The sequence below is a fragment of the Vandammella animalimorsus genome (assembly GCF_002285265.1).
Classification (GTDB): Bacteria; Pseudomonadota; Gammaproteobacteria; order Burkholderiales; family Burkholderiaceae_C; genus Lampropedia.
On sequence record NZ_NSJB01000011.1, the window covers coordinates 1 to 87,771 of the forward strand.

At 68.6% G+C, this 87,771-nt stretch carries 86 protein-coding genes, 2 tRNA genes, 1 pseudogene and 1 riboswitch; of the genes and pseudogenes, 40 read left to right on the forward strand and 49 right to left on the reverse strand.

All coding sequences use genetic code 11. The features are described 5' to 3' along the window. The 14 genes and pseudogenes from tuf to priA form a co-directional block, all read left to right on the forward strand. Positions 1-200: pseudogene (gene tuf / locus CK625_RS11220) on the forward strand (elongation factor Tu); the annotation flags it as partial. A 26-nt stretch (positions 201-226) separates the two neighbouring features. Continuing rightward, positions 227-538: a 30S ribosomal protein S10 gene (gene rpsJ, locus CK625_RS11225; protein WP_095540420.1), complete on the forward strand. Its 312-nt coding sequence runs from the start codon at positions 227-229 to the stop codon at positions 536-538. A 317-nt stretch (positions 539-855) separates the two neighbouring features. Beyond that, positions 856-1,515, forward strand: coding sequence for a 50S ribosomal protein L3 (gene rplC / locus CK625_RS11230; protein WP_095540421.1), 660 nt, complete (start codon positions 856-858; stop codon positions 1,513-1,515). After that, a complete protein-coding gene (gene rplD / locus CK625_RS11235; protein WP_095540422.1) occupies positions 1,515-2,132 on the forward strand; it encodes a 50S ribosomal protein L4 in 618 nt (205 codons plus the stop codon). Before rplC ends, rplD begins: the two co-directional genes overlap by 1 nt. Continuing rightward, positions 2,129-2,464 (forward strand): 50S ribosomal protein L23, encoded by a 336-nt coding sequence (gene rplW / locus CK625_RS11240; protein ID WP_095540423.1) that lies wholly within the window; start codon positions 2,129-2,131, stop codon positions 2,462-2,464. Before rplD ends, rplW begins: the two co-directional genes overlap by 4 nt. Positions 2,465-2,467: 3 nt before the next feature. After that, positions 2,468-3,295, forward strand: a complete 828-nt coding sequence (gene rplB, locus CK625_RS11245; protein WP_095540424.1) for a 50S ribosomal protein L2 — start codon at positions 2,468-2,470, stop codon at positions 3,293-3,295. 12 nt (positions 3,296-3,307) lie between these two features. Then, the gene (gene rpsS / locus CK625_RS11250; RefSeq protein ID WP_095540425.1) at positions 3,308-3,583 is read left to right on the forward strand and encodes a 30S ribosomal protein S19; all 276 of its coding nucleotides are present in this window, start codon (positions 3,308-3,310) and stop codon (positions 3,581-3,583) included. 11 nt (positions 3,584-3,594) lie between these two features. Beyond that, positions 3,595-3,927, forward strand: a complete 333-nt coding sequence (gene rplV / locus CK625_RS11255; RefSeq protein WP_095540426.1) for a 50S ribosomal protein L22 — start codon at positions 3,595-3,597, stop codon at positions 3,925-3,927. A 14-nt stretch (positions 3,928-3,941) separates the two neighbouring features. Continuing rightward, a complete protein-coding gene (gene rpsC, locus CK625_RS11260; RefSeq protein ID WP_095540427.1) occupies positions 3,942-4,796 on the forward strand; it encodes a 30S ribosomal protein S3 in 855 nt (284 codons plus the stop codon). A 2-nt stretch (positions 4,797-4,798) separates the two neighbouring features. Continuing rightward, the gene (gene rplP / locus CK625_RS11265) at positions 4,799-5,215 is read left to right on the forward strand and encodes a 50S ribosomal protein L16 (protein ID WP_095540428.1); all 417 of its coding nucleotides are present in this window, start codon (positions 4,799-4,801) and stop codon (positions 5,213-5,215) included. A 16-nt stretch (positions 5,216-5,231) separates the two neighbouring features. Next, positions 5,232-5,462, forward strand: a complete 231-nt coding sequence (rpmC, locus tag CK625_RS11270; protein WP_095540429.1) for a 50S ribosomal protein L29 — start codon at positions 5,232-5,234, stop codon at positions 5,460-5,462. A 9-nt stretch (positions 5,463-5,471) separates the two neighbouring features. Continuing rightward, entirely contained in the window at positions 5,472-5,741 is a 270-nt protein-coding gene (gene rpsQ, locus CK625_RS11275; RefSeq protein ID WP_095540430.1) for a 30S ribosomal protein S17, read from the forward strand. Positions 5,742-5,916: 175 nt separating this feature from the next. After that, entirely contained in the window at positions 5,917-7,038 is a 1,122-nt protein-coding gene (hemE, locus tag CK625_RS11280) for a uroporphyrinogen decarboxylase (RefSeq protein WP_095540431.1), read from the forward strand. A 610-nt stretch (positions 7,039-7,648) separates the two neighbouring features. Next, positions 7,649-9,835: a replication restart helicase PriA gene (gene priA, locus CK625_RS11285; RefSeq protein WP_095540432.1), complete on the forward strand. Its 2,187-nt coding sequence runs from the start codon at positions 7,649-7,651 to the stop codon at positions 9,833-9,835. 304 nt (positions 9,836-10,139) lie between these two features. Here the strand turns inward: priA and CK625_RS11290 are convergent, their stop codons facing one another. From CK625_RS11290 to polA, 4 genes are all read right to left on the reverse strand, one after another. Then, a complete protein-coding gene (locus CK625_RS11290; RefSeq protein WP_095540433.1) occupies positions 10,140-10,838 on the reverse strand; it encodes a DUF6683 family protein in 699 nt (232 codons plus the stop codon). Positions 10,839-11,306: 468 nt separating this feature from the next. Next, complete coding sequence (locus CK625_RS11295; protein ID WP_095540434.1) at positions 11,307-12,002, reverse strand: nitroreductase; 696 nt, start codon at positions 12,000-12,002, stop codon at positions 11,307-11,309. Between the two features lie 68 nt (positions 12,003-12,070). Beyond that, a complete protein-coding gene (locus CK625_RS11300; protein WP_172425152.1) occupies positions 12,071-12,766 on the reverse strand; it encodes an HAD family hydrolase in 696 nt (231 codons plus the stop codon). 39 nt (positions 12,767-12,805) lie between these two features. Then, a complete protein-coding gene (polA, locus tag CK625_RS11305) occupies positions 12,806-15,592 on the reverse strand; it encodes a DNA polymerase I (protein WP_095540435.1) in 2,787 nt (928 codons plus the stop codon). A 142-nt stretch (positions 15,593-15,734) separates the two neighbouring features. Between polA and CK625_RS11310 the strand changes: the two genes are divergently transcribed. Continuing rightward, a complete protein-coding gene (locus tag CK625_RS11310) occupies positions 15,735-16,214 on the forward strand; it encodes a hypothetical protein (protein WP_143326266.1) in 480 nt (159 codons plus the stop codon). 95 nt (positions 16,215-16,309) lie between these two features. Further along, the gene (locus tag CK625_RS11315) at positions 16,310-17,263 is read left to right on the forward strand and encodes a homoserine kinase (RefSeq protein ID WP_095540437.1); all 954 of its coding nucleotides are present in this window, start codon (positions 16,310-16,312) and stop codon (positions 17,261-17,263) included. A gap of 301 nt (positions 17,264-17,564) precedes the next feature. Here CK625_RS11315 and CK625_RS11320 read toward each other — a convergent pair whose 3' ends face one another. Continuing rightward, entirely contained in the window at positions 17,565-18,965 is a 1,401-nt protein-coding gene (locus tag CK625_RS11320) for an anti-phage deoxyguanosine triphosphatase (protein ID WP_095540438.1), read from the reverse strand. Between the two features lie 122 nt (positions 18,966-19,087). Here CK625_RS11320 and CK625_RS11325 point away from each other — a divergent pair, with 122 nt between their 5' ends. Next, positions 19,088-19,660, forward strand: a complete 573-nt coding sequence (locus CK625_RS11325) for a DUF2946 family protein (RefSeq protein WP_095540496.1) — start codon at positions 19,088-19,090, stop codon at positions 19,658-19,660. Positions 19,661-19,719: 59 nt separating this feature from the next. Then, complete coding sequence (locus tag CK625_RS11330) at positions 19,720-20,025, forward strand: YfhL family 4Fe-4S dicluster ferredoxin (protein WP_095540439.1); 306 nt, start codon at positions 19,720-19,722, stop codon at positions 20,023-20,025. Between the two features lie 21 nt (positions 20,026-20,046). On the opposite strand, the gene CK625_RS11335 is transcribed toward CK625_RS11330, so the two are convergent. Both CK625_RS11335 and CK625_RS11340 read right to left on the reverse strand, forming a co-directional pair. Then, the gene (locus CK625_RS11335; protein WP_172425153.1) at positions 20,047-21,210 is read right to left on the reverse strand and encodes an alpha/beta hydrolase; all 1,164 of its coding nucleotides are present in this window, start codon (positions 21,208-21,210) and stop codon (positions 20,047-20,049) included. Between the two features lie 5 nt (positions 21,211-21,215). Then, positions 21,216-23,597, reverse strand: coding sequence for a TonB-dependent siderophore receptor (locus CK625_RS11340; protein ID WP_095540441.1), 2,382 nt, complete (start codon positions 23,595-23,597; stop codon positions 21,216-21,218). A 149-nt stretch (positions 23,598-23,746) separates the two neighbouring features. Between CK625_RS11340 and CK625_RS11345 the strand changes: the two genes are divergently transcribed. Continuing rightward, positions 23,747-24,832: a helix-turn-helix transcriptional regulator gene (locus CK625_RS11345; RefSeq protein WP_095540442.1), complete on the forward strand. Its 1,086-nt coding sequence runs from the start codon at positions 23,747-23,749 to the stop codon at positions 24,830-24,832. A gap of 15 nt (positions 24,833-24,847) precedes the next feature. Here CK625_RS11345 and CK625_RS11350 read toward each other — a convergent pair whose 3' ends face one another. Continuing rightward, positions 24,848-25,831 carry a DMT family transporter gene (locus tag CK625_RS11350; RefSeq protein ID WP_095540443.1) on the reverse strand — a complete coding sequence of 328 codons (984 nt, stop codon included), beginning with the start codon at positions 25,829-25,831 and terminating at the stop codon, positions 24,848-24,850. An 88-nt stretch (positions 25,832-25,919) separates the two neighbouring features. Between CK625_RS11350 and CK625_RS11355 the strand changes: the two genes are divergently transcribed. Then, a complete protein-coding gene (locus CK625_RS11355) occupies positions 25,920-26,873 on the forward strand; it encodes a LysR substrate-binding domain-containing protein (RefSeq protein WP_172425154.1) in 954 nt (317 codons plus the stop codon). A gap of 286 nt (positions 26,874-27,159) precedes the next feature. Here the strand turns inward: CK625_RS11355 and CK625_RS11360 are convergent, their stop codons facing one another. Beyond that, complete coding sequence (locus CK625_RS11360) at positions 27,160-27,798, reverse strand: L-threonylcarbamoyladenylate synthase (RefSeq protein ID WP_095540445.1); 639 nt, start codon at positions 27,796-27,798, stop codon at positions 27,160-27,162. 151 nt (positions 27,799-27,949) lie between these two features. Here CK625_RS11360 and dcd point away from each other — a divergent pair, with 151 nt between their 5' ends. Then, positions 27,950-28,516: a dCTP deaminase gene (gene dcd, locus CK625_RS11365; protein WP_095540497.1), complete on the forward strand. Its 567-nt coding sequence runs from the start codon at positions 27,950-27,952 to the stop codon at positions 28,514-28,516. Positions 28,517-28,879: 363 nt separating this feature from the next. Here the strand turns inward: dcd and CK625_RS11370 are convergent, their stop codons facing one another. The 6 genes from CK625_RS11370 to glmU form a co-directional block, all read right to left on the reverse strand. Beyond that, positions 28,880-30,019 (reverse strand): hypothetical protein, encoded by a 1,140-nt coding sequence (locus CK625_RS11370; protein WP_095540446.1) that lies wholly within the window; start codon positions 30,017-30,019, stop codon positions 28,880-28,882. A gap of 17 nt (positions 30,020-30,036) precedes the next feature. Beyond that, positions 30,037-30,657 carry a GDYXXLXY domain-containing protein gene (locus tag CK625_RS11375; protein ID WP_238945638.1) on the reverse strand — a complete coding sequence of 207 codons (621 nt, stop codon included), beginning with the start codon at positions 30,655-30,657 and terminating at the stop codon, positions 30,037-30,039. A 12-nt stretch (positions 30,658-30,669) separates the two neighbouring features. Then, positions 30,670-32,727, reverse strand: a complete 2,058-nt coding sequence (locus CK625_RS11380) for a DUF2157 domain-containing protein (RefSeq protein WP_143326267.1) — start codon at positions 32,725-32,727, stop codon at positions 30,670-30,672. Positions 32,728-33,322: 595 nt separating this feature from the next. Next, a complete protein-coding gene (argF, locus tag CK625_RS11385) occupies positions 33,323-34,246 on the reverse strand; it encodes an ornithine carbamoyltransferase (protein WP_095540448.1) in 924 nt (307 codons plus the stop codon). Positions 34,247-34,276: 30 nt separating this feature from the next. Continuing rightward, entirely contained in the window at positions 34,277-35,479 is a 1,203-nt protein-coding gene (locus tag CK625_RS11390; protein WP_095540449.1) for an aspartate aminotransferase family protein, read from the reverse strand. A gap of 149 nt (positions 35,480-35,628) precedes the next feature. After that, positions 35,629-37,080 carry a bifunctional UDP-N-acetylglucosamine diphosphorylase/glucosamine-1-phosphate N-acetyltransferase GlmU gene (gene glmU / locus CK625_RS11395; protein WP_095540450.1) on the reverse strand — a complete coding sequence of 484 codons (1,452 nt, stop codon included), beginning with the start codon at positions 37,078-37,080 and terminating at the stop codon, positions 35,629-35,631. Between the two features lie 179 nt (positions 37,081-37,259). Between glmU and plsY the strand changes: the two genes are divergently transcribed. Next, positions 37,260-38,009 (forward strand): glycerol-3-phosphate 1-O-acyltransferase PlsY, encoded by a 750-nt coding sequence (gene plsY, locus CK625_RS11400; protein ID WP_095540451.1) that lies wholly within the window; start codon positions 37,260-37,262, stop codon positions 38,007-38,009. Between the two features lie 81 nt (positions 38,010-38,090). On the opposite strand, the gene CK625_RS11405 is transcribed toward plsY, so the two are convergent. Further along, positions 38,091-38,753, reverse strand: coding sequence for a retropepsin-like aspartic protease family protein (locus tag CK625_RS11405; RefSeq protein ID WP_172424836.1), 663 nt, complete (start codon positions 38,751-38,753; stop codon positions 38,091-38,093). A gap of 31 nt (positions 38,754-38,784) precedes the next feature. Next, complete coding sequence (locus tag CK625_RS11410) at positions 38,785-39,270, reverse strand: YajQ family cyclic di-GMP-binding protein (protein ID WP_095540453.1); 486 nt, start codon at positions 39,268-39,270, stop codon at positions 38,785-38,787. A 54-nt stretch (positions 39,271-39,324) separates the two neighbouring features. Between CK625_RS11410 and murB the strand changes: the two genes are divergently transcribed. Then, positions 39,325-40,455: a UDP-N-acetylmuramate dehydrogenase gene (gene murB, locus CK625_RS11415; protein ID WP_095540454.1), complete on the forward strand. Its 1,131-nt coding sequence runs from the start codon at positions 39,325-39,327 to the stop codon at positions 40,453-40,455. Between the two features lie 71 nt (positions 40,456-40,526). Next, positions 40,527-40,919, forward strand: a complete 393-nt coding sequence (locus tag CK625_RS11420) for an arsenate reductase (protein ID WP_095540455.1) — start codon at positions 40,527-40,529, stop codon at positions 40,917-40,919. A 39-nt stretch (positions 40,920-40,958) separates the two neighbouring features. Here the strand turns inward: CK625_RS11420 and CK625_RS11425 are convergent, their stop codons facing one another. Continuing rightward, on the reverse strand, positions 40,959-41,609 hold the full coding sequence (locus CK625_RS11425; protein WP_172425155.1) for an ABC transporter ATP-binding protein: 651 nt from the start codon (positions 41,607-41,609) through the stop codon (positions 40,959-40,961). A gap of 152 nt (positions 41,610-41,761) precedes the next feature. On the opposite strand from CK625_RS11425, the gene CK625_RS11430 reads away from it, so the two are divergent. Together CK625_RS11430 and CK625_RS11435 are read left to right on the forward strand one after the other, a co-directional pair. Continuing rightward, positions 41,762-42,175 carry a carboxymuconolactone decarboxylase family protein gene (locus tag CK625_RS11430; protein ID WP_095540457.1) on the forward strand — a complete coding sequence of 138 codons (414 nt, stop codon included), beginning with the start codon at positions 41,762-41,764 and terminating at the stop codon, positions 42,173-42,175. Continuing rightward, positions 42,172-43,143, forward strand: a complete 972-nt coding sequence (locus CK625_RS11435; RefSeq protein ID WP_095540458.1) for a pseudouridine synthase — start codon at positions 42,172-42,174, stop codon at positions 43,141-43,143. The genes CK625_RS11430 and CK625_RS11435 overlap by 4 nt, the downstream gene beginning before the upstream one ends. A 70-nt stretch (positions 43,144-43,213) precedes the next feature. Here CK625_RS11435 and CK625_RS11440 read toward each other — a convergent pair whose 3' ends face one another. Further along, on the reverse strand, positions 43,214-44,680 hold the full coding sequence (locus CK625_RS11440) for a TrkH family potassium uptake protein (protein WP_095540459.1): 1,467 nt from the start codon (positions 44,678-44,680) through the stop codon (positions 43,214-43,216). A 90-nt stretch (positions 44,681-44,770) separates the two neighbouring features. Beyond that, positions 44,771-46,345: a Trk system potassium transporter TrkA gene (gene trkA / locus CK625_RS11445; protein WP_095540499.1), complete on the reverse strand. Its 1,575-nt coding sequence runs from the start codon at positions 46,343-46,345 to the stop codon at positions 44,771-44,773. 138 nt (positions 46,346-46,483) lie between these two features. Between trkA and CK625_RS11450 the strand changes: the two genes are divergently transcribed. Continuing rightward, positions 46,484-47,698, forward strand: a complete 1,215-nt coding sequence (locus CK625_RS11450) for a DSD1 family PLP-dependent enzyme (protein WP_429001314.1) — start codon at positions 46,484-46,486, stop codon at positions 47,696-47,698. Between the two features lie 73 nt (positions 47,699-47,771). Here the strand turns inward: CK625_RS11450 and CK625_RS11455 are convergent, their stop codons facing one another. The 8 genes from CK625_RS11455 to rpiA form a co-directional block, all read right to left on the reverse strand. After that, on the reverse strand, positions 47,772-48,482 hold the full coding sequence (locus CK625_RS11455) for a YIP1 family protein (RefSeq protein ID WP_095540460.1): 711 nt from the start codon (positions 48,480-48,482) through the stop codon (positions 47,772-47,774). Positions 48,483-48,721: 239 nt separating this feature from the next. Beyond that, positions 48,722-50,047 carry a dihydroorotase gene (locus tag CK625_RS11460; RefSeq protein ID WP_095540461.1) on the reverse strand — a complete coding sequence of 442 codons (1,326 nt, stop codon included), beginning with the start codon at positions 50,045-50,047 and terminating at the stop codon, positions 48,722-48,724. A gap of 30 nt (positions 50,048-50,077) precedes the next feature. After that, positions 50,078-51,040: an aspartate carbamoyltransferase catalytic subunit gene (locus tag CK625_RS11465; protein WP_095540462.1), complete on the reverse strand. Its 963-nt coding sequence runs from the start codon at positions 51,038-51,040 to the stop codon at positions 50,078-50,080. Positions 51,041-51,044: 4 nt separating this feature from the next. Further along, positions 51,045-51,578, reverse strand: a complete 534-nt coding sequence (gene pyrR / locus CK625_RS11470; protein WP_095540463.1) for a bifunctional pyr operon transcriptional regulator/uracil phosphoribosyltransferase PyrR — start codon at positions 51,576-51,578, stop codon at positions 51,045-51,047. After that, complete coding sequence (ruvX, locus tag CK625_RS11475) at positions 51,575-52,009, reverse strand: Holliday junction resolvase RuvX (RefSeq protein WP_095540464.1); 435 nt, start codon at positions 52,007-52,009, stop codon at positions 51,575-51,577. The genes pyrR and ruvX overlap by 4 nt, the downstream gene beginning before the upstream one ends. An 89-nt stretch (positions 52,010-52,098) precedes the next feature. Beyond that, the gene (locus CK625_RS11480; RefSeq protein ID WP_095540465.1) at positions 52,099-52,692 is read right to left on the reverse strand and encodes a YqgE/AlgH family protein; all 594 of its coding nucleotides are present in this window, start codon (positions 52,690-52,692) and stop codon (positions 52,099-52,101) included. Between the two features lie 170 nt (positions 52,693-52,862). Further along, positions 52,863-53,967 (reverse strand): peptide chain release factor 2 gene (prfB, locus tag CK625_RS11485; RefSeq protein ID WP_124856204.1). Its coding sequence is split into 2 segments (ribosomal slippage): positions 52,863-53,885 and positions 53,887-53,967, totalling 1,104 coding nucleotides; the frame shifts between segments, so codons are not numbered across the junction. Positions 53,968-54,114: 147 nt separating this feature from the next. Then, entirely contained in the window at positions 54,115-54,792 is a 678-nt protein-coding gene (rpiA, locus tag CK625_RS11490) for a ribose-5-phosphate isomerase RpiA (RefSeq protein WP_095540466.1), read from the reverse strand. Positions 54,793-54,947: 155 nt separating this feature from the next. On the opposite strand from rpiA, the gene CK625_RS11495 reads away from it, so the two are divergent. Further along, complete coding sequence (locus CK625_RS11495; protein WP_095540467.1) at positions 54,948-56,027, forward strand: quinone-dependent dihydroorotate dehydrogenase; 1,080 nt, start codon at positions 54,948-54,950, stop codon at positions 56,025-56,027. An 85-nt stretch (positions 56,028-56,112) separates the two neighbouring features. Here CK625_RS11495 and argA read toward each other — a convergent pair whose 3' ends face one another. From argA to ribBA, 8 genes are all read right to left on the reverse strand, one after another. Further along, the gene (argA, locus tag CK625_RS11500; protein WP_095540468.1) at positions 56,113-57,459 is read right to left on the reverse strand and encodes an amino-acid N-acetyltransferase; all 1,347 of its coding nucleotides are present in this window, start codon (positions 57,457-57,459) and stop codon (positions 56,113-56,115) included. A 147-nt stretch (positions 57,460-57,606) separates the two neighbouring features. After that, positions 57,607-59,586, reverse strand: coding sequence for a hypothetical protein (locus CK625_RS11505; RefSeq protein WP_095540469.1), 1,980 nt, complete (start codon positions 59,584-59,586; stop codon positions 57,607-57,609). Between the two features lie 208 nt (positions 59,587-59,794). Beyond that, positions 59,795-61,804: an AAA family ATPase gene (locus CK625_RS11510; protein WP_095540470.1), complete on the reverse strand. Its 2,010-nt coding sequence runs from the start codon at positions 61,802-61,804 to the stop codon at positions 59,795-59,797. A gap of 66 nt (positions 61,805-61,870) precedes the next feature. Continuing rightward, entirely contained in the window at positions 61,871-62,104 is a 234-nt protein-coding gene (locus tag CK625_RS11515) for a hypothetical protein (protein ID WP_095556810.1), read from the reverse strand. Positions 62,105-62,406: 302 nt separating this feature from the next. Then, on the reverse strand, positions 62,407-63,324 hold the full coding sequence (locus CK625_RS11520) for a DMT family transporter (RefSeq protein ID WP_095540472.1): 918 nt from the start codon (positions 63,322-63,324) through the stop codon (positions 62,407-62,409). 39 nt (positions 63,325-63,363) lie between these two features. Next, entirely contained in the window at positions 63,364-63,837 is a 474-nt protein-coding gene (gene nusB / locus CK625_RS11525) for a transcription antitermination factor NusB (RefSeq protein WP_095540473.1), read from the reverse strand. Continuing rightward, positions 63,834-64,316: a 6,7-dimethyl-8-ribityllumazine synthase gene (gene ribH / locus CK625_RS11530; protein ID WP_095540474.1), complete on the reverse strand. Its 483-nt coding sequence runs from the start codon at positions 64,314-64,316 to the stop codon at positions 63,834-63,836. The genes nusB and ribH overlap by 4 nt, the downstream gene beginning before the upstream one ends. Positions 64,317-64,319: 3 nt before the next feature. Beyond that, a complete protein-coding gene (ribBA, locus tag CK625_RS11535) occupies positions 64,320-65,441 on the reverse strand; it encodes a bifunctional 3,4-dihydroxy-2-butanone-4-phosphate synthase/GTP cyclohydrolase II (protein ID WP_095540475.1) in 1,122 nt (373 codons plus the stop codon). Positions 65,442-65,606: 165 nt separating this feature from the next. On the opposite strand from ribBA, the gene CK625_RS11540 reads away from it, so the two are divergent. The 6 genes from CK625_RS11540 to tatC all read left to right on the forward strand — a co-directional run bounded on the left by CK625_RS11540 (position 65,607) and on the right by tatC (position 69,574). After that, positions 65,607-66,017: a DUF4870 family protein gene (locus CK625_RS11540; protein ID WP_095540476.1), complete on the forward strand. Its 411-nt coding sequence runs from the start codon at positions 65,607-65,609 to the stop codon at positions 66,015-66,017. Positions 66,018-66,049: 32 nt separating this feature from the next. Beyond that, on the forward strand, positions 66,050-67,093 hold the full coding sequence (locus CK625_RS11545) for a patatin-like phospholipase family protein (RefSeq protein ID WP_095540477.1): 1,044 nt from the start codon (positions 66,050-66,052) through the stop codon (positions 67,091-67,093). Between the two features lie 32 nt (positions 67,094-67,125). Beyond that, positions 67,126-67,506: a histidine triad nucleotide-binding protein gene (locus CK625_RS11550; RefSeq protein WP_095540478.1), complete on the forward strand. Its 381-nt coding sequence runs from the start codon at positions 67,126-67,128 to the stop codon at positions 67,504-67,506. A gap of 262 nt (positions 67,507-67,768) precedes the next feature. Continuing rightward, positions 67,769-68,020, forward strand: a complete 252-nt coding sequence (gene tatA, locus CK625_RS11555; RefSeq protein ID WP_095540479.1) for a Sec-independent protein translocase subunit TatA — start codon at positions 67,769-67,771, stop codon at positions 68,018-68,020. Positions 68,021-68,125: 105 nt separating this feature from the next. After that, positions 68,126-68,704, forward strand: a complete 579-nt coding sequence (gene tatB, locus CK625_RS11560) for a Sec-independent protein translocase protein TatB (protein WP_095540480.1) — start codon at positions 68,126-68,128, stop codon at positions 68,702-68,704. Between the two features lie 93 nt (positions 68,705-68,797). Further along, positions 68,798-69,574 (forward strand): twin-arginine translocase subunit TatC, encoded by a 777-nt coding sequence (tatC, locus tag CK625_RS11565; RefSeq protein ID WP_095540481.1) that lies wholly within the window; start codon positions 68,798-68,800, stop codon positions 69,572-69,574. Positions 69,575-69,881: 307 nt separating this feature from the next. On the opposite strand, the gene CK625_RS11570 is transcribed toward tatC, so the two are convergent. Next, positions 69,882-71,060, reverse strand: coding sequence for a trypsin-like peptidase domain-containing protein (locus tag CK625_RS11570; RefSeq protein WP_095540482.1), 1,179 nt, complete (start codon positions 71,058-71,060; stop codon positions 69,882-69,884). A 138-nt stretch (positions 71,061-71,198) separates the two neighbouring features. Between CK625_RS11570 and CK625_RS11575 the strand changes: the two genes are divergently transcribed. Beyond that, positions 71,199-71,516, forward strand: coding sequence for a hypothetical protein (locus tag CK625_RS11575; RefSeq protein WP_143326269.1), 318 nt, complete (start codon positions 71,199-71,201; stop codon positions 71,514-71,516). Positions 71,517-71,574: 58 nt separating this feature from the next. Here the strand turns inward: CK625_RS11575 and CK625_RS11580 are convergent, their stop codons facing one another. The 3 genes from CK625_RS11580 to CK625_RS13945 all read right to left on the reverse strand — a co-directional run bounded on the left by CK625_RS11580 (position 71,575) and on the right by CK625_RS13945 (position 74,223). Continuing rightward, positions 71,575-71,964, reverse strand: a complete 390-nt coding sequence (locus CK625_RS11580) for a type II toxin-antitoxin system VapC family toxin (protein WP_095540484.1) — start codon at positions 71,962-71,964, stop codon at positions 71,575-71,577. After that, positions 71,961-72,218 carry an antitoxin gene (locus CK625_RS11585; RefSeq protein WP_095540485.1) on the reverse strand — a complete coding sequence of 86 codons (258 nt, stop codon included), beginning with the start codon at positions 72,216-72,218 and terminating at the stop codon, positions 71,961-71,963. The genes CK625_RS11580 and CK625_RS11585 overlap by 4 nt, the downstream gene beginning before the upstream one ends. Before the next feature lie 487 nt (positions 72,219-72,705). Further along, positions 72,706-74,223, reverse strand: a complete 1,518-nt coding sequence (locus tag CK625_RS13945) for a hypothetical protein (protein ID WP_095557229.1) — start codon at positions 74,221-74,223, stop codon at positions 72,706-72,708. Positions 74,224-74,255: 32 nt separating this feature from the next. Here CK625_RS13945 and CK625_RS14225 point away from each other — a divergent pair, with 32 nt between their 5' ends. Further along, positions 74,256-74,939: a hypothetical protein gene (locus tag CK625_RS14225; protein ID WP_275250573.1), complete on the forward strand. Its 684-nt coding sequence runs from the start codon at positions 74,256-74,258 to the stop codon at positions 74,937-74,939. Between the two features lie 100 nt (positions 74,940-75,039). Here CK625_RS14225 and CK625_RS11595 read toward each other — a convergent pair whose 3' ends face one another. The 5 genes from CK625_RS11595 to CK625_RS11615 all read right to left on the reverse strand — a co-directional run bounded on the left by CK625_RS11595 (position 75,040) and on the right by CK625_RS11615 (position 81,905). Then, positions 75,040-75,291, reverse strand: a complete 252-nt coding sequence (locus tag CK625_RS11595) for a hypothetical protein (protein ID WP_095540486.1) — start codon at positions 75,289-75,291, stop codon at positions 75,040-75,042. Positions 75,292-75,352: 61 nt separating this feature from the next. Next, positions 75,353-77,242 (reverse strand): phosphomethylpyrimidine synthase ThiC, encoded by a 1,890-nt coding sequence (thiC, locus tag CK625_RS11600; protein WP_095540487.1) that lies wholly within the window; start codon positions 77,240-77,242, stop codon positions 75,353-75,355. A gap of 109 nt (positions 77,243-77,351) precedes the next feature. Beyond that, positions 77,352-77,486: riboswitch (TPP riboswitch) on the reverse strand. Between the two features lie 343 nt (positions 77,487-77,829). Beyond that, a complete protein-coding gene (hemC, locus tag CK625_RS11605; RefSeq protein WP_095540501.1) occupies positions 77,830-78,792 on the reverse strand; it encodes a hydroxymethylbilane synthase in 963 nt (320 codons plus the stop codon). 228 nt (positions 78,793-79,020) lie between these two features. Beyond that, positions 79,021-79,896, reverse strand: coding sequence for a 3'-5' exonuclease (locus tag CK625_RS11610; protein WP_238945639.1), 876 nt, complete (start codon positions 79,894-79,896; stop codon positions 79,021-79,023). Positions 79,897-79,904: 8 nt separating this feature from the next. After that, positions 79,905-81,905, reverse strand: coding sequence for a DUF294 nucleotidyltransferase-like domain-containing protein (locus CK625_RS11615; RefSeq protein ID WP_172425157.1), 2,001 nt, complete (start codon positions 81,903-81,905; stop codon positions 79,905-79,907). A gap of 192 nt (positions 81,906-82,097) precedes the next feature. Between CK625_RS11615 and CK625_RS11620 the strand changes: the two genes are divergently transcribed. Beyond that, positions 82,098-82,173: transfer RNA gene (locus tag CK625_RS11620), tRNA-Asn, on the forward strand. Positions 82,174-82,243: 70 nt separating this feature from the next. Next, positions 82,244-82,319: transfer RNA gene (locus CK625_RS11625), tRNA-Asn, on the forward strand. Positions 82,320-82,425: 106 nt separating this feature from the next. On the opposite strand, the gene CK625_RS11630 is transcribed toward CK625_RS11625, so the two are convergent. From CK625_RS11630 to cobT, 3 genes are read right to left on the reverse strand one after another with little or no spacing between them, the layout of a single operon-like run. Further along, on the reverse strand, positions 82,426-83,040 hold the full coding sequence (locus tag CK625_RS11630; RefSeq protein WP_095540490.1) for a histidine phosphatase family protein: 615 nt from the start codon (positions 83,038-83,040) through the stop codon (positions 82,426-82,428). Further along, a complete protein-coding gene (locus CK625_RS11635) occupies positions 83,037-83,960 on the reverse strand; it encodes an adenosylcobinamide-GDP ribazoletransferase (protein ID WP_343030400.1) in 924 nt (307 codons plus the stop codon). Before CK625_RS11635 ends, CK625_RS11630 begins: the two co-directional genes overlap by 4 nt. Positions 83,961-83,976: 16 nt before the next feature. After that, positions 83,977-85,044: a nicotinate-nucleotide--dimethylbenzimidazole phosphoribosyltransferase gene (cobT, locus tag CK625_RS11640; RefSeq protein WP_095540491.1), complete on the reverse strand. Its 1,068-nt coding sequence runs from the start codon at positions 85,042-85,044 to the stop codon at positions 83,977-83,979. Positions 85,045-85,168: 124 nt separating this feature from the next. On the opposite strand from cobT, the gene CK625_RS11645 reads away from it, so the two are divergent. Further along, positions 85,169-85,765: an IMPACT family protein gene (locus tag CK625_RS11645; RefSeq protein ID WP_095540492.1), complete on the forward strand. Its 597-nt coding sequence runs from the start codon at positions 85,169-85,171 to the stop codon at positions 85,763-85,765. 28 nt (positions 85,766-85,793) lie between these two features. Here the strand turns inward: CK625_RS11645 and CK625_RS11650 are convergent, their stop codons facing one another. After that, positions 85,794-86,813, reverse strand: coding sequence for a PTS transporter subunit IIC (locus CK625_RS11650; protein ID WP_095540493.1), 1,020 nt, complete (start codon positions 86,811-86,813; stop codon positions 85,794-85,796). Positions 86,814-87,140: 327 nt separating this feature from the next. On the opposite strand from CK625_RS11650, the gene CK625_RS11655 reads away from it, so the two are divergent. After that, positions 87,141-87,647 carry a disulfide bond formation protein B gene (locus CK625_RS11655; RefSeq protein WP_095540494.1) on the forward strand — a complete coding sequence of 169 codons (507 nt, stop codon included), beginning with the start codon at positions 87,141-87,143 and terminating at the stop codon, positions 87,645-87,647. Positions 87,648-87,771 lie beyond the last annotated feature (124 nt).

An 87,771-nucleotide genomic window follows, 5' to 3' on the forward strand; every position in this document is an offset into this window, starting at 1 on the left:
CGCAGTTCTACTTCCGCACCACCGACGTGACCGGCTCCATCGAACTGCCCGAGGGCAAGGAAATGGTCATGCCTGGCGACAACGTCAGCATCACCGTCAAGCTGATCGCCCCGATCGCCATGGAAGAAGGTCTGCGCTTTGCGATCCGCGAAGGCGGTCGTACCGTCGGCGCTGGCGTGGTGGCCAAGATCATTGCCTAACTCTCAGGTGAGAAGGAAGCCACACCGTGAGCAAGCAAAAGATCCGTATCCGCCTCAAGGCCTTCGATTACAAGCTGATCGACCAGTCGGCCGCTGAAATCGTTGATACCGCCAAGCGCACCGGCGCCATCGTCAAGGGCCCCGTGCCCCTGCCCACGCGCTTCAAGCGTTTCGACATCCTGCGTTCGCCGCACGTCAACAAGAGCAGCCGCGACCAGCTGGAGATCCGCACGCACCAGCGTCTGATGGACATCGTCGACCCGACCGACAAGACCGTCGATGCGCTGATGAAGCTGGACCTGCCCGCTGGCGTGGACGTGGAGATCAAGCTGCAGTAAGCCGCTGAGCCTGGCCTCATCAAGAAGCCTGTGTCGTTTTGGCGGCACAGGCTTTTTTTCTTGGCGCTGCCAATGCTGTGCCTGCCATGGCATTTGGGCGGTGATTGCAGGGCTTGGCATGGGGTGCAGGCTTGCCGTTTGTTTTTTGGCTGGCTATAATCGCGGGCTTCGCCTGTTGGGCGCCATTTTTTGGCTTGCCTGGGGGCGGAGATTTTTTCAACAACCTTCTCTCACGCTGGCGTCATGATCGGATGTGATGGCTGGCAAACGCATGCCGCCAATTGCAGTGGCTGCGGTGAGAGTTCTGGAGCAAAACAATGAGTCTGAGTAACTCCCTGGGGTTGCTGGGCCGCAAGGTGGGCATGATGCGCCTTTTCACCGATGACGGGGAATCCATCCCCGTGACGGTGGTGGACGTGTCGGACAACCGCGTGACCCAGGTCAAGACCCAAGAGAACGACGGATACACCGCTTTGCAGCTGACCTTCGGGTCGCGCAAGGCATCGCGTGTCACCAAGCCCGAGGCTGGGCATCTGGCCAAGGCCGGCGTCGAAGCGGGCGAGATCGTGCGCGAATTCCGCGTTACCGAGGAAACCGCTGGTCAGTACGCCGCTGGCGCCAATGTGCCGGTGGCCAACCTGTTTGCCGCAGGCCAGAAAGTGGATGTGCAGGGCACGTCCATCGGTAAGGGCTACGCCGGCACCATCAAGCGCCACAACTTCGGCTCGCAGCGCGCCTCGCACGGTAACAGCCGCTCGCACAATGTGCCCGGCTCGATCGGCATGGCGCAGGACCCTGGTCGCATCTTCCCGGGCAAGCGCATGACTGGCCACATGGGCGATGAGACAGTGACCACGCAGAACCTGGACATCGTGCGCGTCGACGAAGCGCGCCAGCTGCTGCTCATCAAGGGCGCCATTCCCGGTGCCAAAGGTGGTTTCGTGACGGTTCGTCCTGCTGTGAAGGGAGCGAAGTGATGCAAGTAGAGCTCCTCAACGATCAAGGCCAGGCCTCGACCTGTGATGTGCCCGAGGCACTGTTTGGTCGTGACTACAACGAAGCGCTGATCCACCAGATCGTCGTGGCCTACCAGGCCAATGCCCGCCAGGGTACGCGTGCGCAAAAGGACCGCCAGCAGGTGCGTCACTCGACCAAGAAGCCGTTCCGCCAGAAGGGCACCGGCAATGCGCGCGCCGGCATGACGTCCTCGCCGCTGTGGCGTGGGGGCGGTCGCGTGTTCCCCAACCTGCCTGAAGAGAACTTCTCGCACAAGGTCAATAAAAAGCAGTACCGCGCCGGCATCGCCTCGATCTTCTCGAAGCTGGTGGCCGATGGCCGTCTGTCCGTTGTCGAGGACATCAAGCTCGACAGCCCCAAGACCAAGGCGTTCGCTTCCAAACTCAAGAACATGAAGGTCGATTCCGCGCTGCTGATCGCCGATGAGGTCGATGAGAACCTCTATCTGGCATCGCGCAACCTGGCCAACGTGTATGTCATCGAGCCCCGTTACGTCGATCCTCTCTCGCTGGTGCACTTCAAGAAAGTGCTGGTGACCAAGGGTGCGGTTGACAAGCTCCAGGAGATGTTCGCATGAGCCGCATCAATCCGACCCCCAAAGAGCGCCAGTTCAGCGAAGGCCGCCTGTACCAGGTGCTGGTTGCTCCCATCGTTTCGGAGAAGGCCACATTCGCGGCCGAAAGCTCCAACGCCGTGACCTTCAAGGTCCTGCGTGATGCCACCAAAGCCGAGATCAAGGCAGCCGTCGAGTTGCTGTTCAAGGTCGAGGTCGAGGGCGTCTCCGTCGTCAACGTCAAAGGCAAGACCAAGCGCTTTGGGCGCACCATCGGCCGCCGCGATCACGTGCGCAAGGCCTATGTGCGCCTCAAGGAAGGTCAGGCGCTGAACCTGTCCGGGGAGGCTGCGTAAACCATGGCTATCATCAAACTCAAACCCCAGACGCCCGGTCAGCGCGGTGCGGTGAAGATCTCCCGCGCCCACCTGCACAAGGGCAAGGGCTACGCTCCGCTGCTGGAGTCGCAGCACCAGAAATCCGGCCGCAACAACAACGGCCACATCACCACGCGCCACAAGGGCGGCGGCCACAAGCACCACTATCGTGTGGTGGATTTCCGCCGCAACGACAAGGACGGCATCCCGGCCAAGATCGAGCGCATCGAGTACGACCCGAACCGCTCGGCCCATCTGGCGCTGGTGCTGTACGCCGATGGCGAGCGCCGCTACATCATTGCGCCGCGCGGCCTGGAAGTGGGCGCCAGCATCGTCTCTGGCTCCGAGGCCCCGATCAAGGCCGGCAATACGCTGCCGATCCGCAACATCCCGGTGGGTTCGACCATCCACTGCATCGAGCTGCAGCCTGGCGCTGGCGCGCAAATCGCCCGCTCGGCTGGCACCTCGGCCACGCTGCTGGCCCGTGAGGGCGTTTATGCCCAGGTGCGCCTGCGCTCTGGCGAAGTGCGCAAGGTGCACATCGAGTGCCGCGCCACGATCGGCGAGGTCGCCAACGAAGAGCACAGCCTGCGCCGTTTCGGCAAGGCCGGCGTCAAGCGCTGGATGGGTATTCGCCCGACCGTGCGCGGCGTGGTGATGAACCCGATCGACCACCCGCACGGTGGTGGTGAAGGCCGCACGGGCGAAGGCCGTCATCCTGTGGATCCATGGGGCAACCTGACCAAGGGCTACAGGACCCGTAATAACAAGCGGACACAGACTTTCATTGTGTCGCGTCGTAAGAAATAAGGGTAGGGCGCCATGACACGTTCACTCAAGAAAGGTCCTTTCGTGGATCACCACCTGCTGGCCAAGGTCGAGAAGGCCGTCGCCGGCAAGGACAAGCGACCGGTCAAGACCTGGTCGCGCCGCTCCATGGTGCTGCCGGAGTTCATCGGTCTGACGATCGCTGTGCACAACGGCAAGCAGCATGTGCCTGTCTACGTTACCGATCAGATGGTTGGCCACAAGCTGGGCGAGTTCGCGCTCACCCGCACCTTCAAGGGCCACCCTGCTGACAAGAAAGCCAAGAAGTAAGGAGTCCAACCATGTCTGAAACACGTGCTGTACTCCGTGGCGTGCGCCTGTCTGCCGACAAGGGCCGCCTCGTGGCCGACCTGATCCGTGGCAAGAAGGTGGAGCAGGCCCTGAACATCCTGCAGTTCTCGCCCAAGAAAGCGGCCGGCATCATCAAGAAAGTGCTGGAGTCGGCCATTGCCAACGCCGAGCACAACGACGGCGCCGACATCGACGAGCTGCGCGTCAAGACCATCTACGTCGAGCAGGGCATGACCCTCAAGCGCTTCACCGCACGCGCCAAGGGCCGTGGCAACCGCATCAGCAAACCCACCTGCCACGTCTACGTGACGGTGGGCTACTAAGCCAGAGGACGACTATGGGACAGAAAATCAACCCAACCGGTTTCCGCCTGGCGGTAAGCCGTGACTGGTCCAGCCGTTGGTACGCCAACAACCGCGATTTCGCCGGCATGCTGGCCGAAGACATCGAGGTGCGCGACTACCTCAAGAAGAAGCTCAAGAACGCGCAGGTCTCGCGCGTGCTGATCGAGCGCCCGGCCAAGAACGCCCGCATCACCATCTACTCGGCGCGTCCGGGCGTGGTGATCGGCAAGAAAGGCGAGGACATCGAGAACCTGAAGAAGGAACTCACCCGCATGCTGGGCGTGCCGGTGGCAGTGAACATCGAGGAAGTGCGCAAGCCCGAAATCGATGCTCAGCTGATTGCCGACAGCATCACCCAGCAGCTGGAAAAGCGCATCATGTTCCGCCGCGCCATGAAGCGCGCCATGCAGAACGCCATGCGTCTGGGCGCCCAGGGCATCAAGATCATGTCTTCGGGCCGTCTGAACGGCATCGAGATCGCCCGCACCGAGTGGTACCGCGAAGGCCGCGTGCCGCTGCACACGCTGCGCGCCGACATCGACTACGCGACCTCGGAAGCCTCCACGACCTACGGCATCATCGGTGTCAAGGTCTGGGTCTACAAGGGCGATACGCTGGGCCGCAATGACCTGCCCGCCGCCCCCGAGCCCCGCGCCGACGAGGAGCGTCGTCCGCGTGGCCGCCGTCCGGCCGCTGGCCGTGGCGGCCGTCGCAGCACCGGCAGCAATGCCGCGCCGGTCGATGGTAGTGACAAACCCGCAGAGGCACTCGGTGCCAATGCATCTGCCGCCGTTAAGCGCGCTGCCCAAAGCGCGCCCGCCACAGCTGCGGACGGTAAAGGAGAATAAGCATGCTGCAACCTGCTCGCCGCAAATACCGCAAAGAGCAAAAGGGCCGCAACACCGGGATCGCAACCCGTGGCAACACGGTGGCGTTCGGTGAGTTTGGCCTGAAATCCACTGATCGCGGCCGCCTGACGGCGCGCCAGATCGAATCGGCGCGTCGCGCCATCACCCGCCACGTCAAGCGCGGCGGCCGCATCTGGATCCGCGTGTTCCCGGACAAGCCCATTTCCACCAAGCCCGCCGAAGTGCGTATGGGTAACGGCAAGGGCAATCCGGACTACTACGTGGCCGAGATCCAGCCGGGCAAGGTGATCTACGAGATCACTGGCGTGCCCGAGGAGCTGGCGCGTGAGGCGTTCCGCCTGGCTGCGGCCAAGCTGCCGCTGCGCACGACCTTCGTGACCCGCCAACTGGGCGCTTGATTCAGGAGATACTCACATGGCTAAGAAATCGACTGAAAAGCAAAGCAAGGCCCAGGCACTGCGCGAGAAGGACGTTGCCGGTCTGAAAGAGGAAGTCAAATCGCTGCAAAAGGCCCACTTCGGCCTGCGCATGCAGGTGGCAACCCAGCAGCTGAACAACACTTCGGCACTGCGCACCACCCGCCGCGACATTGCCCGCGCCAAGACCATCCTGAACCAGAAGCAAGCCCAGGCCAAAGCCAGCTAAGGAGCCGATATGACGGAAGAAAAGAAATCCCTCAAGCGCACCTTGGTTGGCAAGGTGGTCAGCGACAAGCGCGCCAAGACCGTGACCGTGCTGGTGGAGCGCCGCGTCAAGCACCCGATCTACGGCAAGATCGTGATCCGTTCGAGCAAGTACCACGCCCACGACGAAGCGGGCGAGTACAAGCTGGGCGACACCATCGAGATCACCGAAAGCCGTCCGATCTCCAAGACCAAGACCTGGGTCGCTACCCGTCTGGTGCAAAAGGCCGCACTGGTCTGATGCGCAGGTGAATGCCGGCGCCTTGAATGGCGCACCGGCGCCAACCGCCCAACAAAGCCCTGCAAGCAATTGCAGGGCTTTGTTTTTGTGGTTGGCTCAGCCGTTGCCATCTTGCCTGCACGCAAGCACAGGCCGCTGCGCTGGCGGGGGCCTGATCTGCGCGACAATCTCGGCCATGACTTTTGCGCCGCTTCAAAACGACACTTTTTTGCGTGCCTGCCACCGTCAGGCCACCGACTACACCCCCTTGTGGATGATGCGCCAGGCCGGGCGCTATCTGCCCGAATACAAGGCCACGCGCGCCCAGGCCGGCAGCTTCATGGGCCTGGCCACGAATGTGGACTACGCCACCGAGGTGACGCTGCAGCCGCTGCAGCGCTATGCGCTGGATGCGGCGATCCTGTTCTCCGACATCCTCACCGTGCCCGATGCCATGGGCCTGGGGCTGCATTTCGTCGAAGGCGAAGGCCCGCGCTTTGAGCGCTGCGCCGCCGATGAGGCCAGCATTGCCGCGCTGCGCGTGCCCGACATGGAGCGACTGCGCTACGTGTTCGATGCCGTGACCTCGATCCGCCGTGCGCTGGCCGGGCGGGTGCCGCTGATTGGCTTTTCCGGCAGCCCCTGGACGCTGGCCTGCTACATGGTCGAGGGCGGCAGCAGCTCCGACTACCGAAAGATCAAAACCCTGATGTATGCCCGCCCGGATCTGCTGCAGCGGCTGCTGCAGATCAATGCCGATGCCGTGGCCGTCTATTTGAATGCCCAGATCCAGGCCGGCGCCCAGGCGGTGATGCTGTTCGACAGCTGGGGCGGGGTGCTGGCCGACAGCCATTTCCGCAGCTTCAGCCTGGCCCATACGGCGCGCGTGCTGGCGCAGCTGCAGCGCCACGGCCCCGATGGCAGCGACGTGCCGCGCATCGTGTTCACCAAGGGCGGGGCCTTGTGGCTGCAGGCCATGGCCGGGCTCGATTGCGAGGTGCTGGGGCTGGACTGGACGGCCAACCTGGCCCAGGCGCGCGCCCTGGTCGGCGGGCAGGCCGGCCAGCCGGGCAAGGCGTTGCAGGGCAACCTGGATCCGAACGTGCTGTTTGCCCCGCCGGCCGTGATCGAGCGGGAGGCGCAGCGCGTGCTTGAGGACTTTGGCCCCCCCCACACCGACAAGGCCTGCAGCGGGCCCACGCACATCTTCAACCTGGGCCATGGCATCAGCCAATTCACCCCGCCCGAGCATGTGCATTGCCTGGTCGAAGCGGTGCACAGCCATTCGCGCCGCATGCGCCAGGCGGCGGCGCGCTGAAGCAGGTGCAATCTTGGCTCTGAAGGCACGCCCTGCCAGGTGTAGCCCAGTGCTTTTGTACACACCACGGGCCATGTGCCCGCTGGCAGCAGCCCGCCAAGCCGATGTTCTCAAGAATTACTCCTAACCCATTGATTTTCAATGGCTGCACAGTTTGCTTAAATCGCAGGCAAGCTAAGCAAGGGCTTGATTTCACAGGCCCTGCGGGTGGATGCCTGCAGTTTCTCCACAAACTTGTCCACAGAAATTGGGGGTTATCCCTGAAATCGCTGCGCGCTCAAGCGCTTACGCGCGGTTGGGGCTGTCGCCGGGCATGCCAGCCGGGCATCACAGGCGCAGCAGGGGGCTTGGCCTCTGGCCTTACCCACAGCGCCCTTCGCTGGGGCGCAAGGCTTTCTTCAAAAGGCTTGGGAAAATCGCAAATCCATGAATTCATTGGATTTTCTTTCGGTTTCAACATGTGCGAAGGTGCTGAGGCAAAGCCCTTGAGGCCGTGGCCACAGGCCCACAGGCCCGATATGCACAGACTTATCCACATGGCGCGGGCAAGGGCCTGCCACGCGGCAGGCCGCTGCAGCCGTGCCCGCTGGCCACAACAGGGCAGCAGGGCATGGCAGTGAAGCCAGAGGCCGGCGCGCATTGCCTGCAGGTGGCGGTGGACGCGCCGTTTCACAGCGGCATTGGCCATTTGCTCAGCTACCGCAGCGCCAGCGCGCTGGCGCCTGGCACGCTGGTGCGCGTGCCCCTGGGCCAGCGTGAAGTGCTGGGCATCGTCTGGCCAGAGCCGGCTGCACAGGCCCAGGCCACAAGCCAGGCCCCAACCCAAGCCACACAGGCCGCGCCGCTGCCCGATGGCCAGGCGCTGCGCGAAGTGCTCGAAGTGCTCGATGGGCAGCCGCCGCTGGCCCCGAGCTGGTGCCAGCTGATCGAATTCGCCGCGCGCTACTACCAGCGCAGCCTGGGCGAAATGGCGTTGCTGGCCCTGCCCGCAGCCTTGCAGGAGCAGCGCGCCGCGCAATGGCACAAGCGCCTGGCCAAGCTGGCCGCGCGCGCCCCGGCCCCTGCCGCTGCCCCCATGCCGGCCTTGCCCGCCCCGGCGCTGACGGCCCAGCAGCACCGCGCGCTGCAGGCTTTGCGCCAGCACGGCGCGGGCACCAGCGTGCTGCACGGCGTGACCGGCAGCGGCAAGACCGAGGTCTATCTGCAACTGGCCGAGCAACTGCTGCGCCAGCAGCCGCAGGCGCAGGTGCTGTTCATGGTGCCGGAGATCAACCTCGTGCCGCAATGGCAGGCGCTGCTGCAGGCGCGTTTTGGCCCCTGGCTGGGGGCCGATTGCGTGGCCGTCATGCACTCGGGCCTGACGCCCGTGCAGCGCCTGAACCATTGGCTGGCCGTGCACCAGGGCCAGCAGCGCCTGGTGCTGGGCACGCGTCTGGCCGTGCTGGCCAGCTTTGCCCAGCTGGCGCTGATCGTCGTCGATGAAGAGCACGACCCCAGCTACAAGCAGCAAGAAGGCGCGCGCTACCACGCGCGCGACCTGGCCGTGTGGCGCGGGCGGCAGTTGGGCGTGCCCGTGGTGCTGGGCTCGGCCACCCCCTCGCTGGAGAGCTGGCACAACAGCCGCGCCGCCAGCGCAGGCGATGCCGGCGGCCGCTACCAGCGCCTGAGCATGCCCGAGCGCATCGGCGGCGGCGCGCTGGCCGCGCTGCGCGTGGTAGACATGCGCGAGCAGCCGCGCGAAGCCGCGCTGGCGCCGCCGCTGCTGCAGGCCATGCGCGAGCGGCTCGAAGCCGGCGAGCAATGCATGGTGCTGCTCAATCGCCGCGGCTATGCCCCGGTGCTGCGCTGCGGCGCCTGCGGCTGGAAAAGCGATTGCCCGCACTGCTCGGCGCACCAGGTGCTGCACAAGGCCGAGCGCAGCCTGCGCTGCCACCATTGCGGCTGGGCCTGCCCCGCGCCGCGCCACTGCCCGCGCTGCGGCAGCATTGACCTGGCGCCGCTGGGGCGCGGCACCGAACAGCTGCAGGAGCTGCTGCAGCAGGAGCTGGGCCAATTGGTGCTCAGCGACGGGCGCATTCCTCAAGTGCTGCGCATCGACGCCGACTCCACGCGCCACAAGGGCGCGCTGCAGCAAAGCCTGGCCCAGGTGCACCGCGGCGATGTGGACGTGCTGGTGGGCACGCAAATGATTGCCAAGGGCCACGACTTCCGGCGCATCGGCCTGGTGGCCGTGGTGCAGCCCGATGGCGCGCTCTACTCCAGCGACTTTCGCGCGCCCGAGCGCCTGTTTGCGCTGCTCATGCAGGCGGCCGGGCGCGCCGGGCGCGACGCCCAGTACATGCAGGCCGGCGCCTCGCAGCCCGAGCTGTGGCTGCAGACCCACGAGCCCGGCCACCCGCTGTACGCCGCCCTGGCGCGGCAGGACTACCCCGGCTTTGCCGCGCAGCAACTGCGCGAGCGCCAGCAGGCCGGCATGCCGCCTTTTGCTTACCAGGCGCTGCTGCGCGCCGATGCCAGAACGCAGGACGCCGCCCAGGCCTTTTTGCGCCACGTGGCCCAGCAGGCCCGCGCCGCGCCGCTGCCGGGGCAGGAATGGGTCACTCTCTACCCGCCGCTGCCGCTGAGCGTGCAGCGCGTGGCCAACACCGAGCGCGCGCAAATGCTGCTCGAAAGCGCCTCGCGCAAGGCCTTGCAGGCCTATCTGGCGGCCTTGCAGCCACTGTTGCACCAGGCCCGCAGCCAGGCCCCCAAAGGCCTGCTGCGCTGGCTGGTGGATGTGGATCCGCTGGCCATTTGAGGCGGGTTTCAGAGCGCGTGCTGCTCGTACGCTGACAAATCCAAGACCTGGGCGCTGACTGGCATCGCCATCTCGCAGGCCGCGCTCGTCATGCCCGCGAAGGCGGGCATCCAGCGCCACCCTCGCGCGCGAGCGGGGGGCAAACGGCAGCGCCGCCCGCCCGCGTCGCGGCCGGACACCCGCCTTCGCGGGTGTGACGAGAACAGGCGGCGCTTGCAGGAGCTGTCTTCATCAGAATCGAAGCCCTTGCGTCCAAGTGCAGGGCTGTTGCGATTCGTGCCTGCCAGCCCCGGCGAGCGGGCCGTCAGCGCGGCAGGCGCAGGCCGTCGGCGCCGATTTGCAGCGTGTCGGCCGGGGCGTGGAAGACCGCTTCGAGCAGGTCCTTGGCCGAGCCGCGCAGGCGCTCGATGCTGGCGCGGTCGTTTTTCTGGACGGCCTGATACTGCATCATGCCCAGGATGATGTATTCGAGGTATTTGTCCTTCATCTGGGCGCGCGAGAGCTGGCCCCAGCTGTCGGGCCTGGCGCGCGCCTCGCCTTCCAGCTGGCGGGTCAGCTGCTGCAGCGCTGACCCGTCGAGCAGGCGGCCGTGATAGACCATGTAGCTGCTGGCGATCATGAAGGCCGTGGCGGCCGGCAGCGTCGGGCGCTTGTGGCTGTTGCCGGGGATTTCGGTGTAGCCGCGCCCGGCGCTGGCATACAGGCGGCTGCCGGCCTCGCGGTATTCGGCCGGCATGGCCTGGGTCATTTTTTCGGCCGCGTCATTGATGTCCGAGCCCCACAGGATGCTCAGCGGCTGCAGGATTGGCGGCTGCTCGGGCGCGGCGCGGCGGCTGCCCGCGCCCAGATCGTCCTTGCTCAGCTCGGCCGCGGCGTTGGCGTAGGCAAAGCCCGCGGTCATGGTGTAGCCCAGATCGGGCACCCAGGCGCTCTGGGCTTGCGCCGGCTGGGCGCCGAAAAGAATGCTGAGAACACTGGCGCCGATCAACACCATGCGTTTCATGGCCTGCTCCTTGGAAGTTGCAACAGCCCGGCAGTCTGTGGCAATGGCCGGGCCTGTCAAGGCCAGGGCGTAAGAACCTGTTCAAAATCTCAGTGCGAGTGGGCAAGAAGCGGTTTGGGATGGGCTGCAAGGCGCAAAACGCAGCCATGGCTGGGGCTATGGCGAGGCTTTGCAACGCGGCAGACCGCCCAAATCCGCTTGATTGCACACCGCGCAGAGATTTTGAACAGGTTCTAGAGCGTGTTCTGCTCGAACATTGACAAATCCAAGACCTGGCCGCTGACGGGCATCTCAATCTCGCAGGTGGATCTCGTCATGCCCGCGAAGGCGGGCATCCAGCGCCGCCTCTGTCAGCGTCGCGACTGGACACCCGCCTGCGCGGGTGTGACGAGAACCAGCGGCGCTTGCAGGAAGTGTCTTCATCAGAATCGAAGCCGCTCTAAGCAGCTGTTGTGCAGGTGGCGGCTTTCAGAAACCGCGCATCTGCAGCCATTGCTGCGGGTCGGCGCGGTCTGCGCGCCATTGGTTGATGGGGGCGCTGTCGTCGGCGTAGCCCAGGGCGATGCCGAAGGCGATCATGTAGTGCTCGGGCAGGCCCAGCAGTGGCTTGAGCGCGCCTTGGTAGCGGCGCCAGAAGCCCTGGGCGCAGGTGGCCAGGCCGTGGGCGGTGGCCTGCAGCATCAGCGATTGCAGGTAGATGCCCAGGTCGATCCACTGTGCGTGGCCCATGCGCTGGTCGATGCAGACCAGGATGCCCACGGGCGCGCCGAAGAATTCGAAGTTCCTGGCCAGCTGCGCCAGGCGCGCGGGCTTGTCGTCGCGCCCAATGCCCAGGCTGGCGTACAAGTCCTCACCATTTTTGTAGCGGCGGCTGCGGTAGGGCTCCCACAGGCTGGGCGGGTAGGAGAGCTGGCGCTCGTCCTCATCGGCCGGGCCTTGGCGCGCCGTGGCGATGAGCTCGGCCAGCGCCGCGCCGCGCAGGGCCAGCACCTGCCAGGGCTGCAGGTTGCCGCCGGAGGCCGCCCGGCCGGCCTGCACCAACAGGCGTCGCAGCAGCTCGGGGTCGGGCTCCTGGCGGGTGAAGGCGCGGGCGGAATAGCGCGCCTGCAAGGCGGCTTCCACTGCGGTGGCGGCAGCGGCGGTGTCGGTGTGGCTGTTGTGCATGGTGGTGCGGTGTGTCGAGGAAATGGAGAAGAAAGGATTGCAGGGGCTTGCGTGTCAGCCGCAGCGTCTCAGGCCAGCGCGCGCGCCAGTGCGGCGATGGCCTGGGGCAGCTCGTCCATGTGGGCGATGAAGTGCTGCACGCCGGCCTGGCGCATGGCTGGCGTGTAATGGCCGCTTTTGTCGTAGCCGATGACGGTGGCGCCGGCGGCCAGGCCGGCGTGGCTGCCGGGCACGGAGTCCTCAACGACCAGGCAGCGCTCAGGTGCCACGCCCACGGCAGCGGCAGCCTGCAGGTACACGTCGGGGAAGGGCTTGTTGCGCGGCAGGTCCTGGCCGCTGAAGATGCGCCCCTCGAAGTAGGGCCACAGGCCGACTTTCTGCAATTGGAGGTCGAGCTTGTGGCGATCGCCCCCGGAGGCACAGGCGATGCGCCCGGCAAAGTGCCGGTGCAGGGCCTGCACGGCCTGCGGCGCGCCGGGCTCGGGCTGCAGCTCGGCGCCCAGGCGCGCATTGCGGCGTGCGTAGAAGTCGGCCATCCAGGCCTCGGTCAGGGGCTGGCCGGTCTCGGCCTCGATGCGCTCGCGCAGGTCGCGCACGGCCCGGCCGTGAAACAGCGCAAAGCACTGCGCATAGTCCAGCGCCCAGCCCGCTTCGTTGAGCATCTGGCACAGCACTTGGTTGGTGATGCCTTCGCTGTCGACCAGCACGCCGTCGCAGTCGAACAGCACGGCATCGAAGGGCAGGGGGTGGGTATCCAGGGGCATGGCGCAATGGGAATGAAAAAAAGGGGGCGGGGCAGGCGTTCAATGCGCCTGCTCCCAGTTGTCGCCCACGCCGATCTCGGCCAGCAGCGGCACCTTCAGCTCGGCCACGCCGGCCATGACGGCGGGGATGGTCTGGCGCAGCCAGGGCACCTCGGCCTCGGGCACTTCGAACACCAGCTCGTCGTGCACCTGCATCAGCATGCGCGTGGCGTGCGGGTGGCTGTCCAGCAGGGCCTGCACGGCCACCATGGCTTTTTTGATGAGGTCGGCGGCCGTGCCCTGCATGGGGGCGTTGATGGCCGCGCGCTCGGCGGCGGCGCGGCGCGGGCCGTTGGGGGAGTTGATCTCGGGCAGGTACAGGCGGCGGCCGAACACGGTTTGCACGTAGCCCTGCTCCTTGGCCTGGGCCTTGGTCTGCTCCATGTAGCGGCGCACGCCGGGGTAGCGCTCGAAGTAGCGCTCGATGTAGTTGCTCGCGGCCTGCTGGCTGATGCCCAGGTTGCGCGCCAGACCAAAGCGCCCCATGCCGTAGATCAGCCCGAAGTTGATGACCTTGGCGTAGCGGCGCTGCTCGGCGCTGACCTGATCGAGCGGCAGATCGAACACTTCGGCGGCGGTGGCGCGGTGGATGTCCTCGCCGCGCGCAAAAGCGCGCAGCAGCGCCTCGTCGCCGCTGAGGTGGGCCATGATGCGCAGCTCGATCTGGCTGTAGTCGGCGCTGGCGATCTTCATGCCGGGCGCGGCGATGAAGGCCTCGCGGATGCGCCGCCCCTCGGCGGTGCGCACGGGGATGTTCTGCAGATTGGGCTCCAGGCTGGAGAGCCGCCCGGTCACGGCCACGGCCTGCGCATAGTGCGTGTGGATGCGCCCGGTGGCCGGCAGCACCAGCTGCGGCAGCTTGTCGGTGTAGGTGCTCTTGAGCTTGGCCAGGCCGCGGTGCTCCAGGATGCGCGCGGGCAGCGGGTAGTCGGCCGCCAGGGTCTCCAGCACTTCCTCGTTGGTGCTGCGCGCGCCGGTGGCGGTTTTCTTGATGACGGGCATGCCCAGCTTGTCGAAGAAGATCTCCGCCAGCTGCTTGGGGCTGCCCAGGTTGAAGGGCTGGCCGGCCAGCTGGTAGGCCTGCTGCTCCAGCTCCAGAATGCGCTGGCCCAGATCCTGGCTTTGCCGCGCCAGCAACTGCGCATCGACCAGCACGCCGGCGCGCTCCATCTGGAACAGCACCTCGCTGGTGGCAATCTCCAGCGCGTAAATGCCTTGCAGGTCCTCATCGGCCTGCAGGCGCGGCCAGAGCGCGCGGTGCAGGTCAAAGCAAAAATCCGCATCCTCGCAGGCGTAGTGGCCGGCCTGCTCGATGGCCACCTGGCTGAACGGGATTTGCGCCGCGCCCTTGCCGCACAGGGCTTCGTAGCTGGTGCCGCTGCGCCCCAGGTGGCGCTGCGCCAGGCTCTCCAGCCCATGGGGCTGGTGCGCTTCGAGCACATAGCTTTGCAGCATGGTGTCGTGGCGGTAGCCGCGCACCTCGATGCCGTGGTTGGCAAACACGTGCCGGTCGTACTTGATGTGCTGGCCCAGCTTGGCGTGCTCGGCGCTTTCCAGCCAGAGTTTGAGGCGCTGCAGCACCTCATCGCGCGGCAGCTGTGGGCCCACGCCCGGGTAGTCGTGCGCCAGCGGAATGTAGGCCGCCTCGCCCGGCGCGGTGCTCAGGCTGATGCCGACGATTTGCGCGCGCATCTGATCCAGCGATGTGGTCTCGGTGTCGATGGCCACCAGCTCGGCGGCCTGCCAGCGCGCCAGCGCGGCGTCGAAGCTGGCCCAGTCCTGGATGATCTGGTAGTGCAGCGGGCCGTTGTAGCCAGCAGGTGCAGGTTGTTCAGACGCAGCAGCGGTATGTGCCTGCGCCGCGCCGGGCGTTGCCGCGCCTGCGTTGGCGCTGGCGTTGGAACTGCTGCCCTCGCCCGCTGGGGCCTGCAGGCCGCGCAGCAGCGACTTGAAGCCGTATTGCTGATACAGCGCCGCCAGCGCCGCCTGGTCGGGCGCGCGCATGTCCAGCGCCTGGGGCGCGGGCAGGCCGGCCACGTCGCGCTTCATCGTCACCAGTTGCCGCGCCGTGGGCAGCCAATCGAGCGCCGCGCGCAGGTTCTGCCCGGCCACGCCCTTGATCTGCCCGGCCTGCGCCAGCAGCTGCTCCAGGCTGCCGTATTCGCCCAGCCATTTGGCGGCCGTCTTGGGGCCGACCTTGGCCACGCCCGGCACGTTGTCCACCGCATCGCCCACCAGGGTCTGGAAGTCGATCATGCGCTCGGGCGGCACGCCGAACTCGGCCAGCACGCCAGCGGCATCGCGGCGCTTGCCGCTCATGGTGTCGTAGATGGTGATGCGCTCGTTCACCAGCTGCGCCAGATCCTTGTCGCCGCTGGAGATCAGCACCTGCAGGCCCTGCGCGGCCGCCTGCGTGGCCAGCGTGGCGATGACGTCGTCGGCCTCCACCCCGTCGATGGCCAGCAGCGGCCAGCCCAGCGCCTGCACGGCCTCATGGATGGGGGCGATCTGCGCGCGCAAATCGTCGGGCATGGGCGCGCGGTTGGCCTTGTAATCCGGGTAGAGCGCATCGCGGAAGGTCGCGCCGCTGGTGTCGAACACGCAGGCCGCATAGCGCGCCGGCACCTCCTTGCGCAGCGCCTGCAGCATGTTGATCATGCCGCGCAGCGCGCCGGTGGCCGGGCTGGCCGGATTGCCCGGATCGGCGCGCAGATCGGGCATGGCGTGGTAGGCGCGGTACAGATAGCTGGAGCCATCGACCAGCACCAGGGTGTTCTCAGCAGTCATGGGCCGGTATTGTGCAGGCTTTCCCGGCTGGGGCCGGGGGCGTGCGGGCGCGCAACAGGCCCTACAATCGCCGCCATTGCTGTTTCGCCAGGGCTGGCGCGCACCATGCGTATGCCAGCCTTCGCACCACCGAATGCCTGCCATGACCGCTGCTTCCTCCCCCCGTCTTCGCCTTGCCCTGCGCCGCGCCGCGCTGGGCGCCGTGCTGGCCGCCAGCGGCAGCTGGGCCGCAGCCCAGCAGGCCCAGGCCACAGATGCTGGCGCGCCACCCGTGGTGTATGAGCGCGTGGTTTCGGGGGGCGCTGCGCCATCGGCCAGCCCCGCGCCCGGGGCCGAGGCAGCCGGCGCTGCAGAGACAGCCAGCGCGCCCGCCCCTGGCGCGGCAGCCCAGGCCGCCGGTGCGCGCGCGGCCGTGCGCATCTCGCACCAGGATGCGGGCTCGCGCGTGGACGAACTGCGCGTGCGCGGCCAGACGCAGGAAATCACCGTCACCCCGGCCGGCCAGCTGCCCAGCTACGAAGTGCAGCCCGGCAACAGCCAGCGCTACCAGAGCCACCAGTCGGGCCGCCACTCCAGCGACGGCACCAATGGCCCGCGCCGCTGGAAGCTCGGCGAGTTCTGAAACACTGAAACCCCTGAGCCGGCCCCCGCGCGGCCCCTGCGCCCTTGCGGCGCAGGCCCGTGGCCGCGTGCCGCCTCGCGCACATTGCTTTTTCCATGGCTGTCTATACCGAAGTCACCCCCGCGCAGGCGCAGAGCTTGCTGGACCAGCTGAACCTGGGGCGCCTGCTGGCGCTGCGCGGCATCGAAGGGGGCATCGAAAACACCAACTACTTCGTCACCACGCAGCAGGGCGAATACGTGCTGACGCTGTTCGAGCGCCTGACGCACGAGCAACTGCCCTTTTACCTGCGCCTGACGCAGCACCTGGCCGGCAAGGGCATTGCCGTGCCCGCGCCGCAGACCGATGCGAGCGGCGAGCTGCTGTTCACACTCAACGGCAAGCCCGCGGCCGTGGTCGAAAAGCTCGAAGGCCAAAGCCAGCTGCAGCCCCAGGCCGCGCACTGCGCGCAGCTGGGTCAGGTGCTGGCGCGCATGCACCTGGCCAGCGCCGACTTCCCGCTGCAGCAGCCCAACCTGCGCGGCCTGCCGTGGTGGAACGCCACGGCGCCGCACATCCTGCCGCACCTGAGCAGCGCCCAGGCGGCGCTGCTGCAGGCCGAGCTGGCGCACCAGAATGCACTGGCTCAATCGCCGCAATACGCCCAGCTGCCGCGCAGCGCCGTGCACGCCGACCTGTTTCGCGACAACGTGCTGTTCGTGGGCGAGCGCCTCAGTGGAGTGTTCGATTTCTATTTCGCCGGCATCGACACCTGGGCCTTCGACCTGGGCGTGGCCCTCAACGACTGGTGCATCGACCGGGCCACGGGCGCCTTCGAGCCGGCGCTGCTGCAGGCGCTGCTGCAGGCCTACCAGGCCGTGCGCCCGCTGCAGCCGGTGGAGCGGCAGCTGCTGCCGGACATGCTGCGCGCCGCAGCGCTGCGCTTTTGGATCTCGCGCCTGTGGGACTTTTACCTGCCGCGCCAGGCCAGCCTGCTCAAGCCGCACGACCCTGCGCACTTCGAGCGCATTCTGCAGGCCCGCATTGCTGGAGCGGATGTGTGGGCATAGGGTATTTCCGTCACAAAAATGCACCCCTGCCATGCGCCATAACCCTTGCCGCGCGCGAAATTGTGGTAAAGGGCGCAACTTGGCATAGAATGGCCGCCGGTGCATTGGCTTGGCTGGGCGTTTGCCTGCGGTGCGAGCAATGCCCGGGCTGATCTGGGTGATAGCCTTCGGATGGGCCCAGATCAAGAGTGGTTTGAGAATCTGCGAGAACTATCCAAGATCGTTTACACCCCGCTGTGACCCAGCGGGGTTTTTTTTGCCTGCGGCGCGGCCGCGCGCTCGGGCGGTTGCGCACAGGCGCTCACAGCGCCAGGAAGGAGCCGGCATTGGGCGCAAACAGGCGGCTGTAGCGGCGCGTGGCCTCGTGGTCGCTCATGCTGGCGACGAAGTCGCACACGGTGCGCTGCAGCGGCGCGCCGGCGGCCAGCAGGTGCTGCTGCTCCAGCGGCAGCAGGCGCTGGGGGTTGTCCAGCAGCACCTGCAGCAGCTGTACGACGATTTGCTGGCCCTTGAACTCCAGCTCCTGCATTTGCGGGCGCAGGATGACGTACTGCATCACGAAGTCCTTGAGCAGCCGCAGCAGCCCGAAGGCGCCGGGGCTGAGCTCGGCCTGCAGGTCCAGCAGCGGTTGCTCGAACAGGCGCTGCGCGCGGATGTGGGTGCGCGCCACCAGAAAGCCCACCAGGCGGCTGATGGCGTGCTTGCGCGGCCTGTCGCCGCCGCGAAACAGCTGCGCCGTGGCAAAGCCCAGCAGCTCGTCGAATTCGGCCTGCTCCTGGGCATCGCGCCAGGGCAGCTCGCGGGCGCGCTGCACCACTTCGTCCTGCCACTGGGCCTGGGTGAGCAGGCGCAGCGCAACGGCGTCTTCCAGATCGTGCACGCCGTAGGCGATGTCGTCGGCCAGCTCCATGATGGAGGTGTCCAGCGCCTTGTGCCGCGTCCTGCCGTGGCCATGGCCGCTGGCCGGCCAGTCGATGGCCGTGAAGCGCTGGCGGTCGGCCTGGCTGAGCGGCGCCAGCACCCAGGCCAGCTGCTGCGCTTCGTCGTCGTGGATGCATTTGGGCGGCTTGCTGTCCTGCCAGTTGGGGCGGCGCGGCGGCGTGCCCGGTGCCGTGCCCGGCGGCGTGTCCGGGCCGTGGCTGGCGGTCGCATCGGGGTAGCGCGCCACGTCGCGGTGCAGGGCCGGGTACTTGAGCACGCCCAGCAGCGTGCGGCGCGTCAGGTCCAGCCCGTGCGCTTCGGAGTATTCGCCCAGGCGCATGGCGATGCGCAGCGTCTGGCCATTGCCCTCGAAGCCGCCGTGCGCGCGCATTACGGCATTGATGGCGCTCTCGCCGCCGTGGCCAAAGGGCGGGTGGCCCAGGTCGTGGGCCAGGCAGACGGCCTCGATCAGCATGGGCGGCGGCAGCAGCTGGGCCCATTGCGGCTGGGTTTGCTGCAGGTGCGCGCAAATGCCCGAGCCCAGCTGTGCAACCTCCAGCGAATGCGTCAGGCGCGTGCGGTAGAAATCGCTCTCGCCCAGGCTGAGCACCTGGGTTTTCGATTGCAGCCGCCTGAAGGCCGCGCAGTGGATGATGCGCGCGCGGTCGCGCTGGTATTGGGCATCGGCGCTGCCGGTGTTCAAGGGGCCGGGGCCGCTGGTGTAGCCCTCGTCGGTCTGGCGCTTGCGCTCGGTCCAGCAGCTGCCGGTGGTGTTGGGCATGGGATGGGCTGGCAAAAAAACAGGCATTGTAGGCAGTGCGCGGCGGCGCAGGCCCACGTCGGGCGCCTGGGTTTTGCCGGGCTTTGCCCGCAATGCCGGCCAGACTGTGCAGAATGGCGGCCATGGACGAGATCGTGAAAAAAGCCATGGCCAAGTGGCCCAATGTGCCGGCCTGCAGCGGCTGGCTGGGCCTGGATGCGCGCGGCCAGTGGTACATGCGCGATGCGCAGACCCAGGAGCGTGGGCCGTTTCCCCAATCCAAGGGGCAGCCGCTGGCGCATGCGGGCCTGGCCGAGTTCATCGGCCGCAATTACGCCGCCGATGAGCAGGGGCGCTGGTATTTCCAGAACGGGCCGCAGCGCGTGTTCGTGGAGCTCGAAGCCGCGCCCTGGGTGCTGCGCGTGGCCTGCGGCGCAGACGGCCAGCCGCAGTTGCACACCCACACCGGCCAGCCGGTGCAGTGGGGCGAAAGCTGGCAGGACGAGCACGGCCGCGTCTTCATCGCCACGCAGCTGGGCCTGGGCCTGGTGCACAGCATGGACATGCTGGCGCTGAGCGACTGCATCGAGCAGCGGCCCGACTGGCAGCCCCAGGCCACAAGCTTTGCGCAGCTGCAGCAGCGCTACGGCTTTGTGTGCAGCCCGCAGCAGCAAGAGGCCGCTGCCCAGCCCGCCCAGCCCGCAGGCAGCGCCTGAGCCACACAGCCCACAACGCGAGCCCCCATCACCCCGCCCCCAGCCCCCGAGAGCCCGCCATGGCCTTGATGATTACCGACGAGTGCATCAACTGCGACGTCTGCGAGCCCGAATGCCCCAACGATGCGATCTCGATGGGCGAGGATTACTACGTCATCGATCCGATGCGCTGCACGGAATGCGTGGGCCATTTCGACACCCCGCAATGCGTGGAGATCTGCCCCGTGGCCTGCATCCCCGTCAACCCACAGCACGTCGAATCGCGCGAAAGCCTGTGGCAGAAGTTCGAGCGCCTGCGCGCCGAGCAGCAAGCGCCCCAGGCAGCGCCTGCCAGCGCGCAGCCCGCGCACGCCCCCGAATCCTGAACAGGCCTTACGCCTTGCGTCTTACGCCGCAGCGCGCCAGCTGGCGCTGGCAAAGCGCAGGCCGTCGATGAGGGCGTGCAGCGCCGCCGTGGCGTGCGTGGCCTGCGGGTAATGCTGAAAGCGGATGCTCAGCTGCGGCACCGCATCGCGCTGCAGGGCCTGCACGAACTGCCGGGCCTGATCGACCTGGCCGCGCTGCTGCATCATGCGCGCGCGTGGCGATTGGGCGTCGATCAATGGCGAGGGGGTTTGTTCGTATTCACCAATGCTCAGCTGCAGCCAGCGCGGCGCATGCGCCGTGCGCTGGGCCTGGCGCGCGGCAAATTGCGCGCGCAGCTGGTGGATGTGGCCTTGGTTCCACCAGATCGACGGGCTGGAGGCGATGTAGGTTTGCCAGCCGGGGCTGCCCTGCAGCAGCGCATACAGCGCGAACAGCCCGCCATAGGAATGGCCCAGCAGCGCCTGGCGGCCGGCATCGACGGGGTAGGCCTGGGCCACGGCCGGCTGCAGCTCTCGGTGGAGGAACTGCAAAAAGCGCTCGGCCCCGCCCTGGCGCAGGGCGCGCCGGTCGCCGGTGTTACTCAGATCCGGCGCGGGCGGGGTGTAGTCCTCGGCGCGGGCCTGCTCGTCGAGCAGACCGCCGCCTTCGTAGCCCACGCCCACCAGCAGCATGGGGGCGATGCCGTTTTCATCGGCGCGCATGGCCATGCCCAGCGCCGCCATGGCGGCCACGGGGAACATGGCGTCGCCGTCCAGCACGTAAAGCACCGGGTAGCCGCCGGGCGGCCTGGGGCCAATGCGGCTGACCTGGATGCGGTAGCGGCGCCCAGTGGCCTGCGATGCCAGCAGGTGCTGGCGCGCCTGGGGCAGGGTGGCGGGCTCGGCCGGCGAGAGCTCTGCAGGCCCGGCGCGGCCCTGGGCCGCCGCGCCAGCCTTGGGCTGTTCCAGCTTGGGCCGCTGCTGCGCGGCAGCTTGCAGCGGCAGCGCGCCGCCGGCGGCCATGGCCAGCAGCAGCTGGCGGCGCTGGCGCGCCTGCGGGGGCAGCGGGGCCGCGCCTGGGTTGCGCTGTGCGGGAACGAGTGGCGCTGGCACAAGCGGCGCTGGCACGGGCGGTGTTGGCGGCGGCGTCATGGCGTGCCCGGCGGTTGTGCTGTGGCCGTGGTCTTGGCTTGGGCGGCGGGGCATGGCGCTCACCACTGGTAGCGCAGGCTGGCCGTCCATTGGCGGCCGGGGCCGGCAAAGCAGCCCAGGCCGCGCCCGCCAGGGGCGCAGCTGGCCAGGTAGCGCTTGTCCGTCAGGTTGCTGACGTTCAGCGCCAGCTGCATGCCCTGCAGCTGGGCGCTGAGGTGGCTGAGCTCATAGCGCAGGCCGGCATCGAGCAAGGTCTGGCCGGGCACGCGCAGGCGGTTGTCCACCGTGGCCCAGGTGCTGCCGATGTGGCGCGCGCCCAGCGACAGGCCCAGCTGCCCTTGCAGCAGGCGCCAGTCCAGCCAGGCCGAGGCGCTGGCGCGCGGCACGCCCACGGGCTGGCGGCCTTGCTCGCCGGGGATGTGGCTGCGCGTGACCTCTGGATCCAGCCAGGTCAGCGCGCCGATGGCGCTGAGGCTGCGGCCCAGCTCGGCGCGGCCTTCAAACTCCAGGCCGCGCACGCGCACTTCGCCGGTCTGGATTTGCTTGTTGGACGGCGCGCCGGGCGTCGGATCCTTGGTCAGCACGTTGCGGCGCGTGAGCTCGAAGGCCGCGGCGCTGAGCAGCCAGGGCTGGCCTGCGGGCTGGTACTTGGCGCCCAGCTCGATCTGCCGAGCCGTGCCCGGCTTGAACGGGTCGCCGTGCAGGTTGATGGCGGTGGTCGGCTCGAACGAGGTGGCGTAGCTGGCATAGGGCGAGAGGCCCGAGGCCATGCGGTACATCAGGCTGGCGTTGACGCTGCTCTTGCGGTCGCTCTGGCGGTGGATGGTGGTGCGCCCGGCGGCCAGTTGCTCGATGCGGTCGCGGTGGCTGGCGCGGTCGTGGCGCAGGCCCAGCTGGGCCAGCCAGGGGCCCCATTCCAGCTGATCCTGCAGGTACAGGCCGGTCTGGCTCTGGCGGCGCTGGGAGTCGCTGCTGAAGGCCGGCGTTTCGATGGTCAGACCGTAGCGCGGGGCCAGGAAGTCCAGCGGCATGCCGGGGCGGCCAATGCCCAGCTGGCGCTGCGCCGTGCTGCGCTGCCAGTCCAGGCCGGCCAGCAGCGTGTGGCGCACGTTGCCGCTGCGCAGCCGCCAGCGCAGCTGGGTGTCGGTGTTGATGCCGCGCAGCGTCTCATCGGCGGCGCTGGCCTGGCGCATCAGAATGCTGCGCGCCGGGTCGGCCAGCGCGGCCGAGACGTTGCGAAAGCGCGAGTCGGCCGACAGCCAGCGCCCTTGGTGCTGCAGGCTGAAGTGCTCGCTGAAGCTGTGCTCCAGGCGCCAGGTCAGCGCGTTCTGGTCGCGGTCGAAGCGCTCGTAGCTGGGCTCGGCGGTCTGGAAGTCGAAGGGGATGCGCCCCAGCGGGTGCGGCAGCAAGGTGCCCACGCCCGGCAGGCCGTTGTAGTTGCCGCTCTTGGGGTCGCGCTGGAGCCAGGCCTGCAGGCTCAGCTGGGTGCTGGCCGCCGGGCGCCAGCTCAGCGCCGGGGCCAGGAGGTAGCGCCGCTCGGGCAGGCCGCTGGCGCTGCTGGCATCGCGCGCCAGCGCGGTGATGCGCCAGGCCCAGCGGCCTTGCGCATCGGCGCTGCCGCCCAGGTCGGCGGCCAGCTCGCGCAGGCTGTGGCTGCCCAGGCGCAGGCGCACATCGCGCACCGGCTCGAACACCGGCCGGCGGCTGATCTGGTTGACCAAACCGCCGGGGTTGACCTGGCCGTACAGCACCGAGTTGGGGCCGCGCACCACGTCGATGCGCTCCAGCGCCCAGGGGTCGATGCCGGCAATCAGGTACGACAGGCCGCGCGGCAGGCGCAGCCCGTCGAGGTAGCCCACGTAATTGGCCGTCTGCCCAAAGCCGCCAAAGCCGCGCAGGAACACGCTGTCGTAGCGCGGCGAGACGCGCGCCTCGGACAGCACGCCGGGCGTGTAGCGCAGCGCCTGCGCCACGCTGGCGGCGCCCTGGTCGTCCATCTGCGTGCGCGTGATGGTGGAGATGGAGGCGGGCGTGTCGGCCAGCCGGGTGTCGGTCTTGGTGGCCGTGGCGCTGCGGCGCGCCACGTAGCCCGGCGGCGATTGCCACTCCTCGCTGGTGGAAGTCACCGTCACGGGCGCCAGCTCCTGGGTGGCGGCGGGCGCGGCCTTGGGGGCTGTGTTGGGTGCTGTGTTGGGCGTGGCCGGTGCGGCCTTGGCGGTGGCGGCAGCGGCCGGGCTGCGCTGCCCATCGGCCGCAGCATTGCGGGCCGCAGCCGGCTGGGCCTGGGCCGCGCCGGCCAGACAGCCCAGCGCGCAGGCCAGCGCCAGCGGCCGCAGGGCGCAGGGCCAGCGCGTGGCAAGCGGGCGATGCAGCGGGCGCTGCGGTGAACGCTTCAGTGGGCGGGGCGTGGAAATGGCGTGCTTCATAACAGGAATGGGCATGTGAACGCCGCCTGGCGGAGACCAAGAAAGCCCTTGATCGCCGCCAGGCGGTTGGATTTGATAGCATTTCTCATTCTTATTGTAGAAATTGCGCCCTGCCGGCCGGCTTTGAGAGAAATGCAAAAACCTTTGCGCAAGCGGCAACTGCCATGAACGCCCCCGAGCCTGATCTGCCCTTGATTGCGCTGTCCGAGCTGGACGCGCAAAGCCGGCTCGCGGGCAGCCACTACCGGCTGCGCAGCGGCGTGCAGCACCAGGCCTTTGCGCTGCGCGGGCGCGTGCAAACCCATGCCATGGCCCAAGGGGCCACGCTGCATCTGGTGGATGTCTGCGAGGACGCCCACGCGCAGCAGGTGCAGCTGCAGCTCAAGCCGGGGCTGCGCGTGGCCTGGGTCGTGCAGGGCCAGGCCGATGTCAGCTACGGGCCGCAGCGTCTGCTGATGGGCGCTGCGCAGCGGCCGGGCCAGCCGGCCCAGGCCCATGCCGTGGCGCTGCAGCGGCCCGAGCAGTTCACGCGCCGCGCCTCGCCGGCCGGGCGCGAGGCCACCGTCAGCCTGTGCCTGACGCCGCAATGGCTCGAAGAGCTGGCCGCCGAGCAGCAGCGGCACTCGCCCGTGCTGCAGGCCGTGCATGAGTTCTCGCGCTGCCACCTGCGGCAGGCGCAATGGCGCGCGCCGCCGCAGGTGGACCAGCTGCTGCGCGGCCTGCTGCAAGCGCCCCGCCTGAGCCCCGAGCTGCAGGCGCTGTACCTGCAAGGGGCCTTCCAGATGCTGTGCAGCCACGTGCTGCAGGCCTTGTACGAGCTGGCCCAGCCCGGCAGCGCAAAGGCTGCGGCCACCACGGCAACTGCGGCCACTGCAGCGGCCCCGCTGGCGCTGGCCCAGGCCAGCCAGGCGGCCCAGCCGCCGCGCATCAGCGCCGCGCGCCAGCGGCAGATGCAGCAGGTGCGCGAGCTGCTCGACAGCGGCGCGGCCGACCACTGGAGCCTGCAGGCCATCGCCCAGCACCACCACATGAGCGTGGCCACGCTGCAGCGCCACTTCCAGCTCGTGCACGGCCAGGGCGTGTTCGAATACCAGCGCCGGCGCCGCCTGCGCCTGGCCTGGCAGGCGCTGCAGCGCGCCGAGCTGGACGTGGCCCAGGCCGCGGCGCTGGCCGGCTACCGCCACGCGGGCAACTTCGCCACCGCCTTTCGGCGCGAGTTCGGCACCAGCCCTTCGCAGCTGCGGCGTTGAGTGCGTTCAGCGCGTTCAGCGCGCTGGCGCGGCGCGCGTGACCAGCGCAATGCCGATGGCCACCGGCACGATGCCCAGCAAATCGAGCAGCGACAGCGGCTCGCCCAGCACCGCCCAGCCCATCAGCAGGCCCAGCGGCGGCGTGAGGAAAAACCAGGCGCTGGCCGCGCTGGCGCTGTGGCGGCCCAGCAGCGTGAACCACATCAAATAGCCCATCAGCGAGACCACGCCCAGCAGCCAGGCGAACGCGCCCAGCAGCGCGGGCGTCAGGCGCAGCTCGGCCGGGTTCTCCAGCGCCAGCGCCACCGGCGCCAGCAGCAAGCCGGCCAGCAGCATCTGCAGCCCGGCATTGGCCACCAGGCCGATGCGCAGCGGCAGGCGCTTGTACAGCACCGTGCCCAGCGACAGCGAGGCCAGCGCCAGCAGCACCAGCGCCAGCCCCTGGGCCGTATCGGCCCCGCCGTGCAGGCGGTGGCGCACGATGAAGGCCACGCCGCCCAGGCCCAGCGCCAGGCCCAGCAGCTTGCGGCGCGTCAGCGGCTCGCCCAGCAGCGCCGCCGCCAGCAAGGCCACGGCAATCGGGTTGGCGCTGATGATGATGGTTGCCAGCCCGGAGGAGAGCTGGCGCATGCCCGTCCAGCTCACGCCCAGGTACAGCGCATGGCCCAGCAGCGCCAGCGCCAGCAGCGCGGCCCAGTCGCGCAGGCCCGGGCGGCGCTGGCGGAACTCGCCGCGCCAAGCGGCCCAGGCCGTCAGCAGCAGGCCGGCGCAGACAAAGCGCAGGCTGAGAAACAGCAGCGGCGGGCTGTCGGGGAAGACGAACTTGGCGGCCGGAAAGGCGCTGGCCCAGACCAGCGTGAACGGCAGCGCCAACCAGAGCGTGCCGCGTCCGGCAGCGCCGGCCAGCGCCGGGCTGGGGGCGGCAGGGGCAGAGGCGGCAGTGGTGGCTGGGGCTGGGGCGGGGGCGGGGGCGGGGGCAGGGCGGTTGTCATGTGGCATGGCCGGCAGTCTAGAAAAGCCGGCATGAATCGAAAAACGAGAAATACGGATGCCATGCATCGGTTTTTTCAATGTATCGTCCGCGGCCATGACGCAATTTGACATCCCCTTGCTGCGCACCTTCGTGCAGGTGGTCGACAGCGGCGGCTTTGCCCGCGCCGGCGGGCGCGTGTACCGCAGCCAGTCCACCGTCAGCCAGCAAATCAAGAAGCTGGAGGCCCAGGCCGGCCGCCCGTTGCTGCTGCGCAATGCGCGCGCCACCAGCCTGACGCCCGATGGCGAGCGCCTGCTGGGCTATGCGCGGCGCATGCTGGCGCTGCACGACGAGGTCTGCAACCTGTTTGCCGAAGACCTGCCCGAGCTGGTGCGCATCGGCCTGCCCGAGGACTACGCCGTGCAGCTGCTGCCCTATCTGCTGGCCGAAGTGGCCCAGCACCACCCGCAGGCGCGGCTGGAGGTGCGCTCGCAGCTGTCGGTGCAGCTGCAGGCCGCGCTGGCCGATGGCGAGCTGGACATTGCGCTGTACCGGCGCGTGGTCGGCAGCGACGCGCCCGGGCAGGACGACGCGCACGACACCTGGCCCGACGCGCTGCAATGGGTGGCCGCCAGCGGCACGGCGCTGGAGCACCAGAGCGTGCTGCCGCTGGTGCTGTTCCCGCACGGCTGCGTTTATCGCGCCCATGCGCTGGCCCAGCTGGAGCAGCAGGGCCGCCGCTGGCGCGTGGCCTACACCAGCCCCAACATGGCCGGCGTGCTGGCGGCCGTGCAGGCCGGGCTGGGCGTCTCGCTGCAATCGCGCCAGGTGCTGGCCCATGCCAGCGGCCTGCGCGAGCTGGGGCCGGGCAGCGGCCTGCCGCCTGCGCCCAGCGGCCGCTTCGTGCTGCGCAGCGCCGCCGGCCCGGCCGGCCCGGCGCGCCAGGCCGTGCTGCAAAGGCTGCGCGCCCTGCTGGCGCAAAGCCATGTCGCCCAGGCGCAGCATTCATCCCCAATGGCCGGGGACAAAGCTGTGGATAAGGTGTCGGCGGCTTCGGGATTGCCCTAGGGAGCGGGGTGGCTTGCCTGGATTTTGAGCAGCCGGCTGGGGCGGCGCAGCTGCGCCCAAACAGCCGCAGCGAAATTGGATGCTTGGCAAGCAGGCCCCATTGAGCCCCGCTGAGTGCGGACCAGCCGGCCCTGGCCCAGCACCGTCACAGGCGCAGGCCGGCATCCCAGCGTGGGTATGGCCGGCCATGAAAAACCCCGCAGGGCCTTGCGTTGGGCCTTGCGGGGTTGGGCTTGCCAGTGGCCAGTGGCTGGCGTGCGGCAGCTGGGTTTTTTTGAGTTGGTCGTTACGCCAGGCCCAGCCGCGCCAGATCGCCCTGGCCCTGGCGCAGCACGGTGGCGCTGCCGCCGCCTTCCATGCTGGTCAGATCGAGCACGGTGGTGGGTTTGATGGCCACGGTGCCGGCGTCGATCACGGCGCCCAGGTCTTTTTGCAGGCGCTGGCGGATTTCTTCGGGGTCGCTCAAGGGGTCGGGCTCATCGGGCAGGATCAGCGTGCTGGCCAGCAGCGGCGCGCCCAGCATGTCCAGCAGGCCTTGCACGACGGGGGAGTCGGGCACGCGCAGGCCGATGGTCTTGCGCTGCGGGTGGCTGATGCGCCGGGGCACTTCCTTGCTGGCTTCGAGCACGAAGGTGTAGGGCCCGGGCGTGGCCTGCTTGAGCAGGCGGAACTGGCGGTTGTCCACGCGCGCGTAGCTGGCCAGCTCGGACAAATCCTTGCACAGCAGGGTCAGCAGGTGCTTGTCGTCCACGCCGCGGATGCGGCGCAGGCGCTCGACGGCAGCCTTGTCGTCCAGCGGGCAGACCAGGGCGTAGCTGGAATCGGTGGGGATGGCCAGCACCTGGCCTTGCTGCAGCAAGCTGGCGGCCTGCTTGAGCAGGCGCGGCTGCGGGTTCTCGGGGTGGACTTCGAAATACTGGGCCATGGCGTCGCAGGGGGATGAAAGGGCGCGCCCAGCGCAGGCGCGGGCGGCCATTGTCACCGCAAATGGCCCCTACAATCGGCCGGCCCGGCCGCGCGGCAGCGCGCGGTGCGTGCCGGGCATCCCCGAAAAAGCGCAGCAGGACGAGCCCACCATGAGCATCAAAAGCGACAAATGGATCCGCCAAATGGCCCAGCAGCACGGCATGATCGAGCCGTTCGAGCCGGGCCAGGTGCGCGTGCTCGATGGGCGCAAGATCATCAGCTACGGCACCAGCAGCTATGGCTACGACATTCGCTGTGCGCGTGAATTCAAGGTGTTCACCAACATCCACAGCACGGTGGTGGACCCCAAGCGTTTCGATGAAAAAAGCTTTGTCGATTTCGAGGGCGATTACTGCATCATCCCGCCCAACAGTTTTGCGCTGGCGCGCACGGTGGAGTACTTCCGCATCCCGCGCAATGTGCTGACCATCTGCCTGGGCAAGAGCACCTATGCGCGCTGCGGCATCATCGTCAACGTGACGCCGTTCGAGCCCGAATGGGAGGGCTATGTGACGCTGGAGTTTTCCAACACCACGCCGCTGCCGGCCAAGATCTACGCGGGCGAGGGCTGCGCGCAGGTGCTGTTCTTCGAGGGCGATGAGCCGCCCGAGGTCAGCTACAAGGACCGCGGCGGCAAGTACCAGGGCCAGCACGGGGTGACGCTGCCGCGCACCTGAGAGCCTGCCCAAGGTCTCTGCCCGCTCGCGCCGAGACCTTGGGCAGGCTCTGATGGGGCCAAATTGGCGACGGTCTTTCTGGAGCGGTTTCGATTCTCATGAAGACTTTCCTGCAGGCGCGGCCTTCTCTCGTTCTCGTCACACCCGCGAAGGCGGGTGTCCAGTTGCGACGCTGACAGGGGCGACGCTGACAGAGGCGGCGCTGCCGTTTGGCAATCCCCTCTCGTGCGCAAGGGTGGCGCTGGATGCCCGCCTTCGCGGGCATGACGAGAGCGACTTGCGAGACGGCGATGCCAGCCAGCGGCCAGGGCTTGGGTTTGTAGGCGTTCGCGCAGAACACGCTCTAACGTCGGCCCGTTTTCTTCACCCGGCGCTTGCGCGCTGCCGTGGTGGTTTGCGCCGCCTGGGCCAGGGCAGGGCCAGCAGGCCCAGGGCGATGCAGGTGGCCAGCGCCCAGGCGGGCAGATCGGCCAGCCAGCGCAGCAGCAGGCGCAGGGCATCGCCCTTGTAGGCCACTTTGGCGGCGCGGGCGTGGTATTTGGCAAAGCGCGCCGCGCCGCTGCGCTCGAGCACTTGCAGGCCGCGCTGGCCATAGGTGGCGGCCAGGCGCAGGGCGCTGGCGCCGTGCCGCTCGGTCAGCCGCATGTGCTGGGCCAGCACGCTGGCCTGGCCCTGGCTGAGTTGCAGCAGCGCGGCGGTGTGCGGGCCCTGGGCCTTGGCAAAGCGGGCGCTGCGCGCCAGGGCGGCGGCGTCCTCGCTGCGTGCCAGCAGCCGGGGCCCGCCGGGGATGCCGGCCAGGGTGTGCACGTCTTGCAGGATGGCCTGCATGGGCTGCAGGCTGTGCAGCGAGCGTTGCTGCTTGAACTGGCGCGCGCTGGCGATGGCGCTCTGGCCCAGCCAGTCGGGCAGGCGGCCCAGGCGGCGCAGGGCCTTGAGCGTGGCGATGCTGGCCTTGGCCGAGGTGGCCCCTGCCGTGATGGGGGCCGTGGCCCCGGCGGTGGCGCCGCTGGCCAGGGCGCTGCCCACTTGCGCGGCGCTGGCGGCCACGCCCAGGGTGGACAGGGCAATGAGCACCGGGTCGGTGGCTTCGTCATGGGCCATGCGCCAGCCCTGGATGCCCAGATCGCGCAGATCACCCACGACGAGAAAGTCGCTGGCGATGCCGGCGATCTGGCCGATGTCCTCATCGCTGTGGCCTTGCAAGAGGCCTTCGCCGAGCTTGCCCAGCTGGTACAGCCAGGAGCTGCGCTGCTGGGCGATGTGCTGCTGCAGCTGCTGGGCCTGCGGTTGGGCGCGCACGTAGTCGTAGGCCATGAAGAAGTCCAGGTACTGCGCAGCGTCGGCCCAGCGCTGCTCGGCCATGAGCTGCTGCACCTGCGGCAGCGGGTCGATGCGGGCCGTGGCCAGCAGGGCCAACTGGCCGCGCTGCCACCAGGCCAGGGCGGCCGCCAGGGCCAGGGCAAGGCACAGCAGGCGCAGCAGCAACAAGGGCAGGCGCAGCATGGGGGGCGGGCCTGCGGTTACAAGCGGTTCTCGCCCAGCAGGCGCAATTGCGCATCGCGCAGGCCCACCAGCAGGGCGCGGCCCTGGGCATCGACGCGCATCTCGCCCCAGCGGGCGAAATCGTAGTGCTTGGCCGTGCCTTCCTGGAAGAAGAAGGCGTTGGGGCCCAGGCGCGGGATGTGGCTCATCTGGCCAGGGCGCAGGCGCAGCGCGATGGTGCCCGCAGGCGGCGTGGGCTGCATGCCCAGGCTGTGCACGGCGGTGGCGCGCTGCTGCCCGTCCAGGCTCAGGTAGGCATAGCGCGGCGGCGCGGGCCAATCAGGCTGGATGCTTTGCTCCACTTGGGGGGTGTCGATCTCCCTTTCCAATTGGTAGCTCAGCGCCATGTAGTCGCCCTGCATCAGCGAGCGCGGGTCCACCGGGGCCAGCTCCAGGTAGACGGTGCGGCCCTGGCGCAGCAGGGTCTCGAAGCCCAGCACGCTCCAGGCGGCCAGGCCCAGCACCAGCGCAATGCTCAGGGCCAGCGCAGCGCGCAGCGTGCGCGCGTGCGCCTGTGCCTGCGGCGGCCGGGCAGGCGCTGCGGCCTGGGTGGCGGACATGGCGGCGGGCGTGGCGGCGTCGGTCAATGAATTGGACATGGCAGGGCTCCTTCAAGGCTGGTGGTGGCCGGGGGCCGGGGCGATGGCCGGCGTGCGGCCTGGCAGCAGGCGCTGGCGGTGGTAGGCGGCCATGGCCAGCAGCAGGGCCAGGCCGGCGCCCATCAGCGTGAGCGATTTGTGCAGCAGGCTGACCTGCATCTCGTAATAGGCCAGGCCCAGTGCCACGGCGGCGCACAGCAGCGCCAGCAGCGGCCAGACCGGCTGGCGGCGCTGGAACAGCACGGCCGCCAGTGCCAGGCACAGCAGCAGGTTGGGGATGGTCCAGGCCAGCGCGGCCAGCCCCAGCGCCGCCAGCCACCACCATTGCGCGCGCTGCAGCAGGGGCTGGCCTTGGCCCGGCTGGGCGGTGGCCAGCCAGGCCAATGTCAGCAGCCAGGCCAGCGCCGTCAGCCAGGGCATGGCCGCTGCCAGGCCATGCGGGGACGAGGAGAAGTAGTCCAATGCGCTGGTGCCCAGGGTGGCCGTGCCCAGCGCCATGAGTGTCATGGCCTGCAGCCCGGCGCGGGCCCAGCCGGCCAGGGCGGCGGGTGTGCCCGGTTGGGGCGATGGGCTGGCGGGCGCGGCCAGGCCACGCGGCCCGGCGGCGAAGATCCAGCCGGCCAGGGCCGCGCAGAACAGCACGGTGGTGAAGATGCTGGGCGGCAGCTTGTGCAGCAGCGTGCCGGCCAGGCAGGCGCCCAGCGCGCTGGCCAGGCACAGCACGCGGTGTTGCGGCAGGCTGGGCGGCAGGCTGGCCAACAGCGCCAGGATGGCGATGGGCAGCCAGTCCTGCGTGTCCGCCCAGGGCCGCAGCGCGGAGTTGGACAAGAGCAGCGCCAGGCTCAGCCACAGCTGGGCCAGCACCGACAGGGCAAAGCCCAGTTGCTGCATGAACAGCGACTCGTGCGCCCTGGCGCGCATCAGCCACAGGCCCAGGGCAAAGGGCAGCAGGGCCAGCAGCGCGGTGGGCAGCTCGAGGATTTCGTCAGACAGCAGGCCCAGGCCGCCTGCGGCCAGCAGCAGGCCGCACAGCCAGGCGCTGAAGCTCAGCGCGACCTTGAGCCACCAGGGCGCGGCGTGGGCCTGGGGCGCTGCCGGGCTGGCAGCGTGCGCCGGTTGGGGTTGCTGGGGCTGGCGCGCCGGCCGCGCAGCGCGCCAGACGCGCAGCACATGGCGCGCGGCCAGGCTGGAGGCGGCCAGCAGCGCCAGTGCCACCAGCAGCATCTGCATGTCGATAGGCATGAAGCGCACTGCAAAGAACCAATAGTCGGCCACCACCAGCATGGCGATGTAAACCATGGCCAGCGCCGCGGCATCGGGGCGCAGCAGGGCATACCAGGACCAGGCCAGGCCGGCGCTGAGCAGGAACAGCAGCACGTGCTGCTGCTGCAGGGGCACGATCAGGCCGATGGCCGTCAGCGGGGCCAGCGTGGCCGCGGCCAATGCCAGCTCGAACCAGCGGCGGCGCTGCGCGGTGAACCAGCGCGGGCGCAGGCTGACGAGCAGCAGCGCCAGGCCATTGAGCAGCGCCAGGGCGTAGATGTGGGCGTGTTGGCTGCTCCAGTGATTGAGCAGCAGCCGCAGCGGCCCGGCCGTGGGCTCGATCTCCAGCCAGCGCAGCAGCGCCAGGTCCAGCACCGCCAGCCACAGCAGCCAGCAGGCGCCCGAGCGCGCCAGCAGCACCACAGGCAGCATCAGCGCGGCCCAGCTGGCAAACAGCTGCCACATGTCGGCGCCGGTCTGGTACTTCTGCCCGATCAGGGCCAGCAGCGCGCCGATGGCAATGCACACCAGCAGGCAGCCCGTGCGCCAGGCCAGGCTGCCCGGGCGCGTGGCCAGCGTGCCGCCGCCGGCTGCCAGCAGGGCCGATGCGGCCAGCGCAAACTGGCCGAAGCGGCCCAGCGCCTGCCAGTTGAAGGCAAAAAAGAACACCAGGCCCGTGCCCAGCAGCAGCGCGCCGCTGAGCAGGCACAGCCGGGTGAGAAACACCCGCCAGCTGCGCGCGCTGGGCGGGCGCGCGGCGTGCGGATCGAGGGGCGCGGGTGAGAAGAGCGAGGCAGTGGTCGTCATGCGCAGCACCGGGGTTGATGGGCGATGGGATCGCCGGGCAAAGCCGCCGTGCATGCACAGCAAACGGCGGCGGGCTCAGGCATCCATGATCGCGCAGCATACCGGCTGCGTGGCACTGCCAGGGCCGCGGTAGCGCGATGGGATACTGCGCGGCCTGCGATCTGCGCTGCTGGCAGCTAGAGCGTGTTCTGCTCGAACGCCTACAAATCCAAGACCTGGCCGCTGACTGGCATCGCCATCTCGCAGATGGCTCTCGTCATGCCCGCGAAGGCGGGCATCCAGCGCCACCCTGTCAGCGTCGCAACTGGACACCCGCCTGCGCGGGTGTGACGAGAACCAGCGGCGCTTGCAGGAAATGTCTTCATCAGAATCGAAACCGCTCTAGCGAAGTGTCGGGTGAATGCGCAGGCGCTGCGATGGGCGCAGAAGCTGCCTTGAAGTCATCCCCATTGGCCGGGGATAAGGCTGTGGACAAGGTGTCGGCGGTCTTGGGATCGCCCTATGGGCAGGGCTGGGCTGCCTGGATTTTGTGCAGCGCGATGCCAGGGGCGGATGGGGGTCTGCGCGCCGCTGCGCAAGCCCCGACGGGCGGCGCTCACTGCCGGCCCAGCAGCAGGTATTCCATCAGGGCCTTTTGCACGTGCATGCGGTTTTCCGCCTCATCCCAGACGACCGATTGCGGGCCGTCGATGACTTCGGCGTCCACTTCTTCGCCGCGGTGCGCGGGCAGGCAGTGCATGAACAGCGCGTCGGGCTGGGCGGCGGCCATCATGCGCGCGTCCACCTTCCAGTTGGCAAAGGCCTGCTTGCGCTGGGCGTTTTCTTCCTCGTAGCCCATGCTGGTCCAGACGTCGGTGGTCACCAGGTGCGCGCCCTGGCAGGCCTGCAGCGGGTCGTCAAAGGTTTGCAGGTGGGCCGGGTCGGCCTGGGTGCCCAGGGCCAGGCGCTCGTCGAGCTCGTAGCCCGAGGGGGCGCTGACGTGCAGCTTGAAGTCCAGCAGCTGCGCGGCCTGCAGCCAGGTGTTGGCCATGTTGTTGCCATCGCCCACCCAGGCCACGGTCTTGCCCTGGATGGGGCCGCGGTGCTCGATGTAGGTGAAGATGTCGGCCAGGATCTGGCAGGGGTGAAATTCGTTGGTCAGGCCGTTGATGACGGGCACGCGCGAGTGCTGGGCAAAGCATTCGAGCTTGGCCTGCTCGAAGGTGCGGATCATCACCAGATCGACCATGCGGCTGATGACGCGGGCGCTGTCCTCGATGGGCTCGGCGCGGCCCAGCTGGCTGTCGCCGGTGGTCAGGTGCACGACGTAGCCGCCGAGCTGGTACATGCCGGTCTCGAAGCTCACGCGCGTGCGCGTGCTGGCCTTCTCGAAGATCATGGCCAGCGTGCGGTCGGTCAGGCTCTGGTGTTTTTCATAGCGCTTGAACATCTGCTTGAGCGTGGCCGCGCGCTCGAGCAGGTAGGCGTATTCATCGGCGCTGAGGTCGCTGAATTGCAGGTAGTGCTTGATGGTGCTCATGGGATGGGGCCTGGTGAAACGGTGGGGCGCTCAGCGCGGCTGGGCCAGGAAGTTCTGCACGACGGGCAGCAGGCGCTGCACGAGCTCGTCGGCCTCGGCCTCGGTGATGATGAGCGCTGGCAGCAGGCGGATGACGCGCTCGGCCGTGACGCTGATGAGCAGGCCGGCGTCAGCAGCCTGCTGGATCAGCGCCGCGCAGGGGCGGTCAAGCTCCACGCCGATCATCAGGCCCTGGCCGCGCACGTCCACGACCGCATCGAGCGCGCCCAGGGTGGCGCGCAGGCGCTGCAGCAGGTGCTCGCCCACGCGCTGGGCGTTGGCCAGCAGCTGGTCCTCCTCGATGATGCGCAGCGTTTCCAGCGCGGCGCGCATGGCCAGCGGGTTGCCGCCGAAGGTGGTGCCGTGGTTGCCCGGCTGGAACAGCCCGGCGGCCTTGGGGCCGGCGACCACGGCGCCCACGGGCACGCCCGAGCCCAGGCCCTTGGCCAGGGCCATGACATCGGGCTGGATGCCGGCCCACTGGTGCGCGAACCATTTGCCGGTGCGGCCCATGCCGCACTGCACTTCGTCGAGCATCATCAGCCAGTCGCGCTCGTCGCACAGCGCGCGCACTTGCTGCAGGTACTCGATGCGCGCGGGGTGGATGCCGCCCTCGCCCTGGATGACTTCAAAGAACACGGCGGTGACTTCGGGCTCGCCCTCCACGGCCTTTTTCAGCCCTTCGATGTCGTTGAAGGGCACGCGGATGAAGCCCTCCACCAGCGGGAAGAAGCCGGCATGGATTTTGGGGTTGCCCGTGGCCGAGAGCGTGGCCAGCGAGCGGCCGTGGAAGGCGTGTTCGCAGACCACGACCTTGGGGTGCTTGTAGCCGCGATCGTTGCCGAGCTTGCGCGCCAGCTTGAGCGCGGCCTCGTTGGCCTCCAGCCCGGAGTTGCAGAAGAACACATTGCTCAGCCCACTGTGCTGCACCAGCTTTTGCGCCACCAGCTCCTGGCCGGGCACGTGGTAGTAGTTGGAGCAGTGGATGAGCTGGGCGACCTGCTCCTGCAGCGCGGGCACCAGCTTGGGGTGGGCGTGGCCCAGCGTGTTCACGGCGATGCCGCTGAGCGCGTCGAAGTACTCGCGCCCTTGCGTGTCCCACACGCGCAGGCCCTTGCCGTGCGCCAGCGCGATGTTCACGCGCCCATAGGTGTTCATGACGTGCGGTTCGGCAAGCGGCGCGGGCTGGCTCATGGCGGGGCTCCTTCAGTGGCTCTGGGGAAAAAACAAAAGGCGCATTCTATGCGCCCCTTGTGGCCATGCCGGGAGGGATGTTCTGTGCGAATTCAGCGGCCCAGCGCGCGCGGCGCACGACCGCACGCCGCACGCTCTCTCGCGCCGCCTCAGCCCTTGGGCTGCTTGGCCGGGCGCTGCCAGCCGGGCACGGTGCTGGTCTTGGCGCGCGTGACGCTCAGGCTTTGCGCCGGGGTGTCGCGCGTGATGGTGCTGCCCGCGCCGATGGTGCTGCCCGCGCCGATGGTCACCGGTGCGACCAGCACGCTGTTGCTGCCGATGTGCGCGCCCGCTTCGATCACGGTGCGGTGCTTGTTGGCGCCGTCGTAGTTGGCGGTGATGGCGCCGGCGCCATAGTTGACGTTGGCGCCCACGCTGGCATCGCCCAGGTAGGCCAGGTGGTTGGCCTTGGCGCCATCGGCCAGGGTGCTGTTCTTGACCTCGACGAAGTTGCCGATGTGCACCTCTTGGCCCAGCTGCGCGCCGGGGCGCAGGCGCGCAAACGGGCCGATGCGCGCCGCAGCGCCGATCTGCACGCCGGCGGCCTCGCCATCAATGTGGCTGTAGGGCTGCACGATGCAGCCCGCGCCGATCTGCGCCTGGCCAATGTGGCAGTAAGCGCCAATGCGCGTGCCCTCGCCCAGCGCAACCTGGCCGGTGAAGATGCAGCCCACGTCGATCTCCACATCGGCGGCGCAGTCGAGCCGGCCGGGCAGGGCGCTGCCGGGCGCGGCGCGCAGCTCGAAGCGCTCCGGGTCCAGCAGGCGCACGCCGGCCTGCATCAGCTGCTGCGCCTGCAGGCGCTGGTACTGGCGCTCCAGCGCCGCCAGCTGCTGCGGGCTGTTCACGCCCGCGACCTGCCAGGCCTGCTGCTGCGGCAGGCAGTGCGCATGCACGGCCACGCCATCGGCCACGGCCATGGCGATCACGTCGGTCAGGTAGTACTCGCCCTGGGCGTTGTCGCAGCCCAGGCGCTGCAGCCAAGGTTTGAGCCGCCGCGCCGGGAAGGCCATGATGCCGCTGTTGACCTCGCAGATGGCGCGCTGCGCGGCGCTGGCGTCCTTGTGCTCGACGATGCCCTGCACCTGGCCTTGCGGGCTGCGCAGGATGCGGCCATAGCCGCTGGGGTCGTCCAGGGCCACGGTCAGCAGCGCCACGTGCTCGTTGGCGCACAGCTGCAGCACGGCGCGCAGCGCATCTGGCTCGACCAGCGGCACATCGCCCAGCAGCACCAGCACCATGTGCTCGTCGGCCAGCGCCGGCGCGGCCTGCTGCACGGCGTGGCCGGTGCCGTTTTGCGGTTGCTGCAGGGCCGTGCGCAACTGGGCATCGCCCAGCAAGGGGGCGGCGCAGGCATGGGCAAAGGCATCGACCTGCTCGGCCCCGTGGCCGCTGACCAGCACCAGTTGCTGCGGCTGCAGCTGCCCGGCCGCCTGCAGCACATGGGCCAGCATGGGCCGGCCCCCCAGTGGCTGCAGCACCTTGGGCGTGCGGCTTTTCATGCGCGTGCCCTTGCCGGCGGCAAGGACGACGATGGACAGGGCTGGGGCAGTGGCGTTCATGGGGCGATGGCAGCAAAAAAAGCAGCGTGCATTATGGATGCCTCTCTTGCCATGCCAGCTCTGGCAGCCCGGCGCAGCAGTGATAATGCGCATGACGTAACGCTTGGATACAAGCCTTGCGCTTGCCGCGCGCACGGCGCCGGCGGCGGGCTTGGGAGAACACGGACAGGAATGAACCAATGGATTGGATGGTGATTGCACTGGCGCTGCTGGGCGCTTATTTGCTGGGCTCGTTGCCCTTTGCGGTATTGGTCAGCCGCGCCATGGGCCTGCAGGACCCGCGCACCTTTGGCAGCGGCAACCCGGGGGCCACCAATGTGCTGCGCTCGGGCAGCAAGCTGGCGGCGGCCCTGACGCTGCTGCTGGACGCCGCCAAGGGCTGGCTGCCCGTGGCCTTGGTGGGCTGGTACGGGCCGCGCTTCGGGCTGTGGGAAGGGGCGCAGGCTTTCGTGGGCCTGGCGGCGTTTGCCGGGCATGTCTGGCCGCTGTTTTTGCGCTTTCGCGGCGGCAAGGGCGTGGCCACGGCCCTGGGCGTGCTGCTGGGGCTGAGCCCCTGGCTGGGGCTGGCCGTGCTGCTGGTCTGGCTGCTGGTGCTGGCAGGCTCGCGCATCTCGTCGCTGTCCTCGATCGTGGCCGCCATTGCCGCGCCGGTGATTTACGTGCTGGGCGCCAGCCAACTCTGGCCCTATGCGCCCAGCGCCCAGCTGGCGCTGATCGCCATGACCCTGGTGCTGCTGTATCGCCATGGCGGCAACATCGCCCGCCTGATGAAAGGCACCGAGCCGCGCATCGGCCAGGGCAAGCAGGCCGCCCAGGTCACGGCCGCGCCGGCCGAGCCCGGCGCGCCCGCGCCCAGCGCCGCCGCACTGCGCAATGCCCGCAAGGCCGAGCGCAAAAAGCACAAGCGCACACGCCACAGCCAGCGCTGAAGCGGCGATGCGCTGCAAGGCAAAGCCCCGCCGGGCAATGGCGCCGGGCGGGGCTTTGTTCCTGGGCGGGCGCTGACTTGCTTACTTGCTTTTGAGCACCAGCGAGCGCGCGTCGCGCGTCATCTGGTAGTGGTTGAGAAAGGAGTTGCCCAGCAGCACGAAGGGCATGGGCTGCTGCACCACGGTGGCCGGCACGTTGCGCTGGGTGAGCGCGCCGATGCTGACCGTGGGCAGGCGCACGGACCAGCCTTCTGCCTTGCCGTTGGCCGTGGCGATCTGGACGGGCTGGCCGCTGCGCTCGTAGTCGATGCCCAGGCGGCGGGCAGTTTTGGCGTCCATGGCGATGGTGGAGGCGCCGGTGTCGACGATGAACTGCACCGCATGGCCGTTGATCTTGCCCTCGCTCATGTAGTGGCCGTTGGCGCTGGGGCTGAGCGTCAGCGCGGTCTTGCCGGGCGTGAGGTGCGTGGGCGCCTGGCCCACGAGCAGGGTCTGGCGGCTGCTGCCGATCTGGAACGTGGCGCTGTTGCCCTGCACCGAGAGCAGCTGCACCCCGCCCAGGCTCTGGCCCGTGGCCAGGGTGCGCGGCTGGCCGCCATCGACGCTGACGATGGCGCGGCTGCCGATGGTGCCCACCAGCCGCACGTCCTGCGCGCTCGCCGCACCGGCCAGCAGCAGCGCGCACAGCCCGCCCAGCAGGGCTGCGGCCTGTGGCCTGCGGCTTTGGCGGGGGCGCTTGCGCATTGCGGCGGGCATGGCTTGGCGCGAGCGGGGCTCAGTCGCGGAAATTGTTGAACGACAGCGGCACGTCGGCCACTTCCTTGCGGATCAGGGCCATGGCCGCCTGCAGGTCGTCGCGCTTGGCGCCGGAGACGCGCACGCTGTCGCCCTGGATGGCAGCCTGCAGTTTGAGTTTGCTGTCCTTGATGTGTTTCTGGATTTGCTTGGCCAGCGCGCTGTCGATGCCATTGCGCACGCGCACCAGTTGCTTGAGCTTGTCGCCGCCGATTTTCTGCGGCTTGTCCAGATCGAGAAAGCGCACGTCCACGTTGCGCTTGGTCAGCTTGTTGCGAAGAATGTCCTCAACCTGCTGCAGCTGAAATTCCGAATCGCCCAGCAGCGTGATCTCCTTGTCCTTGAGCTCGATGCTGGCGCTGGTGCCCTTGAAATCGAAGCGCGTGGCAATTTCCTTGCTGGCGTTGTCCACGGCGTTGCGCACTTCGACGAAATCGGCTTCGAGAACGGTGTCAAAAGAAGGCATAGGGCAGGCAAATCCAAAAAAAGAGCGTCCGCGGCGGTGGGACAATATCGCGCGATGTTAGTCGAAAAAAACGTTTCCCTCAGACCCTACAACACCTTTGGCATTGCGGCCAAGGCCCTGGGCCTGGTGCGCATCCGCCAGGCTGAGGAGCTGCGCGCCTTTGCCCGCCTGTGGCAGGAGCAGCGCCGCGCAGCGCTGGCGCCGGCCAAGCGCGTGGCGCCCGAGTGGGAGCCGCTGGTGCTGGGCGGGGGCAGCAACATCGTGCTCACCGGCGATGTGCGCCGCCCGGTGCTGAAGATGGAAATCCTGGGCAAGCGCGTGGTGCACGAGGACGCGCAGGGCTGGCTCATCGAGGCCGGCGCTGGCGAGCGCTGGCACGATCTGGTGCGCTGGAGCCTGGAGCAGGGCATGCCCGGGCTGGAGAACATGGCGCTGATCCCCGGCACCGTCGGCGCCGCGCCGGTGCAGAACATCGGCGCCTACGGCGTGGAGCTCAAGGACCGCTTCCACAGCCTGGACGCCATCGACCTGTGGAGCGGCGCCAGCCTCACGCTCGATGGCGCGCAATGCGCCTTTGGCTACCGCGACTCCATCTTCAAACACCCGCCGGGCAAGGCCGTGGAGGCCTGGCCGCCAGCGCCCGGCCAGCTGCCGCCAGCGGGCATGGGCCTGGCCGGGCGCGCCGTCATCACCCACGTGCGGCTGTGGCTGCCCAAGGCCTGGCAGCCGCAGCTGCAATACCAGGATCTGGAGCGGCGCATGGCCGCCAGCGGCATTGATGCGCCCAGCGCGCAGCAGGTGTTCGACTGGGTGGTGGACATCCGCCGCAGCAAGCTGCCCGACCCGCAGCAAATCGGCAATGTGGGCAGCTTCTTCAAGAACCCCAGCGTCACGCCCGAGCAATGCCGCGACATCATCGCGCGCGAGCCGCGCATCGTGCACTACCCCATGCCCGATGGCAGCGTCAAGCTCGCCGCCGGCGCCATGATCGACGCCTGCGGCTGGAAGGGCAAACGCATCGGCAACGCCGGCGTGTACGAGAAGCAGGCCCTGGTGCTGGTCAACCTGGGCGATGCCGCGCACAGCGTCACCGGCGGCGAAGTGATGATGCTGGCCAAGGCCATCCAGACCAGCGTCTACGAGCGCTACGGCATCCGCCTGGAGCCCGAGCCGGTGGTGGTGTGAGCGCCTGTCTCATGCCAGGGCTGCGAGCAGGCCCGCCAAACCCATTGTCATCACCCTTTCAGGAGAGTCTCATGAATGCTGTGGCCGCGCGCGTGCAGCTCTATGGCATTGCGCAGTGCGATACCGTGAAGAAAAGCCGCCAATGGTTTGCCAGCCAGGGCGTGGATGTGCAGTGGCACGATTTCAAGAAGCAGGGGCTGGATGAGGCCACGTTGGCTGCCTGGTGCGCGAAGCTGGGCTGGCAGGCCTTGCTCAACCGCCGTGGCACGACCTGGCGCGGCCTGGATCCGCAGGCGCAGGCCCAGGCCGGCGATGCGACCGGCGCGCAGGCGCTGATGCTGGCCCACACTAGCCTGATCAAGCGCCCGGTGGTGCGCATTGCGCCGGCCAGCGGCGGTGCTGCGGTGTTGAGCGTGGGCTATGTGCCCGAGCAATGGGCCGCAGCGCTGGCGGCGGCGCAATAGGGTGCCAATAGAGCGAGGGCGCCACCCGGGTGCGACTGGTCAGCCGCGCCCGCTCGGCGCGCTGCTGCTGATGCGGCCTGCTTGCAGGGTGTGCACGCCGGCCCAGCGCCAGGGCGGCAGCTCTTCGATGGGCTGGTGGGTGCCCAGCAGCACCAGCTGGCCGGGCAGGCGGCTGCGCACGGCCAGCGCGTGCCAGAGCACGCGGGTGGAGCGCCAATCCAGCGCGGCGCAGGGCTCGTCAAGCAGCAGCACGGGCCGGGGGCTGAGCAGCGCGGCGCTGAGCAGCACTTTGCGGCGCGTGCCGCTCGAGAGCATGTGCAGCGGCTTGTCCAGATGCGGCGCGAGCGCGAAGCCTTCGATCAGCTCGGCGCAGGCGCGCTGCAGGCTGGGCGGAGCGCCCGCAGGCAAGCCCAGCAGGGCGCGCGCCGGCAGGGCATCGTGCTGCTGCTGGTCTGGATCCCAGTGCTGGATCAGGGCCTGCCAATGCCCGCCGGCCTGGGCCGGGGCGCTGATCTGGCTGCGCCCATCGAGTGGCAGCTGGCCGCCCAGCAGGCGCAGCAGGGTGGAGGCGCCGCTGCCGGGCGCGCCGCGCAGCAGGTGCAGGCCCGGGCCCAGGCGCCAGTCGCGCAGTGCCAGCAGCGGCCCGGCCGCGCCGGGCCAGGCCCAGTGCAATTGGTGGATGTGCAGCACTGGCGTGGGCCTGCAGGGGGCTGCGGCGGTGGTAGGCTTGCGCGCCGCCGCGCTGCCTGCAATGGCGGCGCGGCCGTGATCGCTGTGCGTGCCAGCTGGCCTGCACGCCGTGTTGGTTTCATTTGACTTTTGCATGATTGGGGAGTTTGCCCATGCCCACCGTCCAAGCCTGTGCCCACCCGGAGCAAGATGCCCGCGTCCGAGCCGTGTTCGATGATATCCGCGCCACGCGCAAGACCGACTTCATCAACAACATGTGGCGCTATCTGGCGTTCGACCCCGAGCTGCTCGAGCAGACCTGGCGCGAGGTCAAGGAGGTCATGGCCACGCCCTCGCAGCTCGATCCCATGGTCAAGGAGATGCTGTATGTGGCCGTCTCGATCACCAACGGCTGCGGCTACTGCGTGCACTCGCACACGGCCGCGGCCAAGGCGCGCGGCATGACGCCGGCCCAGCATGCCGAGCTGTTGCGCATCGTGGCGCTGGCGGGCAAGACCAACCAGCTGGCGCTGGGCCTGCAGGTGCCCGTCGATGCCGCCTTTGATGCCGACGCCTCGCCGCGATGAGCGTGCGCGGCACACCGGGCACGCGCCGCCGCCGGCGGGTGCAGGCCCCATGGGTGACCGGCGCGCAGTGGTGCTGCGTGGGCGTGCCCGCGGCAGCGCGCGGCCAGCCGGTGCTGGAGTTCCTCTGCCAGCGCTTTGAGCACATCGAGCGCCAGGAGTGGCTGCGCCGCTTCGCCCAGGCCCAGGTGCGCGACGTGCAGGGCCAGCCCCTGCAGCCCGCGCAGCCGCTGGCCGGCGGCGGCCATGTCTATTACCAGCGCGCCGTGGACGATGAGCTGCCGGTGCCGTTCGAGGTCTCGGTGCTGCATGGCGATGCCGATCTGCTGGTGGTGGACAAGCCGCACTTCCTGACCGTGGCGCCGGCCGGGCGCCACGTGCAGCAGACGGTGCTGCAGCGCCTGCGCCAGCAACTGGCGCAGCAGGCGCCGGCGCAGGCCGCCGCGCTGGCGCCCCTGCACCGCCTGGACAAGGACACGGCCGGGCTGCTGCTGCTGTCGGTCAACCCGGCCAGCCGCGATGCCTACCACGGGCTGTTTCGCGACCAGGGCATCGACAAGGAATACGAAGCCGTGGCGCGCTGGGATGCGCGCTTTGCCACGGCCCAGCCCTATTGCCACCGCAGCCGGCTGGAGCCGGGCGGGGCGCGCTTTTTCACCATGCAGGAGGTGCCCGGCGAGCCCAACAGCCAGACGCTGCTGCACATCGTGGCGCGCGCCGGCGATTGGGCGCTGTACCGCCTGCGCCCGCTGGGCGGGCGCAAGCACCAGCTGCGCGTGCACATGGCGGCGCTGGGCGTGCCGATCCGCAACGACGCCTTCTACCCCCGCATCGACGACCCGCCGCCGGGCGACTTCAGCCGCCCGCTGCAACTGCTGGCGCGCACGCTGCGCTTTACCGACCCCATCAGCGGCCAGCTGCGCTGCTTTCACAGCCAGCAAACGCTGCAATGGCCGCCGCCTGATCATTGAGCGCCGAGCGTCAGCGCCCGGGTGCGCTGCGCCTCTTGCCCGGTGATGGGCAAAGGCCGTGGGCAGGCGCTCAACGCCGCCAGAACGAGGGCAGCAGCAGCACCATCAGGCTGAGGATTTCCAGCCGGCCCAGCAGCATGCCCAGGCTGCAGACGTAGAGCTGGAAATCGCTCAAGCCGCCGAAGTTGGAGGCTGGGCCGACGCTGCCCAGCGCCGGGCCGGCGCAGTTGATGCTGGCCAGCACGGCCGAGAAGGCCGTCACCAGGTCCATGTCGGTGATGACCAGCGCCAGGCTGAGCACCAGAATGGCCATGATGTAGAACAGGATGAAGGCCAGCACGGAGAAGATGATCTTGTTGTCCACCGGGCTTTGGCCCAGGCGCACCGGGTTGACCACGCGCGGATGCACCAGGCGGGTGAGCTCGCGCCTGGCTTGCTGCACCAGGATCAGCGCGCGGATCATCTTGATGCCCCCGCCAGTGGAGCCGGCGCTGGAGGCCACCGAAGACAGCAGCAGCATGGCCAGTGGCGCAAAGGTGGGCCAGCGCAGGTAGTCCGTGGTGGCATAGCCGGTGGTGGTCGCCAGCGAGATGGTGTTGAACATGCCAAAGCGCACGGCGTCGCCGAGTTCATAGACGTTGCGCGACCACAGGAACAGGCTGATGACCAGCCCGCCGATGAGCAGCGTGGCCAACGTGGCGCGCACTTCGGCCTCGCGCCAAAAGCCAGTCAGGCTACGGCGGCGCAGGGCCACGAAGTACAGCGCGAAGTTGCAGCTGGCCACCAGCATGATGGCAATGGCGATGCCCTCCAGCACGGGCGAGTTGAAGTGCCCGAAGCTGTTGTCGTATGAAGACAGGCCGCCCAGGCTGACGGTGGTGAAGCAGTGCAGCAGCGCATCCACTGGCGGCATGCCGCCGGCCCAGTAGGCGCAAAAGCACAGCACCGACAAGCCCAGATAGACCGACCACAGCCCCTTGGCCGTTTGCGTGATGCGCGGCGTGAGCTTGGTGTCCTTGAGCGGGCCGGCCACTTCGGACTTGAACACCTGGCTGCCGCCCACGCCCAGCATGGGCAGCACGGCCACGGCCAGAATCAGAATGCCCATGCCGCCCAGCCACTGCATGAAGCAGCGCCAGATGTTGAGTGACAGCGGCAGATACTCCAGCCCGGCCAGCACGGTGGCGCCGGTGGTGGTCAGGCCGGAGACGGCCTCGAAGTAGGCCTGGGCAAAGCTCAGCGGCTGGCCAACCTGGCGCGTGACCAGCCAGATGGGCACGCTGCCCAGCAGCGGCAGCAGGCCCCAGACGGCGCCCACCAGCAGCACGCCATCGCGCGGCTGCAGTTCCTGGCGGCAGCGGCGCAGGCGGTAAAAGCCCACCGCGCCCAGCACCATGCCGGCCAGCGCGGGCAGGGCGTAGTCCAGCCACAGGGGTTCGTGCATCAGCAGCGAGGTGGCCAGCGGCACGGCCAGGCAGGCCGAAAACAGCAGCAACAGGCCACACAGCACGCGCAGTACGGGCAGGTAGTCGCTCATGTCAAAAGGGCTGGCTCATCGGTGGCGGGGCGCTGGGGCGCAGGCCAGCGCAGCGCGCGCATTGCGTGGGCGGTCATGCGGGAGAGGGCCTCAGAAGAAGGTGGGTTTGACGCTGAAGGCTTTTTCCACTTCGCGCACCAGCCGCTTGTGCGGCAGGAAGAAGACGAAGTGGTCGCCCGATTCGATCACGGTGTCGCGGTGCGGGAAGATCACCTCCGGCAGGCGCGGGGCAAGCGCTTCGGGTTCGGGCAGCTCGGCGGCGGCGTCAGCCTGCATGGCGGCAGCCTCGTGCTCGGGCGCGCTGCGCGCGGACGTGTCGCGCTCGGCCTCTGGCTGCGGCGCGGCAGGGCTGCGCTGGGCCAGCACAGGCGGCTCCAGGCCGCGCACGATCAGGCCGATGTGCACGTCGCGCGGCAGGCGAAGCTCGCCCACGGTGCGGCCCACGACCTGGGAGGTCTTCTTGTCGCCGCGCGCGACGATCTCCAGCGCCTCTGCCACGCCACGGCGCAGGCTGTGCACGGCCTGCACGTCGCCATGGCGCACGTAGGTCAGCAGATCGCCGAGCATGGCCTGCGCCGGGGTCAGGGCGATGTCGATCTGTGTGCCGTGCATCAGGTCGGCGTAGCTGCGCTGGTTGATCAGCGCCAACACGCGCTTGGCGCCCATGCGCTTGGCCAGCAGGCTGGTCATGATGTTGCGCTCGTCGTCGTCCGACAGCGCCAGCAGCAGATCGACCTCTTCGATGTTCTCTTGGTCGAGAAAGTCCTCATCGGTGGCCTCGGCGTGGAACACCAGCACGTCTTCGGGCAGTTTGGCCGAGAGCTCCATGCTGGCCTCGCGCTGGCTTTCGACGACCTTGATGCGGTAGTAGCCCTTGCGCTGCTGCGTCAGCTGCAGGGCCAGCTTTTGCGCCACCACGCCGCCATCGACGATCATGATGCGGCGCACGGTGGCCGTGGGCGCCTCGACGGGCTTGGTCAGCAGCGTCAGCACCTCGGCTGCGCGCTCGCGCGTGGTCAGCACGAACACCTCGTCGTCGGGCTCGATGCGGGTGTTGCCCTCGCTGGGCACGAAACGGTCGGGCTGATCGGCAAAACGCCGGTAGATGGCCACCACGCGCATGGGCACTTCTGGGTGGAGTGCGCGGATCTCGGCGATGGTGCGGCTGCACATGGGCGCGGCTGCGCGCGCGCGCGCAGCAGTGAGCACAGCCCGCCCGCCAGCGAACTCGCGCACCTGCATGGCCTGTGGGAACTCCACCAGCTTGCTCAGATAGCGGGTGAGCGAATCCTCCGGTCGCAGGCACTGGTCCACGGCAAAACCCTCCGGCCCCAGCACGGCCGAACCCTCGGCCCAGGCGTTGGAGCGCACGCGGGCAATACGCACAGGAATGCGAAACACCATGTGCGCGATCTTGCAGCAGGCCAGGTTGGTCTCGTCGGCCGAGGCGCAGGCGATGAGCAGGTCGGTGTCGTCGGCGCCGGCCTCGGCCAGCACCGAGGGGTCGATGCCGTCACCCACCACGCCGCGCAGGTCGTAGCGCGACTCCAGCTCCTGCAGCAAGGCGCGGTTGGTATCGATGACGGTGATGTCGTTGCGTTCGAGCACCAGGCTGTCGGCCACGGCCTGGCCGATTCTGCCTGCGCCGAGAATGATGATTTTCATGGCAATAATCGCGGGCGCTGGGCATTGCCTCAGGCGCCCGGCGCGTTGCTGGTGGCATTGGGCGGCATCATACTGTTTGCCAGCGCGTGCGCTGCTTTGCTGCAAGAGGGACGCCAGGCAAAAGATCGAGGAACACGGATGACAACAAGCATGCATGAACAGGGCTTTGATGGTGCCGTCGGCGTGGCGCCAGGCATGCCGCTGACCGAGCTGGATACGCCCACGCTGGTGCTGGATCTGGACGCGATGGAGCGCAACATCCAGCGCATGGCCCAGTTTGCCGCCGCCCATGGCGTGCAATGGCGGCCCCATGCCAAGCTGCACAAAAGCGCGCGCATCGCCCAGCGCCTGGTGGCCGCTGGCGCCAGCGGCTGCTGTGTGCAAAAGGTGGCTGAGGCACAGGCCATGGCCGCTGGCGGAGTGCGCGACATCTACATCAGCAATCAGGTGCTGGCGCCGCAAAAGCTGCAGCGTGTGGCGGCCTTGGCGCGCCAGCTGCAGCAGCAGGGCGGGCGGCTGGCCCTGGCTGTGGACAGCGCCCAGGGCGTGGCCGGGCTGGCCCAGGCGCTGCAAGGCGCAGGCGTGCCGCAGGCCGTGGAGGTGTTCATCGAGATCGACATCGGCCAGCACCGCGCTGGCGTGGGGCCGGGCGCCCCGGCGGTGGCGTTGGCGCAGAACATCGTCCGCCAGCGCCAGCTGCGCCTGGCCGGGCTGCACGCCTACCACGGCGGCGCCCAGCACATCGAGGATGGCAGCCAGCGCGCCGCTGCCATGCAGGCCGCCTATGCGCTGGTGCGCCAAACCTTGGAGCAGCTGCATGCGGCTGGCTTTACCGATTTGGCGGTGACTGGCGCAGGCACGGGCACTTTTGCGCTGGAGGCCGCCAGCGGCTTGTACACCGAGCTGCAGCCCGGCTCCTTCCTGTGCATGGATGCGCACTACGCGCGCGTGCAGCCGGTGCCGCAATCGCCGCTGCCGGGGCCCACGCATTTCGAGCATGCCTTGTTCATCAAGACCCAGGTGCTCTCCAGCTGCGCCACGCATGCCGTGGTCGATGCCGGCCACAAAAGCCATGCCATTGACTCGGGCCTGCCCATGGTCTGGAACCAGGGCCAGCCGCCCCTGTATGAGTTTCGCAATGGCGGCGATGAGCACGGCATCGTGGCGCCGCGCGTGCTGCATGGCGCGCTGCACGCGCCGGTGCCGGCGCTGGGGCAGGCGCTGTGGCTGGTGCCCGGCCATTGCGACCCGACCGTGAACCTGCACGATGCCTTCGTGGGCATCCGCGGCGGGCTGGAGCAGGGCGTGGTGCAGGAGATCATCCCCATCGACGCGCGCGGCGCGCTGTGGTAGCCGCCGCTGCAGTTGTTGCGGCTGCCTGCCGCAGGCAGCGCCGTAACGCCCAGGCCAAGCCAGGCCAGGCGGTTTATTGCGCCGCAGGGCCGCTGGCTGTGCCGTTTGCGCCGCCTGCGCCGCCCGGCGGGGCCTGCAGGATTTGCTGCAGCACGCGGTTTTGCTCCTGCGGGCTCATGGCCTCGAACTGCTCCAGCGTGATGCCCAGCGGCTGCAGGCGCTGGGCCAGTATCTGGGCCTGCATGCTTTGCATCTGCCAGATGCCGCCGGCCATCAGCAGGCCCAGCAGCGTGAAGGCCACGGCGGCCTTGCGCTGGGCGATGCCATGCACTTGCACGCTGGCGATGGTCCACAGGTACATGGTCCAGGCGATGTTGAGCGCCGCGCCCACGTAAGGGGCAAAGGCCAGCAGCGCCGTCACCGGCGCCAGCGCCATGGTGGCGGCCATGCAGCGAAAGGCCACCTGGTAGCCGTGCGGCGAGCCCAGGGCCTTCCACAGCAGCATGACGATGGCCGAGCCGATGAACACCGCCCCCAGGCTCATCCCCGGCGTGAGCACCAGAATGTCCAGCAGCGCCGGCAGCTGGCCGCGCAGCAGCAGCAGCGGCAGCGAGGCCAGCAGCGCTGCGGCAATGGCCATCACCATCACGAACAGCATGGGTTCGGCCAGCGGGCCGTGGCGCGGCATGGTGCGGAAATACTCGGCCGGGCGCACGATGACGTACAGCGCCAGCTGCAGCATGCGCTGCAGGCTGAAAAGCGGGGCAGGGGAGTTCTGGGACATCGGGGTGTGGGCCGGGCGCGAGGGCTCAAGAGCAGCGGCCCGCGCCGGGCGTTGGGGTTTTGTGCGGGGCCAGGGGTTGTTGAGATTGGGTTTGCGAAGCGGTTTTTCGAGACAAAAGCCGCAGATGCAAGGCGAAAACGTGCGCAAGGTTGAACACCTTGCAAGCGTTTTCAACGCTGCAGCTGTGGATTGTTGTCCGAAAACACCGCCGCAATACCCAATCTCAACAAGCCCTAGCTTTATTGGGCCAGGGGCGATGCGGCGCTGGCTGTGCGGCGCTCGAAGGCGATGTCGCCGGCCACGATGGTGCAGCGCACCTGGCCGGGCAGGGTCTGGCCCAGAAAGGGCGTGTGTTTGCCCTGGCTGTGCAGCGCCTGGGGCGTGAGGCGCCAGGGCGCTTGCGGGTCGTACAGGCACAGGTCGGCCACGCCGCCGGCCACCAGCTTGCCCACGCTGGCCTGCAGTGTGCCCAGCGCATCGCCCAGCACCTGGGCGCTGGCGCTGCTCACGCGCGAGAGCGCCGTCAGCAGGGGCACGCCTTGCTGCTGGGCCCAGTGCTGGGTCAGCGGCAGCAGCAGCTCCAGGCCGGTGGCACCGGGCTCGGCTTCGGCAAAGGGCATTTCCTTGGCGTCATCGGCCACGGGCGTGTGGTCGGAGACCAGTGCGTCGATGGTGCCATCGGCCAGCGCCTGGGCCAGCGCCTCGCGGTCGCGCTGCTGGCGCAGCGGCGGTTGCAGGCGCGCATTGCTGTCGAAGAAGCCGATGTCGGCATCGGTCAGCAGCAGGGAGTTGATGCTGATGTCGCAGCTCACGGGCAGGCCCTCGGCCTTGGCCTGGCGCACCAGCGCCACGCCCTGGGCGCTGCTGAGACGACACAGGTGCACGCGGCAGGGGGTGCTGCGCAGCAGCTCGAACAGGGTGTGCAGGGCAATGGTCTCGGCGGCCACGGGCACGCCCGACAGGCCCATGCGCTGCGCCAGCGGGCCGCTGGCGGCCACGCCGCCACCCAGCGCCGCATCTTGCGGGCGCAGCCAGACGGTGTAGCCGAAGGTGGCGGCGTACTGCAGCGCGCGCTGCAGCACCAGGTTGTTTTTCAGCGGCGCCTCGGCCTGGCCGAAGCCCACGCAGCCGGCCTGGGTCAGGTGCGACATCTCGGTCAGCACCTCGCCGTGCAGGCCGCGCGTGAGCGCGCCCAGCGGGAATAGCCGCGCCTGGCGCAGGTTGCCCGCGCGCAGCTTGAGCATTTCGACCAGGCCGGATTCGTCCAGCACCGGGTCGGTGTCGGGCGGGCAGACCAGGCTGCTCACGCCGCCGGCCACAGCAGCGTGCATTTCCGATTCGAGCATGCCGGCGTGCTCGAAGCCGGGCTCGCGCATGCGCGCGCACAGATCGACCAGCCCGGGCAGCACCCACAGGCCGCTGGCGTCGATGCGGCGCTCGGGCTGGAACTCGGCCGGCACCTGGCCGATGGCGACGATGCGCCCGGAGGCAATGGCGATGTCGCCGGTGGCATCCAGCCCGCTGGCCGGGTCCAGCAGGCGGCCGCCTTGGATGAGTGTTTTCATGCGTGCAATGACAAGGGTCTGAAGGGGGGATCAGGCTTCGTTGCCGGCGACGATGGACATGACGGCCATGCGCACGGCGATGCCGAAGCTCACCTGCGGCAGGATCACGCTGTGCGCGCCATCGGCAACGTCGGAGTCGATCTCCACGCCGCGGTTGATCGGGCCGGGGTGCATGACGATGGCGTCGGGCTTGGCCAGGCGCAGCTTGGCCGGCGTCAGGCCGAAGTTCTTGAAATACTCTTGGCTGCTGGGCAGCAGCGCGCCGCTCATGCGCTCGTTTTGCAGGCGCAGCATGATGACCACGTCGGCATCGCGGATGCCGTCTTCGAGGCGGTGAAAGACGCGCGCGCCCATGGCCGAGAAGTGCTCGGGCACCAGCGTGCGCGGGCCGACCACGCGCACGTCCGGGCAGCCCAGCGTGGTCAGCGCGTGGATGTCCGAGCGCGCCACGCGCGAGTGCAGCACGTCGCCCACGATGGCCACCGACAGCTGGCTGAAGTCCTTCTTGTAGTGGCGGATGGTGTACATGTCCAGCAGGCCCTGCGTGGGGTGGGCATGGCGGCCATCGCCGGCGTTGACCACGTGCACGTGCGGCGCCACGTGCTGGGCGATGAGGTAGGGCGCGCCCGATTCGCTGTGGCGCACCACGAAGATGTCCGCGGCCATGGCCGAGAGGTTGGCGATGGTGTCCAGCAAGGTCTCGCCCTTGGCGGTGGAGGAGCGGCCAATGTCCAGCGTGAACACGTCGGCCGAGAGCCGCTTGGCGGCAATGTCGAAGGTGGTGCGCGTGCGCGTGCTGTTCTCGAAGAACAGGTTGAAGACGCTCTTGCCGCGCAGCAGCGGCACCTTCTTGACCTCGCGGTCGCTGACGGAGACGAAGTTGCTGGCCGTGTCGAGGATGTGCGTGAGGATCTCGCGCGGCAGGCCCTCGGTGGAGAGCAGGTGGATGAGCTCGCCGTGCTGGTTCAGTTGCGGGTTGCGGGACGCACGCATGGCCTCAGACCTCCTCAATCGCAAAGTGCAGGCGCCGCTGGCCCTGCGCGTCCTGGCGCGCCAGCGCCAGCTTCTGGCTGGCCGGCAGCGACAGACGCGCGGCGGCGTAGGTGGCCTCGATGGGCAGCTGGCGCCCGCCGCGATCGACCAGCACCGCCAGGCGCACGCGCGCCGGGCGGCCATAGTCGAACAGCTCATTGAGCACGGCGCGGATGGTGCGGCCGGTGTAGAGCACGTCGTCGAGCACCAGGATGTCGGCGCCGTTGACGTCGAAATCCAGCGCAGTCTGGGCGCTGGAGGCGGCGCTGGCCATGCCGCGCTGGGCAAAGTCGTCGCGGTGCAGCGCCGAGGACAGGCTGTTCAGGCCCTGGCGCAGCTGCAAGTCGTCGATCAGGCGCTCGAGCAGCCAGACGCCGCCGGAGGTGATGCCCGCCAGCCGCGTCTGCGGCTCCAGCAGCGCCCGCACCCCCTGGCGCAGGTCGGCATACAGGCTTTCGGCATCCAGGGCCAGCAGCCCTGGCGATGCGGTGTGGTTCATTCCAGGTTCCTCAGAAATTGGGTCAGGATGATAGCGGCAGATACGGCGTCGACATGGGCCTGATCGGCGCCTTGCGACAGCGCCTCGGTGGTGCTGTAGCGCTCATCGACGCCGAACACCGGCAGGCCAAAGCGCCCGTGCAGCCCGCGCATGAAGCGGCGCGCCAGCTCGGTGTTGGCATGGGGCGCGCCATCGGGATGAAAAGGCAGGCCAACGACCAGCGCATCGGGCTGCCACTGGGCCAGCAGCGGCTCGACCAGCGCAAAGACGGCCTTGCCCTGCGCCTGCAGCGCCGTCAGCGGCCGGGCCGTGCCCAGCAGGCGCGTGCCCACGGCCACGCCGGTGCGCCGGGTGCCGTAGTCAAAGGCCAGAAAGGTTTGCAGTGCGGCCTGGCCGGCCGGGGCGGGGTAATTGGGGGGCAGCGATTCCATGGGCCGGTCAGCGCGATGTGCAAGGCCTAGCATGTCGCCGGGGGCGTTGCGCAGAGCGCGTTAGAGCTTTGAGCAAGCCATCAAAACCTTCAGGCATGGCCCACCATGGGCACGATGCGCTGCGGGTCGATGCCCAGCAGCTCGAAGGCCCTGGCATAGCGCTGCTGCGGCGCGAGCTCGAACAGCAGTTGCCGATCGGCCTTGACGGTCAGCCAGGCGTTGGCGGCCAGCTCGCTTTCGAGCTGGCCCTCGTCCCACGAGGCGCAGCCCAGTGCCAGCAGCGCCTTGCGCGGGCCGTCGCCTTGGCTGAGCGCATCCATCACATCGCGCGAGGAGGTCATGGCCAGGCCATCGCCCACCGGCAGGGTGGAGGCATAGGGCCAGGCATCCTGCCCCTGGGCGCCGGGGGCGGCGTCGTGCAGCACGAAGCCGCGATCCTGGTGCAGCGGGCCGCCGAGCAGCACCGGCATGTCGGCCAGGTCATCGCGCGCCAGCGCCAGCTCCAGGCGCGAGAACAGGTGGCGCACGCTGATGTCCGTGGTTTTGTTGACGATCAGCCCCAGCGCGCCCTTGTCGTTGTGCTCACAGACATACACCACGCTGCCGCCGAACAGCTCATCCTCAAGGCCAGGCATGGCGATGAGGAGGTGGCCGGTCAGATCCATGGCGGGTGGGGAAGACATGGGCTTGATTTTATGGTCTGTTCAGCCGCTTTTTCGGGATGCGCGCACCCCGAAAAAGCCCCGCAAGCGCCCCCAAAGCGCCCCCCAAAGCGCCCCCGAAAGCGCCACCGAAAGCGCCACCGAAAAGATTGGGCGCAGCCGGGGCTGGATGCCTCTGCACGGCCGGTGCTTTACACGCCTTGCTTGAGCGAGGCTTCGATGAAGGCGTCCAGGTCGCCGTCGAGCACTTTTTGCGTGTTGGAGATTTCCACGCCGGTGCGCAGGTCCTTGATGCGGCTGTTGTCCAGCACGTAGCTGCGGATCTGGTGGCCCCAGCCCACGTCGGTCTTGCTGTCTTCGAGCTTTTGCTGGTCTTCCAGGCGCTTGCGCATCTCGAAGTCGTAGAGCTTGGAGCGCAGGCGCTGCCAGGCCATGTCGCGGTTGCTGTGCTGGCTGCGGCTGTCCTGCGATTGCACGACGATGCCGGTGGGGATGTGCGTCAGGCGCACGGCCGAGTCGGTCTTGTTGATGTGCTGGCCACCGGCGCCGCTGGCGCGGTAGGTGTCCACGCGCACGTCGGCCGGGTTGATCTCGATCTCGATGGAGTCGTCGATTTCCGGGTAGACGAAGATCGAGGCAAAGCTGGTGTGGCGCCCGCCCGAGGAGTCGAACGGCGACTTGCGCACCAGCCGGTGCACGCCGCTTTCGGTGCGCAGCAGGCCGTAGGCGTACTCGCCCTCGACCTTGATGGTCGCGCCCTTGATGCCGGCCACGTCGCCTGGGGTCTCGTCCTCCATGCTGGTCTTGAAGCCCTTGCGCTCGGCGTACTTGAGGTACTGGCGCAGCAACATGCTGGCCCAGTCGCAGGCCTCGGTGCCGCCGGCGCCGGCCTGGATGTCGATGAAGCAGTTCAGCGGGTCGGCCTCCTGGCTGAACATGCGGCGGAACTCCAGCTCTTCAACGTCCGGGCGCAGCTCTTCGACCAGCGCCTCGATGGCCTCCAGGCTGGCGTCATCGCCTTCCTCGCGGGCCATGTCGAACAACTCGCTGTTGTCGCTCAGCTCCTGCGTCAGGCGCTCGAGCGTGAGCACCACGCCGTCGAGCAGCTTTTTCTCCTTGCCCAGCTCCTGGGCCTTCTTCGGGTCGTTCCAGACGGCCGGGTCTTCCAGGCCGGCGTTGACTGTCCTCAGGCGTTCGAACTTGGCATCGAAGTCAAAGATACCTCCGTAAGTCCTGGGTGCGCGCGCTCAGGTCTTCCAGGCTGGCCTTGATTTGGTTGATGCGTTCTGCTTCCATGGTGCTTGCTCTCTCATTCAAAAAGACGGCGCTGGCAGGCGGGCTGGCCAAACCTGCAGCGCGAAAGGGGGGATTTTCGCACGGGCGCGGCCATGGGCCTTGCCGTGCTTTGGCGGGCTGAACTCTGAGAACCTGTTCAACAGGCTCTTAGTCAAAGCGCAGCGTCTGCACGCCGTCGGCGGCGCCCAGCAGGCAGATGCTGGCCTTGTGGCGCGCGAAGATGCCGACGGTGACCACGCCCGGCCAGGCCGAGATCTCCTGCTCCAGCGCCAGTGGCTGGTGGATTTGCAGGCCACGCACGTCCAGGATGTGCATGCCGTTGTCGGTCACCAGCGGCTGGCCGTCCGCGCGCAGGCGCAGGCTGGCCTGGCCGCCCAGCGCGGCAAAGCGGCGCGCCAGCTGGGTGCTGGCCATGGGCACGACTTCGACCGGCAGTGGAAAGCGCCCCAGCACCGGCACTTGCTTGCTGGCATCGGCGATGCAGATGAAGCGCTCGGCCAGGTCGGCGACGATTTTCTCGCGCGTCAGCGCCGCGCCGCCGCCCTTGATCATGCAGCCCTGCGGGTCGATCTCGTCGGCGCCGTCGATGTAGCACTGCAGGCGCTCGACGGCGCTGGCTTCGAGCACGGCGATGCCGGCCTGGCGCAGCAGCGCGGTGCTGGCCTCGGAGCTGGAGACTGCGCCTTGCAGCGGGATGGCCGCCTGCGCCAGCGCAGCAATGAAGTGGTTGACGGTCGAGCCGGTGCCGACGCCGAGGATGCCGTGCGCGGGCACGTACTCCAGCGCGGCCTGGGCCACGCGGGCCTTGAGGGTGTCTTGGTCCATGGGGTGTGCGGTTTGCTGCAAAAAGCGCCGGCCTGCCCGGCCGTGCGCGGGGGCGCATTATCACTTTTTGCCGGCCGCCTGGCGGCCCTTGCCTGGGGATGTCCTGTACGTGCCCAGAGGCAAAGTCGCCTCTGCCTTCATTTACACTCGCCGCCATGGATTTGTACCCGCTGATTCGGCCTTTTCTGTTTGCGCTGGATGCAGAAAAAGCCCATGACTTCGCCCTGGACTGGATCAAGAAAACCCAGTCGCGCCCGCTGTTGCGGCGCCTGTATGCCCAGAGGGCCGTGCTCGATCCGGTCACCGTTGCCGGGCTGGAGTTCCCCAACCGCGTGGGGCTGGCGGCCGGGCTGGACAAGAACGCGCGCTGCATCGACGGCCTGGCGGCCATGGGCTTTGGCTTTGTCGAGGTCGGCACCGTCACGCCGCTGGCGCAAAAGGGCAATTCCAAGCCGCGCATGTTCCGCGTGCGCGAGGCTGGTGCCATCATCAACCGCATGGGCTTCAACAACCAGGGGCTGGAGGCGTTTTTGCGTAACGTGCAGCGCTCGGTGGTGCGCCGCCAGGTGCAGCCTGAAGGCCAGCCGGCGCTGCGCCTGGGGCTGAACATCGGCAAGAACGCGGCCACGCCGATCGAGCGCGCCGCCGATGATTACCTGGCCTGCCTGGAGGCGGTCTACCCCCATGCGGACTACGTCACCATCAACATCAGCTCGCCCAACACCAAGAATCTGCGCGATCTGCAATCCAACGCCTCGCTCGATGCGCTGCTGCACGCGCTGACCGAGCGGCGCGAGCAGCTCAAGCAGGCGCAGCCGCACAAGCCCATGTTCCTGAAGATCGCGCCGGATTTGAGCGAGGAGCAGGTGGCCCTGATTGCCGCCATCGTGCAGCGCCACCAGGTCGATGGCTTGATCGCCACCAACACCACCGTCAACCACGACGAGGTGCAGGCCTTCACCCACGGCAGCGAGGTCGGCGGCGTCAGCGGCGCACCGGTGCGCCAGGCCAGCACGGCGGTGATCGCCCAGCTGCGCCAGGCGCTGGGCCCGCAGGTGCCCATCATTGGCGTGGGCGGCATCATGGACGCCGAGGACGCCCTGGAGAAAGTCAAGGCCGGGGCCGATCTGGTGCAGATCTACAGCGGCCTGATCTACCAGGGCCCGGCGCTGGTGCCGCAGGTGGCCCAGGCCCTCAAGGACTACCACGCGCGCCAACCCCAGGCAGAGTCCTGACGCAGAGCTGCCTGTTCAAAGCCCAAAGGCGCAGGCCTGCGGCCTGCAGGCGCAGCGGGCTTGGCCGCCGCGCCGCCTGGGCGCATCACAAATGCTTGACCAGCACGCGGCTTTTGCGGCTCCAGTTGTACTTTTCCTTGCGCGCCTGCGGCAGCCAGTCCGGGTCCACCGTCTCGAAGCCACGCTTGATGAACCAGTGCATGGTGCGCGTGGTCAGCACGAAGATGCTTTTGAGCCCCTGCGCCCGGGCGCGCTGCTCGATGCGCTTGAGCAGCTTCTCGCCATCGCCCTGGCCCTGGGCGTGCGGCGAGACGGTGACCGAGGCCATTTCGCCGGTGCGCTCCTCGGGGTAGGGGTAGAGCGCGGCGCAGCCGAAGATCACGCCGTCGTGCTCGACGATGGTGTAGTTGTTGATGTCGCGCTCGATGTCGGTGCGGCTGCGTTTGACCAGCGTGCCGTCGTTCTCGAAAGGCTCGATCAGCTGCAGGATGCCGGCCACGTCGTCGGCCGTGGCCTGGCGCACTTCCTCCAGGCGCTCGTCCACCACCATGGTGCCGATGCCGTCGTGCACGTAGATCTCCAGCAGCATTGAGCCGTCGACCGCATAGGGGATGATGTGGCTGCGCTCGACGCCGCCCTCGCAGGCCTTGATGCAGTAGCTGAGGTAAAAGCCCGTGTCCGTGGGCAGCTCGGCCTGGGGCGAGCGCTGCAACAGCGCGCGCGCATCGGCCAGCGTCATCTCGGTGACGATGGGGTTGTCCTCGGCCGGCGGCTGATCGGGCTGCTGGCGGATGCCCGGCAGCTCGCAGACGTACAGCAGCTTGTCGGCCTTGAGCGCGATGGCGATGGAGCTGGCCACCTCCTCCATGCCCAGGTTGAAGGCCTCGCCCGTGGGCGAGGAGCCAAATGGCGAGAGCAGCACGATGGAGTCCATCTCCAGCGCGTGGCGGATGCCGTCGGCATCGACCTTGCGCACCTTGCCCGTGTGCTGGAAATCCACCCCGTCCAAAATGCCCATGGGCCGCGCGGTGATGAAGTTGCCCGAGATCACGCGCACCTTGGAGCCGGCCATCGGCGTATTGGGCAGGCCCTGGCTGAAACAGGCCTCGATCTCAAAGCGCAGCTGCCCGGCCGCTTCCTGCGCGCAGTCCAGCGTTACCGGATCGGTGATGCGATGGCCCTTGTAGTACTGCGGCTGGTGGCCCTTGGCCAGCAACTGCTCGTTGACCTGTGGGCGAAAGCCATGCACCAGCACGATCTTCACCCCCATGCTGTGCACCAGCGCCAGGTCCTGCACCAGGTTCTGCAGCTTGCCCGCGGCAATGGCCTCGCCGCAGATGCCGACGACGAAGGTCTGGTGCCGGAACTTGTGGATGTAGGGCGCGACCGAGCGGAACCAGGGAACGAAGGTGAAGTTGAAGACGTTGGACATGGGGCGAGCAGCGTGGTGGCGGCACTGGTAAATCAATGGGGCCGCCATTGTGGTGCAGTTTGCGCACCATCGCGCTGAGGATGGCGCCCATGGCGCAGCAATGCACGGCGCCTCTCCAAGGCCTGGATGGCCTGAAAGGGCAGGCTGTTACAGCTGCGTCTGCGGCGCGCTGTCCCAGCCGGCCTCGTAGTCGCGCGCCAGGCGTTGCAATTGCAGGCGCACGCTGGCGGCCATGGACAGGTAGTGCTTGGGGCCCAGCACCTGCCTGAGCTCGGCCTGCGTGGCGTAGCCCACGGCCTTGCGCTGGGTGCGGCGGATGTGCTGGCTGCGCTGCCAGCGGGCCTCGACGGCGGGCAGGTCTTGCGCGCAGACGATGGCGTCCTCGGGGTGCATCAGCATGTGCGCGGCAATCTTTTGCTGGTGGCGCTGCAGCACTTGCTGCACTGGCGTGCGGGCCGGCAGGCGCTCCAGATAGACCGGCGGCTCGTACTGGAAGGGCGAGGGGCTTTCCCACTGCGTGATGATGACGCTGCCCGATTCGAGCAGGGTTTCGCAGGTGAGCATGGCCTGGGTCTTCCATTGCCCGCGCAGGGCCTGCAGCGCAAAGCCCAGCAGGCCCGGCCATTGGGGCTTGACGACGAAGGCGGCCACGCCGGTCTCGCCGCGCGCGTCGGTGTAGATGCGCACCAGGGTGCGCTGGCCGAGCAGCTTGGACAGGCCGTTGGCCTCGGCATCGGCCAGGTGGCGCAGGCCGGCGGCGCTCAGGGCCGCGCCGATCTTGTCGATCAGGCGGCGCTGCCCGGCCGGGTAGTCGCCAGCTTGCACGGTGCGCAGGCCGCAGGCGCCCTTGTAGGCTTCGTTGAGGAACAGCTGGGCGATGGAGATGGCCTGCTGCGTGCGGGCGTCGCCGGCCTCGGCGCTGGCCGCGCCCTGGCTGGCGGGCGCGGTCTGCTTGCGCCTGAGGCTGCTGCGGCGTTTTTTCCCCTTCTCCGCGCTGGGCAGTTGAACGTGTTGCACGACCGTTTGCTGGGGCGCGTCTGGCTGCGGCTGCGCCGGGGCGCTGACTGCACCGGCCGCGTTGGCTGTGCTGGTGGCTGTACTGGCGTAGTGCGCTGCGTTTGTGTCTTCCGCCAGCTCGGCCTGGGCGGCGCTGGCCTGGGCCGCCGCCGGGGCGGGCTGGGCCTGTTGAGCCTGGCTGTGGGGGCCTTCGTCCAGGCTGTCGGCCAACGCCGTGCTCATGCCCTCGCAGGAGCAGGCTTCGCTGCTGCCGCCGCAGCCGCCTTCCTGCGAGCGGCGGAGCAGCTTTTGCACGTGGGCGTAGCCGGGGTGGCGCGGGTCCATCAGCGCCAGCACGCGCTCGTAAGTGGCCACGGCCTGCTCGAACTGGCCCAGCTCGTGCAGGCACATGCCCACGCGGGTGGCGATGCTGGGCTGCTCGCTCAGCGCCAGGCAGCGCTGCCAGTCGGCGCAGGCGTGTTCCAGGCCTGCGCGCTCATAGTAGTGCCCGTGCGAGGTGCGCACCACTTGCTCGGGCGGCAGCTGCGCGGCCTGGGCCGGCTCGAGCAGGGCCAGCTGGCGCAGGCGGTGCGCGCGCTGCTTGAGCAGGTCGATGCGATCAGGCGCGAGGGCGATGGCGCGCTCGAGCAGCAGCTGGGCCTCGCGCAGTTTTTCCGCTGGCGGCGCGGGCTGCTGCGCCAGGGTCTGGGCCAGCAGCGCCAGCACGTCGGCGTTGTCGGGCTCCAGGGCGCGCAGGCGGCGCAGCAGCGCCTCGTTGCGACGCGCCACATGGCGGTCGAGCTCTTGCTGGCGCTCTTGCAAGGCTGCGGCCTCGGCCGCGTCCAGGGCGCTGGTGTCGATGTCCAGCCGATCGCCGCGCTGGCCCACGCGCACCTGCAGCAGCGCGGCCTGTACGTGGTCGGGCCGGTGCTTGAGCGTGGCCTGCAGCGCCTCGCGCAGTGCCTCGAGCCGGCCCAGCTGCTGCAGCAGGCAGGCGCGCTGCCAGTGCAGCTCGGCGTTCTGCGGCGCCTGGGCGCACAGGGCCTGGACGGCGTGCAGCTTGCGCTCCAGCAGGGCGCGCTGTTCGGCGTCGGCGGCTTCGATCGGCGGTGGCACGAAAGTGCTGACCATGTTCCTCACTCCTTGGGCTCTTGTCTTGTATTGCAGCCTCTGGCGCGGGGCGCGCCAGAGGCCTTGCGAGGCGCATCATAGAGCGTGTTGTGCATTTTGCGCCCGATCTGGCGGCCTGGCGCTGTTGCTGCGCCGCCATGGATGGTCTGCGCGCATCGGCAGCCGAACACGGCGCGCGGTGATTCGTGCAGGCCTTGCCTGTGCCGCCTCAAGAGTTGGGCGTGTGCGCCCGGTCGCGCTGGGCAAAGGCTTGCAGGCGCTGGGCGTAGTCGGTCAGCACCATCGGGTCCTGCGGGGCCATGGGCACGCCCAGCAGCTCGGCCAGGCGCTGGCGGCCGAGCTCGCCGTGGCGCATCAGCTCGTCCACCAGGGCCAGCAGCTTTTGGCGGTGCGCGGTGATGAGCGCCGTGCTGCGCTGCATCTGCGTCTGCAGGATGGCTTCAATGGCCAGGTTGCTGGGCTGCACGTCGGTGTTGAGGTGCTCGTTCGTTTCGCTGGTCACATCGGTGCGCGCCAGGCGCTCGCCATAGCCGAGAAAGCGCACGAAGCGGCTGGCGTATTCGGTGGCGTGCTGGATGTCCTGCTCGGCGCCGCTGGAGCAAGCATCGGCGCCGAAGACCACGCCCTCGGCCGCGCGCCCGGCCAGGCAGACGGCGATGCGGTCCAGCCAGTTGCTGCGCGACCACGATTGCAGGTCGCTGAACATGGCGTAGCCGCCCTCGAAGCTGGCGACGTTGATGCGGATTTCCTGCGGCGCGCTGCCAAACAGCAGCGCATGCACCAGGCCGTGGCCGGCCTCGTGCACGGCCAGCAGGGCGCGAAAGTCGCTGAGCGTGCGCTGGCGCAGCGTGCGCACTTCAAAGGCCACGGGGCAGTGCAGCTGCTGGCCCTGCGCGTGCGCGCACAGGCTTTGGCCGTCCGCGCCCAGCCGCACCTCGACGGTGCTGCCCGCGGGCGCGCCCAGGCCCAGGGCCCAGACGGCGGCATTGACCAGCGGCGTGCCCAGCACGGCATGCAGGGTGGAGAACAGCGGCCGCGTGCCCTGGGCGGGGAAGACGCCGTTGGCGTAAATCTCGCGGCGCACCTCGGGCGTGATGACAAAGTGCAGCCCGGTGCTGCGCTGCATTTGCTCGGTGTACTGCGCGCAGTGCTCGTCGATGATGCGCGTGTAGGCGGCGCGGTTGAGCGAGGGGTAGATCAGGTGCTGATTGCCCAGGCGCGCGACCTGCTCGGGCTTGAAGCGCCGCGCCAGCGCGCGTTTGACGTCGATGAGCGAGAGCCGCAGGCTGTGGCTGTGGAACACGTCGGCGTCGGTGTCGCAGTCCTCCACGCGCCGCGCCAGCGATTCGTACATTTCGTCCAGGTTGCCGCAGACGAAGATCAGCAGGCGGCTGTAGTCCGTCTCCCAGCTTTGCTCGCTGCCGCGCACGCGCGCCAGCTCCTGCTCGACGCGCTCGGGCGGCCAGGCCATGATCTCCAGCAGCGGCTCCTTGAGCTTGAGCGCGCGCTTGAGCGACTGGGCCTCGTAGGCGCTCACGCGCAGCGGCTTCTTGGCCTGCGCGCGGCGCTCGCCGGGGCTGCGCTGCTGCTCGTCGTAGCGCGCTTCGGCCAGGGTCGATTCCAGCTCGCCCAGGAAGGAGACCGAGGGCGGCAGACGCCCGTCCGAGAGCAGGGCCCAGACATCCTGATAGCGCTGCACTTCGACTTCCTGGCGTTGCTCGTTGAGGGTGCGGTAGCGCTGGAATTCGTCCAGCACCAGAATGCCCGGCTCGCCCTCGTCGATGCCCGAGCTCTCCAGAATGCGCGAGATGCTGCCAGCGCCGTGCCAGCTGCTGGTGCCGTGGGAGAAGCCGTCCATCTGCACTTCCACGAAGCGGTCGTAGAAGCCCAGCTTGCGCGCCAGCGAGCGCGTGAGCTGGGTTTTGCCCGTGCCGGTCAGCCCCCACAGGCAGACGATCACCGGGCGCTGGATCAGCTCGGGCATGACGTACCAGGCGCGGATGGTGTCGATCACGCGGTCGATGATGGCGTCGATGCCAAACAGCTCCTGCTTGAGCTGCTGGGCGGCCTGCTGCAAAGCGTGGCTGCGCGCGGCCATGCGCTGCATCAGCTGCTGGCGCTCGGCGTCTTCTGCGGCGGGCAGGGCCGCTGCGTCTTGCCGTGCCGCGCTGGCTTTGTCTGTGTCGTTGCCTTTGTGTGGCTTGGTCTGCGATGTCATGGGCGTGAAGAGGCAGGCCAGAGCGCCGCCGCCTGGCCGCAATGTTTGGTTTTTGGGGCGAGGACGTTACTCGGCGCTGGCCCAGTCGCGTGTGCGGATGCTGCGCTGCAAGGCCATGCGCTCGGCCCGGCGCTGGGCGCCCTGGCTGCGCATGTGCTTGCCGCCAGCGCCTGTGCTGGCCTTGGCGGCCAGGGCCCGGGCATAGGGGTTGCGCACCGGCAGGCTGGCTGCAGGCAAGGTGTGCCGCGTCGGGCGGGATGTTTGGGCGCGGCTGGCGCCCGCAGTGGGGTTGGCACGCATGTGCTGCTCCAGAAAGTCGAAAACCCTGGACAGAAGAACCTGCCAGGGTTTGCCCCGGCTGGGTGCGGCGGTGCGCATCCAGCCAGGGCGGTGTGGAGCGCACGAGTCAGTGAAGAGGCGAACAGAGCATGGGGCAGCTCTTGTGGATGAGGGGGGCGGGGGCTCAAGAAGGCGCGCATTGTGCCAAGCCCTGTGCCAGCAGGGCAAGGGCTGCTGGCGCTGAGGGGGCCGGCGGGGCCGGGGAAGGCAGGGCGGCTGTTGCTTTTGCGCAGCAGCGGGGGCGCAAAGTTGCCTTACACGCGCTACGGCCGCCGCCGGCGCGGGCGCCATTCGCTGACCAGCACGCCGATGACGATCAGCACCGCGCCGGCAATGGCCAGCGGCGGCAGGCGGTCGCCGGCGATGCGCCCGGCCACGCCGCCCCAGACGGGCTCGCCCGCGTAGATCAGCGTGGCGCGCGTGGGCGAGACGGTTTTCTGCGCCCAGTTCATGACCAGCTGGATGACGATGCTGGAGCAGGCCATGCCGACGGCTGCCAGCAGCCAGACCCAGGAGAAGGCCGGCACGGCCTCGCCCGCCAGCGGCATGGCCAGCCAGGCCAGCAGCCCGGCTGCCAGCAGCTGCACCACGGTCACGCGCCGCACGTCCACCTTGCCGGCAAAAAAGCCGATCAGGATGACTTCACCCGCAATGCCCAGCGCGCCCAGCAGGGTGGCCCACTCTCCCGCCTCCATCTGCAGGCCCAGGCCAGCCTCGGGCCCGGCCAGCAGCACCAGCCCGGTGAAGGCAAAGGCCACGCCCAGCAGGCTCATGGCATGGGGCGGGCGGCGCAGCACCAGCCATTGCAGCAGCGGCACCAGCGGCACATACATGGCGGTGATGAAGGCCGATTGGCTGCTGCTGATGGTTTGCAGGCCATAGGTCTGCAGGCCGTAGCCGATGAAGATGCTGGCGCCGATGGCGCTGCCGGCGAGCAGCTCCTGGCGCGTCAGGCCGCGCATGGCGCGCCAGAAGACCAGCGCGCCCAGCAAGGCGGCGGTGACAAAGCGCAGGCCGACGAAGAACATTGGCCCGCTGTGGCGCATGGCCGCATGCACGACGACGAAGGTCGTGCCCCAGACCATGGTGATGAGGATCAGCGCCAGCTCCTGGCGCGAAAACCAGGCGGGCCGGCAGGGCTGGCCGGCGCTGGGCGCTGGGGCTGGGGGCAGCACAGGCATGGGAACAGGTGCAGCGGGAGAGCCGACCGCACGCCTGTGTCAGCGTTGCTGCGGCTGCTGGCCCAGCTCCAGCGGGCGCAGCTGGGCAGCCAGCGCGTGCAGCACGGCGTTGACGTATTTGTGGCCATCGGTGCCGCCAAAGGCCTTGGCCAGTTCCACGTATTCGTTGATGACGACTTTCCAGGGCACGTCCGGCGCGTGCTGGAATTCGTACACGCCCATCCACATGATGGCGTGCTCGATGGGCGAGAGCTCGCCCAGCGGGCGGTCCAGCACCGGGGCGATGGTGGCGTCCAGCGCGGCGGCCTGCTCGATGCAGCCGTGGAGCAGGGCGTCGTACAGCGCCGAGTCGGCCTTGTGAAAGCCGCTGAGGCCGCGCGTGAACTGGTCGATTTCGCGCGCCTCGTTCTTGCCCACCAGGCGTTGGTACAGAGCCTGCAGGGCAAATTCGCGCGCGCGGCTGCGGGCGCTTTTCTTGCTGCTGGGGGTGGGGGGCTGGGCAGCGGGGCTCATTCGTCCCCCATGGCGACCAGGCCAATCAGGTTGGCCATTTCGACGGCGGTGCGTGCGGCATCTGCGCCTTTTTCCGTCTGCCGCGCCACAGCCTGGGCCGTGTTCTCCACGGTCAGGATGGCGTTGGCGATGGGGATGCCGTAATCCAGGCCCACGCGCGTGACGCCGGCGCCCGATTCGTTGGCCACCAGCTCGAAGTGGTAGGTCTCGCCGCGGATGATGCAGCCCAGCGCGATCATGGCGTCGTAGCCGTCCGTCTCGGCCAGGGCTTGCAGCGCCACGGGCACTTCCAGCGCGCCGGGCACGCGCAGGTGGGTGATGTCCTCGGCGGCCACACCCAGCGCGAGCAGCTCGGCATGGGCGGCGTCGAACAGCGCCTGGGTGATGTCTTCGTTGAAGCGCGCCTGCACGATGGCAATGCGCAGCTGGCTGCCGTCTAGCAATGCGGCAGCGCCTTGGCCTTTGTTGGCACCGAGCATGGGTCAGTCCTTGTTGATGAATCCGGTGATTTCGAGTTTGTAGCCTGCGGCGATGCTGGGCAGGCGCCGCGGCTGGCCCATCAGGCGCATGCGGCCCACGCCCAGGTGGCGCAGGATTTGCGCGCCGATGCCGTAGGTGCGCAAGTCCATGCGGCCGCGCGCCGGGGCGTGGCTGGGCTGGGCGCGGCCTTCGAGCTGATCGAGCAGCTGCGCGCCGCTCTCGCCGCAGTTGAGCAGCACCATCGCGCCCTTGCCCTGCTGCTGGATGTAGCGCAGGCTGGCGTCCAGGCTCCAGGAGTGCAGGCCGCGCTGGGCGTCGAGCACGTCCAGCACGGACAGCGGCTCGTGCACGCGCACGGCGATTTCCTCCTGCTCGTCCCAGCTGCCCTTGACCAGCGCCAGGTGCAGCGCGCGATCGAGCCGATCCTGGTAGGCGTGCACGGTGAATTCGCCCCAGTGCGTCACCAGCGGGCGGGAGCTGACGCGCTCGATCAGCGATTCGTTGCTGCTGCGGTATTGGATCAGGTCGGCGATGGTGCCGATCTTCAGCCCATGCTCGGCGGCAAAGAGCTGCAGGTCGGGCAGGCGCGCCATGGTGCCGTCGTCCTTCATGATTTCGCAGATCACGCTGGCGGGCATCAGGCCGGCCAGCCGCGCCAGGTCGCAGCCGGCCTCGGTGTGGCCGGCGCGCACCAGCACGCCGCCGTCCACGGCCTGCACCGGGAAGATGTGGCCGGGCTGCACCAGGTCGCTGGCCTGGGCGTTGGGGGCCACGGCCACGGCGATGGTGCGGGCGCGGTCGGCCGCGGAGATGCCGGTGGTCACGCCCTCGGCCGCCTCGATCGAGACGGTGAAGGCGGTGTCGAACTGCGTGCCATTGCGCTTGGCCATGGGCGGCAGGTTCAGCAGCGCGCAGCGCTCGCGCGTGAGCGTCAGGCACACCAGGCCGCGCGCGTGGCGGGCCATGAAGTTGATGGCCTCAGCGCTGACGTGCTCGGCGGCCAGCACCAGGTCGCCTTCGTTTTCGCGGTCTTCCTCGTCGATGAGCACCACCATCTTGCCGGCGCGGATGTCGGCGATGATGTCCTCAATGGGGGAAATGGGGGCGGGGGCGGCACTGGACATGGCAAAAGAACGGCTGTCTGGCACCCTGACGCAGCCAGAGTGTTCAGGGGGGCGGAAAAAAGCCCCCGATTGTATCGGCAGCAGGCGCGGCGGCCGGGATGCGGCACAATAGCCGGCGCGCGAGGCGCGGTGAGCGCCTGGCGTTTTGTTTTCAGGAGCCGGGCCATGCAGAACGCCAATGACAATGAAGTGATCGAGGTGCAGGCGCGCCAGCTGGATGCCAAGGAGCTGAGCGACCTCAAGCTGCTGGGCTGGATCAGCTATGGCATGCACCTGGCGGTGGCCATTTGCGCCGTGCTGCCGGGGTTGCAGCCCAGCCTGCTGCTGCTGTTGCTGGCGCTGATCCTGGATGTGGTCAAGAGCCCGGACGCGCAGGGCAGCTGGCAGCAAAGCCACTTCGAGTGGCGCATCCGCAGCGTGGGCTGGTCGCTGTTCTGGTATGTGCTGACTTGGCCGCTGTTCCTGTTGCTCTACATCCCGGGCCTGGTGGCGTGGTTCTTCGTCTCGCTGTGGTTCTTGGTGCGCATCGTGCGCGGCATGGTGGCCATGAACCAGAACCGGGCCATCACTGCCTGAGCGCAGACCAAATTTTTCACGGACGCTGCGCCATGACGCCTGTGCCCAAAAAAGACCGATCCATCAAAGTGTTCAACCTGGCCCTGCAGGGCGGAGGCTCGCACGGGGCTTTTACCTGGGGCGTGCTCGACGCGCTGCTGGAAGCGGGCAATTGCCGCTTCGACGGCATCAGCGGCACCAGCGCCGGGGCCATGAATGCCACCGTGCTGGCCGCAGGCTTTGCCCAGGCCGCCGAGCTGGGCCTGACCGATGCGCGCCAGGCCCATGCGCGCGGCTGTGAGCTGGCGCGCCAGGCGTTGCGCACTTTCTGGGAGGCCGTGGGCACGCTGGGGGTGTTTCTCAACGCCTCGCCGCCGAACATGGCCGCGCAGTGGATGCCCTGGCTCAAGCCGTTGATGGTGCCGCCGCTCTCGCCGGCGCAGACCAACCCGATGGACATCAACCCGCTGCGCACGCTGCTGCGCCGGCTGATTGATTTCGAGGCCATCCTGCGTCATCAGGGCCAAGGTCTGGTGCCGCAGTTGTTCATTGGCGCAACCAATGTGCGCACCGGGCGCAGCAAGGTATTCGAAGGCGAGCAAGTCAGCCTGGATGCGTTGATGGCCTCGGCCTGCCTGCCGCAGCTGTTCAACGCCGTGGAAATCGATGGCGAGCATTACTGGGATGGCGGCTATTCGGGCAATCCGGCCATTTATCCGCTGATCTACCATGCCCAGGCCGACGACGTGCTGCTGGTGCAGATCAACCCCATTGAAACCAATGCAGTGCCCCGAACCATGACCGAGATTCAGGAGCGCATCAACGAAGTCACCTTCAACGCCAGTCTGCTGGCCGAGCTGCGCGCCATCGAGTTCGTGCGACGCCTGCTGGATGAAGGCCGACTTGAGCCCGGCCGCTACAAGGCCATGCGCATGCACCGCATTGATGGCGGCGCGCTGCTCGAACCCTTTGGCAGCGACAGCAAGCTGCGCGCCGACATCCGCTTTTTGCAGGATTTGTTCGCCCTGGGCCGCACGGCCGCCCAGCAGTGGCTGCAACAGCACTATGCCGACGTTGGCGTGCGCGCCACTTTGTGAATTTTTCATCACCTCCCATCAGGACAGCGCCCATGCCCCCCACCCCCGATGCCCACCAGGGCCACGCGCCGGACTGCATCTTCTGCAAGATCGCAGCCGGGCAAATCCCCGCGCAAAAGCTCTACGAGGACGAGGAGCTTCTTGCCTTCGACGACATCAACCCGGCCGCGCCGGTGCACTTTCTCATCATCCCCAAGCGCCACCTGCCTTCGCTGGCCCATGCCGGGCCGGCTGACGCCCCGCTGCTGGGCAAGATACTGGCCAAGGCGCCCGAGCTGGCCTTGCAGCGCGGCTGCAATCCCTATCCGCAAGGGGGCTTTCGCGTGGTCATCAACACCGGCGAGGAGGGCGGGCAGGAGGTGCACCACCTGCACGTGCACGTCATGGGCGGGCCGCGCCCCTGGCGCAAGTAAGCGCCCTGAAGTAAGCGCCCTGAACAGGCTCAGGCAAGGCCGGCGAGCTTGGCTCAGGGCCGAGGGCCGCAGGTTCGGCGCTGCGCACACAGGGCTGCAGGGCGATGCATGCCCCGTGGCGGCAATGGCCCTGGCATGGGCGGCATACAATGGCCGGCTATGCCGTGGCGAGGGCAAGACAGTGGCCACGGCACAGCGGCGGCAGGCGCGGCAAGCGCTGCCTGCCACGCACGCATGAACCTCATGAATGAAAGGAAACGACATGGGCAGTTTTTCCATTTGGCATTGGCTGGTGGTGTTGCTGGTGGTAGTGCTGGTCTTTGGCACCAAGAAGCTGCGCAACATCGGCAGCGACCTGGGCGGGGCCGTCAAGGGCTTCAAGGAAGGCATGCGTGAAGGCGGGCAGGATGCGCCGGCCAATGGCACGGTCGCCGGCGCCCAGCAGGTGCAGGACCAGAGCCAGCACCCGGTGGCCCGCGAGACCATCGAGGTCTCGGCCAAGGAAAAGAGCTGAAAGCACCGGGCCTGCCGCATAGCCTGCCCATGCGCGCGCCCTGGGCCTTGATGCCCCAGGGCGCTGCCTTGTGTGGATCTGCGGCGGCGACCATGACGGCACAGCATGTTTGATCTGGGTATTTCCAAGATGGTGATGATCGGCGTGGTCGCGCTGATCGTCATCGGCCCTGAGCGCCTGCCGCGCGTGGCGCGCACGGTCGGCGCCTTGCTGGGCAAGGCGCAGCGCTACGTCAACGAGGTCAAGCGCGAGGTCAACCAGGCCATGGAGCTCGATGAGCTGCGCAAGGTCAAGACCAGCGTGGAAGAGGCCGCGCGCGACTTGGAGCATTCGGTGCGCACGCACGCCAGCGACTTCCAAAAGGAGGTCGATACCCTCTCGAAGGACTTGCAGGACATGCAATCCTGGGAGGAGGGCTCGATGCAGCAGGACGAGGCCGCCAGCGCCGCGCCCGAGGACGACGGGCTGGAGGACGCCAGCAAGCGCGCCTTCGTCACGGCCGTGGCGCCGGTGTCGGCTCCCGTGGCGCGCAAGAACTGGCGCCTGCGCCGCCAGGCCGTGCCGCAGTGGTACAAGGCGCGCCAGCAGGTGCGCCGCAGCCTGCGCTCCAGCGCCGCGCGCGGCCATGCCGGCGCGGCAGGCCAGCCCAGCAGGTCAGCCCGGCGGCAGCAAATCCTTCCATAGTGCGCACAGGCCCTAATTCCCCCTGACCGACAGAGCCGCCCGCAGCAGGCCGTGCGCCATGGCCATGCTGCGGCGGCGGCGTCTCTTTCCCCCATGGCATCCCCATCCCACGACCACGACGAACTCGCAGGCACCGAGCAGCCCTTTGTCCAGCACCTGATGGAACTGCGCAATCGCCTGATCTACTGCATCCTGGGCCTGGCGGTCGCCATAGGCCTGCTGCTGGCCTGGCCCGGCCCCAGCACCCTGATCGACTGGATCGCCATGCCCATCCGGGCGCACATGCCGCCCGATGCCAAGCTCATCGCCGTCGGGGTGCTGACGCCGTTTCTCGTGCCGCTGAAGGTGCTGTTCATGACGGCGGTGCTGCTGACCCTGCCCTGGCTGGTCTACCAGGCCTGGGCATTCGTGGCCCCGGGCCTGTACAGCCACGAAAAACGCTTTGCGCTGCCGCTGATCCTGATGGGCAGCGTGCTGGCCTATGTGGGCATTGCCTTCGTGCAGTGGTTCGTGCTGGACAAGATGTTCGGCTTCATCCAGCGCTTCTCGCCCGAAAGCGTGGCCGCCACGCCCGACGTGGCCTCCTACGTCAGCGTCATCCTCTCGCTGTACATCGCCTTTGCGCTGGCCTTTCAGGTGCCCATCGTCGTTTTGCTGCTGGTGCGCTTCGAGCTGGTGACCGTGGCCAAGCTGCGCTCCTTCCGGGGCTATTTCGCGGTGCTGGCCTTCGTCATCGCAGCCATCGTCACGCCGCCGGATGTGCTGTCGCAGGTCACCCTGGCCGTGCCCATGTGTTTGCTCTATGAGGTTGGCATCTGGGCCTCGCGCTGGTTCGTGCGGCCCAGCGCCGATTCGGGCGAGCAGGGCTGAGTCAGCCGGCTACACGCCTCATCGCCGCGCCATGCGCTCTGCAGCAGCGCTTGGAGCGTGTGCTGCTCGAACGTTGACAAATCCAAGACCTGACCGCTGACTGGCATCGCCATCTCGCAGGTGGCTCTCGCCATGCCCGCGAAGGCGGGCATCTAGCGCCCCCTTGCGCACGAGAGGGGATTGGCCAACGGCAGCGCCGCCCCGTCAACGTCGCCCTGTCAGCGCCGCAACTGGACACCCGCCTTCGCGGGTGTGACGAGAACCAGCGGCGCTTGCAGGAAATGTCTTCATCAAAATCGAAACCGCGCTAGCGGCGGCGCTGCTGGCGCGTGGTGGCCGGGCGCTCGCTGGGGGTGACGCTGATGCGCTGCGCCTGGCCGGCGCGCTCGACCGTCAGGTGCGTGGGCACCTGCGGCTTGAGCATGGCCACGCTGGCCAGCAGCTGCGGCACATCGTGCACCGGCCGATCGCCCACGGCGGTGATGACATCGCCCGGGCGGATGCCCGCCTGCGCCGCGGGGCTGTGCTGCAGCACGCCCGTGACGATGACGCCGCTGCTGCTGCGCGCGCCCGTGGCCTGGGCCAGCTCTGGCGTCAGCGGGTCAGAGACCAGGCCCAGCCAGCCGCGCACCACGCGCCCGTTGCGCAGCACGCTGTCGAGCACGAACTGCGCCGAGTCGGTCGGGATGGCAAAGCCAATGCCCATGTTGCCGCCGGACTTGGAAAAGATCACCGTGTTGATGCCCACCAGCTCGCCAGCGGTGTTGACCAGCGCCCCGCCGGAGTTTCCCGGGTTGATGGCCGCGTCGGTCTGGATGAAATTCTCGAAGATGTTCAGCCCCAGGTGGTTGCGGCCCAGGGCGCTGATGATGCCGCTGGTGACGGTTTGCCCCACGCCGAACGGATTGCCAATGGCCAGCACCGTATCGCCAATGGCCATGGCGTTGGCATTGCCCATGCGGATGGCGGGCAGGCCGCTGGCCTGGATCTTGAGCACGGCCAGGTCGGAGTCGGGGTCGCTGCCGATGACCTGGGCGCTGAACTCGCGGCCATCGTGCAGCGTAACGGAAATCGTGTCTGCCCCCTCGACCACGTGGTGGTTGGTGAGCAAATGGCCATCGGCGCTGACGATCACGCCGCTGCCCAGCCCGCTGCGCGAGCTGTTGGGCACCTCGCCGAAAAAGTAGCGGAAGAACGGATCATTGGCGTAGGGATGGTGCACCGTGGTGCGGGTGTCGATGCTGACCACCGAAGGCGCGGCGCGCTGCGCGGCCTGGCGCAGGCTGCCTGCCTCGGCCGGGGTCGGCCCCAGAGCCGCGCCGGGCGCAGGGGCAGGGGCAGCGGGGGCGGCCAGCCTGCCCTGGGCGGCAGGTGCTGCGGTGGCCGGCGCATCAGCCAGCCATTGCGGCCTGAGCGTGGCGACGATGAAATACCCGGCCAGCATGACCGTGACGGTTTGCGAGAAGAAAAGCCAGTAGCGACGCATGGGGAGACAATGGATGCAATGCCTGTGGGGCGGGCCTGAAAACAGGCCGCAGCATAGCGCGATCCACAGCACCGCTGGCCCGCGCGAGAGGCAAAGCCCCCGGTGGGTTTTGAACAGGTTCAGAGAAAGGAGCGCCGCATGTTTCGTTCATGGCATCCCTGTTTGCTGGCCCTTGGCTTGGCCATGGCCGCCTGCAGCAGCCCAGGGCCGGGCGCTTCGCCCCCGGCTGCTGGCGCTGCGGTGGTGGTGGCACCACCCGCATCGCCGCAGCACCCCATCCAGGGGCCTTGCGCACACGCCTGCACCGAGCAGTACGACCCCGTTTGCGCCAGCATCGAGCACAACGGGCGCCGCTACCGGCAGACCTACAGCAATGCCTGCTGGGTCTGCGTGCCGCAAGGCCGCGTCCTGGCCATAGAGCCAGGCCCCTGCGGCCAGGCGCTGCAGCGCCAGTGAGTGTCGCAGCGCCAAGGCGAGCTATCCCACCCCTCCTGTTCAGGCTTTCAGGCTTTTTTCAGGCAGCAGGCTCAGCCCAGTTCTCGATGCGCACCGGATAGCCTGCGAAATTGGCCTCATTGTTGGTGACCAGCGTGGCATCAAGCGACAGGGCGTGGGCGGCGATGAGTTTGTCCATGTCGTTGCGCTGGCGCGTGCTGTGCATGGCGATCTGGGCAAAGGCCCTGGCTGCCTGGGCGTCGAAGGACAGCACTTGCAGGCGCTGCAGGATGATCTCCAACTGCGCCATGCGCTGGTATTTGAGCGCGCCGTGTTCCAGCTCGGCCAGCGTGATGCTGCTGATGGCAACCTCGCTGGAGTAGCAGGCATTGAGCCGCCGAATGACCTGGGGCGGCTGCCCCAAGGCCAGGTAGATGCAGATGTTGGTATCCAGCAGGTAGCGGATCATGGGGCGCCGCCCCAGTCACGCTCCGTGTACGCACCGCCGGTTTCCCGCTCCCACACGCCGTCATCGGGCGCCAGGGCGGCGAACAGCTCGGCCAGCCCGTCCAGCTTTTGCCCCTTGGGCCGGATGCGCAGTTCATCGCCCACGCGCTCGATCAGCAGCTCCACGTTGTCGGGCGCAAAGCCCATGCCCGCGGGAATGCGCACGGCCAGCGAGTTGCCGTTCTTGAACTGGCGGGTGGTGGTGGCGGTGGACATGGGGCAACTCCTTGTGTTATGCGCGATGTGTGCATTGTACATACGGCTTTCTGGGCAAGCCATGCGCCAGCCAGCGTGCTGTCTTAGAGCGGTTTCGATTCTGATGAAGACACTTCCTGCAAGCGCCGCTTGTTCTCGTCACACCCGCGAAGGCGGGTGTCCAGTTGCGGTGCTGACAGGAGCGACGCTGCCGTTGGCCAATCCTCCTGCTCGCGCGCAAGGGCGGCGCTGGATGCCCGCCTTCGCGGGCATGACGAGAGCCGCTTGCGAGATGGCGATGCCAGTCAGCGCCCAGGTTTTGGATTTGTCAACGTTCGAGCAGAACACGCTCTAGCTTGTTCAAAAGCTTGACGCAAGGATGTTGCCGGCAGAGGCCCCAAGGCACAAAACGCAGCCATCGCCCTGAGGCCATGGCTGCGTCTTTTTGCTGGGGTCTCGCCCCAGAGCCGCACTTTTCGGCCCATGCCGGGCCTTGGGGCAGAGGCTGTCAGCGGATGAAGCCCCAGAGGTTGCGCCTGCCGTTTTCCGCGCCCTGGTCGTTGGCGTCGGTGGGCAGCTCGCTGTAGAGCGTCCAGTAGATGGCGGCTGCGCCGCCGTTGTTGTTCAGCGCCGCCTGCACGTCATACACCAGCGTGGGGCCCAGCAGGTTGCGGCTGCCGGTCAGCGTCCGGTCTTCGCTGCTGACGAGGCTGTGGGTGGCGGCGCTGTAGTGGCGCCACAAACCGTCTTCCCTCAGGTACAGCACGTCGCCGCGCCGGTTGATGACGCGCCGCTCGAGGCTGGACAGCCGCGTGGCGCTGCACAGCGGCTCGGGCAGGTCCTTGCGGTTGATGGCGCCGTCGGGTGTGCGCACGTACAACCCGCAGGCGTTGCTGAAGCTGCTCAGGTCGTGGTCCTTGTAGCGGATGAAGTCGTAGGCCAGCACTTCGCCCGCGTTGGTGATGCCCAGCAGATAGAGGGCGTCGCGGCGGAAGCTGCTTTGGATGTCGGAGTCGGTTTTGCCATAGATCTGCTGCCTGACCTGGCTGGCCTGCCAGGGCTGGCCAGCGGCGCTGGAGACGGCCAGGTGGCGGTCGAAGCGGTACACAGGGCCGTCCGAGACGGACTGCGCCCAGTCCACCGCCGCCAGACCGCGGTGCACGCGCACGCGGCCCAGCAGGGCGCTGGCCGAGGGGCCCGCCGTGTCGATGCGCTGCGCCGCGCCAAAGCCTGCACTGAGCGTGCCGCGCGCCACCACGACCTGGCTGTGCTTGCTGTCGCGCGGCACGGTGCCGGCCCAGACCATGTTGCCGTTGTTGTCCAGGTCAAAGCTGGCGCGCACGTTGAAGGTCTCTCTGCTGTGCTCGGCAAAGATGTGGCGCCGCCAGACGGGGGCGCTGGCCAGGCGCCAGCTCACGGCGGTGTGCGCCACAGTGGGGTCAAGCAGGGGCGGGGTGCCGCGGCGCTGCATCCAGTAGGTGTGCATGATGGCCACGTTGCCGGCGTTGTCCACGCGCAGCTGCACGGGGTCGGTCAAGTAGGCGGCCCGGACATCGGCCTTGAGCGGCATGTCGGTTACCACCTGCGGCGCGCTCCAGGTGCTGGTGGCGGGGTCGTATTGCGACAGGTACAGGTAGTAGCACCGGTTGGGCGCCTTGTCGTAGGCCGTGGCGCTGCACGCATCGCCGCTGACCCACGCCACGGCCGCATGGCCGTTGGCAGGCGACATGGCCACGCGGGTATAGGCGGCGCGCTCGTGAATGTGCACTTCGTGCGTGGGCAGGGTGCTGCTGCCCAGGACTTGAGAGGGCCCCCAGCTGACCTGGCCTGTCGCGTCGACCTTGCCGCGCACGACGTGGATGGCCGATTGCGCCTCGCCTGCAACGGGCGTCTGGCCGCGCAGCGGCAGCGGCTTGACTGCCAGCATCAGGGCGTTGTTGTCGTTGTCCACCGCCACGCCGACCCCGCCAGGCCGCACGGGGCGCGCCCGCAGGTTATCGCCCAGAACCTCGCCCGGGGCATACATCTGGCTGGCGCGCCATGGGTTGGCCGCGGGCGTTGGCGCTGGAGCAGGAGCAGGAGCAGGAGCAGGAGCAGGAGCAGGAGCAGGAGCAGGAGCTGGTGCAGGAGCTGGTGCAGGAGCTGGTGCAGGTGCAGGTGCAGGTGCAGGTGCAGGCGGCGTTGGTGCCGGCGCAGGCGTTGGCGCTGGAGTGGGCGCCGGTGTCGGGGCAGGTGTTGGCGCCGGTGTCGGCGCAGGCGCCGGGGCAGGTGTCGGCGTCGGCCCTGGAGTGGGTACTGGCGCGGGGGTTGGCGCAGGCGCTGGGGCGGGAGTGGGCGCTGGCGTTGGCTCATCGTCCCCACCACCGCCACAAGCCGTCATGGCCGCAGAGGCGAACAGCGCCGCCAGAGCATGCAAGCGTCGGTGGCTGGCGTGCCAGGGGGCTGGGCGGGTGGATGGTTGGCTTGCCTGAGTCTCGCCCAGTGGTGCAACAGGCGGTGTATGCATGGTCACTCCCTCAAAGATCAAAAAAGCGGCGTTCGGCCGGCAACGCCCATTGTCAGCGTCGGCGGTGCGCACAGCCACTTGGGGATTACTCTGAGAGCCTGTTCAAAGTCTCTGCACGGCTGGCAAGAAAGTGGATTTGGGCGGCCTGCTGCGTTTTGCGCCTTGCGGCCCATCCCAAGCCACTTTTTGCCCGCTCGCGCCGAGACTTTGCGCAGGCTCTGACGCCACGGCACTGACCTTGCCTGCACGGCTTTGGGCGGCACGCCGTGTGCAGAGGCAAGGTTTCGCCTTTGCAAGCCGAGCTTTCCTGGCTTGTGCCGCGATGGGCGCTGTCATTCACCGGGCATTGATCCAGACCACTTCGCCAGGGTGGTGCTCGGCCACGGTGTCCAGCGCGGCGGCCAGTTGGCTGCGGTGGCGCGGGTCGATGTCGTGGCCGAAGACGGTCAAATCCAGCCCCCGCGCGCGCCAGGACTGGATTTCGCCTGCCGTGAGCACGCTGGCGCCGACCCACACCGGATGCGCTCCGGTGTCGATCAGGGCGCGCAGCGATTCAAAGCCCTGGCGGGTGGTGGCGAGGATGACCATGCGGGCGCGGCTTTGCCAGTAGGTTCGATCAAGGCCTGATCATGGCCCGCCCAAGCCCCGCTCAAGCCTTCTGGATCGGGATATAGACCTCCCCGCCGCCGGCGGCGAATTCTTTGGATTTTTCATCCATGCCGGCCTTGAGCGCCTCTTGCTCGCTCAAGCCCTTGGCGGCGGCGAAGTCGCGCACTTCCTGCGTGATCTTCATGGAGCAGAACTTGGGGCCGCACATGCTGCAAAAGTGCGCGGTTTTGCTGCTGTCCTTGGGCAGGGTTTCGTCGTGGAATTCGCGCGCGGTGTCCGGGTCCAGGCCGAGGTTGAACTGGTCTTCCCAGCGGAATTCGAAGCGCGCCTTGCTGATGGCGTCGTCGCGCGCGCGGGCGGCCGGGTGGCCTTTGGCCACGTCGGCGGCGTGGGCGGCGATTTTGTAGGCGATGATGCCTTGCTTCACATCATCGCGGTCGGGCAGGCCCAAGTGTTCCTTGGGCGTGACGTAGCACAGCATGGCCGTGCCCATCCAGCCGATCATGGCCGCGCCGATGGCGCTGGCGATGTGGTCGTAGCCGGGGGCGATGTCGATGGTCAGCGGCCCCAGGGTGTAGAACGGCGCTTCGTGGCAGTGTTTGAGCTGCTCGGTCATGTTCTCCTGGATCATGTGCATGGGCACGTGGCCGGGGCCTTCGATCATGGTTTGCACGTCGTGCTTCCAGGCGATTTGCGTCAGCTCGCCCAGGGTGCGCAGCTCGGCGAACTGGGCTTCGTCGTTGGCGTCCGATGCGCAGCCGGGGCGCAGGCCGTCGCCCAGGCTGAAGCTGACGTCATACGCCTTCATGATTTCGCAGATTTCCTCGAAGTGGGTGTAGAGGAAGCTCTCCTTGTGGTGCGCAATGCACCACTTGGCCATGATGGAGCCGCCGCGGCTGACGATGCCCGTCACCCGGTTGGCGGTGAGGTGGATGAAGGGCAGGCGCACGCCGGCGTGGATGGTGAAGTAGTCCACGCCCTGCTCGGCCTGCTCGATCAGCGTGTCGCGGAAGATTTCCCAGGTCAGGTCTTCGGCGATGCCGCCCACTTTTTCCAGCGCCTGGTAAATGGGCACGGTGCCGATGGGCACGGGGCTGTTGCGGATGATCCAGTCGCGCGTGGTGTGGATGTTCTTGCCGGTGGACAAGTCCATCACCGTGTCGCCGCCCCAGCGGATGGACCAGACGAGCTTTTCCACTTCTTCCTCAATGCTGCTGGTCACGGCCGAGTTGCCGATGTTGGCGTTGATCTTCACGCGGAAGTTGCGGCCGATGATCATCGGCTCGATCTCCGGGTGGTTGATGTTGGCCGGGATGATGGCGCGCCCGCGCGCCACTTCGTCGCGCACGAACTCGGGCGTGATGACATCGGGGATCACCGCGCCCATCGGGTTGCCCCGGCGGCGCGCCTCGCGCGCGGCATCGCCCAGGTGCTCGCGCAGCCACTGCATGCGGCCGTTCTCGCGCAGGGCGATGTATTCCATCTCCGGCGTGATGATGCCTTGGCGCGCGTAGTGCATTTGCGTGACGTTGGCCCCAGCCTTGGCGCGGCGCGGCTGGCGTTGCAGCCCGGCCGCTTCGCGCCGCAGTTGGGCGATGCGCTCGGCATCGCGCCCTTCGTGCTTGCCGCCATCGTCCAGGATGTGGGCCAGGCGGCCGGCGTAGGTTTCGGTGTCGCCGCGCTCCTCGATCCACGCCTGGCGCAGCGCGGGCAGGCCACGGCGCACGTCGATTTGCGCCTGCGGGTCGGTGTAGGGGCCGCTGGTGTCGTACACGCTGGCCTGCGCGCCGTTGGTCAGTTGGATGTCGCGCACGGGCACGCGGATGTCTGGGCGCGAGCCTTGCAGATAGGCTTTGCTGGAGGCAGGCAGCGGCTCGCGCGTGAGCGCCAGCAACTGCTTGAGGGAAGAGAGTTTTTCAGGTGCGTTCATGGGGCCTCGCAATCAGGGGGAAAGTCGCTTCTTCACCCCGGAGGCCCGGCCCGCTGCGGCTGCCAGGCCCCAGGAAGCGATTCCAAGGGCCTGCGCTGCATGGGCCGCATTGGCGGCTGCCAGCTCATCCTTACGCCGGTACTAACCGGATCAAGTTGACGGGTTCGGCGCTGGGCCATCTCAGCGCGCCTTTGGGGCCGGTGTTCAGAGCCGACTCCCAAGGCGCGCACCCCGGAGTGCGGCGCGCATCATACCGCTGGCGCTGCCGCCCGGGCCTCCGGTCAATCCCGCAGCAGGCTGCCCAAGGCGTGCTTTCAAGGCCGTGCTTTTAGAGCGTGCTCTGCTCGAACGTTGACAACTCCAAGGCCTGGCCGCTGACTGGCATCGCAATTTCGCAGCTCGCTCCCGTTATGCCCGCGAAGGCGGGCATCCAGCGCCACTCTTGTGCACGAGAGGGGATTGGCAAACGGCAGCGACGTCTGTCAGCGCGTTGCGACTGGACGCCCGCCTTCGCGGGCGTGACGAGAACAGGCGGCGCTTGCAGGAGCTGTCTTCATGAAAATCGAAACCGCGCCAAAGGCAGCTTCTTAAACCTGGGCCCCGGCCTGGCGCAGCAGCTGCGCCACCTGCTCGCCCAGCGCCTGGGCCTGGGCCAGCGTGGTAATGGCCGCGCTGGCCTGCACCTGCACCAGGGGGCGCTGGCCTTGCGGGTCGCCCCAGGCGGCGCGCAGCCACAGTGTGTCTGGTGCGTCGGCCCAAACAGCATGGGCCGCCAGCGGCACGGAGCAGCTGCCGCCCAGCGCGCGGCTGACGGCGCGCTCGGCGGCAGTGGCCAACCAGGTGGGCAGGTGCGACAAGGCCTGCAAGGCGGCCTGCAGTTGCTGGGCCAGGGGCTGGGCCTGGGACGTGTGCGGCTGGGTGGCCAGCACTTCGATGCCCAGTGCGCCCTGGCCGGCGGCGGGCAGCATTTGCTCGGGCGTGAACTGCATGCGGATGCGCCCGGCCAGCTGCAGGCGCTCCAGCCCGGCGGCGGCCAGCACGATGGCGCTGAACTGGCCTTCGTCGAGCTTGCGCAGGCGCGTGTCCAGGTTGCCGCGCAGCGGCTCGATGCGCAGATCCGGGCGCAGGTGCTGCAGCAGCACCTGGCGGCGCAGGCTGGAGGTGCCGACCACGGCGCCTTCGGGCAAATCTTCCAGCCGCGCGTAGTGGTTGGAGACGAAGGCGTCGTACGGATTGCCGCGCTCGGGCACGCAGGCCAGCGCGAAGCCGGCGGGCAGCTCCATGGGCACATCTTTGAGCGAGTGCACGGCCAGGTGCGCGCGGCCATCGGCCAGCGCGGCTTCCAGCTCCTTGACGAACAGGCCTTTGCCGCCGACCTTGCTCAGGCTGCGGTCAAGGATTTGGTCGCCACGGGTGGTCATGCCCAGCAGCGTGGCCTGCAGCCCCTGGGCCTGCAGGCGTTGCTGGATGTGCTGGGCTTGCCAGAGCGCCAGGCGGCTTTCGCGCGTGGCAATGATGCAGGCGGCGGGGGGGCGGGGGGATGCGTTCATGAGGGGAGTGAGTGCGTGGCCGTCGAAAGCCTTTGCCTGGCGCTGCAGTGGCGCTTTGAACAGGCTCACTTTGAGCAGGCGCTCAGCGCGCGGGCGGCGGCTATGGTAGCGCGCCCAGAGGGCGGGGCAGGGCAATGGCCGCCATGTGCAAGCCGTGCGGCTGGCCCGCCGAGCCAGCGCATGGCCGGGCGCATGATTGGCGCATGAGTGGGCTGCATGAACGGGCGCTCAAAAAACCGGCTGCTGCTGCGCGCGCTCGCGCTGCGTGGCCAGGCTGGCCAGTTGGCCCCAGGTCTGCAGCCCTTGGGCCTGGGCATGGGCCAGGGCGATGAGGGTCAGCTCGGCCGTGGCCATGGCGTCGGCCACGGCGTCGTGGCGGGCGCTGTGCCCCAGGCCCAGGGCCTGCAGCCAGGCGTCCAGGTCGTGGTCGCTGCGGCGCGTTGGCGTTGTGCTCGGCCTCTTTGCCGGCATCGTGGCCGGGGTGTCATCAGGCTGCACCGCCGCTGGGCAAGCAGGGCAGGGGCCGAGCAGGGCCGGCAGCAGCTGCGCCAGATCGCACACGCCAGGCAGTGGCAGCAGCATCTTGCCGGTGCGGCTGCTGGGTGCGTGCTCGCCCAGCCATTGCTGCGCGGCGCGGTGCAGCATGGCCTGGTCGAACCAGGCGTGCCAGGCCAGCCACAGCGCGTCCTGGCCCCATTCGAGCAGCTCCAGCAGAGCCAGGCGCGGGTCCTGGCCCTGGCGCAGGTCATCCTGGGTCAGGCCGTGAAACAGCTGGCCCAGCGGGCTGATGGGCACCGGCACCTTGAGCACACGCGCGAAGCTGTGGCCCAGGGCGATGCCGGGCTGGGCGCCGCAGGCCTGGATGCGCACCGCGCCGATGGACAGCACGCTGTCGCGCTGGCGGTCCAGCCCGGTGGTTTCCAGATCGAACACCACCAGCGCCTGCGTGGCCAGCGGCTGCGCGCCGGGTTGGGCGAAGGGTTGCAGCCGGGCCAGGCGCTGCTGCAGCTCGTGGCGCTGCGGCGGCGGCAGGGGCGGCAGCGGCGCGGCCTGGGGCTGGGCGGTCTGGCGCGCGCCCAGCCATTGGCGCAGGGTTTGCCACATGGACAGGCTCATAGGCGGTAGTTCAGGCGCAGCGCGTCCTGCAGGCGGGCGGCCTCGGCCAGTGCGGCGCGCAGCACGCGCAGCTCCAGCGTATTGCACTGCTGCAGCGCGATCAGGTTGTCCAGCGGCTGGCCTTGCTGCTGTTGGCGCTGGTGGTGGCGCAGGCGCAGCTGCTGCAGGAAGTTGAAGGCGTCTTCATAGGTCTTGACGCGCTCTGGGCGCAAATGGCCGCGCTCGCCCAGCCAGCGCAGCCGTTGCACGGTGGAGGCGGCGCTGCAGCCCTGGGCCAGCGCCAGGATGCGCACGGCATCGACGCAGATGGCCAGGGCCTGTTTCTTGATGTCCAGCGTGGCGCCGCCCTGGGCCGCGCCCAGGGCTTGGATCAGGCGATGCTTGAGGCCTTGCGCGCCGCCGATGGCCGGCGGCGTGCGCTGCAGCGCGAAGCTGGCCATGAGGCGCTGGAAGGCGCTTTCCTGCTGAAAGCGCTGCAGGCTGTAGGCGCGCAGCTGCTGCACGGCCTGCTCCAGCTGCGCGCGGGCGCCGGGCGTGGCCCAGGCCAGCCGCATGTCGAAGAAGATGGTGGCGTTGAGCACGTCCTGCGGCTGGGCCTGCAGCAGCATGCGGTCGAAGAAATCGCGCCACTGGAAGTCGGCCAGGCACAGCGCCGGGTTGCTGGCCATGATCTCGCCCGGGCACCAGTGCAGGCCGCACTCGTGCAGCGCCTGGTTGATGGCCTTGGCCAGCGGCAGCAGCCGGGCCTGGGCCTGTTGCGCCTGGGCCGGCTCGCCAGCCAGGAACAGCAGGCCGTTGTCCTGGTCGCTCAGCAGGGTTTGCTCGCCGCGCGCCTCGCTGCCAAAGGCCAGCCAGGCAAAGGGCAGGCCAGGGTCGCCGTGCTCGGCCAGCATCAGCTCGATGACGCGCTCGACGCTGTGGTCGTTGAGTTGGGTGACGATGCGCAGCACCTGCTCCGCACTGGCGCCGTGCGCCAGCATGTTGGCCACCAGGCGGCCGATGTCGGCGCGCAGCGTGGCCAGCTCGGCCACCGAGGCGGCGCTGCGGATGGCGCGCGCCAGGTGTACCAGATCGACGCGCTGCAGCGCGAACAGATCGCGCTCGGAGATCACGCCACGCAACACGCCGTCCTCGACCAGGCACAGGTGGCCGAAGTGGTGGCGCGCCATCAGCATGGTGGCGTCAAAGGCGCTGTCATCCGGGTGCAGGGCCATGGGCGCGGCGGTCATGACCTGGCCGATGGGCGCGTCCAGGTCGGCGTGCGGGGCGATGACCAGCGCGCGCAGGTCGCGCAGCGTGAAGATGCCCTGCAGGCGCAGATCGGCATCGGTGATGGCGATGCTGCTGGTGCGCTGGCTGTGCATCAGGCGCACGGCCTCGCGCACGCTGGCCGCTGGGCTGCAGGTCAGCGGCGCGCGCGCGGCCAGGCTGCGCAGCGGGGTGTTGAGCGCATCGGCCTCGTGCAGGGTTTGCAGCGCGCCCAGCTGCATGTGCTGGCCCACGCGCGCCAGCAGCCCGCTGACGCCGCGCAGCGCAAACTGGCGGAACACGGGCGAGATCTCCAGCAATTGCACGAACTGCGCCACCGGCAGCTGCAGGCAGAAGCTGTCCTCGGCGGCGGTGTAGCGGCGGCGCGTGGGGCGCTCGCCCAGAATGGCGGCGAACGGAAAGGCGTCGCCGGGCAGCAGCTGCACCGGGGTGTCGGGCTCCTGCTGCTGCGCGGGCGCGGCGGGCTGGGCCAGCTCGGCGCGCTGGCCGACCACGTGGCCCTGGCGCACGATGTACCAATGCGCCACGCGCGGCGCCTCGGGGCCCAGGATTTGCTGGCCTGCAGCGAAAAAGACCAGCGCGCTGTGCTGCAGCAGTTGCAGCACATGGGCTGGCTCCATGGCGTCGAATGGCGCGTGCTGCTGCAGGAACGCCGCCAGCGCCTGCACGTTCTGCGCCACCGCGCGCTGACCGGCGGTCGCGTCCGTGGCGGGGGAAGACTCTGTCATGCCAAATTCCTCTGCGTGGGCCTGCCGCCAGCGGGCCGGGCGGCGCGTGCGCCGGGCAGTGCTGGCGTGCACTGACGGCGCACTGTCGGGCCGCTGGGCGCGCTTGTCGATAGAGACGAACCCGCAGACCTGAGCTTTGGGCGGCATGGCGTTTTTTGGGCGCGTTTTTTCGCTATATAATCTCGCGCTTATTCCCCGATAGCTCAGTCGGTAGAGCGACGGACTGTTAATCCGCAGGTCCCTGGTTCGAGCCCAGGTCGGGGAGCCACCGATTCCAAGCGCAGTTGGCGTACCAGTTGGCGCACAACATATAGGCAGCGGCAACTGCGCACCAGTTTTCCCCGATAGCTCAGTCGGTAGAGCGACGGACTGTTAATCCGCAGGTCCCTGGTTCGAGCCCAGGTCGGGGAGCCAAATGAGACAGGCCAACAGGCCATGCCGCAGGCACAGAACAAGGCGCGATGCCAATCGCGCCTTTTCTTTTGCCTGTGTGTCCTGTTGTCTGTGTGTCTTGAGGGCGCTACCAGCCCAGCGCCTGGGCCTGCAGCCACTGGCCAAAGCCGATGCGCGTGGCCGGCCATTGCGCGGCCTGGGGCATGGGAATCCGCGCTTTGGGCGAGCAGGGTACGCCGACGCGCTGCAGATAGGCCCAGGCATTGAATAGCCCGGCGTGGGTGATCCACAGCTGCGCCGTGGGCGCAGGGGCCTGGACCCGGCGCAGGCGCAGCGCCTGGGCGCGCGCCAGCACGTCGGCCACGCACTCCCTGCCGCCGAAGCGGTGCTGCGCGAAGTCCTGCGCCCAGGCGTCGATGGCCGCGCGCGGGATGCTGCGCCAGGGCTGCTGCTCCCAGTGGCCGAAATCCATTTCATTGAGCAGCGGCTCGACCTGCCAGCCGGGCAAGTCGGGGCGCAACGCGCGCAGGGCCTGCGCCAGGGCCTGGGTGCGCTGGCGCTCGGAAGTGAGCAATTGGCAGCCTGTGGGCAGCAACGCCGCCAGCGCCTGGGCCGATTGCGCCAGGTGTGCCGGCTCCAGCGGCACCTCGCTGGCGCCGTAGCACAGCGGCTCGGGCAACTGCACGCGAGGGTGGCGCGCCAGCCACAGCGGCGCTGGCTGCCAGAGCGCGCTGGCGCTCATGCGCTGGCGGCGCTGGCCGCCAGGGCCGCGCCGCGGGGGGCCAGGGCCATGAGCAGCGCCAGGTAAAAGCCCAGCTCGCCCACCTGCTGGGCGGCGCCCAGGCCGTCGCCGGTAAAGCCGCCCAGGCGCACGCGCAAGCGCCAGCCCACCAGGCCGCCGCCGAGCAAGGCGCCCAGGCCCGCCCAAAGCCAGGCGCTGGCCGGCGCAGCCACAGGCGAGCTGCGCAGCAGCGCGCCCACGGCCAGGGCGCTCACGGCCAACCAAAGCAGCGCCGTGCGCAGCGCGCTGGCCTGCAGGCCCGTGGCAATGGGCTTGGATTTGGATTGCGCGCTGTCGCCCACGTGCGGCAGCCAGGCCGTGAGCAGCAGCGGCATCAGCCGCGAGCACACGTGCGCGGCGGGCAGGGCGCTGGCGGCCAGCAGCGCCGGGCCCAGTTGCAGCAATGCGGCCAGCAGCGCGGTTTTCAGCAGCAGGGCCACGATCAGCGTGACGGCGGCGAAGGAGCCGATGCGCGAGTCCTTCATGATGAGCAGGATGCGCTCGCGGTCGCTGCCGCCGCCCAGGCCATCGGCCAGGTCGGCCAGGCCGTCTTCGTGGAAGGCTCCGGTCAGCCACAGGCTGGCCACGGTGGACAGCAGCGCGGCCACCCAGGCCAGCGCCGGGGCCTGCTGCATGCTGGGCAGCACGGCCAGCGCCAGCAGCATGACGGCGGCGCTCAACAGGCCGATGAGTAGGCCGATGCCGGGCAGGTGGCCCAGCGCATGGCGCAGCATCTGGGGGTGATAGCCGACCCAGCGCGCCAGCGCGCCCGTGACCGGAATGCGCGTGAAATACTGCAACGCCAGCAGGAAGTGGCGCAGCCCTTGCAGCAAGGGCTGGCGGGTTGGGGCGCTGGGTTGCGCGCTGGGCTGGTTTGGCATGTGCTGGCGTGGCGGCTCAGCCCGGCAACTGGCCCGAGACCTGCGCCGAGTCGAAGCTGGCCATGTCGCGCAGGATGCGGCAGGCCGACTCCAGCAGCGGCCAGGCCAGCGCTGCGCCCGAGCCCTCGCCCAGGCGCATGTCCAGCTGCAGCAGCGGCGTGGCGCCCAGCTCTTGCAGCATCAGGCGATGGCCTTGCTCGTGCGAGCGGTGCGAGAACACGCAGCGCTGCAACACGTGCGGCGCCATGCGCGTGGCCACCAGCACGGCGGCGCTGGTGACGAAGCCGTCCACCACGATCAGGCGCTGCTCCTGCGCGGCCTGCAGCACGGCGCCGACCATGCCGGCGATCTCCAGCCCGCCCAGGGCGCTGAGCGCCTGCATGGGGCTTTGGGCATCGGCATGGCGCTGCAGCGTGCGCTGCAGCACGCTGAGCTTGTGCGCCATGGCCGCGCCGTGCACGCCGCTGCCGGCGCCGGCGCAGGCCTCGATGGGCTGGCCGCTCAGCCGCGCCAGCAGCAGGGCGGCCGACGAGGTGTTGCCAATGCCCATCTCGCCCAGCAGGATGGCGTTGCCAGGCACGGCCTGCACGGCGCGCCGCCCGGCGTCGATGGCGGCCTGGCATTGCTCGGGGCTCATGGCCGGCTGCTCGCTGGCATCGGCCGTGCCGGGGGCCACCTTGTAATCGAACAGATTCGGGTGCGCGGGCAGGGCTCGGGCCACGCCGCAGTCCACCAGCTTCAGCGCAATGCCATGCTGGCGCGTGAGCACGCTGATGGCCGCGCCGCCGCTGAGCATATTGGCCACCATCTGCCAGGTGACCTCCTGCGGGAAGGCCGAGACGCCTTGCTGCGCCAGGCCGTGATCGCCAGCGAAGATCAGCGCATGGGGCTGGCGCAGCACGGGCGTGGTGCTGCCTTGCAGCATGCCGATCTGGTGGGCCAGGGCCTCCAGCCGGCCCAGCGAACCCAGGGGCTTGGTCTTGTTGTCCAGCACCGCTTGCAACTGGCTGGCCAGCTGCGCATCGTGCAAATCGGCAATGGCCGCCGCGCAAGCGGCCGGATCGAAGGAGGGGGAAGAGTGCATGGTGGTCCAATGGATGGGCCCAGGGCCGGCACGGGCCCAGGCAAGGCAAGGTGCGCTATCCTAATTGCAAAATTTCTTTTCAATGCGCTCATGCCGCGCCAGGGCGCAAGCGCCGACCTTCTGCATGCGCCAGACGCTCAAACACCCCGTCCACAGCGAACTGCTGATCAAGAAAAGCCGCTTCATCGGCTGCGTGCAGCCCGTGGCCGACCGCGCCCAGGCGCAGCACATCGTCGCGCAGCTGTGGCAGCAGCACCCTGGCGCGCGCCACGTCTGCTGGGCGCTGATGGCCGGCGGGCAATCGGCCGCGGTGGACGACGGCGAGCCCAGCGGCACGGCCGGCCGCCCCATGCTGGAAGTGCTGCGCCACCAGCAGCTCGAAGGCGTGCTGGCCACCGTGGTGCGCTACTTTGGCGGCGTCAAGCTGGGCGCTGGCGGCCTGGTGCGCGCCTACACCGATGCCGTGGCCCAGGCCCTGCTGCAGGCCGAGCGCGTGCCGCTGCAGGCGCTGGCCACACTGGCCTTCAGCGTGCACTACCCGCAAGAAGGCCTGCTGCGCCACCTGCTGGCCCAGCACGGCGTTCAGCAGCTGGAAGTGACGCACAGCGAGCGCGTCACCATCACCGCCCAGGTGCAGGAAGACCAAACCCAGGCCCTGCGCCAGGCCATTGCCGATGCCACGCAGGGGGCGGTGCAGTGGCTGGATGAGCAGGGGAGTTGAGCAGGCCTTTTGCCTTTGGAACAGATGCTCACATCCGCGGATTGATCTTCAGATCGCCCGGGCGGATCCAGCCCCAGCGGCGCAGCACGCTGGCAAACAGCAGGGCCAGCGCGGCCGGCAGGATGAAGTGCAGCAAGGCGATGGACAGCCAGACCTGGCCGCTCTCTCCCATGGCGGCCAGGGTGCCGACCTGGCCGACGAAGCCGCTGGTGCCCATGCCCGAGCCGGTGGGCACGTTCTGCATGCCAAAGCCCAGCGTGGCCACAGGCCCGAGGATGGCGGCGCTGAGGATGGGCGGGATCCAGATGCGCGGGTTGCGCACGATGTTGGGCAGTTGCAGCATGCTGGTGCCCAGGCCCTGGCTGAGCAGGCCGGAGACGCCGTTTTCGCGGTAGCTCATGGCGGCAAAGCCGATCATTTGCGCGGCGCAGCCAGCTGTGGCGGCGCCGCCGGCCAGGCCGCCCAGATTCAGCGAGATGGCCAGCGCGGCGCTGGAGGTGGGGCCGGTGAGGATCATGCCCATGACCACGGCCAGAATGATGCTCATCAGCAGCGGCTGCAGCGTCATGGCCCACTGGATGGTGTTGCCGGTGACCTCCAGCACATTGCCGATGAAGGGCGCCAGGCCCTTGGCCGTGAGGAAACCGACTGCCAGCGCCGTGGCCGGGGTGACGATGATGTCGATGGGGGTGGTCTTGCTCACCAGCTTGCTGGCCTCGGTGGCGGCGGCCACGGCCACGAAGCAACCCACCGGCCCGCCGAGCTTGGCCCCCAGCGCGCCGATGGCGGCGCTGGCAAAGACGACGATGGGCGGGCCCTGCAAGCCATAGGCCACGGCCACGCCAATGGCCGCGCCCATGCTTTGCTGGGCCATGGTGCCGGCCTCGATCAGCCAGGGCTGGCCCGTCCAGCCGCCCACGGTCTTGAGGATCAGCCCGATGATCAGCGAGCCGAACAGGCCCAGGGTCATGTAGTTCAGCGCCTCGATGCCGTAGCGGCGCAGCGAGAACTCGATGTTGCGGGACTGGAGGAAGGACTTGAGCGACATGGCCAGATGCTGCGCGCAGGGCAGTAGTTGGAAAAGGTGGCGCGATTTTAATACTCAAATTGAGCATTAAAGAGGACTGCACGAATCGCAGTGCCGTGTGCATTTGCGGATTCGAGCGTTCTGAGCCGTCCCTCAATCCTCGCGAGACCCGCGCTGGCCTCGCTCTGTGGCTTTCGCTGCGCACCCCATCTCGGTGCGCGGTGCACACGGCGCCGCCGGTTTGCGCAGGTTCTCCTTGATCAGAGCACGCGCCAAGACGGCGACAATACACGCCCCGGGCGATGCCGGGCCGGTGGCGCATCGCCATGCTGAAGAAAGGATGAATTCGTGAATGCCTTGGATTTTTTGCTGGCTGCGCCACGGCGCTTGCTGGCGCTGATGGCCCTGGCCTGTGCCGGCCTGCTGGGCTTTGCGCTGTACTTGCAGCACCACGTGGGGCTGGAGCCCTGCCCGATGTGCATCGTGCAGCGCTACGCGCTGACGGGCGTGCTGCTGGCTGCATTGCTGGGCAGCCTGTGGGGGCGGCGCTGGTGGTGGTGGCTGTGGGGCGGCCTGGCCTTGCTGATCAGCGGCTTTGGCGCTTTTGTTGCAGCGCGCCAGAGCTGGATGCAGTGGTATCCGCCCGAGACCGTCACCTGCGGCCGCGATTTCTACGGCATCGTCGAGAACTATCCGATCAGCAAGGCCATCCCGATGCTGTTTCGGGGCTCGGGCGATTGCACGGCGGTGGATTGGTCGCTGTTGGGCCTGTCCATCGCCAACTGGTCTTTTCTGACCTTTGCCGCGTTCTGCGTGGCGCTGCTGTGGGCGGCCTGGCGTTTGCGCGGGCGCTAGAGCATTTTCGATTTAATTAATTACATATCCAGCTGATCTGAAGTAATTGGCACACTCTTGAGCCGAGAACAGATCAACCAGTTGCCCCATGCGCCGCCACAGCGCATCCACCGTGCGCTCGCCG

Bases quoted from the DNA above. Each gene is read 5' to 3' on its own strand.
- rplC (WP_095540421.1), top strand. From the start codon at position 856: ATGAGTCTGAGTAACTCCCTGGGGTTGCTGGGCCGCAAGGTGGGCATG.
- rplD (WP_095540422.1), top strand. From the start codon at position 1,515: ATGCAAGTAGAGCTCCTCAACGATCAAGGCCAGGCCTCGACCTGTGAT.
- rplW (WP_095540423.1), top strand. From the start codon at position 2,129: ATGAGCCGCATCAATCCGACCCCCAAAGAGCGCCAGTTCAGCGAAGGC.
- rplB (WP_095540424.1), top strand. From the start codon at position 2,468: ATGGCTATCATCAAACTCAAACCCCAGACGCCCGGTCAGCGCGGTGCG.
- rpsS (WP_095540425.1), top strand. From the start codon at position 3,308: ATGACACGTTCACTCAAGAAAGGTCCTTTCGTGGATCACCACCTGCTG.
- rplV (WP_095540426.1), top strand. From the start codon at position 3,595: ATGTCTGAAACACGTGCTGTACTCCGTGGCGTGCGCCTGTCTGCCGAC.
- rpsC (WP_095540427.1), top strand. From the start codon at position 3,942: ATGGGACAGAAAATCAACCCAACCGGTTTCCGCCTGGCGGTAAGCCGT.
- rplP (WP_095540428.1), top strand. From the start codon at position 4,799: ATGCTGCAACCTGCTCGCCGCAAATACCGCAAAGAGCAAAAGGGCCGC.
- rpmC (WP_095540429.1), top strand. From the start codon at position 5,232: ATGGCTAAGAAATCGACTGAAAAGCAAAGCAAGGCCCAGGCACTGCGC.
- rpsQ (WP_095540430.1), top strand. From the start codon at position 5,472: ATGACGGAAGAAAAGAAATCCCTCAAGCGCACCTTGGTTGGCAAGGTG.
- hemE (WP_095540431.1), top strand. From the start codon at position 5,917: ATGACTTTTGCGCCGCTTCAAAACGACACTTTTTTGCGTGCCTGCCAC.
- priA (WP_095540432.1), top strand. From the start codon at position 7,649: ATGGCAGTGAAGCCAGAGGCCGGCGCGCATTGCCTGCAGGTGGCGGTG.
- CK625_RS11290 (WP_095540433.1), bottom strand. From the start codon at position 10,838: ATGAAACGCATGGTGTTGATCGGCGCCAGTGTTCTCAGCATTCTTTTC.
- CK625_RS11295 (WP_095540434.1), bottom strand. From the start codon at position 12,002: ATGCACAACAGCCACACCGACACCGCCGCTGCCGCCACCGCAGTGGAA.
- CK625_RS11300 (WP_172425152.1), bottom strand. From the start codon at position 12,766: ATGCCCCTGGATACCCACCCCCTGCCCTTCGATGCCGTGCTGTTCGAC.
- polA (WP_095540435.1), bottom strand. From the start codon at position 15,592: ATGACTGCTGAGAACACCCTGGTGCTGGTCGATGGCTCCAGCTATCTG.
- CK625_RS11310 (WP_143326266.1), top strand. From the start codon at position 15,735: ATGACCGCTGCTTCCTCCCCCCGTCTTCGCCTTGCCCTGCGCCGCGCC.
- CK625_RS11315 (WP_095540437.1), top strand. From the start codon at position 16,310: ATGGCTGTCTATACCGAAGTCACCCCCGCGCAGGCGCAGAGCTTGCTG.
- CK625_RS11320 (WP_095540438.1), bottom strand. From the start codon at position 18,965: ATGCCCAACACCACCGGCAGCTGCTGGACCGAGCGCAAGCGCCAGACC.
- CK625_RS11325 (WP_095540496.1), top strand. From the start codon at position 19,088: ATGGACGAGATCGTGAAAAAAGCCATGGCCAAGTGGCCCAATGTGCCG.
- CK625_RS11330 (WP_095540439.1), top strand. From the start codon at position 19,720: ATGGCCTTGATGATTACCGACGAGTGCATCAACTGCGACGTCTGCGAG.
- CK625_RS11335 (WP_172425153.1), bottom strand. From the start codon at position 21,210: ATGCCCCGCCGCCCAAGCCAAGACCACGGCCACAGCACAACCGCCGGG.
- CK625_RS11340 (WP_095540441.1), bottom strand. From the start codon at position 23,597: ATGCCCATTCCTGTTATGAAGCACGCCATTTCCACGCCCCGCCCACTG.
- CK625_RS11345 (WP_095540442.1), top strand. From the start codon at position 23,747: ATGAACGCCCCCGAGCCTGATCTGCCCTTGATTGCGCTGTCCGAGCTG.
- CK625_RS11350 (WP_095540443.1), bottom strand. From the start codon at position 25,831: ATGCCACATGACAACCGCCCTGCCCCCGCCCCCGCCCCCGCCCCAGCC.
- CK625_RS11355 (WP_172425154.1), top strand. From the start codon at position 25,920: ATGACGCAATTTGACATCCCCTTGCTGCGCACCTTCGTGCAGGTGGTC.
- CK625_RS11360 (WP_095540445.1), bottom strand. From the start codon at position 27,798: ATGGCCCAGTATTTCGAAGTCCACCCCGAGAACCCGCAGCCGCGCCTG.
- dcd (WP_095540497.1), top strand. From the start codon at position 27,950: ATGAGCATCAAAAGCGACAAATGGATCCGCCAAATGGCCCAGCAGCAC.
- CK625_RS11370 (WP_095540446.1), bottom strand. From the start codon at position 30,019: ATGCTGCGCCTGCCCTTGTTGCTGCTGCGCCTGCTGTGCCTTGCCCTG.
- CK625_RS11375 (WP_238945638.1), bottom strand. From the start codon at position 30,657: ATGTCCAATTCATTGACCGACGCCGCCACGCCCGCCGCCATGTCCGCC.
- CK625_RS11380 (WP_143326267.1), bottom strand. From the start codon at position 32,727: ATGACGACCACTGCCTCGCTCTTCTCACCCGCGCCCCTCGATCCGCAC.
- argF (WP_095540448.1), bottom strand. From the start codon at position 34,246: ATGAGCACCATCAAGCACTACCTGCAATTCAGCGACCTCAGCGCCGAT.
- CK625_RS11390 (WP_095540449.1), bottom strand. From the start codon at position 35,479: ATGAGCCAGCCCGCGCCGCTTGCCGAACCGCACGTCATGAACACCTAT.
- glmU (WP_095540450.1), bottom strand. From the start codon at position 37,080: ATGAACGCCACTGCCCCAGCCCTGTCCATCGTCGTCCTTGCCGCCGGC.
- plsY (WP_095540451.1), top strand. From the start codon at position 37,260: ATGGATTGGATGGTGATTGCACTGGCGCTGCTGGGCGCTTATTTGCTG.
- CK625_RS11405 (WP_172424836.1), bottom strand. From the start codon at position 38,753: ATGCGCAAGCGCCCCCGCCAAAGCCGCAGGCCACAGGCCGCAGCCCTG.
- CK625_RS11410 (WP_095540453.1), bottom strand. From the start codon at position 39,270: ATGCCTTCTTTTGACACCGTTCTCGAAGCCGATTTCGTCGAAGTGCGC.
- murB (WP_095540454.1), top strand. From the start codon at position 39,325: ATGTTAGTCGAAAAAAACGTTTCCCTCAGACCCTACAACACCTTTGGC.
- CK625_RS11420 (WP_095540455.1), top strand. From the start codon at position 40,527: ATGAATGCTGTGGCCGCGCGCGTGCAGCTCTATGGCATTGCGCAGTGC.
- CK625_RS11430 (WP_095540457.1), top strand. From the start codon at position 41,762: ATGCCCACCGTCCAAGCCTGTGCCCACCCGGAGCAAGATGCCCGCGTC.
- CK625_RS11435 (WP_095540458.1), top strand. From the start codon at position 42,172: ATGAGCGTGCGCGGCACACCGGGCACGCGCCGCCGCCGGCGGGTGCAG.
- CK625_RS11440 (WP_095540459.1), bottom strand. From the start codon at position 44,680: ATGAGCGACTACCTGCCCGTACTGCGCGTGCTGTGTGGCCTGTTGCTG.
- trkA (WP_095540499.1), bottom strand. From the start codon at position 46,345: ATGAAAATCATCATTCTCGGCGCAGGCAGAATCGGCCAGGCCGTGGCC.
- CK625_RS11450 (WP_429001314.1), top strand. From the start codon at position 46,484: ATGACAACAAGCATGCATGAACAGGGCTTTGATGGTGCCGTCGGCGTG.
- CK625_RS11455 (WP_095540460.1), bottom strand. From the start codon at position 48,482: ATGTCCCAGAACTCCCCTGCCCCGCTTTTCAGCCTGCAGCGCATGCTG.
- CK625_RS11460 (WP_095540461.1), bottom strand. From the start codon at position 50,047: ATGAAAACACTCATCCAAGGCGGCCGCCTGCTGGACCCGGCCAGCGGG.
- CK625_RS11465 (WP_095540462.1), bottom strand. From the start codon at position 51,040: ATGCGTGCGTCCCGCAACCCGCAACTGAACCAGCACGGCGAGCTCATC.
- pyrR (WP_095540463.1), bottom strand. From the start codon at position 51,578: ATGAACCACACCGCATCGCCAGGGCTGCTGGCCCTGGATGCCGAAAGC.
- ruvX (WP_095540464.1), bottom strand. From the start codon at position 52,009: ATGGAATCGCTGCCCCCCAATTACCCCGCCCCGGCCGGCCAGGCCGCA.
- CK625_RS11480 (WP_095540465.1), bottom strand. From the start codon at position 52,692: ATGTCTTCCCCACCCGCCATGGATCTGACCGGCCACCTCCTCATCGCC.
- rpiA (WP_095540466.1), bottom strand. From the start codon at position 54,792: ATGGACCAAGACACCCTCAAGGCCCGCGTGGCCCAGGCCGCGCTGGAG.
- CK625_RS11495 (WP_095540467.1), top strand. From the start codon at position 54,948: ATGGATTTGTACCCGCTGATTCGGCCTTTTCTGTTTGCGCTGGATGCA.
- argA (WP_095540468.1), bottom strand. From the start codon at position 57,459: ATGTCCAACGTCTTCAACTTCACCTTCGTTCCCTGGTTCCGCTCGGTC.
- CK625_RS11505 (WP_095540469.1), bottom strand. From the start codon at position 59,586: ATGGTCAGCACTTTCGTGCCACCGCCGATCGAAGCCGCCGACGCCGAA.
- CK625_RS11510 (WP_095540470.1), bottom strand. From the start codon at position 61,804: ATGACATCGCAGACCAAGCCACACAAAGGCAACGACACAGACAAAGCC.
- CK625_RS11515 (WP_095556810.1), bottom strand. From the start codon at position 62,104: ATGCGTGCCAACCCCACTGCGGGCGCCAGCCGCGCCCAAACATCCCGC.
- CK625_RS11520 (WP_095540472.1), bottom strand. From the start codon at position 63,324: ATGCCTGTGCTGCCCCCAGCCCCAGCGCCCAGCGCCGGCCAGCCCTGC.
- nusB (WP_095540473.1), bottom strand. From the start codon at position 63,837: ATGAGCCCCGCTGCCCAGCCCCCCACCCCCAGCAGCAAGAAAAGCGCC.
- ribH (WP_095540474.1), bottom strand. From the start codon at position 64,316: ATGCTCGGTGCCAACAAAGGCCAAGGCGCTGCCGCATTGCTAGACGGC.
- ribBA (WP_095540475.1), bottom strand. From the start codon at position 65,441: ATGTCCAGTGCCGCCCCCGCCCCCATTTCCCCCATTGAGGACATCATC.
- CK625_RS11540 (WP_095540476.1), top strand. From the start codon at position 65,607: ATGCAGAACGCCAATGACAATGAAGTGATCGAGGTGCAGGCGCGCCAG.
- CK625_RS11545 (WP_095540477.1), top strand. From the start codon at position 66,050: ATGACGCCTGTGCCCAAAAAAGACCGATCCATCAAAGTGTTCAACCTG.
- CK625_RS11550 (WP_095540478.1), top strand. From the start codon at position 67,126: ATGCCCCCCACCCCCGATGCCCACCAGGGCCACGCGCCGGACTGCATC.
- tatA (WP_095540479.1), top strand. From the start codon at position 67,769: ATGGGCAGTTTTTCCATTTGGCATTGGCTGGTGGTGTTGCTGGTGGTA.
- tatB (WP_095540480.1), top strand. From the start codon at position 68,126: ATGTTTGATCTGGGTATTTCCAAGATGGTGATGATCGGCGTGGTCGCG.
- tatC (WP_095540481.1), top strand. From the start codon at position 68,798: ATGGCATCCCCATCCCACGACCACGACGAACTCGCAGGCACCGAGCAG.
- CK625_RS11570 (WP_095540482.1), bottom strand. From the start codon at position 71,060: ATGCGTCGCTACTGGCTTTTCTTCTCGCAAACCGTCACGGTCATGCTG.
- CK625_RS11575 (WP_143326269.1), top strand. From the start codon at position 71,199: ATGTTTCGTTCATGGCATCCCTGTTTGCTGGCCCTTGGCTTGGCCATG.
- CK625_RS11580 (WP_095540484.1), bottom strand. From the start codon at position 71,964: ATGATCCGCTACCTGCTGGATACCAACATCTGCATCTACCTGGCCTTG.
- CK625_RS11585 (WP_095540485.1), bottom strand. From the start codon at position 72,218: ATGTCCACCGCCACCACCACCCGCCAGTTCAAGAACGGCAACTCGCTG.
- CK625_RS13945 (WP_095557229.1), bottom strand. From the start codon at position 74,223: ATGTATGCCCCGGGCGAGGTTCTGGGCGATAACCTGCGGGCGCGCCCC.
- CK625_RS11595 (WP_095540486.1), bottom strand. From the start codon at position 75,291: ATGGTCATCCTCGCCACCACCCGCCAGGGCTTTGAATCGCTGCGCGCC.
- thiC (WP_095540487.1), bottom strand. From the start codon at position 77,242: ATGAACGCACCTGAAAAACTCTCTTCCCTCAAGCAGTTGCTGGCGCTC.
- hemC (WP_095540501.1), bottom strand. From the start codon at position 78,792: ATGAACGCATCCCCCCGCCCCCCCGCCGCCTGCATCATTGCCACGCGC.
- CK625_RS11610 (WP_238945639.1), bottom strand. From the start codon at position 79,896: ATGTGGCAAACCCTGCGCCAATGGCTGGGCGCGCGCCAGACCGCCCAG.
- CK625_RS11615 (WP_172425157.1), bottom strand. From the start codon at position 81,905: ATGACAGAGTCTTCCCCCGCCACGGACGCGACCGCCGGTCAGCGCGCG.
- CK625_RS11630 (WP_095540490.1), bottom strand. From the start codon at position 83,040: ATGAGCGCCAGCGCGCTCTGGCAGCCAGCGCCGCTGTGGCTGGCGCGC.
- CK625_RS11635 (WP_343030400.1), bottom strand. From the start codon at position 83,960: ATGCCAAACCAGCCCAGCGCGCAACCCAGCGCCCCAACCCGCCAGCCC.
- cobT (WP_095540491.1), bottom strand. From the start codon at position 85,044: ATGCACTCTTCCCCCTCCTTCGATCCGGCCGCTTGCGCGGCGGCCATT.
- CK625_RS11645 (WP_095540492.1), top strand. From the start codon at position 85,169: ATGCGCCAGACGCTCAAACACCCCGTCCACAGCGAACTGCTGATCAAG.
- CK625_RS11650 (WP_095540493.1), bottom strand. From the start codon at position 86,813: ATGTCGCTCAAGTCCTTCCTCCAGTCCCGCAACATCGAGTTCTCGCTG.